We start from the raw sequence: 115343 nt of genomic DNA, 5'->3' as shown, positions 1-115343 counted from the left end.
GGAACTACTGGTACAACTGGGCGGTGACCATCGCCGTTGACCTCGTTGCCGCTCAGCTGGTGATGACCTACTGGTTCCCCGATGCACCCGGCTGGGTCTGGAGCGCGCTGTTCCTCGGCATCATGTTCCTGCTGAACTGGATCTCGGTAAAAGGCTTTGGCGAAGCGGAATACTGGTTCTCGCTGATCAAAGTGGCCACCGTCATCATCTTTATTATTGTCGGCGTGATGATGATCTTTGGCATCTTTAAAGGCGCACAGCCTGCGGGCTGGAGCAACTGGGTTGTCGACGATGCGCCGTTTGCCGGCGGCTTTGCGGCGATGATTGGCGTGGCGATGATTGTCGGCTTCTCGTTCCAGGGAACCGAGCTTATCGGCATCGCGGCCGGCGAGTCGGAAAACCCGGAGAAGAACATTCCGCGCGCCGTGCGGCAGGTGTTCTGGCGTATCCTGCTGTTCTATGTGTTCGCCATCCTGATCATCAGCCTGATTATTCCGTATACCGACCCGAGCCTGCTGCGTAACGACGTGAAAGATATTTCCGTCAGCCCGTTCACGCTGGTCTTCCAGCACGCGGGGCTGCTGTCGGCGGCGGCGATTATGAACGCGGTTATTCTGACGGCGGTACTGTCGGCGGGTAACTCCGGAATGTACGCGTCCACCCGCATGCTCTACACCCTGGCCTGCGATGGCAAAGCGCCGCGTATTTTCTCTAAGCTGTCCAAAGGCGGCGTGCCGCGTAATGCGCTGTATGCCACCACGGTGATTGCAGGGCTGTGCTTTCTGAGCTCGATGTTCGGTAATCAGACCGTTTACCTGTGGCTGCTGAATACCTCCGGCATGACCGGCTTTATCGCCTGGCTGGGGATTGCCATTAGCCACTATCGCTTCCGTCGCGGCTACGTGCTGCAGGGGAACGATCTCAACGATTTGCCGTATCGTTCCGGCTTTTTCCCGCTGGGGCCAATCTTCGCTTTCGTGCTGTGCCTGATCATTACCCTGGGCCAGAATTACGAAGCGTTCCTCAAAGATACCATCGACTGGGGCGGTGTGGCGGCAACTTATATCGGCATTCCGCTGTTCCTGGTGATCTGGTTTGGTTACAAGCTGGCGAAAGGCACGCGTTTTGTGCGCTACAGCGAAATGAAGTTCCCGGAGCGTTTTAAAAGCTAAGGTCAGCTGACACCGTAAGATAAAACCCTCTCATCGAGAGGGTTTTTTTATGTCTGCGATTCTTACACGTTGATACAGTTATTCATAATTTTATTGATAATTGTAATCATTATCTTTATCATTTCCGCCAAATTCAGGATGAAGCCAATCCCCGTATCTTGCAGAGGGTCAGACTGACAAGGGGCGACCAGCCACATCTACTGTAAAAAATTGCGCGCATACGCCGTTAGAGCGCTATGCCGACAGTACCTGTGAGCAGAACCTTTTTTGTTTGTTTTGTTGTACACCTCATGGAGATATGGAATGTTCAGGCTAAACCCTTTTGTCCGGGCCGGATTATGCGCGTCCGTCGTATCCCTGGCGTTTCCGGCGCTCGCCGACGTTAACGAAGAAACGCTGGTTGTCACCGCTGCGGCAACTGAACAGAGCGTCAAAGATGCGCCCGCCAGTATTAGCGTTATCACCCAACAGGATCTGCAGCGTAGACCGGTACAAAACCTGAAGGATGTCCTGCGGGAAGTGCCGGGCGTGCAGCTCACCAACGAAGGGGATAACCGCAAAGGGGTGAGCATTCGCGGCCTCAGCAGCGGCTATACGCTGATCCTCGTTGACGGCAAACGCGTTAACTCGCGCAACGCCGTCTTCCGCCACAACGATTTTGATCTCAACTGGATCCCGGTTGATGCCATTGAGCGTATCGAAGTGGTGCGCGGGCCGATGTCTTCCCTCTATGGTTCCGATGCCCTCGGCGGCGTGGTCAATATCATCACCAAAAAAGTCGGTCAGCAGTGGACGGGCACCCTCAGCGCGGATACCACCATTCAGGAACACCGCGATCGCGGCGATACGTACAACGGTCAGTTCTTTACCAGCGGCCCGCTGATTGACGGCGTGCTGGGGATGAAAGCCTACGGCAGCCTGGCGAAGCGCGCCAAGGACGATCAGCAGGCTTCCAACAACGCAGCGGGCGAAACGCCGCGTATTGAAGGCTTCACCAGCCGCGACGGCAACGTCGAATTCGCCTGGACGCCAACCGATAATCAGGACATGACCGCAGGCTACGGGTTTGATCGCCAGGATCGGGATTCCGACTCTCTTGACCGCAACCGCCTCGAGCGCCAGAACTACTCCCTGAGCCACAACGGCCGCTGGGATGTCGGCAATAGCGAGCTGAAATTCTACGGCGAGAAAGTGGATAATAAAAATCCGGGTCAGGCCGGGACCATCACCTCTGAGAGTAACTCGGTGGACGGCAAATACGTTCTGCCGCTGGGCATGATCAACCAACTGCTGACCTTCGGCGGCGAATGGCGTCACGATAAACTGAAAGACCCGGTCAATCTGAGCAGCGGCAGCCAATCCACTTCCGCCAGCCAGTACGCGCTGTTCCTCGAAGATGAATGGCGGATCATCGAACCTCTGGCCTTGACCACTGGCATTCGTATGGACGATCACCAGACCTATGGCGATCACTGGAGCCCGCGCGCTTATCTGGTGTATAACGCCACCGATGCCGTGACCGTGAAGGGCGGCTGGGCGACGGCATTTAAAGCGCCATCCCTGCTGCAGCTGAACCCGGACTGGACCACAAACTCCTGCCGCGGCTCGTGCAGTATTATCGGTAACCCGGATCTGAAACCGGAAACCAGCGAAAGCTTCGAGCTGGGTCTGTACTATCGCGGCGAAGAGGGCTGGCTTGAAGGTGTGGAAGGAAGCGTCACCACCTTCCAGAACAACGTTGACGATATGATCGATATCCTGCGTACCTCCAGCGCCAGTGAAGCGCCGGGCTACCCGAACTTTGTCGGCTGGAAAACGGTGAACGGTAAACGCGTGCCGATCTTCCGCTACTTCAACGTCAATAAGGCGCGTATCAAAGGGGTAGAAACGGAATTGAAGGTGCCGTTCGGTGACGAATGGAAGCTGACGGTTAACTACACCTATAACGATGGCCGCGACCTGAGCAACGGCGGCGATAAACCGCTGCAAACGCTGCCGTTCCATACCGCTAACGGTACCCTCGACTGGAAACCGCTGGACGACTGGTCCTTCTACGTCACCGCCAACTATACCGGCGAACAGCGTTCGGTCAGCGCGACGGGCAAAACGCCCGGCGGCTACACCATGTTTGATATCGGCGCGGCCTGGAACGTCACCAAAAACGTCAAGCTGCGCTCCGGGGTACTCAACGTTGGCGATAAGGATCTGAGCCGCGACGACTATAGCTATACAGAAGAAGGCCGCCGCTACTTTATGGCCATCGATTACCGCTTCTAACCGGGCGATAAAAGAGGGCTGGCGGGGAAACCTGCCAGCCCTCGCTAAAGGCGCTCAGGGTGAAGCCAGACGGAAAAGCGGCGGGCGAACCCACCGCTCCAGGTTGCTACTTACCGGATTCGTAAGCCATAAAAGCAGCCACCTCCCTGTTCGTATCGCGGTAGCGAATTTCGCAAAGCGATTTTCTTACCAGCAGGGTGAACGCTAATAGCGTGATACACACGATGAGCAGACACCAGATCGGGGCGGTAGGCGGTACCTTCATGGTTTGTTCTCCTTGCCTTTCGGCGGGTAAGAGACTAACCTGATGTTGTCTAAGCATGCAGATAGCCTCGTGGGTGATTACATTACCTTCGGGGCTTTCTTCTTTCTGCCTCAGCACAACGGTAAAACTCAATCCTGCCCTGAGGCGAAAGCCTCAAGCGCCGCCAAAAATCATACCCGCCGACGACGGAAAATACACTATCTCTCTGTATATATTACTTTTTATGACTATTGGATGCTGAGGCATTTTGCGTATCAATGCGCCGGGAAGGTGATTCACGACGCATTGAAAGGATCAGGAGAAGAGGTGCCGGGCATGGAAACGCAGGTGGTCCTCAATAAATGAGGCGATAAAGTAGTAGCTGTGATCGTAACCGGGCTGAATACGCAGGGTTAACGGCCAGCTTTTCTGACGCGCGGTTTCCGCCAGCACCGCCGGCTGCAGCTGTTCGGCGAGGAATGTATCGCTGTCGCCCTGGTCAATCAGGGTTGGAATCGCATCTGACTCGCTGCTGGCCTGCATTAACGCGCAGCTGTCCCAGGCCTGCCAGGCCGCTTCATCTGCTCCCAGATAGGCGGTAAACGCTTTTTTGCCCCAGGGAACCTGGGTCGGATTAACGATAGGCGCGAACGCGGAAACGCTGACGAAGCGGCCCGGATTCTTCAGCGCCATCACCAGCGCGCCGTGGCCGCCCATGGAATGCCCGCTGATGGCGCAGCGGCCGCTGAGATTAAACTCGCGGGCAATCAGCTGCGGTAGCTCGTCGCGAAGGTAATCGTACATGCGGAAATGCGCGGACCACGGCGCCTGGGTGGCATTGAGATAAAAGCCAGCGCCTTTCCCCAGATCGTAAGCGCTATCGTCGGCAACGTTATCACCGCGCGGACTGGTGTCCGGCATCACCAGCGCAATGCCCAGTTCGGTGGCGACGCGCTGTGCGCCCGCTTTGGTGGTGAAGTTTTCATCATTGCAGGTCAGGCCGGAGAGCCAGTAGAGAACCGGCGGCGGCGCGTCCGCGTTGGTGGGCGGTAAAAAGATGCTGAAGGTCATTGCGCAGTTCAGCGTTGCGGAGTCGTGCCGCCAGCGTTGCTGCCGACCTTCAAAACAGCGGTGCTCTTCGAGCAGTTCCATGCAGGGCTCCTTAAGTGTCTCAGGCGTAATTTTCCATAATACAGATATTTCATGGCCTCGTGAGTAACTTTCACTTCCTCCTTTTCGGAACGTATTGCATCATTAATGCAACTTTTAACCAACATGCTGACCTTGCCGTAGCGGCAGGCGTCGCGCTATGGGGCGGCGATTGGGTTGGTTGCGGCAAGGTGAGCAGGGCGTTGCGTAACGCATCGTAGTGCGCTGGTCTGGCGGCGTGGAACGAGAGGTGACGCCAATTTCAACAATTATCGATGCGGCTACTGGATTCTGTGCGTCACCTCACGCACAATGAATACAAACTTTGCCCTCAGAAGAGCAAAGAGCGCCACACCTGCAGGAGAACAAAAATGTCATCACTGAGTAAAGAAGCCATACTCGTTCATGAAGCGCTGGTCGCTCGTGGGCTGGAGACGCCGCTGCGTCCGCCAGTACAAGAAATTGATAATGAAACTCGCAAGCGTCTGATCGCCGGACACATGACCGAGATTATGCAGCTGTTAAACCTTGATCTAAGTGATGACAGCCTGATGGAGACCCCCCATCGCATCGCCAAAATGTACGTCGATGAGATCTTCTCCGGACTGGACTACGCACGTTTCCCAAAAATCACCGTCATCGAAAATAAGATGCAGGTTGATGAAATGGTGACCGTGCGCGATATCACCCTGACCAGCACCTGTGAACACCATTTTGTGACCATTGACGGCAAAGCCACGGTGGCCTATATCCCGAAAGATTCGGTTATTGGCCTGTCGAAAATTAACCGTATCGTGCAGTTCTTCTCCCAGCGTCCGCAGGTGCAGGAGCGGCTGACGCAGCAGATCCTCACCGCGCTGCAAACGCTGCTGGGGACCAGCAACGTCGCGGTTTCCATCGATGCGGTGCACTACTGCGTGAAAGCGCGCGGCATTCGCGATGCGACCAGCGCCACCACCACCACGTCGCTGGGCGGCCTGTTTAAATCCAGCCAGAATACCCGCCAGGAGTTCCTGCGCGCCGTACGTCACCACAACTAAAACGGAGCAGGGTACATGGAGAGAAATGTCACGCTGGACTTTGTCCGCGGCGTCGCCATCCTCGGTATCCTGCTACTGAATATCAGCGCCTTCGGTTTACCGAAGGCCGCTTACCTCAACCCGGCATGGTCCGGGAACATTTCCGCCAGCGACGCCTGGACCTGGGCGATTCTCGATCTGCTGGCGCAGGTCAAATTCCTGACCCTCTTCGCCCTGCTGTTTGGCGCCGGACTTCAGCTTCTGCTGCCGCGCGGCAAGCGCTGGATCCAGTCGCGCCTGACGCTGCTGGCGCTGCTTGGCTTTATTCACGGACTGTTTTTCTGGGACGGCGATATTCTGCTGGCCTATGCGCTGGTCGGGCTGGTGGGCTGGCGGATGGTGCGCGACGCGCACGATGTCAAATCGCTGTTTAATACCGGCGTGGTGCTGTACGTTATCGGCGTGGCGGTACTGCTATTGCTGGGATTGATTTCCGGCAATACGCCCAATCGCTCGTGGCTGCCGGACGCGGCAAATTTGCAGTACGAGCAGTACTGGAAGCTAAAAGGCGGCTTTGAAGCGGTGAGCAATCGTGCGGATATGCTGTCGGATAACCTGCTGGCGCTGGGCGCGCAGTACGGCTGGCAGCTGGCCGGCATGATGCTGATGGGTGCCGCGCTGATGCGCAGCGGCTGGCTCAAAGGGCAGTTCAGCCTTCGCCACTATCGGCGTACCGGCGGGCTGCTGATTGCCGCCGGATTGGCGGTCAACTTGCCCTCGATTATTGCCCAGTGGCATCTTGGCTGGGACTATCGCTGGTGCGCATTCTTGCTTCAGGCGCCGCGGGAGCTGGGCGCGCCGCTGCAAACCATCGGCTACGCGGCGCTGGCCTGGGGCTTCTGGCCGCAGCTATGTCAGAGTCGTCTGGTGGGGGCGATTGCCTGCGTCGGGCGCATGGCGCTAACCAACTATCTACTGCAGACCCTGATTTGTACCACCCTGTTCTACCGCTTCGACCTGTTTATGAAGTATGACCGCTTACAGCTGTTAGCCTTCGTACCGGCCGTGTGGACGGTTAATCTTCTCTTCTCGTGGTTTTGGCTACGTCATTTCCGCCAGGGGCCCGTTGAGTGGCTATGGCGTCAATTCACCCTGCGTGCGTCGGGGACATCATTAAAAGATACATCCAGATAACGATCTGGATCACAATCATTAACAAAATGGATGTAACCGTTTCCATCCCTGTGACCTCACTCACGTAGCATACGGCACGTCGCTGCCAGAATAGTCTCCTTGCTGAACACAGGAGGTGAGTGTGACGTACTGCAATGCTCTACAGGTCGGTGAGTATGATCACCATTCGTGATGTCGCCCGCCAGGCGGGTGTTTCCGTCGCGACGGTTTCGCGCGTGCTGAATAACAGCGCGCTGGTGAGCCCGGATACGCGAGAAGCGGTAATGAAGGCGGTAACGCTGTTGGGCTATCGGCCGAACGCCAACGCGCAGGCGCTGGCGACGCAGGTCAGCGATACCATCGGCGTGGTCGTGATGGACGTGTCGGACGCCTTTTTTGGCGCGCTGGTCAAAGCGGTTGATACCGTCGCCCAGCAGCATCAGAAATATGTGCTTATCGGCAATAGCTATCATGAAGCGGAAAAAGAGCGTAACGCCATTGAGGTGCTGATTCGCCAGCGCTGTTCAGCGCTGATCGTCCATTCCAAGGCGCTGAGCGACGCGGAGCTGGGGGATTTTATGGAGCATATGCCGGGAATGGTGCTGATTAACCGCATCGTGCCGGGGTACGCCCACCGCTGCGTTGGACTGGATAACGTCAGCGGCGCGCTGATGGCGACCCGCATGCTGCTCAATCATGGTCACCAGCGCATCGGCTACCTCTCTTCCAATCACGGCATCGAAGATGATGAATTACGGCGGGAAGGGTGGTTCAGGGCGTTACATGAACACGGCATTGTCGCTCCCGAAAGCTGGGTGGGGTCCGGGTCGCCTGATATGCAGGGCGGCGAGGCGGCGATGGTCGAACTACTGGGGCGCAACCTCGGTCTGACCGCGATCTTCGCCTATAACGACAGCATGGCGGCCGGCGCGCTCACGACGCTTAAAGATAACGGCATTGCCGTACCGCAGCATCTTTCGCTGATCGGTTTTGATGATATCCCCATTTCCCGTTACACCGACCCGCAGCTGACGACGGTGCGCTACCCGATTATGTCGATGGCGAAACTGGCGACCGAGCTGGCGCTACAGGGCGCGGGGGGGACGCTGGATCGTGAGGCCAGCCACTGCTTTATGCCGACGCTGGTGCGCCGACATTCGGTGGCGCAGAGGCAAATTGTGGGGCCGATCACTAACTAATTATCTGCCTGATGTAACCGCTTTCAATATGTGAGTGATTTCACAGTTTGTTAACATTAAGCTGGCTATGATTGCTGCGTTTACAAGTCTGAACATACTATGTCACGGTGATTAATCACTTTTACAGCAGTAATCGGCGTTAAACGATGAATAAAGCCGTTTTTCAGGAGCGTTACCCTACACGGAAGACAGAATTACAGTCGTGAATGTCGCTGTGCAGTAACATAAATGTAACGCTCGCCAGCCATTTTCACACCAAAGACCCTGCATAATAAAACCGGAGATTCCATGAATAAGAAGGTGTTAACCCTGTCTGCTGTAATGGCCAGCATGTTATTCGGCGCCGCGGCGCACGCAGCAGATACCCGTATCGGCGTGACGATTTATAAGTACGACGACAACTTTATGTCGGTGGTGCGTAAGGCAATTGAAAAAGATGGCAAATCAGCGCCGGATGTTCAGCTGCTGATGAATGACTCGCAAAACGACCAGTCCAAGCAGAACGATCAGATTGACGTACTGCTGGCAAAAGGCGTGAAGGCGCTGGCGATTAACCTGGTTGACCCGGCGGCGGCGGGGACGGTCATCGATAAAGCCCGTGGCCAGAACGTGCCGGTGGTGTTCTTTAACAAAGAGCCATCCCGTAAGGCGCTGGATAGTTACGATAAAGCGTACTACGTCGGTACCGATTCAAAAGAGTCCGGCGTGATTCAGGGTGACCTGATTGCCAAGCACTGGAAAGCGAACCCGAACTGGGATCTGAATAAAGACGGCCAGATTCAGTTTGTTCTGCTGAAAGGCGAGCCGGGCCATCCGGATGCGGAAGCGCGTACCACCTACGTCATTAAAGAGCTGAACGACAAGGGCTTCAAAACCCAGCAGCTGGCGTTAGACACCGCCATGTGGGACACCGCTCAGGCGAAAGATAAGATGGATGCCTGGCTGTCTGGCCCGAATGCCAACAAAATTGAAGTCGTTATCGCTAACAACGATGCGATGGCCATGGGCGCGGTAGAAGCGCTGAAGGCCCACAATAAGAGCAGCATCCCGGTATTCGGCGTCGATGCGCTGCCGGAAGCGTTAGCGTTGGTTAAATCCGGCGCTATGGCGGGTACCGTACTGAACGATGCCAACAACCAGGCGAAAGCCACCTTCGATCTGGCGAAAAATCTCGCCGATGGCAAAGAACCGGCTGCCGGCACTAACTGGAAAATTGAAAATAAGATTGTCCGCGTACCGTACGTGGGCGTTGATAAAGACAATCTGAGCGAATTTATCGGTAAGTAATCGCTTAATAAGCTGCGGGCGTGCGCGCTTGTACGCCCGATTATTCCTGATACAGAACCCGTCCCTGTTCGTCGTTAATTCGTCGGCTGGGGTATGCACGCACGCAGCCAGGTATAACTATGGTCAGCAATAATAGCGAACGGTCAGGCGAATATTTGTTGGAAATGAGCAATATCAACAAATCGTTTCCTGGCGTCAAGGCTCTCGATAATGTGAACCTCAAGGTTCGTCCCCACTCTATTCACGCGTTAATGGGGGAGAACGGCGCGGGCAAATCAACATTATTAAAATGCCTATTTGGGATCTATCAAAAAGATTCCGGCAGTATTCTTTTTCAGGGACAAGAGATCGATTTCCATTCGGCTAAAGAAGCCCTGGAAAACGGTATTTCAATGGTTCATCAGGAATTAAACCTGGTCTTACAACGTTCGGTGATGGACAACATGTGGTTGGGCCGTTATCCCACCAAAGGCGTGTTTGTCGATCAGGACAAAATGTATCGTGATACCAAAGCGATTTTCGATGAGCTGGACATTGATATCGACCCGCGCGCTCGTGTCGGCACGCTATCGGTATCGCAAATGCAGATGATTGAAATTGCGAAGGCATTTTCCTATAACGCCAAAATTGTGATTATGGATGAGCCGACTTCTTCGTTAACCGAAAAAGAGGTCAACCATCTGTTTAAAATTATCCGCAAGCTGAAAGAGCGCGGCTGCGGCATAGTCTATATTTCCCACAAAATGGAAGAGATCTTCCAGCTGTGCGATGAAATTACCATCCTGCGCGACGGCCAGTGGATCGCCACCCAGCCGCTGGAAGGGCTGGATATGGATAAGATCATCGCGATGATGGTCGGTCGCTCCCTCAATCAGCGCTTTCCGAACAAGGAAAATAAGCCGGGTGAGGTGATTCTCGAGGTGCGCAATTTAACCTCATTGCGCCAGCCGTCGATTCGCGATGTCTCTTTCGATCTGCACAAAGGCGAAATCCTGGGGATTGCCGGACTGGTTGGCGCGAAACGTACCGATATCGTCGAGACGTTATTTGGTATTCGCGAGAAGGCCGGTGGGACGATCAGGTTGCACGGTAAGAAGATTAATAACCATAGCGCCAATGAAGCCATCAACCACGGCTTTGCGCTGGTGACCGAAGAGCGACGCTCGACGGGAATTTATGCCTACCTGGATATCGGTTTTAACTCGCTGATCTCCAATATTAAGAAATACAAGAATAAGGTCGGATTACTGGATAATTCACGCATGAAAAGCGATACCCAATGGGTGATTGATTCGATGCGCGTGAAAACCCCAGGGCAGCACACGCAAATTGGTTCGTTGTCCGGTGGTAACCAACAAAAAGTGATTATCGGTCGCTGGCTATTAACCCAGCCGGAAATTCTGATGCTCGATGAACCCACGCGCGGGATTGACGTTGGGGCGAAGTTCGAAATTTATCAGCTGATCGCCGAGCTGGCAAAAAAAGACAAAGGGATCATTATTATTTCCTCCGAGATGCCGGAGTTGCTGGGTATTACTGACCGTATTCTGGTAATGAGCAATGGTCTTGTTGCCGGAATTGTTGAGACTAAAACCACCACGCAAAACGAAATTCTCCGTCTTGCGTCGTTGCACCTTTAAGATCAGGGGCTCCTCATGAGTGCGTTAAATAAAAAGAGTTTTCTCACCTATTTGAAAGAAGGTGGGATTTACGTGGTTCTTTTAGTATTGCTGGCCATTATTATTTTCCAGGATCCGACTTTCTTAAGTTTGCTGAACTTAAGTAATATTCTGACCCAGTCTTCGGTGCGTATTATTATCGCTCTCGGCGTGGCCGGTCTTATTGTCACCCAGGGAACCGACCTTTCAGCCGGACGCCAGGTCGGCCTGGCGGCGGTTATCGCCGCCACGATGCTCCAGGCGGTGGACAATGCCAATAAGGTGTTCCCGGAGATGGCTACGATGCCGATCCCGCTGGTTATCCTGCTGGTATGTGCGATCGGCGCGGTTATTGGTCTTATCAACGGTATTATCATCGCTTACCTGAACGTGACGCCGTTTATCACCACCCTCGGCACGATGATCATCGTTTACGGTATCAACTCCCTGTATTACGACTTTGTTGGCGCGTCGCCGATTTCCGGCTTCGATAGCCACTTCTCGCAGTTTGCCCAGGGGTTTATCGCGCTGGGCTCATTCCGCCTGTCGTATATTACCTTCTATGCGCTGATTGCGGTGTTCTTCGTATGGATCCTGTGGAACAAAACCCGCTTTGGTAAAAACATTTTTGCTATCGGCGGTAATCCGGAAGCGGCTAAGGTTTCCGGCGTCAACGTCGCTCTGAACCTGCTGATGATTTATGCGCTCTCCGGCGTGTTCTACGCCTTCGGCGGCCTGCTGGAAGCCGGACGCATCGGTTCGGCGACCAACAACCTTGGCTTTATGTATGAACTGGATGCGATTGCCGCCTGCGTGGTCGGCGGCGTATCGTTCAGCGGCGGCGTCGGCACCGTGTTCGGCGTGGTGACCGGGGTGATTATCTTCACCGTCATCAACTACGGTCTGACCTATATCGGCGTGAACCCGTACTGGCAGTACATTATCAAAGGGGCGATTATCATCTTCGCCGTGGCGCTGGATTCGCTGAAGTATGCGCGGAAGAAGTAACGATTGTTGAATGAAGGCAGGCGTCAGTTAAGGCGTCTGCCTTTTGCTTTTTCTGGATGACAATTTACCGCCTTCCTGCAACTCGAATTATTCAGGGTATATATCCTCAATATCCAGATACTCAACAGCATAATCAGAAAAGTATTCCAGCTTGGTGAGACGTCAGTTATTACGCTCACTTTATGGAGGCTTTACTTCTCTTTTTTCTGCAGCTCCAGCAGCTGCTGCGGCGTTACCGCTGGATAGGACTGCGCGCCGTCGGGAACTTCCTGCAGCGCGGGAATCGGGATCAGCGGGCCTAAAAAGCGCGGTTCGCGTTTAAAAATATAGAGATCCGCCAGCGCGCCGAAGCGGGCGCCGAACTCGCGCAGGCGAACGCTCCACATATCCTTCGGCGACGGCACCGCGTAGCACTGCGCCTGAATCCCCATATGCAGGGCAATAAACAGCGCACGCTCGCAGTGAAAGCGTTGGGTAATAATAATAAAGTCGTTAGTATCGAAGACTTTACGGGTGCGGACAATCGAATCGAGCGTACGGAAACCCGCATAGTCCAGCACAATATCCGCAGGATCGACGCCAGCTTTAATCAAATCGCGGCGCATGGTCATCGGCTCGTTATAGCTTTGCAGCGCGTTATCGCCGCTGAGCAGCAAGTAGTTCACCTTACCGCTGTTGTAGGCGTTCAGCGCGCCCTGAATCCGGTAACGATAATATTGGTTGATAACCCCGGTACGGTAGTACTTGGCGGTACCGAGCACGACGCCGACCTGGCGGTAGGGCAGGTCCTGTAGCTCATCGTAAATATAGGGAGAGGTTTTCCAGCTCATCCAGCGGTCGAGACCCAGCACGGTTAACAGCAGCAAGCCGAACAGGACTAACAGGCTGTACAACACACGCTTTAACATGAACCTGGCTCAATAGTGGATGAAGGAAGCTTCAGGCTACTTTACCCGTCGGGCAAGCGCAAGAAACCGTCGTTTAATTGCGGGGATTTTCAACAGCGCGGGCCGTCTGGCCCGCAGAATGTGACTAACCTAACAGTACGCGATCGATATTATGGCAGCCCAGCGCCTTCAGCGTCGCCGCGGTGGCGTCCCACTGGATAAGCGCCGCATCGGCCTTCTCGGCCAGGATCGCGCGCTGGATATCCGGGTAATCGTATCCGTTGAGGCTCAGCAGATTCAGCGCCCCCTGCAGCGGGGGCAGCGTCGGGTTAAAGGCAGCGTTTTCGGCATAGCTACCGGCGAAAAGGGTACCGTCTTTCAGCTCCAGCGCAACGCCGGATGGTGAGTTGCTGTAAGGCATATGGCAACGGTTGGCCGCCTGAATCGCCGCCTGAGCCAGCGCGTCGCCGCTGAGCGGGAAGCCGTGGTCCTGCTCATCCATCAGCAGGGTTTTAATGTCCAGATCTTTCGGGCCGAAAGCGTCCGGCAAATAGTGCTGCAGCGAATGCGCTTCGCGCCCGGGGAGGTGGATGCGCAGCGACAGGCCGCTGTTCAGTTCGTTCATAAACTGACGACAGTGGCCGCAGGGTGTGTAGTTCACGGTAATCGCCCGCAGGGATTTTTCGCCGCGCAGCCAGGCGTGGCTGATGGCGCTTTGTTCGGCGTGCACGGTTTGCTGCATGGTGGCGCCGAGAAATTCCATATTACCGCCAAAGTACCAGGTACCGCTGATGCCGCGGGCAATCGCGCCAACGTTAAAATGCGACAGATCGGCCCGCGCGCAGGCCGCCGCCAGCGGCAGCAAAGCAAAGGCCAGCGCGTCTTCATCCAGCCCCGTCGCGCTTTGCAGCGCTGCCACCTGGTCTGCATTCAGCAGGGCCGGGAAATGCGGGTCGACCAGCATCGGGGCGATGGCCGCTTGCAGGTCCGCCGCCAGTTGGGGAAGAACAGCTTGAAAACGTGGGTGCATGGCTTTGCCTCATAACAATGTAATGGAAATCTAGTGTACGGGTGGTTACAACCTGTATATGTGATAAACATCCCATTGTCATTGCAACTAATTCGTGTTGCATTTAAAAATGTGATTCAAGTCACATTTAACCCGCCACAGCTAAAATGAGCGGAAACAAAAACGGCGCGACCAGCGAGGTAATAATCCCGCAAAGCACCAGCGCCAGCGAGCTGAACGCTCCTTCCTGATAGTCGAGCTCAGCGCAGCGGGCGGTCCCCAGGGCGTGGGATGCGGTACCCATCGACAGCCCGCGCGAGGCCTTGGTGCGGATGCGCATCACATTCAGCAGGGTGTGGCCAAAGACCGCGCCGAGTATGCCGACGAAAATAACGCATACCGCGCTGATCGCCGGGATCCCGCCAATGCTGCTGCTCACCGCCATGGCGATCGGCGTCGTCACCGATTTCGGCAAAATAGAGGCGGCAATCTGCGGGGTTGCGCCCATCATCAGGGCAACGGTAGTGCCGGTAACCATCGCCACCACGCTGCCGATAAAGCAGATGGTGATGATTGACTTCCAGCGGGCGCGGATTTGGTGCAGCTGCTCATACAAAGGAAAGGCCAACGCCACCACCGCCGGCTGCAGCAGGTCGTTAAGAATTTTGCTGCCCTGGAAATAGCGCTCGTAGGAGATGCCGGTAATCAGCAGAAAAGGTATCAGCACCACCATCGCCACCAGCAGCGGGTTGAGCAGCGGAAATTTAAACCGTGCCGCCAGCCTGCGGGCAAGGAAAAAGACGGCCAGGGTTAACGGCAGCGACCACCAGATTTCATGGATCATTTTTCACTTCCTTTTTGCCCAACCACTTTGCGCTCACCGTGAACCAGATGTGAACTCCAGCTGACCACTAAAAAGACCACCAGCGTGCTTATCGCGCAGGAGACCACCACCGGGCCAAACTGCGCGCGCAGTAAATCCCAGTACTGCATGACGCCGACGCCGATAGGTACAAACAGCAGCGCCATATAGCGAATCAGGATGTTGCAGCCGGGGTTGACCCACTGAGCAGGCAAGATTTGCAGCGCCAGCAGAAAAAACAGAATCAGCATGCCAATAATGCTGCCGGGAATCGCGATCGGCAGGAGCGAAGAGAGAAAAATGCCCGCATACAGGCAGGCGTAGATGAGCACGAAAGCGCGCAGATACTGCCAGATAATAATCAGTGTTTTACTCATGGTAATAACCCTTGATGAACCGCATTCATCATACAATTAAAGCCAAAAATGTGCTACCGATCACATCATGAATTCTGCGCATACCTGCGATAGAGACCGTGAACACCGGACCGGGCGGCGGTCAGAGTGAAGATTGCAGGGACAGGCAATGGAGAAATCGGCTCAGCGCCAGCGACGGCGCTTCACTTTTTCGCCAGAACACCCCAACGCTACCTTTTTGTTCAATGCGCGGCAAATTAAGAATCGCTAGCTGGTGCTGGGCCGCGTATCGCTGCGCCAGGCGCAATGAGAGAATCGAGACCATATCGCTGCTCTGCAGCAGATTGCTGGTGACGTTCATCGAGGCGGACTCAATGGTGTTTTCCGGCAGCATCACGCCGTTATCCACCAGCGCGTTGTCGATGCTCAGGCGAATTGGCGTGCCGGTGGGCCAGACGATCCAGCGCCACGGAGAGAGGTCGGCCCAGCTTAATCGCGATTTCTGGGCCAGCGGGTGATCGGGGCGGGCGACAAAACAGACCGGTTCGGTGTAGAGCACCCGGTAGCTCAGCGGCAGCTCCAGCGCCCGTCCGCCGACGCGTCCGACGACGACATCCACCACGCCGGCGAGCAGGTCGTTAAGCAGCGGCGTCATGACCTTTTCTTCGATATTCAGGTGCAGGGTCGGCATCTCTTTCAGCAGTTCGAGAATTGCCTGTGAGACGCAGTCGGTCGCCACCGGCGAACAGCCGATCATCAGGCTGCCCACCTGTCCGCCCTGTTTAAAACGCTCGATTTCATACTGCGAACGCGACATATCGTTAATCAGCCGCTGGGCGTGCTGAAGCAGCAGCTTTCCGCCTTCGGTCGGGCGCAGGCCTTTGCTGTGGCGTTCGAACAAAACCATGCCGACTTCGTCTTCAAACTGGCTGAGCCATTTGGAGAGGGCCGGCTGAGTAATGTTCATCATTTTCGCCACCTGCGTGAGATTGCCTTGCTCCCCCAGCGCCACCAGCATCTGTAAATGGTGCAGCTTCAGTTTCTGCGTCCAGTCTGCCATCAGCGATAACCTCCAGGTTATGTCTATGCCCGAAATACCATTGTACATTTCATCGCCAGAGTTACAAACTCGCAACATAAAAGAAATAAATACAACATCTACCCCTACCTGCTCTGAGGCATCATCATGACTCAACGACTTGAACTACAAAAACTCCTCAACGCTGCGCCGGTCGGCGCCCGGCAGTGGCGCGTGATTATCTGCTGTTTCCTGGTGGTGATGCTTGATGGTTTCGATACGGCGGCGATTGGTTTCATCGCCCCGGATATCCGTAGTCATTGGCAGCTCACCGCCGGCGACCTCGCGCCGCTATTTGGCGCAGGGCTGCTGGGCCTGACCGCCGGGGCGCTGCTCTGCGGTCCGCTCTCAGACCGCTTTGGCCGCAAACGGGTGATTGAATTCTGCGTCGCGCTGTTCGGCCTGTTCAGCCTGCTTTCCGCGTTTGCCCCCGATCTACAGATGCTGGTGTTCCTGCGTTTTCTGACCGGTCTCGGCCTCGGCGGCGCGATGCCTAATACCATTACCATGACCTCGGAATATCTGCCTGCCCGGCGGCGCGGGGCGCTGGTGACCCTGATGTTTTGTGGATTCACCCTCGGCTCGGCCTTCGGCGGCGTGGTCAGCGCGCAGCTGGTCCCGCTGATTGGCTGGCACGGTATTCTGGTGCTGGGCGGCGTTTTGCCGCTGCTGCTGGCGGTGGCGCTGATACCGCTGCTTCCCGAATCTCCGCGCTGGCAGATCCGTCGCCAGCTCCCGCAAGCGGTGATTGCCAAAAACGTTAGTGCCATAACCGGAGAACGCTATACCGATACCCATTTCTGGCTTGATGAGCCTGCCGCAGGGGCGAAGGGCAGCATCAGCCAGCTGTTCGCCGGTCGCCAGCTGGCCATCACCTTAATGCTATGGGTGGTGTTCTTTATGAGCCTGCTGATTATCTATCTGCTCTCCAGCTGGATGCCGACGCTGCTTAACCACCGCGGGATTGATTTACAGCACGCTTCGTGGGTCACCGCCGCCTTCCAGATTGGCGGCACCTTTGGCGCGCTGCTGCTCGGCGCGCTGATGGATCGCTACAACCCGTATCGGGTGCTGGCGCTGAGCTACGGCCTGGGGGCGGTCTGTATCGTCATGATTGGCCTGAGCGAGAACGGCCTGTGGCTGATGGCGCTGGCGATTTTCGGCACCGGGATTGGCATCAGCGGCTCGCAGGTGGGGCTGAATGCGCTAACCGCTACGCTGTATCCCACCCAAAGCCGCGCGACCGGGGTGAGCTGGTCAAACGCGGTCGGCCGCTGCGGCGCCATCGTCGGCTCGCTCTCCGGCGGCGTGATGATGGCGATGAATTTCTCTTTTGACACCCTGTTTTTTGTTATCGCAGTACCGGCCGTCGTTAGCGCCGTGATGCTTGTCCTGCTGACGCTTGCCGTCCGCAACCCAACATCTGTACCTGCCGCGTTGCCTTCTGCTGGCATCGTGAATAAATAAGGAGAACGCTCATGACTCAATCTTCAATGGAAATCAATAAAGACCGTCAGCAGTACTATCAGCATATTTCCGGACAAAACCTGACGCCGCTTTGGGAATCCCTGCACCACCTGGTGCCGAAAACGCCGAATGCCACCTGCGCCCCGGCCTACTGGAATTATCAGGAGATTCGTCCGCTGCTGATGAAAAGCGGCGAGCTGATTGGCGCGAAAGAGGCGATACGCCGCGTGCTGGTGCTGGAGAACCCGGCGCTGCGCGGACAGTCATCGATTACCTCATCGCTGTACGCCGGATTACAGCTGATTATGCCCGGCGAGGTGGCGCCGAGCCATCGTCATAACCAGTCGGCGCTGCGCTTTGTCGTGGAAGGCGAGGGGGCGTTTACCGCCGTCGACGGCGAACGCACCGCCATGCGCGCCGGCGACTTTATTCTGACGCCGCAGTGGCGCTGGCACGATCACGGCAATCCCGGCAATGAGCCGGTGGTCTGGCTCGACGGCCTCGACCTGCCGCTGGTGAACTATCTGGGCTGCGCTTTTGCTGAGGATTACCCGGAAGATCAGCAGCCGGTGACCCGCAAAGAGGGAGACTACCTGCCGCGCTACGCCGCCAATATGCTGCCGCTGCGCCATCAGGTTGGTAACTCTTCGCCCATCTTTAACTATCGTTACGACCGCAGCCGCGAAGCGCTGCACGACCTGACGCGTATGGGCGATGCCGACGAGTGGGACGGCTATAAGATGCGCTACGTCAACCCGGTTACCGGCGGCTATCCGATGCCGTCGATGGGCGCCTTCCTGCAGCTGTTACCGCAAGGGTTTACCTCACGCGCGGCGAAAACCACCGACAGCACTATCTATCACGTGGTGGAAGGCAGCGGCCAGGTCACCATTGGCGAACAGACCTTCACTTTCCAGGCAAAAGATATCTTCGTGGTGCCGACCTGGCACGCCGTCTCTTTTAACTCTGCCGAAGATACCGTGTTATTCAGCTTTTCGGACCGTCCCGTGCAGGAAGCGCTCGGCCTGTTCCGCGAAGCGCGTTATTAAAAATGAAGAATAAGGATTCCATCATGACTCAATACGTTTTTGCACCCCAGGCCCCGATTAGCGTTCCGGTTGTCGGCAGCGATGAGCAGTTCCCGGTACGCCGCGTTTACTGCGTGGGCCGCAACTACGCCGCCCACGCGCGTGAAATGGGCTTTGACCCGGATCGCGAACCGCCGTTTTTCTTCTGTAAGCCAGCCGATGCGGTGGTGCCCGTCGCTGCGGGAGAGACGCTGGAGTTACCGTATCCGACGCAAACCGACAACTATCACTACGAAATTGAACTGGTGGTGGCAATTGGCAAGCGGGGAAGCGATATCCCGCTGGCGCAGGCCCATGAGTATATCTGGGGCTATGCCACGGGGCTGGATATGACCCGCCGCGATCGCCAGATGGAGATGCGTCAGATGGGCCGTCCGTGGGAGATTGGCAAAGCTTTTGACCTTTCCGCGCCGATTGCGCCGCTGCATAAAGCGGATACGGCGGAGGTGAACCAGGCCGGAATTTGGCTGCAGGTAAACGGGGAAGATCATCAGCGCAGCGATATTCGCCACCTGATCTGGTCGGTCAATGAAACCATCAGCTATCTTTCCGGCTTCTTTGAGCTGCAGCCCGGCGATCTGATTTTTACCGGCACGCCGGAAGGCGTCGGCGCGGTGGTGAAAGGCGATGTCATCACCGGCAACGTAGATGGACTGACGCCAATCGCCGTGCGCGTGGTGTGAGGTGAATGATGAAGCTGTACAGTTTTTTCAATAGCTCAGCCTCCTACCGCGTGCGCATCGCGCTGGCGCTGAAAGGCATCGATTACCAGAGCGTGGGCGTCAACATCCGCATTGGTCAGCAGCACGCGCTGGAATACCGGCGGCTGAATCCGGTTGGCCTGGTGCCAACGTTGATTACTGATGATGGTGAATCTCTCGGCCAGTCGCTGGCGATTGCCGACTGGCTGGATCGGCACTATCCGCAGCCGATGCTGCTTCCCCAGGAGGACAGCGCGCGGATGCGGGTCCTGGAGATTGTTTACGCCATCGCCTGCGATATTCACCCAATAAATAACATGCGCGTTTTACGCTACCTTGGCGACGAACTGAAGGTAAGCGAAGAGGAGAAAAAGCGCTGGTATGCGCACTGGATCCAGCAGGGATTCAGCGCCGTCGAGCAGCTATTGCGCCACGCGAAATCCGGCGATTTTTGCGTGGGCGATGCGCCCACTCTGGCAGACTGCTGTCTGGTACCGCAGTGGGCCAACGCGCTGAGAATGGGCTGCGATCTCAGCCACTATCCGCGCTGCCAGGCGGTCTATGACGCCTGCACCCGGCTACCGGCGTTTATCGCCGCCGCGCCGGAAAACCAACAAGATAAGATCCCGGCTTAGGAGGCAACATGGCAAAAGTGATGCGAGCAATTATTGTCGGCGGTGGTATTGGCGGAGCGGCCACGGCGCTCTCTCTGGCGCGCCAGGGCATCAAGGTGATGCTGCTGGAAAAGGCGCATGAAATCGGCGAAATCGGCGCGGGGATCCAGCTTGGCCCTAACGCGTTCTCGGCCCTCGACAGCCTCGGCGTCGGCGAAGTCGCCCGCCAGCGGGCGGTGTTTACCGACCATATCACCATGATGGATGCGGTCAACGGCGAAGAGGTGGTGCATATTGAGACCGGACAGGCGTTCCGCGACCATTTTGGCGGGCCGTATGCGGTGATCCACCGGGTAGACATCCACGCCACCGTCTGGGAAGCGGCGCTGACCCATCCTGCCGTGGAGTATCGCACCTCGACCCAGGTGGTGGATATCCGCCAGACCGCCGATGACGTGACGGTTTTCGATGACAAAGGCAACAGCTGGACGGCGGATATCCTGATCGGTTGCGATGGCGGTAAGTCGGTGGTACGCCAGAGCCTGCTGGGGGATTCGCCGCGGGTGACCGGCCATGTGGTCTATCGCGCGGTGGTCGACGCCGCCGATATGCCGGACGATTTGCGCATTAACGCGCCGGTGCTGTGGGCGGGTCCGCACTGCCACCTGGTGCATTATCCGCTGCGCGGCGGTAAGCAGTACAATCTGGTGGTGACCTTCCACAGCCGGGAGAAAGAAGAGTGGGGCGTGCGCGATGGCAGTAAAGAAGAGGTGCTCTCCTACTTTAAAGGCATTCACCCGCGTCCCCGGCAGATGCTGGATAAGCCGACCTCCTGGCGGCGCTGGTCTACCGCCGACCGCGAGCCGGTAGAGAAATGGGGCAACGGCCGCATCACGCTGGTTGGCGATGCCGCTCACCCGGTGGCGCAGTATATGGCCCAGGGGGCCTGTATGGCGCTGGAAGACGCGGTGACGCTGGGTAAAGCGCTGGCGCAGTGCAACGGCGACGCTGCCCGCGCTTTCGCGCTGTATGAGTCGGTACGCATTCCGCGTACCGCGCGGATCGTCTGGTCGACGCGTGAAATGGGGCGGGTCTATCACGCTGCCGGCGTTGAGCGCCAGGTACGCAACCTGCTGTGGAAAGGCAAGACCCAGAGCGAGTTTTATCGCGGCATCGAGTGGCTGTACGGCTGGAAAGAGGATAACTGCCTGGAAGCACGTTAAGCGGCTGTGCATTTCCCGGGTCGCAGACAGAGGTGACCTTGTAGCCCGGCTAAGCGCAGCGCAAGCCGGGAAGCAGCAGCGCCGCCGGGAAAACCGATCTTGGCCCCTTTCAACCCGCATCCAGAGGCGCTAACATAGCGCCTCTTTTTTCCGGGCAATGAAAAAACAATATGCGTGTGTTACTGGCGCCGATGGAAGGCGTGCTCGATTCGCTGGTGCGCGAGCTGCTGACCGAAGTGAATGATTACGATCTCTGCATCACCGAATTCTTGCGCGTGGTGGATCAGCTCCTGCCGGTAAAATCGTTCTACAGACTGTGTCCGGAACTGCATAACAACAGCCTGACGCCGTCCGGCACCCGCGTGCGCGTACAGCTGCTCGGGCAGTATCCGCAGTGGCTGGCGGAAAACGCCGCTCGCGCGGTCGAACTCGGTTCCTGGGGCGTTGACCTTAACTGCGGCTGCCCGTCAAAACTGGTGAACGGCAGCGGCGGCGGGGCGACGCTGCTCAAAGATCCCGAGCTTATCTATCGCGGTGCCAAAGCGATGCGCGAGGCGGTTCCCGTCCATCTGCCGGTCACGGTAAAAGTTCGGCTTGGCTGGGACAGCGGCGAGCGTCGGTTTGAAATTGCCGATGCGGTCCAGCAGGCGGGCGCCAGCGAGCTGGTGGTTCACGGCCGCACCAAAGAGGATGGCTATAAAGCGGAGCGCATTGACTGGCAGGCTATTGGCGAAATCCGTCAGCGCCTGACTATCCCGGTGGTGGCCAACGGTGAAATCTGGGACTGGCAAAGCGCCCAGGATTGCCTGGCCGCGACCGGCTGCGATGCGGTGATGATTGGCCGCGGCGCGCTGAACGTTCCAAACCTGAGCCGGGTGATAAAATATAACGAACCGCGTATGCCCTGGCCGCAGGTGGTCGAACTGCTGCAAAAATACACCCGTCTGGAAAAGCAGGGCGACACCGGTCTTTATCACGTCGCGCGGATAAAACAGTGGCTGAGCTATTTGCGTAAAGAGTACCTGGAAGCGGCTGACCTGTTCAGCGCGGTACGCACCCTACAGGATTCAACCAGCATAGCGCGCACGATTAACGACTGGCGTAGCTAAACTATCTGACCGGCATCACATTTTTTAGCTTGTCCCATTGAGATTACCCGGCGGACAGTGAAATACTCACTACCGATTGTTACTGCTCCGGCAGGCAAAACCTGATTTCCTGGCATCCGTCGGGGTCAGGTTTTTTTGTTTTTGGGGTTCATATGCAAATCGCCAAAGTACTTAATAATAATGTAGTGGTGGTTGTTGATGAGCAGCAGCGCGAACAGGTGGTCATGGGCCGAGGACTTGCCTTTCAGAAACGCGTTGGTGACTCTCTTGATGAAAGTAAAATTGAAAAGGTCTTCGCGCTGCAGAGCGATGAACTGGTTGGCCGTTTAGGTGAATTACTCAGTCAGATACCGTTAGAAGTGATGACGACCTGCGATCGGATCATCGATCTGGCGCGCGGTCGTCTCGGTAAGTTACAGGATAGTTTGTACATTACCCTGACCGACCACTGCCACTTTGCGATTGAGCGGCAGAAGAAGGGCATCGCCATTCGTAATGTGCTGCTGTGGGAAATAAAGCGGCTGTATCCGAAGGAATTTGAGTTAGGGCAGGAGGCGCGGGCGATCGTCAGCAAACGGCTCGGGGTTGAACTGGCCGAAGATGAAGCGGGTTTTATCGCCCTGCATCTGGTCACGGCGCAGCTCAACAGCGAAATGCCGGAAGTGATGCACGTCACCCGGGTCATGCAGGAGATCCTGCAGCTGGTGAAGTATCAACTGACGCTGAACTACGATGAAGAGTCGCTGAGCTACCAGCGCTTTGTCACCCATCTCAAGTTTTTCGCCCAGCGTATGCTGACGCGAACGGTGGTCGAAGATGATGATGTGACGCTGCACAGCGCGGTAAAGGATAACTACCCTAAAGCGTGGAAGTGTGCGGAAACCGTCGCCCGGCACCTGCAAAAGAGCTACCAGCGGCCGCTGACGACGGAAGAAATTATGTTTCTCGCTATTCATATTGAGCGGGTGAGAAAAGAGGGACGCTAAGCGCCGATCGGGCCTGGCGCATAGCTCCCGCGCTACAACTGGATTGTTACTGCATTACGCAGGCAAAACCTGAGCGCAACGTCTACACGGCGTTGTTCTCGGGTTTTTTTATTTTTAATACTCAGTTAACGATGCCTGCGGGCAGCGGAAGTAAGGAAAAACAGCATGGAATATAAAGCACTCGCGCAGGATATTCTCAGCCGGGTTGGTGGCAAAGAGAATATTGTGAGTCTGGTTCACTGCGCAACGCGGCTGCGTTTTAAGCTCAAAGATAGCAAGAAGGCGGATGCCGAAGGACTGAAGGCGAATCCTGGCGTCATCATGGTGGTGGAAAGCGGCGGCCAGTTTCAGGTGGTCATCGGTAACCACGTGCATGATGTCTGGCTGGCGGTGCGCGGCGAAGCCGGCCTGACGGATGACAGCGAGCCGGTGGCGGTAAAAGGCGAAAAAGTGTCGATTATCGGCCAGCTTATCGACATTGTTTCCGGTATTTTCACTCCGTTTATCGGCGTCCTGGCGGCCTCGGGGATCCTCAAAGGCTTGCTGGCGCTGGCGGTGGTTTGCGGCTGGTTAACGACGCAGCAGGCAACCTACAAGATCTGGTTTGCCGCCAGCGATGCGCTGTTCTTCTTTTTCCCGCTGTTTCTCGGCTATACCGCCGGTAAGAAATTTGGCGGCAACCCCTTTATTACCATGGTGATCGGCGGCGCGTTAACTCATCCGCTGATGATTCAAGCATTTGACGCCAGCATGGCGCCCGGCGCCGCGACGGAGTATTTTCTCGGCATTCCCGTGACCTTTATCAATTACAGCTCCTCGGTCATTCCGATTATCCTCGCTTCGTGGGTCAGCTGCTGGATTGAAAAACGCAGCAACGCGATACTGCCTTCCTCAATGAAGAATTTCTTCACGCCGGCGATTTGCCTGGCCGTCGTCGTACCGCTCACGTTTCTGATTATCGGCCCCGTAGCCACCTGGCTGAGCCAGCTGCTGGCCAATGGTTATCAGCTTATCTATCAGGTCGCGCCCTGGCTTGCCGGCGCGGCGATGGGGGCGCTGTGGCAGGTGTGCGTCATCTTTGGGCTGCACTGGGGCCTGATACCGTTAATGATTAACAACCTTGCCGTGCTGGGCCATGATTCGATGATGCCGATGCTGCTGCCGGCGGTGATGGGGCAGGTTGGCGCCGCGCTGGGGATTTTCCTGCGCACCCGCGATGCGCGGCAAAAAGTGCTGGCGGGCTCGGCGGTATCCGCGGGGATCTTCGGCGTGACCGAGCCGGCGATCTATGGTCTGAACCTGCCTTTACGCCGTCCCTTTATCTTCGGCTGCGTCGCTGGCGCTATCGGCGGCGCGATTGTCGGCTTTAGCGACAGTCACGTCTATTCTTTCGGTTTCGGTAACATTTTCACCCTGGCGCAGATGATCCCGCCGGAGGGCATTGACGCTACGGTGTGGGGCGGCGCGGCGGGGATGTTTGCCTCGTTAATCATCGCCTGCGTACTTACCCTCGTCGCCGGGCTGCCGCGCAGCAGCGCTGAGCAGGCTGCGGTTGCGGTGGCTCCGGCCTCGGAAAACGACATCCTGGCGCCGATGACCGGCAGCGTACTGGCGCTGGATCAGGTTCCCGATAGCACCTTCGCCAGCGGTTTACTTGGCCAGGGCGTGGCGATTATCCCCTCAGTGGGCAAAGTTATTGCGCCGTTCTCAGGCGAGGTCGCCTCGATTTTTCAGACGAAACATGCCATCGGTCTGCTGAGCGACAGCGGCATTGAGCTGCTCATCCACGTTGGCATCGACACCGTTAAGCTTGATGGCGTGCCGTTTACCGCCCATGTAAAAGAGGGCGATAAAATTAAAGCGGGCGACCTGCTGCTGGAGTTTGACCGCCAGGCGATCCTGGACGCCGGCTATGATCTGGCGACGCCCATTATTATCAGCAACAGCGATGATTATCGTGCTCTCGACATCGTATCCGCCAGCGCGGTGGATGCCGGTCAGCCGCTGTTGTCCGTAAGCCGTTAATCACAGGAGAGAGATGAATGAAGACATTCCCACAGGCGTTTTTATGGGGCGGCGCGACCGCGGCAAACCAGGTTGAAGGCGCTTATCTGGAAGACGGGAAGGGATTAACCACTTCTGACGTCCAGCCGCGCGGCGTATTTGGCGATGTGGTAGAGCGCGTACCCGGCGATAGCGGTATAAAAGATGTTGCCATCGATTTTTACCACCGTTATCCGGAAGATATCAGCCTCTTTGCCGAGATGGGCTTTAACTGCCTGCGCGTATCCATTGCCTGGGCGCGTATTTTCCCTGAGGGCGATGAGGCGCAGCCAAACGAAGCCGGACTGGCCTTTTACGATAAGCTGTTTGATGAAATGGCGAAGCACAATATTACTCCGCTGGTAACCCTGTCCCACTATGAGATGCCGTGGGCGCTGGTGAAAAACTACGGCGGCTGGGGCAATCGCAAAGTCATTGGCTTCTTCGAACGCTACGCCCGTACGGTGTTTGCGCGCTACCAGGCGAAGGTCAAACTGTGGCTGACCTTTAATGAAATCAATATGTCCCTGCATGCGCCGATGACCGGCGTCGGTCTGCCGGCAGACAGCAGCAAAGCGGAAGTCTACCAGGCTATTCACCATCAGCTGGTGGCGAGCGCCCTGGCGGCAAAGGCCTGTCATGACATCGTGCCAGAGGGCAAAATCGGCAATATGCTGCTCGGCGGCCTGATGTATCCGCTCAGCTGCAAACCGGACGATATTTTTGAAACCCTGCAGCAGAACCGCAGCTGGCAGTTCTTTGGCGATGTCCAGTGCCGCGGCGCTTACCCGGGCTATATGCTGCGCTATTTCCGCGACAACGGCATTAGCCTTGAGATCACCGATGCCGATCGCGAAGCCCTGAAAGAGACCGTCGATTTTATCTCCTTCAGCTACTATATGACCGGCTGCGTGACCGCCGACGAAGAGCTGAACAAAAAGTCGCGCGGCAATATTCTCAGCATGGTGCCGAACCCGCACCTGGCAAGCTCGGAGTGGGGCTGGCAGATTGACCCCCTCGGCCTGCGCACGCTGCTGAACGTGCTGTGGGATCGCTATCAGAAGCCGTTGTTTATCGTGGAAAACGGCCTGGGCGCCAAGGATAAGGTGGAAGCCGACGGCAGCATCAACGACGATTACCGGATCAGCTACCTTAACGACCATCTGGTGCAGGCTCGTGAGGCAATAGAGGACGGCGTTGAGCTAATGGGCTACACCAGCTGGGGGCCTATCGACCTGGTGAGCGCGTCGAAGGCGGAGATGTCCAAACGCTATGGCTTTATCTACGTCGATCGCGACGATGAAGGCAACGGCACCCTGGCGCGGAGCCGCAAGAAGAGCTTCTGGTGGTATAAAGAGGTAATCGCCACCAACGGCGGCAGCTTAAAAGAGTAATGCCCTGAGCACGAAGCTAAGATCATCCTTATGGCCCGGATAACTTCCGGGCCTTTTTGCGTATTACGCCGGCTTGCGCGCGCGCAGGAGAAAAATCATCGGCCGCTCTTTTTCTTCATCCAGCGCCGGCTGAGCGGCGATCTGCTCCGCCGTCGGTCCCCACTCGTCCAGATGCTCGATGATAAAACCGGCGGCGATCAGCTGGTTTATCCAGCTGGACAGCTTGCGGTGCTGTTTTTTCACCCCGTCGGCAAACCAGTTGCTGATGCGCTCGCCCTCCTGCTGGTAGTGGCTAACAGGCCAACTTTTCTGCCCGTTCTCATCTTCCAGCCAGCCCTGACGCGGCGGGGCGGTATAGATGGGATGCTCGGCGGAGAACAGCAGCGTACCGCCGGGCGTCAGCGCCTGGTAAACGGTGGCGAACAGCGGCGCCACGTCGGGCAGATAGTGCAGCGCCAGCGAGCTATAGACCAGCTCGCAGCTATCGGCGGGCAGGGTAAGCGTCTGAAGATCTTCGCAGCGATAGCGGATACCTTCGCCGCGGGTCATTTCGCGGGCGCGATCCAGCATACGGCTGGAGAGATCCAGCCCGTCCACCCGCGCGGCGCCCTGGTCGCGGGCCCAGCGGCAAAACCAGCCGTAGCCGCAGCCAAGATCGACGACGCGTAAACCGGATAACGGCGGAAGCATTTGCTGAAGGGTCGGCCACTCGGGCGCGCCTTCCAGCCCTTTAACTGAACGGTCGAGGGTGGCGTATCCGGCAAAAAAAGCGGGATCGTCATAGATGTTCTGACTCATTTTCACTCCATGAGAAGTTTATTTTTAGTCTGCTAATAGTTACGGCACACGCTTTACTAAACGGCAAGGATGCAAGTAGCTTAATATACCCGACCTTATTTAATCATCTGCCCGATTTCATGAACCTGACTTTGAGCAAACGCGCGTTGGCTGGCCTGCCACTGGTTATCGCGCTGGCGGGCTGCGCGCCATCGCACGATACTGGCATGCCGCTCCAGCAGCAGACCCCGGCATCCCACGTCGCAACGGAACTGCCCGCCGCCGTGAAAAACGGCTGGCCGCAGAGCAACTGGTGGCAGGATTACCATGACCCTCAGCTCAATAGCCTGATTCAGCGTGCCTTAGCCAATGCGCCGGACATGCAGATTGCCGAACAGCGCATCAGGCTGGCGGAAGCGCAGGTGCGGATGTCGCAATCCAGCCTGGGGCCGAACCTGGATTTTTCCGCCGATATTGAACGGCAGAAAATGTCCTCCGAGGGGCTGATGGGGCCGTTTGCCACCGATACCGATGGCAATACCGGGCCGTGGTACACCAACGGCACCTTCGGACTGACCGCCGGATGGGATCTGGACCTGTGGGGTAAAAACCGCGCGCTGCTCAAAGCGCGCATCGGTGAAATCAAAGCCCAGGTCGCCGAAGAAGCCCAGACCCGCGAACTGCTGGCCGGCAGCGTCGCCCGCCTTTACTGGCAGTGGCAGACCGAAGCGGCCATTAAAAACGTGCTGACGCAGGTGAAGCGCGAACAGAATAATGTCGTTACCGTGGATACTGCGCTGTATCAACGCGGGATCACCAACTCGGCCGAAGGGGCCGAGAACGATATTAACGTCAGTAAAACCGATCAGCAGCTCGCCGACGTGGCGGGCAATATGAAGGAGATTGAAGCGCGGCTGATGGCGCTGACCAACAGTCAGAGCCAGGCGTTGAATCTTCATCCGGCGGATTTACCCGCCGTCAGCGCGCAAATGCCCAACCAGCTGGGCTATGAGCTGCTGGCGCGACGCCCGGACCTGCAGGTTGCCCACTGGTATATCGAGGCTTCATTAAGCGAAGTTGATGCCGCGAAAGCCGCGTTTTATCCGGATATCAACCTGATGGCCTTCCTGCAGCAGGATGCCCTGCATCTCAGCGATCTCTTCCGCCACTCTGCCCAGCAGATGGGCGTCACCGCCGGGCTGACCCTGCCGATCTTTGATAGCGGCCGCCTGAACGCGAATCTGGATATCGCCAGCGCGCAAAACGCCCTGTCGATAGCGAAGTACAACAAAGCAGTGGTCGATGCGGTTAATCAGGTGGCGAAAACCGCCAGCCAGATGGAAACGCTGATGGCGAAAAATCAGCAGCAGCAGCAGGTTGAAAAAGATGCTCAGCGGATGGTCGCGCTGGCGCAGGCGCGGATGAACGCCGGGATTATTTCCGGCTCGCGCGTCAGCCTGGCGAAGCTGCCGGCGCTGCAGGAGCGCGTCACCGCGCTGCGCCTGCACGGCCAGTGGCTTGATGCCAGCATCCAGCTGACCTCCGCGCTGGGCGGCGGGTATCATCAGGCGGCGAAGTAGTTCTTTTCCCCGGCTCGCGCTGCGCTTAGCCGGGCTACAGATTGTGTGGTATGTGGGGTTGTCGCCCGGATAAGGCGTTTACGCCGCCATCCGGGAGCTCTCGTTACTCTTTCTTCTTTGCCTCGCGGCGCTTTAGCCACCAGTGCGCCGCAACCACCAGCACCACCGCCAGAATCAGCCAGATCCAGTGCTTGAGATGCGCGTCCAGATGATGCAGCCACGGGCCAATCGCTTCCCCGCCGAGATAGCCGAGCGTGGTAAAAATTAACGCCCAGATAATCGCGCCGACAATATTCAGCGGCAGAAACACCTTCGGCGGCAGGCGGCTGGCGCCAATCAGCAGTGGGCCGATAACCCGGAAGCCGTACATAAAGCGGGTGCCGATGACAAACAGGTAGGGGCGACGCTGGATCATACGCTGGGCTTTCTGGATCCGTTTTTTCTGGCGCGCAAACCGCCGCAGGATCCGTCCGCCAAAGCGTCTGCCGAGCAAATAAAGCAGCTGATCGCCAATCATCCCGCCGAGGGCGACCGAAATAACCACCAGCCAGAACTTCAATAATCCCTGATGTGCCGCCACGCCGCCGAGCAGCGTAATGGTTTCGCCTTCCGCCATGCTGCCAATGACCAGCGCCGCGTAGCCGTACTGGGAAATCAGGTTATTGATATCCATATAAAGATTAACTCCATAAAACGTCATTCCCTTAATCATACACCCTGATGATAAAAATGCCGGGGAAGCGCATTTTTCTCGCTGTACACAAAATAATCTACAAGGTGAATTATACTTGGATCAGTGCTGTACCACGCCGTGACAAGGGGGACGCTATGAACCATGTCTGGGGGCTCTTCTCTCATCCTAATCAAGAGATGAGCGTTATTAAAAGCGAAAACGAAACCGTTTCGCATCACTATACGCACCATGTGCTGGTCATGGCGGCGGTTCCGGTTATCTGCGCCTTTATCGGCACCACGCAGCTGGGCTGGAACTTCGGCGACGGCACGGTGGTAAAACTGTCGCTGATGACCGGGCTGGCCCTGGCGGTGCTGTTTTATGCCGTCATGCTCGCCGGGGTCGCGGTGATGGGGCGGGTTATCTGGTGGATGGCACGAAGCTATCCGCAGCGGCCATCGCTTAAGCGCTGTATGGTTTTCGCCGGCTATGTCGCCACGCCGCTTTTTCTCAGCGGGATCGTGGCGCTCTATCCGCTGGTGTGGCTGTGCGCGCTGGTGGGAACCGTTGCGCTGCTTTATACCGGCTATCTGCTGTATCTCGGTATTCCCACGTTCCTGGGAATCAACAAAGAAGAGGGGTTGAGCTTCGCCAGCTCGACTCTGGCGATAGGGGTGCTGGTGCTGGAAGTGCTGCTGGCGATCACCGTCATTCTCTGGGGATACGGATATCGGCTCTTCTGATTTAACTCATTGCCGGCATAAATAGATTTTTATGTCGGCAATGCAGCATTTGTTCACGATTCTTATTAGCCAGCTCGCGTTCTGACAGGGTATGATGATTTTTGCCAGCGGCGTCATCACCCCAGCGCCGCGGCGTACGTTCATAACGTGCAAAAATACTTTTCAGAATGTTCACGATGACCAAATTTCGAGTTTCTTTGCTCAGCCTGACGTTGCTGCTGGCTGTGCCTTTTGCGCCCCAGGCGTTGGCTAAAACCTCCACGGCGGTGACCGCCTCCCAGCCGGATATCGCTTCCGGTAGTGCGATGATCGTCGACCTTGCCAGCAAAAAAATCATCTATGCCAGCCAGCCGGACCTGGTTCGCCCGATGGCGTCGATCACCAAGGTGATGACCGCGATGGTGGTGCTTGATGCCCATCTGCCGCTTGATGAGATGCTGACCGTTGATATCAGCCAGACGCCTGAGATGAAAGGGATCTATTCGCGCGTTCGCCTGAACAGCCAAATCAGCCGCCGCAATATGCTGCTGCTGGCGCTAATGTCGTCGGAAAACCGCGCCGCCGCCAGCCTGGCGCACCATTATCCGGGCGGCTACGACGCGTTTATCCGCGCGATGAACGCCAAGGCTCAGGCGCTGGGGATGACCCGTACCCGTTACGTTGAGCCCACCGGCCTGTCGATTCATAACGTCTCTACCGCGCGCGATCTGAGTAAGCTGCTGATCGCCAGCGAGCAGTATCCGCTGATTGGCCAGCTGAGCACCACCAAAGAAGATATGGCGACATTCGCCCACCCGGCCTACACGCTACCGTTACGCAATACCAACCATCTGGTCTACCGCGACAACTGGAATATACAGCTGACCAAGACCGGCTTTACTAACGCGGCGGGCCACTGCCTGATTATGCGGACGGTGATTAATCAGCGCCCGGTGGCGCTGGTGGTGATGGATGCGTTTGGTAAATATACCCACTTTGCCGACGCCAGCCGTCTGAGAACGTGGATTGAAACGGGAAAAGTGATGCCGGTTCCGGCTTCCGCGCTCAGCTATAAAAAGCAGCGTGAAGCGCAGATGGCCGACGCGATGCTGAAAGGCGGCGCGCAGACCGCGCAGAACGATTAACCTCCATTTCCCCGGATTACGGCGTAAACGCCTTATCCGGGCTACAGAATCGCGCTATACCGTAGCCCGGCTAAGCGCAGCGCGAGCCGGGGGGTTACTCCGGCAGCGTCCAGTCGCCATCGCCGAGCGGGCGCTGCATAATCAAGGTATCCCGCCAGTCGCCCATCTTATAGCCGACGCTGCGCAGCTGACCCGCCACGCTAAAACCGAACTTTTTATGAATCGCAATCGACCCGGCGTTACTGTGGCCGTCGCCGATAATCGCCAGCATTTGTCGCCACGGTCCCTGTTCGCATTTCTCAATTAACCGGGAGAGCAGGGCGCTGCCGATACCGCGTCCTCCCATTCCCGCCTCAACGTAAATCGACTCTTCCAGGGTGTAGCGGTAGGCCGGACGCGGGCGGTAAAAGGTGGCGTAGCAGTAGCCGACGATGGTGCCGCGCCACAGGGCAACCAGCCACGGCAGCCCGCTATCGCGCACGGTTTTGATACGCTTGCGCATCTCATCCACGGTTGGCGGGATCTCTTCAAAAGAGGCGCGTCCATTGAGCACGTGCCAGACGTACAGCGCGGCGATAGCGTGGGCGTCATCGGGCAGCGCTTCGCGGATCTCTAAGTCAGCGTCGTGTAGCTTATCCACTGCGGACATGATGGATTAATTCCTTAAACGGGTTTGCCGGAGAGGAAATTTCTCCGGCGTGCAGCGTAATACAGAAGCCCCGCGGCTGAACAGTCCCCCGTGCGGATTATTGCGGTTCGGTCGCGCTCGTCGGTTTCTCCTGCGCTTCGCCCCAGTATTTTTGCTTACTGGTTTTGCCAATCCCCGGGTTCATGCTGTTGGTGGGATCGTTTTCGCGATAGAAGCGTTTTAAGCTTTCCGGCGCTTCATACAGATGGCCGACGTTATGCTCGGCCGGATATTGGGCGCCCCGCTCCTTCAGCAGCACCAGCATTTTCTCTTTCAGTTCGTGGGCATCGACGCCTTTTTTCACGATGTAATCCTGATGGAAAACGTGGCACATAAAGTGGCCGTAATAGAGCTTATGCACCAGCTGGCTATCGATATCGGCGGGAAGATGCTCAAACCATTCGGTGTCGTTACGGCGCAGGGCGATGTCCAGCGCCAGAATATCTTCCACCTCATCGGCGTGAACCGCCTGGTAGCGGATCGCCGCACCCGCGGCGGCAAAGCGGTGCAGGAAGGCTTTGCTGCCTTCTTCTGCGGTGCAGACGAAGAAATCCCCTTCGGCATTCTGGAAATATTCCCCGAGCCAGGCCTGAGCCTCTTCGATGCCGTCGCCCGCCATTTTCAGCAGCAGATGGTGTTCGTATTTATCGCGCCAGGTTTTCATTCGCTCCGGCAGGTGCGACGGGAAGACGTGACCCAGCTTTTGCATAAAGCGGTCGGTGAAGTGCGGCTTAAACAGCGACACTTTCTCCAGCATCGCGTCGGTGCGGCCCTTCATGGTAAAGAAGAACGGCATTTTATCGGTGCCGAGCTTGTCGATCATCAGGAAGGTGTCTTTGCCGTACTGCTCGGCGATGTCGTAAATATCGCGGTGCATGTACTCGCCCGCCACCGGCAGATGGTTGAACTCGGCGAGAATATGGCGGCGAATTTCGGTCAGCACGTCCGGGCGGTTGGTGCCGATGTAGAACACCTGCTGGCGTTTTTCCGCCGGGAAGGTATCGAGGCGCACGGCGAATACCGCCAGCTTGCCGGCGCAGCCCGAAGATTCAAACAGGCGGTCCGGGTCGGCGTTGTAGCGCGCCGGAGTATCGGCATTCACGTCGCGCACGCGGGTGACGTAATCATGATCGTGGGCGTGGCGGCCATCGTGGCGGACATCTTCATCTTTAACCCGTTCGTCGTCGAGGCGGCTGAGGATTTGCTCCGGCGTGGTGCCGAGGTCGATGCCAAGGTGGTTCACCAGCGTCAGCTTGCCGTTTTCATCAATTTGCGCGTACAGCGACATTTCGGTGTACGCCGGGCCGCGCTGGACCAGCGAGCCGCCGGAGTTGTTGCAGATCCCGCCGACCACCGATGCTCCGATGCAGGATGAACCAATGACCGAGTGCGGTTCGCGACCCAGCGGCTTCAGCGCTTTTTCCAGCGAATAGAGCGTCGTGCCGGGATAAGCCAGCACCTGCTCGCCTTTATCCAGCAGATGCAGTTTATCCAGGCGCAGGGTGCTGATAATGACGATATCGCGGTCATAATCGTTACCGTTCGGCGTTGAGCCTTCGGTCAGGCCGGTGTTGGCCGCCTGCATCAGAATGATTTTATCGGCGTTGACGCAGGCGTTTAGCACGCGCCACAGCTCCAGCAGGGTACCGGGAAAGACCACCGCCAGCGCGTCGCCCTGGCCGGATCGAAAGCCTTTACGGTAGCGCTGGGTTTTAGCCGGGTCGGTGAGCAGATGGGATGAGCCGACCAGACGGGCGAGTTCAGCCAGAAAAGCGTTGTTATAGGTTGTTGCAGATGACATGTTCCACTCCTTGTGGTGGTACAAAATTATCAAAAATAAGAATAGCGCTTTGTATGACAATTTGATGCATCAATGTTTCGAAAAATCAGAGAACAACGCGCGCTTTATTCAGGCGTCTCGTTTATGTTTATGGCAGACTTCGATTTTTGCTATCTTTTCGCCGATCTGGTCGACTGGAACAATGAGGGATAAAAATGAAATGGCTTTGTACTGTAGGCGTCGCTGTGAGCCTGGCGCTGCAACCGGCGCTGGCGGATGAATTGTTCGGCAATCATCCCTTAACGCCGCAGGCGCGGGATGCGTTTGTGACGGAACTGCTGACGAAAATGACGGTGGATGAAAAAATCGGTCAGCTGCGCTTAATTAGCGTCGGCCCGGATAACCCGAAAGAGGCTATCCGCGAAATGATCAAAGAAGGCCAGGTGGGGGCGATTTTTAACACCGTGACCCGCCATGATATCCGCACTATGCAGGATCAGGTGATGGAACTCAGCCGCCTGAAAATCCCGCTCTTTTTCGCCTATGACGTGCTCCACGGCCAGCGCACCGTTTTCCCGATTAGCCTTGGTCTGGCCTCCTCTTTTAATCTCGACGCGGTGAATACCGTCGGGCGAGTATCGGCGTACGAAGCGGCCGATGATGGCCTGAACATGACCTGGGCGCCGATGGTCGACGTCTCCCGCGATCCGCGCTGGGGCCGCGCTTCGGAAGGGTTCGGGGAAGATACCTACCTGACCACCGAGATGGGCAGAGCGATGGTGGAGTCGATGCAGGGGAAAAGCCCGGCCGAGCGCTACTCGGTGATGACCAGCGTCAAGCACTTTGCCGCCTACGGCGCGGTCGAAGGCGGCAAAGAGTACAACACCGTTGATATGAGCCCGCAGCGCCTGTTCAACGACTATATGCCGCCCTACAAAGCGGGGCTGGATGCGGGCAGCGGCGCGGTTATGGTGGCCCTCAACTCGCTTAACGGCACCCCGGCGACCTCCGACGCCTGGCTGCTCAAGGACGTGCTGCGCGACCAGTGGGGCTTCAAAGGCATTACCGTCTCCGACCATGGCGCTATCAAAGAGCTGATCAAACACGGCGTGGCGTCGGACCCGGAAGACGCGGTGCGCGTGGCGCTGAAGTCCGGCATCAATATGAGCATGAGCGACGAGTACTACAGCAAGTATCTGCCGGGACTGGTGAAGTCAGGTAAGGTGACGATGGCGGAGCTGGATGACGCGACCCGCCACGTGCTGAACGTGAAATATGATATGGGCCTGTTTAACGACCCGTATAGCCACCTGGGGCCGAAAGATTCCGATCCGCAGGATACCAACGCCGAAAGCCGCCTGCATCGCAAAGAAGCGCGCGAAGTGGCGCGCGAAAGCCTGGTGCTGCTGAAAAACCGCCTCGATACGCTGCCGCTGAAAAAATCGGGCACTATCGCGGTGATCGGCGCCCTGGCCGACAGCAAGCGCGACATGATGGGCAGCTGGTCGGCGGCGGGCGTGGCCGATCAGTCGGTGACCGTGCTGACCGGTATGCAGAACGCGCTGGGCGACAAAGGCAAGATTATCTATGCCAAAGGCGCCAACGTGACCGACGATAAAGGCATCGTCGACTTCCTCAATCTTTACGAGAAAGCGGTGCAGGTTGACTCGCGCTCGCCGCAGGAGATGATTGACGAAGCGGTGGCGGCGGCGAAGCAGTCCGACGTGGTGGTTGCCGTGGTGGGTGAGGCACAGGGCATGGCCCACGAAGCCTCCAGCCGTACCGACATCACCCTGCCGCAGAGCCAGCGCGCCCTGATTAGCGCGCTGAAAGCGACCGGTAAACCGCTGGTGCTGGTGCTGATGAACGGTCGTCCGCTGGCGCTGGTGAAAGAGGATCAGCAGGCCGATGCGATCCTTGAAACCTGGTTTGCCGGTACCGAAGGCGGCAACGCGATTGCCGATGTGCTGTTCGGCGACTACAACCCGTCTGGCAAGCTGCCCATGTCCTTCCCGCGCTCGGTCGGGCAGATCCCGACCTACTACAGCCATCTCAACACCGGTCGCCCGTACAATGCGGATAAGCCAAACAAGTACACCTCGCGCTACTTTGACGAGGCCAACGGCCCGCTCTATCCGTTTGGCTACGGCCTGAGTTACGCCACCTTTAGCGTTTCCGACGTGAAAATGTCGGCGCCGACCCTGCAGCGCGACGGCAGCGTGACCGCCAGCGTGCAGGTAACCAATACCGGCAAGCGCGAAGGGGCGACGGTGATTCAGCTTTATCTGCAGGACGTTACCGCTTCCATGAGCCGTCCGGTGAAAATGCTGCGCGGCTTTAAAAAGGTGACCCTCAAGCCGGGCGAGACGCAAACCGTCAGCTTCCCGATTGACGTAGAAGCGCTGAAGTTCTGGAACCAGCAGATGAAGTACGACGCCGAGCCGGGTAAATTCAACGTCTTTATCGGCGTCGACTCCGCCCGCGTGAAGCAGAGCGAGTTTGAACTGCTGTAATGGTGATTTGTCCCCCGGGTAAGGCTGCTGCCGCCACCCGGGAACACGCATACCTTACCCCAAAGGCCGATTTATCGGCCTTTTCTTTTTCCGCTCCGCCCCAAATGAACTACGCTTTTTGCTTAAGCTCCTGTTAATGGAGCGCAAATTAAAGAGGGACGCGAGGATGATTAAGGCAAGTATGTGGTCCGGCACGCTGGCGCTGGCGGCCCTGATAAGCCTGCCGCTGCAGGCGGCGGAGCCGGTTAAGGTCGGCTCAAAAATTGACACCGAAGGGGCGCTGCTCGGCAATATTATTTTGCAGGTTCTGGAAAGCCACGGGGTGAAAACCGTCAATAAAATCCAGCTCGGCACCACCCCGGTGGTGCGCGGGGCGATAACCGCCGGTGAGCTGGACATTTACCCGGAATATACCGGCAACGGCGCGTTCTTCTTCAAAGAGGAGAACGACCCGGCGTGGAAAAACGCGCAGCAGGGATATGAAAAAGTTAAAAAGCTGGATGCGGAAAAGAATAAGCTCATCTGGCTTACCCCGGCTCCGGCCAACAACACCTGGACTATCGCCGTCCGTCAGGATCTGGCGGAGAAAAACCACCTCGCCTCATTAAGCGACCTTGCCGGCTATCTGAAAAAGGGCGGTGACTTTAAGCTGGCCGCCTCGGCGGAATTTATTGAACGGCCGGACGCGCTGCCGGCGTTTGAAAAAGCCTACAACTTCACGCTCAAGCAAAATCAGCTGCTGTCGCTGGCGGGGGGCGATACGGCGGTCACCATCAAAGCGGCGGCGCAGCAAACCTCCGGCGTGAATGCGGCGATGGCCTACGGTACCGATGGCCCGGTCGCCGCGCTGGGTCTGCAAACCCTGAGCGACCCGAAGGGCGTGCAGCCGATTTATGCGCCCACGCCGGTCGTACGTGAAGCGGTGTTAAAAGCGTATCCGCAGATGGCCGACTGGCTACAGCCGGTCTTCGCCAGCCTGGATGAAAAGACGCTGCAAAAGCTGAACGCCAGTATTGCGGTTGAGGGCCTGGATGCAAAGAAAGTCGCCGCCGACTATCTGCAACAGAAAGGGCTGCTGAAGTAGGGCGCGCGTGACCACTCGTTGCGGTAACCGGGTTGCGCTGCTGCTGGCATTCCTCCTGCTGCTGGCGATGCCGCTGCCGTTTATCAACTATGCGCCTAACCGCCTTTTATCCGGCGAGGGGCGCTGGCTATGGCAGGTCTGGCCCTGGCTGGCGGGCGTACAGGGGGCGGCAGGGCTGCTGATAGCGCTGCTGAGCTGGCGTCCCGGGCGTCTCCCGCTGCTGGTTATCTTCCTGCTGGCGGATCTGCTGCTGCCTTTACTGCTGTGGGGGGCCGGCAGTGCGGCGGTACAGCTGGCTCAGAGCGGTTCTCCGCTGGCCCGCACCTCGCCGGGAAGCGGCCTGTGGCTGGCGCTGGCCCTGTGCCTGCTTATCGCCAGCGATGCGGTTCGTCGCCTGACGTCCCGAGCCCTGTGGCGCTGGCTGCTGAACGCGCAGGTCTGGCTGCTGCCCGCCCTGCTGCTGGGGCTCGGCGCGCTCGATGGCCTCTCTTTGCTGAAAGAGTATTTCAATCGCCGCGAGGTGTTTGACGATGCGCTGTCCCAGCATGTGACGCTACTGTTGGGGACCCTGCTGCCGGGGCTGCTGATTGGCTTGCCCGTTGGCGTCTGGCTCTGGCGCTATCCCCGCTGGCAATCGCCGGTTTTTGCCGCTCTCAACGTGATTCAGACCGTTCCCTCCGTCGCGCTTTTTGGCCTGCTTATCGCGCCGCTGGCCGGGCTGGCGCGCCAGTTTCCGTCGCTGGCGCAGCTCGGTGTTTCCGGCACCGGCATCACGCCGGCGCTGATTGCGCTGGTGTTGTATGCGCTATTGCCGCTGGTGCGCGGGGTGACGATCGGCCTTCAGCAGGTGCCGCGCGAAGCGCTGGAGAGCGCGACGGCGATGGGGATGAGCGGCGGGCAGCGCTTTCGTCAGGTACAGCTACCGCTGGCGTTGCCGGTGTTGTTGCGCAGCCTGCGGGTGGTCAGCGTACAAACCGTGGGCATGGCGGTGGTGGCGGCCCTGATTGGCGCGGGCGGCTTCGGCGCGCTGGTTTTCCAGGGGCTGCTCAGCAGCGCGCTGGATCTGGTGCTGCTGGGGGTTATCCCGACCATCGCGCTGGCGGTGGTGGTGGATGCGTTATTCGCGCTGTGGGGCGCATTACTGAAAGGAGAGGCCGGTGATTGAGTTCGAGGGCGTCAATAAAGCCTTTGCCGGAGAGCCCGCGGTGAAAAACCTCAATCTGCATCTGCGGGAGGGGGCATTTTCGGTGCTGATTGGCACCTCCGGCTCGGGGAAGTCGACCACGCTGAAGATGATTAATCGTCTGGTGGAGCACGACAGCGGGACGATCCGTTTCGCCGGGCAGGATATTCGCCAGCAGCCGGTGCTCGAACTGCGCCGCAGGATGGGCTACGCCATCCAGTCCATCGGCCTGTTCCCCCACTGGACGGTGGCGCAGAACATTGCCACCGTCCCGCAGCTGCAAAAGTGGTCGCGGCAGAAGATCGAGGCGCGGGTCGATGAGCTGATGGCCTTGCTGGGGCTGGAGCCGGGCTTGCGGGAACGCTACCCGCATCAGCTTTCCGGCGGCCAGCAGCAGCGCGTCGGCGTGGCGCGCGCGCTGGCCGCCAACCCGGAAGTGCTGCTGATGGATGAACCCTTCGGCGCGCTCGATCCGGTGACGCGCGAAGCCTTGCAGCAGGAGATGATCCGCATTCATCGCCTGCTGGGACGCACGATTGTGCTGGTGACTCACGATATCGATGAGGCGCTGCGGCTGGCGGACCATCTGGTGCTGATGGACGGCGGCGGAGTGGTACAGCAGGGCGAGCCGCTGCAGATGCTGCTGGAGCCAAAAAATGCGTTTGTGGAGACGTTCTTTGGCCGTAGCGAACTGGGCGTGCGCCTGCTGTCGCTACGCGGCGTGAGTGATTATCTGCGCCGCGATGAGCGCCTGGCGGGGGACGCGTTAAACGTGACGATGACCCTGCGCGAGGCGCTGTCGCAGTTCGTTGCTCATCGCCGCGAGGTGCTGCCGGTGGTCGATGAGCAGGGAGAGGCCTGCGGGACGCTGCATTTTGCCGACCTGCTGCGCGAGGAGGCCCGGCGTGAAGGTGCTGCGTGATCCGCTACTGTGGCTCAGCGCCATGTTTATCGCGCTGCTGCTGGCGTTGCCCTACAGCGCGCCGCTGTTCAGCGCGCTGTTTCCCGAACTGCCGCGTCCGGTTTATCAGCAGGAGAGTTTTGTTTCTCTTACCCTGGCGCACTTTTGGCTGGTGGCGCTCTCCAGCCTCGCGGCTACGGTGGTGGGCGTCGTCGCCGGGATTGCTGTCACCCGTCCGGCGGGGCATGAGTTTCGCCCGCTGGTGGAGACGATTGCCGCAATGGGGCAGACGTTTCCGCCGGTCGCGGTGCTGGCGATTGCGGTTCCGGTGATGGGGTTTGGCTGGCAGCCCGCGCTTATTGCGCTGGTGCTGTACGGCATCTTACCGGTTTTACAGGGCACGCTGGCCGGGATTGGGACGGTACCGTCCGGTGTGTTAGCTATCGCTCAGGGAATGGGGATGACCGGCTGGCAGAGGCTGATAAAAGTTGAGCTGCCGCTGGCGGCGCCGGTGATGCTGGCCGGAATTCGTACCTCGACGATCGTCAATATCGGTACGGCGACCATTGCTTCAACCGTCGGCGCGAATACGCTCGGCACGCCGATTGTTATCGGCCTCAGCGGATTTAATACCGCTTATGTGATTCAGGGGGCACTGCTGGTGGCGCTGGCGGCGATTATCGTCGACCGGGGGTTTGAACGGCTAAACCGGCGAATCAGCCGACACCACCGCGAACAATAAATGAATAACCGGCCAGCATCACGCCGCCGATGCCGCTGATGGCCATAAATAAGAACAGGGTAATCACCGCAATTTTCGCTGGCTTCATAATAGGCTCCTGATGTTAACGCAGGGATTATACGGTGAAGCGCAGGTGTTAATAAAACATTAATTGCTTTTTAGCTACGACAACCCCCCGGCTTGCGCTGCGCTTAGCCGGGCTACGGTTCATCACCGTCTGCGGGCCGGTAGCCTGGGTAAGGCGTTTACGCCGCAACCCGGGGAATGTGCTGCGACGTGACATTGCTGGGGCTTCTTCCCGGCTTGTGCTGCGCTTAGCCGGACTACCGGGCCACAGATTGCCGGTAACCCTTAGCCCGGGCAGGCGCGTCAGGCGCCGCCTCCGGGAGACGTCTCGGAGGCGTGATTCAGCCAGATAATCTGCCCCTGCTGCTCCCAGAGGCGCATTTGATTGACCTGGGCGCTACAGGGCGCTTCTCCACACCAGACCATCAGCGTACTCTCCGGGAAAAGCTCCGGTCGGAGCTGGTTCAGCGAATGGGCGAGAATGTCCACCCGCCAGCCCTGTTCGCTGGCTATCCAGCCCTCCAGCCATAGCCGGGTGATATCGTTCACATTCCAGCCGATAACCAGCGCATGGCTGCCGGGATATTTTGCCGTGGATGAAAGAGTGCGGGCGATATGATTAATCAGAATACCATCAAGGATGCCCCGCAGCGCCAGCAGGGTGGGCTGCGGGCTAAGCAGGCGCTGGCGTAATGGATTAATCAGGTGCTTCACCAGAATTTGCGCTGACTCGCTGTGGTTGCGCTCCTTAAGCCACATACGCAGGCGATGATAGCTACCGTTTTGCAGATAACCGAGCAAAATTTCCTGCTGCTTGCGCCAGCCGTCGGCCATCTCCTGCTCATTATCCATCAGCAGCGTTTTCACTTTCCCGACCTGCACGCCGGAGTCAATCCAGCGTTTAATTTCGCGAATCCGGTCTATCTCATATTCATTGAACAGGCGGTGGCCGCCGTCGGTACGCTGGGGTTTCAGTAATCCGTAGCGCCGCTGCCAGGCGCGTAACGTCACGGGATTGATATCGCAAAGCTGGGCAACTTCGCCGATTGTATAAAGCGCCATTTTCTCCTCCCGCAGTGTTCTCCTCCATTAACTGTAGAAGCTGTTTGCCGAAGCGGGAATTTTTGTCTGTTTTTTGTACAGATTTAGACCGGCGAGATGCGAAGAAATGTGATCCTGAACATGAATTATCATTTTCATGTATTGCTTCAAAGAAAGTTATAAGCAAGCAGTGTATGTTACGCGCTTTCAAATGAAGTGTGGTCTGCGGGTATGTACGAGTTTGATCTGGTGTTGCTGCTGCTTCAGCAGATGTGCGTGTTTTTGGTCATTGCGTGGCTGATGAGCAAAACGCGGCTGTTCATCCCGTTAATGCAGGTCACCGTCCGGCTGCCGCATAAGCTCCTGTGCTACGTGACCTTCTCCATTTTCTGCATCCTCGGTACCTACTTCGGGCTGCATATCGAAGACTCGATCGCCAATACGCGCGCCATCGGCGCGGTGATGGGGGGCCTGCTGGGCGGGCCGGTGGTTGGTGGCCTGGTGGGGCTGACCGGCGGGCTTCACCGCTACTCTCTGGGCGGCATGACCGCGCTGAGCTGTATGGTATCCACCATCGTAGAAGGGCTACTCGGCGGGCTGGTACACAGTATTCTGGTCAAACGCGGGCGGCCGGACAAAGTCTTCAGCCCGCTCACCGCCGGCGCGATCACCTTTTTCGCCGAGATGGTGCAGATGCTGATTATTCTGCTTATCGCTCGCCCGTTCGAAGATGCCCTGCATCTGGTACAAAGCATCGCCGCGCCCATGATGGTCACCAACACCGTCGGGGCGGCGCTATTTATGCGCATCCTGCTGGATAAGCGAGCGATGTTTGAAAAATATACCTCGGCCTTCTCGGCTACGGCGCTGAAAGTCGCCGCTTCGACGGAGGGGATCCTGCGCCAGGGGTTCAACGAAGAGAACAGCATGAAGGTCGCGCAGGTGCTGATCCAGGAGCTGGATATCGGCGCGGTGGCGATAACCGATCGCGACAAGCTGCTGGCGTTCACCGGGATCGGCGACGATCACCACCTCCCGGGCAAACCCATCTCTTCGCTCTATACCCAAAAGGCGATCGATACCGGCGAAGTCGTTTACGCCGACGGCAACGAGGTGCCTTACCGCTGCTCGATTCATCCGAACTGCAAGCTGGGCTCGACGCTGGTTATCCCGCTGCGCGGCGAAAATCAGCGGGTCATCGGTACCATTAAACTCTATGAAGCGAAAAACCGCCTGTTTAGCTCCATCAACCGCACGCTGGGGGAGGGAATTGCGCAGCTGCTGTCGGCGCAGATCCTGGCCGGACAGTATGAGCGGCAAAAGGCGCTGCTGACGCAGTCGGAAATCAAGCTGCTGCACGCCCAGGTGAATCCGCACTTCTTGTTCAACGCGCTGAATACGCTAAAAGCGGTGATTCGCCGCGATAGCGACCAGGCCGGGCAGCTGGTGCAGTACCTGTCGACCTTTTTCCGCAAAAATCTGAAGCGGCCAGCGGAGATCGTGACCCTGGCCGATGAGATTGAACATGTGAACGCCTATTTGCAGATTGAGAAAGCGCGTTTTCAGACCAATTTGCAGATTCATATGCTGGTGCCCGAGGCGCTGGGGCAGCATCAGCTACCGGCGTTTACCCTGCAGCCAATCGTCGAAAACGCGATTAAACACGGGACTTCGCAGCACCTTGGGGTGGGCGAAATCACCATCCGCGCCAGTCAGCAAGAGCGCTGGCTGCAGCTGGATATTGAAGATAATGCCGGGCTGTATCAGGACAAACCCAGCGCCAGCGGGCTGGGTATGAACCTGGTCGACCGCAGACTGCGGGCGCGCTTTGGCACCGACTGCGGGATCACCGTAACCTGCGAGCCGGAATGTTTTACCCGCGTCACGCTGAGACTGCCTCTGGAGGAAAGCGCATGTTAAAAGTATTAATTGTCGACGACGAGCCGCTGGCGCGTGAAAACCTGCGTATTTTGCTGGAGACCCAGCCTGATATTGAGATCGTTGGCGAATGCGGGAATGCCGTCGAGGCGATTGGCGCGGTACATAAGCTGCGCCCGGACGTGCTGTTTCTGGATATCCAGATGCCGCGCATCAGCGGTCTGGAGATGGTCGGCATGCTCGATCCGCAGCATCGGCCCTATATCGTCTTCCTTACCGCGTTTGACGAGTACGCGGTGAAGGCCTTTGAAGAGCACGCGTTTGATTATTTACTGAAGCCGATTGAGTCCGCCCGGCTGGAAAAAACGCTCTTTCGCCTGCGCCAGGAGCGCAGCCTGCAGGATATGACCGTGCTCGACGATACCCAGCAGGCGCTAAAGTATATTCCCTGCACCGGACACAGCCGGATCTGGCTGCTGCAGATGGAAGATGTGGCCTTTGTCAGCAGCCGGATGAGCGGGATTTACGTGACCGACCGCGAAGGGAAGGAGGGCTTTACCGAGCTCACCCTGCGCACGCTCGAGAGCCGAACGCCGCTGCTGCGCTGCCATCGTCAGTACCTGGTCAACATGTCCCATCTTAAGGAGATCCGCTTTGAGGAGAACGGCCAGGCGGAGCTGCTGATGCGCGCCGGGCAAACGGTGCCGGTCAGCCGCCGCTACCTGAAGAGCCTGAAAGAGGCGATTGGGCTGTAAAACGGCGGAATCGTGATAGACTTAGCGGCAGATTTTTTCATCATGAAGGCAATATGATCAGTAACGATATTCTCCGTAGCCTGCGCTACACCCTGAAAACCAATAACAGCGGCCTGGTTCGTATTTTTGCCCTGGCGGATGCGCCGGTCAGCGCGGAACAGCTGGTTCCCTGGCTGAAAAAAGAAGACGAAGAGGGGTTTGTGCGCTGCCCGGATATCGTGCTGTCAAATTTCCTCAACGGCCTGATTTACGACAAACGCGGTAAAGATGCGTCCGCGCCTCCGCTGGCGGTCGAACGCCGGGTGAATAATAACATCGTGCTGAAAAAGCTGCGCATTGCCTTCTCCCTGAAGACGGATGATATTCTCGCTATCCTCACCCAGCAGAAATTCCGCGTCTCCATGCCGGAAATCACCGCCATGATGCGCGCCCCGGATCATAAAAATTTCCGCGAATGCGGCGACCAGTTCCTGCGCTACTTTCTGCGCGGACTGACCGAGCGCGAACACGCGAAATCCTGATATGCCCCCCCGGCTTGCGGCGTAAACGCCTGAGCCGGGCTACTGAATACACGGCTCCGTAGCCCGGCGCAGCGCAGTGCAAGCCGGGAGTACTCCGCACCAGTCAGGGCTGTTTCACTTCTTTAAAACCCTGCGATTTCAGCAACTTCTCCGATTCGCTCAGCGAAATGAACTTTTGTGAACAGTCGGAAAAACTGGCCCCCGGCAAGTGACACAGCTCGCTGATTTTAGCCTGATTAAAGTCGATGGAGAGGTGTTCCTGCGCGACGTTCTCTTTATAGTCGACGCTGTGGGTAACGCCTTTGATTTTGCTGTAGGCCGCGCCGATAGGGTCGATGACCTTGCGCGCCTGCTCTTCGTTACTTACCCCGAGCGATTGATAGGGGATAGTATTCTCCGCGTCCTGGCGGGTGACGACATCGCCTTTGTAGTGATAGGTGTAGGTCAGATCAACGCCGTTGATCGTATTGTTAAACGTTTTGACCTCATCTTTGTTGTTATCGCAGCCGACAAGCGCGGCCATCAATAGCGTGGCGCCCAGAGCGGCGGTCATCCTGCGGTTAAATTTCATTATCATTCCTTGTTAATCAATCATCATCTCTAATTGTATACAGAATTGGGCGATGGTGCCGGGCGTATCCTCGGAAGTGGCCGTTTCGCGCTTATGCCAGCGTTTTCTTCTTTCTGCGCCAGCATCCGGCGGACGATATCGTCGACAATATCCTGGCGCTCTAAAAAAAAAGCGCTGCCGGAGCAGCGCTTTATACAGCCTTACTTGACCTGCTGGCCCGGCTGAGCCCCGCTGTCCGGGCTGAGCAGGAAGATATCTTTTCCGCCAGGACCTGCGGCCATCACCATGCCTTCAGAGATGCCGAAGCGCATTTTGCGCGGCGCCAGGTTAGCGACCATCACCGTCAGGCGGCCAATCAGCACCTGCGGATCCGGGTAGGCGGAGCGGATGCCGGAGAAGACGTTACGCTTCTCGCCGCCGAGATCCAGCGTCAGGCGCAGCAGCTTATCGGAACCGTCGACGAACTCGGCGTTTTCAATCAGCGCGATGCGCATATCCACTTTGGCGAAATCGTCAAAGGTGATAGTTTCCTGAATCGGATCGTCCGCCAGCGGGCCGGTGACCGGCGCTGACAGCGCTTTCACTTCTTCTTTCGACGCCTCGACCAGCGCCTCAACCTGCTTCATTTCGATGCGGTTATACAGCGCTTTAAAGGCGTTAACCTTGTGACCAAGCAGCGGCTGCTGGATAGCATCCCAGCTCAGTTCGCCGTTGAGGAACGCTTCGGCGCGGGCAGCCAGCTGCGGCAGAACCGGCTTCAGCCAGGTCATCAGCACGCGGAACATATTCAGGCCCATGGTGCAGATGGCCTGCAGATCGGCGTCGCGGCCTTCCTGTTTGGCGACCACCCACGGCGCCTGCTCGTCAACGTAGCGGTTTGCCACGTCGGCCAGCGCCATGATTTCGCGGATGGCTTTCCCGAACTCGCGGCTGTCCCACGCATCGCCAATGCTTGCTGCCGCATCGGTGAAGGTTTTATACAGCTGAGGATCGGCCAGCTCGGCGGACAGCATGCCGTCGAAACGCTTGTTGATGAAACCGGCGTTACGCGAGGCAAGGTTAACCACCTTGTTGACGATATCGGCGTTGACGCGCTGCACGAAGTCTTCCAGGTTCAGGTCGATATCATCGATACGCGACGAGAGCTTGGCGGTGTAGTAGTAGCGCAGGCTGTCGGCGTCAAAATGATTCAGCCAGGTGCTGGCCTTAATAAAGGTACCGCGCGACTTGGACATCTTGGCGCCGTTGACCGTCACGTAGCCGTGAACGAACAGGTTGGTCGGTTTGCGGAAGCCGCTGCCTTCCAGCATCGCCGGCCAGAACAGGCTGTGGAAGTAAACGATGTCTTTGCCGATAAAGTGGTACAGCTCGGCGGTAGAGTCTTTCTTCCAGTACTCGTCGAAGCTGGTGGCGTCGCCGCGCTTGTCGCACAGGTTCTTAAAGGAGCCCATGTAGCCGATCGGCGCATCCAGCCAGACGTAGAAGTATTTACCCGGCGCGTTCGGGATTTCGAAGCCGAAGTACGGGGCATCGCGGGAGATATCCCACTGCTGCAGGCCGGACTCGAACCACTCCTGCATTTTATTCGCCACCTGCTCCTGCAGCGCGCCGCTGCGGGTCCACGCCTGCAGCATTTCGCTGAACGACGGCAGGTCGAAGAAGAAGTGCTCAGACTCGCGCATCACCGGCGTCGCGCCGGATACCACCGATTTCGGTTCGATAAGCTCGGTCGGGCTGTAGGTCGCGCCGCACACTTCGCAGTTATCGCCGTACTGATCCGGTGATTTACACTTCGGACAGGTGCCTTTCACAAAGCGGTCCGGCAGGAACATGCCTTTTTCCGGATCGTAAAGCTGAGAGATGGTGCGGTTTTTGATAAAACCGTTCTCTTTCAGGCGCGTGTAGATAAGCTCCGACAGCTCGCGGTTTTCATCGCTGTGCGTGGAGTGGTAGTTGTCGTAGCTGATGTCGAAGCCAGCAAAATCGGTCTGATGCTCCTGACTCATTTCGCCAATCATCTGCTCCGGAGTAATTCCGAGCTGCTGCGCTTTCAGCATGATCGGGGTGCCGTGGGCGTCGTCGGCGCAGATGAAGTTGACTTCGTGGCCGCGCATTCGCTGGTAACGGACCCAGACATCAGCCTGGATGTGCTCCAGCATGTGGCCGAGGTGGATTGAGCCGTTTGCGTACGGCAGCGCGCACGTTACCAGAATTTTCTTCGCGACTTGAGTCATAGTGGGCATTACATCTTCTATTGTAAAAAGGGGTTTTGATGTTACCGCAAAGGCAATAATTTGGTAAGCCCAAAGCTTATGGTGGGGGAATTATTCCCTTTAAGGTAAACTTAACGCACAAGATTCAACTCACAATAACAAAGGAGTCGGGATGAGTTCGCAATCCCAGGCCAAATCCCCCGAGCGTCTGCGCGCGATGGTCGCCGGGACCCTGGCTAATTTCCAGCACCCAACCCTGAAACATAACCTCACTACGCTGAAGGCGCTGCATCACGTCGCCTGGCTGGACGAGACCGTGCACATTGAAATTCAGATGCCGTTCGTCTGGAACAGCGCGTTTGAAGCGCTGAAGGAGCAGTGCAGCGCCGAGCTGCTGCGCATTACCGGCGCCAAAGCCATTGACTGGAAGCTGACGCACAGCATCGCCACGCTTCAGCGGGTAAAAAATCAGCCGGGCATCAACGGCGTGAAAAACATTATCGCCATCAGCTCCGGCAAGGGCGGGGTGGGTAAATCGTCGACGGCGGTCAACCTCGCGCTGGCGCTGGCGGCGGAAGGGGCGAAAGTCGGCATTCTGGATGCCGATATTTACGGGCCGTCGATTCCGACCATGCTCGGCGCGGAAGATCAGCGTCCGACTTCGCCGGACGGCACCCATATGGCGCCGATTATGAAATTCGGTCTCGCTACCAACTCCATCGGTTATCTGGTGACCGACGACAACGCCATGGTGTGGCGCGGCCCGATGGCCAGCAAGGCGCTGATGCAGATGCTGCAGGAAACGCTGTGGCCGGATCTCGATTATCTGGTACTGGATATGCCGCCGGGCACCGGTGATATTCAGCTGACGCTGGCGCAAAACATTCCGGTCACCGGCGCGGTCGTCGTCACCACGCCGCAGGATATTGCCCTGATCGACGCCAAAAAAGGCATCGTGATGTTTGAAAAAGTCGAGGTCCCGGTGCTGGGTATCGTGGAAAACATGAGCATGCATATCTGCAGCAACTGCGGACACCACGAGCCGATTTTCGGTACCGGCGGCGCGCAGAAGCTGGCGGAGAAATATCATACCCAGCTGCTGGGCCAGCTGCCGCTGCATATCACCCTGCGTGAAGACCTCGACAAAGGGACGCCGACGGTGGTTGCGCGTCCGGAAAGCGAGTTTACCGAGACCTACCGCCAGCTGGCCGACCGCGTCGCGGCGCAGCTGTACTGGCAGGGGGAAGTCATTCCCGGCGAGATAGCCTTCCGCGCGGTCTAATCTCCTCACTATCCTGAGCCGCCCGGCGCTTTTCGCCGTGCGGTTTTTTATTTTTTCCGTCCCCGGTTTTCTACCGGGGAGATAATCACCGCGCGAATAATATTGCTGTTAAATATTATTTATTTTTATTCACATTTAGCGATATTGAGATTAATCAATAAAACATATTGCTAACATTGTTTTCCTCTGGCGGTTGTGCGAGCTTTAATAGCAAAGAAGTAACGATTTTAATTCGCCGTGATGAGATTTAATTTGGCTTTTTATTTGGCGAAGTGTTGATGTTATCAGTAATACGTATATAAAAACGATGGAAGGAAATTATAGCCGTACACATTTCCGGAGTGCATGATGAATAATATTGCTCTAATCGTTAAGTTACGAGAACTACTGGTTATTTTTATGCATACGCGCTCGCTGCCGGAGAAAGCAGCAGACGCGTTGCGTTATTGCCAGGAGCATCTCCCGATAGCTGAGATTCCGATTGGCGCTTATGGTGAGTACAGTGATATTTTTGAACAGATTGTTTTTTTATCGGATGACAAGAGTCGTACGGCCCCGGATGATTTACTGCGTAGCGGCGGCGATCTGATATTAAGTATTTTAATGCTCTATGAGCAGGTTGCTTCATATATTGCCGTCGAGGAATTTATGCAAAAGCAGAACCGCTTTAACGAATAGCGCTTTGCCACAAAAAAACGCCAGCGGCAGGGAGAGCGCGCTGGCGTTCAGCTTTTAGCGATGGTAGAAAATCTCGCCATCATAAATTTTGAGGATTTTCCCCTCGGTTTCGGTAATCAGCACGTAGCTTCCGCCCATATAGGTCCAGCGGGTCCCGGCATCCGGCGCAGGCAAATTGCGCTGCTGCCACTGCTTGATGTTGTATTCTGGCGTGAGGTACAGCGGCGGTACGGTATCGCCGATGTGAAATTGTTTGAAGTCCGCGGTGACCCCATCCAGCTCATATTTCTGTATACCTTCGCCGGTCGCCGCCCACGCGCCGCTGGCGCAGGCCAACAGTACGCCCAGAAGCATCATTTTTGTTTTACGCATAATTTCCCCATTATTATCCTGGACACAAAATCGCAGCCTCGTATGATTCCTGATACGTCAAGGGATTGGCAAGCGTTGGTTTGGTTAAAAGTGTAAGCAAACGGTGATGCAGCGCCGTTTTTCATCGGCGCGCGCCTGTTTTGAGAATAATCCGGGTTGAGGAGTGTGTATGTTCCGGCTGGAAGATCTGGCATTGTTTGTCCGCGCTGCGGCGTTAAGCAGCTTCAGCGATGCGGCGCGAGAGGCCGGGCTGCAGCCCGCGCAGGTGAGCGCGGCGATCAAGCGTCTGGAAACGACGCTGAATATCCGTCTTTTTGCCCGTTCGACGCGGAGTTTACGCCTGACGCCGGAAGGCGAAACCTGGCTACCCTATGCCACGCAGATGCTTGATACGCTGCACGCGGGGCTGCAAAAAATCAGCACGCCGGATGACGAAGTACGCGGTACGTTACAAATTGCCGTGCCGTCCGACCTGGGGCGCAACTTGCTTCTGCGCGTGTTTCGCGCTTTTCGCCAGCACCATCCCGCGCTGCGCCTGCGGATACTGTTTTCCGATCATCGGACCGACGTATTTAAAGATCCGGTGGACGTGGCGTTTCGCTATGGTGATAACGACGATGCCTCGTTTATTTCCCTGCCCGTCGCGCCGGAGAACCGCCGGATGCTGGTGGCCTCGCCCGGCTGGATAGCCGAACACGGTGAACCGAAGACGCTGGAAGATTTGGCCCGGCACAATGCGCTGACCTACGTGCTGCGCGGCAGGGCGTTCGATCGCTGGCCGCTGAGCCTGGACGGGAAGGTCCATTACGTGCAGGTTGCCGGCACTATCGTGAGCGATGATGCGGAGGTGATTCGCCGCCTGGCGGTTGCCGGGGAGGGGATCGCGTTCAAATCTGAACTCGACGTCGGGGATGATATCCGTGAAGGGCGGCTCCAGGTGCTGTTGCCGGAGTATCAGGGCGACGTGGTGCCGCTGAATATGATTTGCCCGCACCGCAAGCAGCTTTCGCCTGCGGTACGGCTGCTGTATGAGGCGGTGAAAGAGGCGTGCGAAGCGGTTCATTCCCGCGCGCCCTCTGCGGGCCGCTAGCGCCGACTCGGGAATGGTACTGGGGTGATAAATCGGCGTGGCTTGTTCCCGGCTCGCGCTGCGCTTAGCCGGGCTACGGATTGGTAGCCCGGACAGGCGCGCCAGCGCCGCCTCCGGGAGAACGATCGGTGCGAAGCTTAATGCTTCACCAGCGTGGCAAAGTAGTAGACCAGCGGAATCGCAAGGATCCACAGCCCGATGGGAATTTCCCGCCACTTGCCGGCAATCGTTTTAATCACCACATAAAACAGCAGCCCGCCGGCAATCCCGGTCCCGAAGCTATTGGCAATCAGCGTAATCATCACCATCATCAGCACCGGCAGGCCGTCGGTGAAGTTTGCCAGGTCCACTTTGCGCAGGCCGCTGAACATGTTCAGGCCAATGAGGATCAGCGCAGGCGCGGTCGCCTCTTTCGGGATCATCAGCGCCACCGGGGTAAACAGCAGCATCAGGAGGAACATCACCGCCGCCGACAGCGCGGTCAGCCCGGTTTTGCCGCCGGCTTCCGCTGCCGCCGAGGATTCAATCAGCGCGGTCGCCGCCGGAATGCCCAGCCAGGGACCAACGGCCGCGGCGATCGAGTCAACCATAAACGGGCGATTGATATGCGGCATATTGCCTTCCTCATCCAGCAGGCCCGCTTCGCCGCCTACCGCCAGCGTGGTGCCCATCGTGGAAAAGAACTCTGAGGCGAAAAAGACGAACAGGAACGGCAGGAAGGCGATATTCAGCGCGCCCAGCATATCGATTTGCCCCAGCACCGGCGTCAGCGAATGCGGCATATCGATAAAGCTGCCCGGGAGTCTGGTGACGCCCATCGGAATGCCGACCAGGGTGGCAAAGAGAATCGCCCACAGAATTGAGCCGGGGATTTTTCTCGCCTGCAGGGCAATGGCCAGAAACAGCCCGCAGAGCGCCACCAACGCCCCCGGTGAGAGAAAATCGCCGAGCATCAGGGCGTTGGTTTTGGCGTTAGCCAGCACCAGCCCGGCGTTACGGAAACCCAGCACCGCGACAAACAGCCCAATGGAGGCCGTCAGGCCGAGCTTGATCGACTGCGGCACCGAACGGGTCACCACTTCACGCAGGCCGAACCTGGTTAGCAGGAAAAACAGAATCCCCGACCAGCAGGCGATCCCAAGACCAACCTGCCAGCCAATGCCTTCGCTGCCCGCCAGCGTGACGCCGACCAGCACCGAGCCGCCGATGCCCGGCCCGACGATAAACGGCAGGTTGGCATAAAACGCCATCAGCAGCGTGCCGCCGACGAACACCAGAATCGTGCCGGTGGTTGCCGCGCCTTTATCCATCCCGCCAACCGCCAGCAGGCCGGGGATCACCACCAGCAGGTAGGCGGCGGCGAGAAAGCCGGTGATGCCCGCGAGGCATTCGGTGCGCAGCGTGCTGCCGCGGGAATACAAGGCAAAACGGCGCTCCAGCCAGCTTCCTTGCGTGGATGAATGAAGGGTATTGTCGGCCATGCTCAGGCTCCCTGATGATTATTGTTGTGTTCTGTGTGTTCCGGGATTTCCCGGCAGTCTATCAGCGGTTCGACGATCTGGCGGGTGCTGCCGTCGGTCAAACCTAAATCGGTCAAATGCGGCCCGGCGTTACAGGCAAGGCAGGTGCCTTCGATAGCCTTAAATACGCGATAGGGCGGCTCCCAGTCGGCGACCTCCGCGCTCAGGTCGCGAAGCTGGCGGAACTGTCTGGCCAGCTCCGGGGCGGGCAAGTCGGAAAGCATTCCGGCAATCGGCATCGCCACGTGGGCAAGGATTTTTCCCTGCTGAGATAGCGCCATACCGCCGCCGGAGGCGATCAGGCGGTTTGCCGCCAGCGCCATCTCGTCGGCATCGCGGCCGAGCACCACCAAGTTGTGGGAGTCGTGGGAGTAGCTGGTGGCGATGGCGCCGCGCAGCTCGCCCCAGCCTTCCAGCAGCGCAATTTGCGGCGTCGCCTGGTGACGACCGTGGCGGTGCTTAACCCAAATCAGGCTAAACCCGTCCGGGATTTGCACCCGGCCATCGCGGACCTGCACCTCAACCTCTCCCCATTGGGTAAAGCGCGCGCCGCGAATATGCCGCAGGCGGGCGACGCCGTGGCGAATCGCGCCGACGCGGAGGATAAAATCGTCAGGGCTGAGCGGCGGCATCTGCAGGGTATCGCGCGGCGGGGTAATACCCGCCGCCGGCGGAATCGACTCAAGCAGGGCGCCCTCGCGGGCAATCAGCTTCCCGGCGACGTACACCTCCCGCGCGTCGAACTTTTCTAATGAATCAAAAACCACCAGATCGGCGCGGCGTCCGGCGGCAATCAGCCCCAGATCGTTACGCTGCAGACGGATCGCCGCGTTTAAGGTGGCGAAGCGCAGGACGTCGGTGGCCGGCAGTCCGTGCTCAATCAGCAGGTTGAGCAGGGCGATAATGCCGCCTTTTTCCAGCAGCATATCCGGCGGCACATCGTCGGTGCAGACGGTGATTTGCGAGGAGAGATGCGGCAGCGTTTTTAGCGCGTTAACGATATCCGGCAGCAGGTAAGGGTGCGAGCCGCGAATTTCGATAGTCAGCCCGGCGCGCAGTTTTTCCAGCGCATCGTCCGCCGAGGTGAGCTCATGATCGGAGGTGACCCCGGCGGCAAGGTAGGCCTGCAGATCCGCGCCGCGCAAACCGCGGGCGTGGCCTTCGATCAGCTTGCCGCTGTTGAGACCGGCCTGGATAATCTCCTGCATCCTCTCGCTGCCGTGCAGCACGCCGTGCATGTCCATCACTTCGGCGACGCCGCAAACTTCCGGCCAGGCCAGCATGGTTTCCATCTCCGCGCCGGCGAAATCGGCGCCGGACATCTCCAGTCCCGGCGTCGACGGCACGCTGGAAGGCGCCGCGACCATCACCTGCAGCGGCAGATGGCGGCTGGCGGCGACGGCGTAGCGCACGCCTTCGACGCCCAGCACGTTGGCCAGCTCGTGCGGGTCCCAGAATACCGCCGTGGTGCCCTGAGCCAGCACGATTTCGGCATAGCGTTCAGGCGGCAGGTGGGAGCTTTCAAGGTGGACGTGCGTATCCATCAGCCCCGGCGACAGGAAATATCCCGCCAGCGAGCGGCGTTCGTGGGCATCGGAGCGGCTGCCGCGCGGGTGCACGCTGGCGATGGTTTCGCCGACGATCCCGACGTCGGCCTCGCGGATCTCTCCGGTGGCCATGTCGACGATCTGCGCGTCGGTTAATAAGAGATCGAACGGGCATTCGCCGCGTGCGGCCTGCACGGCGCGGCGGCGGGTTTCAGCACTGCTGGACATAACAACTCCGGCACAAGGATAATGGGGATACTCTAGGGGCAGAGCAAACGTTTGCCCAGATGAATAAATTTATCGCCCGATAACCTCGGGTTATTCTGCATGCTCACCATTGATGAAAACATGATGACTGAACCCTGGCAGCGTCTGCCCGCGCTCTCCCTTAAGCAGATCCAGTATTTTGTGACCCTGGCCCAGCTACGCCACTTTACCGACACCGCTAACCGGCTGGCTATCAGCCAGCCGGCGCTAAGCAGCGCGCTGCGGCAAATCGAGACGGTGCTCGGCGGCAAGCTGGTCAACCGCACCGCCTCGGCGGTGACCTTAACCGATCTGGGGGCGGCGATTTTGCCCCACGCCCGGCGGGTGCTGAGCGTGGCGCAGCTGGCGTTTCAGGATATGCAGCAGATAGTCGAGGCCGGCGGCGATGGTACGGTGCGTATCGGGCTGGTGCCCTCGGTGAGCTCGCTGCTGTTTCCGCTGCTGCCGCAAACGCTGGCTCAGGCGTTTCCGCGCCTGAGGGTGGAGTTTCACGATCAGACCAACGACGCCCTGTTTTGCGAGCTGCAGTCGGGAAAGATAGATTTTGCCGTTGGCGCAATAGACAGTTCGTTACCGCCTGAGCTGCAGGTTTATCCTCTGCGCGACGATCCGTTTGTGGCGGTGCTGCACTGCAACGATCCGCTGGCCGGGCAGCCGCATCTGCCGTGGAAGCTGCTCGCGGGGCGCGATATCGCGGTGTTCTCAAAGGGCAATATTCAACGTCTGGTCGGCGCGCTGGCGGAGAGCCATCGCCTCACGCTGAATACGCGTTATCAGGTTGACTATATTGAAACGCTTTACGGCCTGGTGCGTTCCCGGCTGGCGGTGGCGATTCTGCCTGAGCTTTATACTACCCACCTTCAGGATCCGGCGTTAAAGGTGGCGCAGCTTCAGCAGCCCGCGCTGACGCGAACCGTGGCGCTGATGCGCGGGCCGCAGCCCTTGCCGCCGCTGATTGAGGAATGTTTCGCATTATTGCTAAGTTCGCTGCGCTGACCGGCGCGGGGAGGGGAGCCCGACGAACGCAGCGCGCCGCCTGCGGGAGAGGCTGTCAGGGAAGATGCTTAATCAGCACGTCGACGGTGAGATGATTAATGTACTCCAGGGAGTGTGAAGCGAGAACGCCCAGCAGCCGGTTGTGGTGACCGGCAATGATCAAATCAATATTCCGCTGCCGCACGCACGCTTCGACATCGGCAAAACGACGCGTGGTCACTAGCGATAGCGTCTGCACCGGTAGGGCGACCGTGGTGGCCAGTTCATTGAGCAGCGCTTTGGCCTGAATCACCTCCCGGGAAACGTCATCATCCAGCAGGCTGTCGGAGACATAATTAAGCGACCGGTAGTCGGTGCTGATATGGGCGATGGTAATACGCATAGCGTTTTCTTCCGCCATTTTCGCGGCGTGCGCCAGCAGCGGAACGCCGTCAAGGCTGCTGTTGATCAGCACCAGAGCATTGTGATAAACGGACATAACGATACCTCGACGCAGGGTGATACCTGTTGATAATTTTGTGCCTGCGGCGAGGGGAAAGCAAATGAAACTCCGGACGGGGTAAGTCCCGCAGCTGGCCGCCGCGGGAGCTTATTTACGGCGTCACGATATTGAACCAGAACTCAAATTTATCCATATAGCCCAGCATCTCATCCAGCTTCGCGCCGTCGCCGGTCACTTTGACTTCACCCTTATCCTCCGCCTGTTTTAGCGTTTCCTCTTTCAGAATGATTTTGTTCAGGGTGGCGCGATCCAGCGCGATGGTAGCGTCGGCGTCTTTGGCTTCGGCATCGGCGGTGTGGTTAAGCACGCCGTTTTCCAGCTCTAGCTTATATTTACCGCCATCGTTGCCAAGGTCGATATTGAACACCGCTTTGGCGGTTCCGGCTTTTTCGCCGTTGATATGGACCGCAAGATAGTCGAAAAACATTTCCGGGGTCATGGCCCGCACGGTATCCGGGCTGGCGGTATTCGGCGTTGGGCCTTTCACGACGCCGTTGCGTAGCTCCTGCGCGCCGGTCAGGTAGAAATTACGCCACGGTCCTGATTCCGCCTGATAGCCCAGCTGCTCCAGGGCGTCGGCTTCCAGATTGCGCGCCTCCAGATTACCGGGATCGACGAAGACAATTTTACTCACTACCTGAGCTACCCCAGATAACGTTGCCCTGCTCACCTTTAATCACTTCCGTAGGAAGCGCGGCAATAAAACCTTTATGCGCGTTGGTAAAGTCGGTGTTGTCGGAGAAGGGGAGCTGTTTATACAGCGCATCGTTTGCCTGTTTGGTCGCCGCAGCGGCTTCTTTCGGCGACGTTTCGGCCCAGCTGGTCACAGGGAGAGTCGAGATAATTCCTGCCAGAGCCAGACTTTTCATAATTGGTGTTAATTTCATCGGAATCCTCATGGGGTTACGCTGATTCACTCGTTAATTTCGATATGACGTCGGGTTACATCCTGTAACGCCTCCTAAACTATAAACACGTATCTGCAAAAGTGTTTGTTTTGTTAATTATTTGAATGCTTATTGTTAATTTTGAATTGCCTTGCGCTTGGATGCCTACGCCGGGCCGGCTTGCGTTGTCCCGCGACTTACCGTAACCTGCCCGCTGAGAACGTTTTTATCTCTCAATGACTCGGGGTGCCCTTCCTTGTGAAGGCTGAGAAAAACCCGTACCACCTGATCTGGATAATGCCAGCGTAGGGAAGTCAGAGACCGCAGGGTCGTCGCTTCTTCATCGCCTGGCGGGAGCAAACGATGTCTGACCTGCTGAACCCCGCGCATATTGCCCATCTGCGGCACCTTTTTCACCGCCATTCTCCTCTTGTTCACTGCATGACCAACGACGTGGTGCAGACCTTTACCGCCAACGTCCTGTTAGCGATTGGCGCATCCCCGGCGATGGTTATCGACCCGGACGAAGCCAGCCAGTTTGCCGCTATTGCCGATGCGCTGCTGATTAATGTCGGTACGCTGACCGTCGAACGCGCGGCGGCGATGCGTGCGGCGGCGCGCAGCGCGCAGCAGGCGGGTAAACCGTGGGCGCTGGACCCGGTGGCGGTCGGCGCGCTGACCTTACGGACAGAATTTTGCCGGGAGCTGCTGGCGCTGCAGCCTGCCGCCGTTCGCGGTAATGCGTCGGAAATTATGGCCCTGGCCGGAATGAGCGGCGGCGGGCGCGGCGTCGATACCACCGATACCGCCGCCGCAGCGCTGCCCGCGGCCCAGGCGCTGGCCCGCCAGCTGAATACCGTTGTCGCGGTAACCGGCGAGGTCGATTACGTGACCGACGGCCAGCGCACGCGCGCGGTCACCGGCGGCGATCCGCTGATGACCCGGGTAGTCGGCACCGGCTGCGCGCTATCGGCGGTGGTTGCCGCCGCTGCGGCGATGCCCGGCGATCGTCTGGAAAACGTGGCCGCGGCCTGCGGTCTGATGAAGCTCGCGGGGGGGAAAGCGGCGCTGCAGGGCGGCCCCGGCAGCTTTACTCCCGCCTTCCTCGATGCGCTCTATGCGGGAGGCGATCTGTGAAACGAATTAATGCGCTAACCATCGCCGGCACCGACCCGAGCGGCGGCGCGGGGATCCAGGCGGATCTCAAAACCTTCTCGGCGCTGGGCGCTTACGGCTGCTCGGTCATCACCGCGCTGGTGGCGCAAAACACCCGCGGCGTCCAGTCGGTGTACCGGATAGAGCCTGATTTTGTCGCCGCGCAGCTCGATTCGGTTTTCAGCGATGTGCGCATCGATACCACCAAAATCGGGATGCTGGCGGAAACCGATATCGTCGAGGCGGTGGCGGAACGGCTGGCGCGTTATCAGATTAAAAATGTGGTGCTCGATACCGTCATGCTGGCGAAAAGCGGCGATCCGCTGCTCTCAGCGTCGGCGGTGGAGACGCTGCGCCAGCGCCTGCTGCCGCAGGTCTCGCTGATTACCCCGAACCTGCCGGAAGCGGCGGCGCTGCTGGATGCGCCGCATGCCAGAACGGAACAGGAGATGCTGGAGCAGGGCAGAGCGCTGCTGGGCATGGGCTGCGGAGCGGTATTAATGAAAGGCGGCCATCTCGATGATGCGGAAAGCCCGGACTGGCTCTTTACCCGCGACGGGGAACAGCGCTTTACCGCGCCGAGAGTCCAGACCAAAAACACCCACGGTACCGGCTGTACGCTATCGGCGGCGCTGGCGGCCCTGCGTCCGCGTTACGAGGATTGGGGGCGAACCGTGGCGGAAGCCAAGGGCTGGCTGTCGGCGGCGCTGGCGCAGGCGGATTCGCTGGAAGTGGGGCACGGCATCGGTCCGGTCCACCATTTCCACGCCTGGTGGTAAACGGCAAGACAACGTGTCAGCAGACTATGCTGAAAAAATAGGCTCCCGGCTGGAAAATCTGCTGAGTCGGTACCAGGCTTAACCTGCCCAAAATAATTGGGTTGGGAAAACGCATGCCGGTTTCGACCGGCACTTACGGGAGATCGCTATGACTGATATTACGCAGTTGCTTGGCAAAGATGCCGACACGCTTTTACAGCACCGCTGTATGACGATTCCAGCCGACCAGCTCTATTTGCCGGGGTCGGATTACGTCGATCGGGTGATGGTTGATAACAACCGTCCGCCGGCGGTGCTGCGTAATATGCAAACCCTGTATAACACCGGCCGCCTGGCGGGAACCGGCTATCTGTCGATCCTGCCGGTCGACCAGGGCGTAGAGCATTCTGCTGGCGCCTCTTTTGCCGCCAACCCACTGTACTTTGATCCGAAAAATATCGTCGAACTGGCCATTGAGGCCGGTTGTAACTGCGTGGCCTCCACCTATGGCGTGCTGGCCTCGGTGTCGCGCCGCTATGCGCACCGCATCCCCTTCCTGGTCAAGCTGAACCATAACGAAACGCTGAGCTACCCGACCGAATACGATCAGACGCTGTACGCCAGCGTTGAGCAGGCGTTCAATATGGGGGCCGTGGCGGTCGGGGCGACGATCTATTTCGGTTCCGAACAGTCTCGTCGTCAAATCGAAGAAATCTCCGCTGCGTTTGAGCGCGCGCACGAACTGGGCCTGGTGACCGTACTGTGGGCCTATCTGCGTAATTCGGCGTTTAAGAAAGATGGCGTCGACTACCACGTTTCCGCTGACTTAACCGGCCAGGCTAACCATCTGGCGGCGACCATCGGCGCGGATATCGTGAAGCAGAAAATGGCGGAAAATAACGGCGGCTATAAAGCGGTGAACTTCGGCTATACTGATGACCGGGTTTACAGCAAGCTCACCAGCGATAATCCGATCGATCTGGTGCGTTACCAGCTGGCGAACTGCTATATGGGTCGCGCCGGGCTGATTAACTCCGGCGGCGCCGCGGGCGGGGAAACCGATCTCTCCGACGCCGTGCGCACCGCGGTTATCAATAAGCGCGCGGGCGGCATGGGGCTGATTCTGGGCCGTAAGGCGTTTAAAAAATCGATGGCCGACGGCGTGAAGCTGATCAATGCCGTGCAGGATGTCTATCTGGACGGCAAAGTCACCATCGCTTAAGCACTCGCGTGGCGGCGCTACGCCTGGCCGGGCTACGGTTTCGTGCGGTCTGGTAGCCCGGGTAAGGCGTTTACGCCGCAGCCCGGGATCTTGCTTACTCGCGAATCAGCCGCGCCGTGTGCTGTAGCGTTTTATACGCTTCATAGCGCCGCTGATGATCGGCGCTATACTGGGCAACGCAGCGGTAGGTTTTATCCACCCGGGTAAACTGCTTCATCGCTTCCGGCAGGGACGGAGCAATCTGGCCGGCCACCGCGCCGAGAATCGCCGAACCTAACAGCACCGGTTCGCTGGATTCGGTACTCACCACGCTCACTCCGCAGGCGTCCGCCAGCAGCTGGCGCACCAGCGGATGCTGCCCGGCTCCGCCGCTGATGACGATATTCTCGCTGTGGATGCCGCACGCCTTCTGGGCGTCAATAATCTGCCGCAGGCCGTAGCCGATGCCGCACAATCCGGCGACGTAGAGCGCCATCAGGTTGTCCAGATCCCGCTCCATCCCCAGCCCGGCGATAATCGCTTTCGCATGCGGGTCGGCCAGCGGCGCACGATTACCTAAAAATTCAGGCACCACGTGCAGCCCGGCGGCGAGTTTAACCGCGGCAGAAGGACGTTCCACTTTCGCCAGCACGCTATCGGCAAGATAAACCGGCAGCGGGACGCCGCTCGCCCTGGCCAGCGCCTTAGCCTCGGCGGCGGCGGGATGGAAGCTCAGCAGCTGGTCGATGGCCGCTCCAGCCGCGCTCTGACCACCCTCACTCAGCCAGAACCCTGGCACCATCGCCGAGTAATACGGCCCCCAGACGCCAGGCACGAATACCGCTTCCTGAGTAGTGGTCATAGTGCAGGAGGAGGTGCCGAAGACGTAGGCCATATTGCTAACCGCGCCGTTAAGCACGCCGACGGTGCCGATGCCGCCCGCGTGGGCGTCAATCATACCGACCGCCACCGGCGTACCGATCGGCAGCCCCATCTCCTCTGCCGCCGTGGCGCAAAGGCCTTCGCCGCAGGGGGTTCCCGGATCGACAATCCGCTGGCCGATACGGACAAAATCTTCATCCGCCAGCTCTTCAAGGCCAATCTGGCGGAAGTAGTCGGCATCCCAGCGTTGTTCATGCGCCAGGTAGGTCCATTTACAGGTCACGGTACAGACCGAGCGGGCTAAATCGCCGGTCGAGCGCCAGGTGAGATAATCGGCGAGGTCGAAGAAGTGGCGCGCCTGCTGGTAAATGTGCGGGCGGTTCTCCTTCAGCCAGAGAATTTTCGGCGTTTCCATCTCCGGCGAGATTTTACCGCCGACGTACTGCAGCACGGCGTGGCCCGTGGCGTTGATCTTTTCCGCCTGCCCGGTGGCGCGGTGATCCATCCAGACGATAATGTTGCGCTCCGCATCTTCCGAAGGCCCGACCGCCAGCGGGGCGTCGTTATCGCCAATCACCACCAGCGAGCAGGTGGCATCGAAGCCGATCCCGGCAATCGATGACGGCGCGACCCCGGCGCTGGCCACCGCCGTTTTAATGCAGTAGCACACCGCCTGCCAGATCTCGCGGCTCGACTGTTCGACCACGCTTCCGGCGCTGCGAAACAGGGTAATTTCCCGCGTCGCGTGGGCGAGAAGCTCGCCCCGCAGATTGAACACCCCGGCGCGAACGCTGCCCGAACCGACATCGACGCCAATAATATGTTGCGTATCGATTTGCATAACATCCTCTCACACAGTCTGGTTGAACGGTCAGAGATCCACGCTGTTCGGCAGGATCACAATGTCGCGCACGGTGACGTTTTTCGAGCGCGTCACCATAAACAGCACCGACTCGGCCACCTCAATCGGCTGCATCAGGCTGCCGTTGGCCAGCGCTTCGTCCATTTTGGCTTTCGGCCAGTCGTCCAGCAGGGCGGTGACCACCGGGCCCGGCAGCACGGCGCCAACGCGCACGCCGTACTGGGAAACCTGGCGACGGGTAGTATGCACAAATGCCTGGACGGCAAATTTCGATGCGGTATAGATAGGCTCCCAGATAACCGGCACCACCCCCGCGATAGAGCTGGTGAAGATAATGTCCCCGGACTTTTGCGCGATAAGATGCGGCAGCACGCTGCGCACGCAGCGGAAGGCGGCGTTAGTGTTGAGGTGCAGCACGCGGTCCCACACGTCCGGATCGCCCTCGGCCACCGGCCCGCCGATGTACGCTCCGGCGTTGGCGTGGAAAATATCGAGACGCCCGGTGAGCTGCAAAATACCCTGCAGAATATTATCGACCTGATCCGCCTGCATCAGGTCAACCTGCAGGGCGAAGGCGTTTTCGCCGAGTTCGGCGATAAGTTTGTTGAGCTTCTCGCCTTCACGGTCGATAAGCACCACTTTTGCGCCAGCGTCCAGCAGGGTCCTGGCGCATTCGAGGCCGATACCGGACGCCGCGCCGGTAATGGCGGCGACTTTACCGCTAAGGGAAGTATTCATAGAGGAGACAGAGTGGTTCATTTTATAATCCTTTACAGAGTCTGGTTGGAACTATCGAACGAGAGGGCATCGCGTTCGACGCTGGAGACGAAAACTTGTTAAGGTATTGAATATGAGCGTCATTTCTTTGATGTTCGCTGGCGTATTCACGCTGAATGCGTTAATACTTCGGGAAGTAAAATGGAAGCTCAATCGATGAAGCTCATGTTGCGCTAGCTTCATCGATTGAGCAAGTGGGGAAATTAACAGCGAAATGATTTTGTGACGCAAGTTGGGAAAATGAAGAAAATCACGATTTACGACCTGGCTGAACTGTCCGGCGTTTCGGCGAGCGCGGTGAGCGCTATCCTCAACGGCAACTGGAAAAAGCGCCGCATCAGCGCGAAGCTTGCCGAAAAGGTGACGCGGATTGCCGAGGAGCAGGGCTATGCGATTAACCGCCAGGCCAGCATGCTGCGCAGCAAAAAATCGCGCGTCATCGGTATGATTATCCCCAAATACGATAACCGCTATTTCGGGTCGGTGGCGGAGCGCTTTGAGGAGATGGCCCGAGCGCGCGGCCTGCTGCCGATTATCACCTGTACGCGCCGGAGGCCGGAGCTGGAGATCGAAGCGGTAAAAGCGATGCTCTCCTGGCAGGTTGACTGGGTGGTGGCCACAGGGGCAACCAATCCGGACACAATTACCGCCCTGTGCCAGCAGGCAGGCGTGCCCACGGTCAATCTCGACCTGCCGGGCTCTGTCGCCCCGTCGGTGATATCGGATAACTACGGCGGCGCGAAGGCGCTGACCCACAAAATCCTCGCCAACAGCGCTCGCCGCCGGGGAGCGCTGGCGCCGCTGACCTTTATCGGCGGGCGCAGCAGCGACCATAACACCCGCGAGCGTTTACGCGGCTTCCACGATGCGCATCGGGAGCAGGGGCTGGTCGTGCCGCAGGAAAATATCCTGGCGCCCGGCTATTCAAAAGGCAAAGTTGAGGCCTGCCTGCAGGAGCGGTTTGCTACCGCGAAGACCCCATTGCCGGGGCTATTTGTCAACTCGACAATATCGCTGGAAGGGGTGGTGCGTTGGCTGTCGCAGGCGGGACTTACCGGCAGCGAGCAGCCGCCGATGGGCTGCTTCGACTGGGACCCGTTTGTCTATCTGCTGGGGCACGATATCGACATGGTGCAGCAGGACGTGCCGGCGATGCTGGAAGCGGTGTTTCAGATTATCGATTCCGGCGATGCCAGCCAGCAGCGGATTGAAATCCCGCCGCTGTTGATGAGCAGCCGCTGAGCCGCTTTCTGGCGGTTGACGTTAGCGCGTCAGCAGCCAGCGGGCGGTATGTTCATCGGTCACCAGGCCATTGATCCAGCCACCTTTAAGCGCCGCCAGAATCGCCGGACGTTTGTACTCGCCGCACGCTACCGCGATGCGCGGGCACTGGTTCTGGCGAATGTCATAGCTTGTAATCATTCTGTTGATTTCGCTGTCAACCACGCCGCCTTCGGCATCAATAAAGCGCCCCATGATCTCGCCGATACCGCCGCGGGCGGTCAGCTCATCCATCTGTGCCTGATTGATAAAGCCGTCTTTGAAGATGGGGCTTTGGGTACCTAATGGCCCAATGCCGACAAAAATAACGTCCGCCCGGCGGGCGACGGCGGAAACGCTGCGAAACAGCCGGCTGGTGCACCACATGTCGTACTCGTCCTGGGTCTGCGCGTAGCGCGGCGCGGGCCACTGATAGTACTTGGCTTTAATTTTGCTGGTTAGCAGCAGCGGGACGTCATCGTAATAGTTACATTGGCCGTCGGCGTCCATGGCGCTGATCAGGGCGACGCAGCGGGTGTTCAGACTATCGAAGTCGATGCGCTGCAGCGCTTTTTTCAGGGTCAGGCCGGAACCCAGGCCGATGATTTTCTCTTTATCATCCTGCAGATAGCGGGCCATCAGCTGATAGCAGCCGAAGGAGACGCTATCGAGGGTGCTTTCTTCGTTAAAGGCGGGCACGATATTGCACTCGATAAGCCGGTACTTCTCCTGCAGCAGCTGCGCATAGTTGAGGCAGTTCGCCACCGGGTGGTGCAGGCTAATCGACACAATTCCTTCTTCTTTCGCGGCGGCGATCAGCCGCTGTACCACCGGCCGCGACGTGCCAAGCTGGCTGGCGATCTCGCTCTGATTCTGCCCGGCGATGTAGTACATCCACGCGGCGCGGACCTTTTGATCCAGCCGGATATCATCTTCTTTGCTCATGCTGTCCTGCCCTAAGTGTCGGGCCGCGGCGATAATTTCGCCCGGCGAATACCCGCATTCTCGCCGTGGTCGGGAAAACTGGCAAGCTTTTGCTCTTTTCTGGTCATTTGTAATTTTATTGGGTAATTGTTCTTTTGTGATCCGTGGATCTTATTTTGGTCAATTGATCATTTACAGTGAGGCCATCAACTCAAGGAGAGCGGAACATGAACAATCAATTCACATGGCTTCACATTGGTCTGGGTTCTTTTCATCGCGCGCATCAGGCGTGGTATCTGCATCGTCTGATCGCTTCCGGAGATAAACGCTGGCACATCGCGGCGGGGAATATCCGCAACGACGCCGAACAGGTGGTTCAGGCGCTGGCGGCGCAGGGCGGGCGCTATGTGCTGGAAACCGTCAGCCCGGAAGGGGAACGTGAATATGAAGAGATCACCTCCATTCAGAAACTGCTGCCGTGGCAGGCCGGGCTGCAGCCGCTGATTAACGAAGGGGCAAACCCGCAGACCAAAGTCATCGCCTTCACCGTGACGGAAGGTGGCTACTACCTGAATACCCGCTATAAGCTGGAAACCAGCAACCCCGATTTGCAGGCCGATCTGGCAGGGGAGTGCAAAACGATTTACGGCACTATCGCGCGGATTCTGGAAAAACGTATGGCGGACAACGCCGGGCCGCTGACTCTGTTGAACTGCGATAACGTGCGCCATAACGGCGAACGCTTCCACGACGGTATGGTTGAGTTCCTGCAGCTAACCGGCAAGCAGGTGGTGATTGACTGGATGGCCGCCAACACCACCTGTCCGAATACCATGGTAGACCGCATCACCCCGCGCCCGGCGGCGGACCTGCCCGCGCGCATCAAAGCGCAGACCGGCATTGACGATAAAGCGCCGGTGATGGGCGAGACCTTTATCCAGTGGGTGGTGGAAAACAACTTCCGCGATGAACGCCCGAACCTGGAAGCGGTCGGGGTTGAGATGGTGGCGTCGGTTATTCCTTACGAAGAGGCGAAAATTCGCATTCTGAACTCGTCGCACAGCTGCATTGCGTGGGCGGGAACGTTAATCGGCCAGCAGTTCATTCATGAAAGCACGCTAACGGATTTCATCTACGCCATTGCCGACCGCTACGTTACGGAAGATGTGATCCCATGCCTCGGCGATAACGGCATTGACCTACCGGCCTATCGCGACGTGGTGCTCAAACGCTTTACCAACCCATATATCCAGGACACCAACCAGCGCGTCGCCGCCGATGGCTTCTCGAAAATTCCGGCGATGATCGCCCCAACCCTGCAGGAGTGCTACCAGCGCGGCGTCCGCCCGGAAGCCACCGCCATGCTGCCCGCGCTGTTCTTCGTCTTTATGGAACAGTGGCATAAAGGAACCCTGCCGTATCAGTACCAGGACGGCATCCTCGACGCTCAGGCGGTACATGAAATGTTTGAAGCTCAGGATCCGGTGGCCCTGTACGCCCGTAATACAGCGCTGTTTGGCGAACTGGCCGAAAACGCCGATTTCCTCGCGCTGATGCGCGAAAAAGTGGCGGCCGTTTTTACGCTGATTAACTAAGAGGTGGCTATGTATCTGGGTATCGATCTCGGCACATCGGAAGTCAAAGCGCTGGTCATTGATGAGAACAATGAGGTTATCGCCAGCCATAGCGCGCCGCTGAGCATTCAGCGGCCCCATCCGCACTGGTCAGAACAGTCCCCGCAGTCATGGTGGGAGGCGACGGAGTATCTGATGACCACGCTGCGGGAAAAATGCGCCCAGCACTGGCCGGCCATTAAGGCCATTGGCCTTTCCGGGCAGATGCACGGCGCGGTCCTGTTGGATGCCGAGGGGGAGGTGATTCGCCCGGCCATTCTGTGGAACGACACCCGCTGCGCCGCGGAGTGCGCGGAGCTGGAAGAGATGGCGCCGGAGCTGCATCAGGTGGCGGGAAACCTGGCGATGCCGGGCTTTACCGCGCCGAAGCTGCTGTGGGTGCGTCGCCATGAGCCGGAAAACTTTCAGCGCACCGCCACGGTGCTGCTGCCGAAGGATTATCTGCGCTACCGGATGACCGGTAAAAAAGTCTCCGATATGTCCGACGCCGCCGGGACGCTGTGGCTGGACGTGGCGAAGCGCGACTGGTCCGACGCTCTGCTGGATAAATGCGGCCTGGCGCGCAGCCAGATGCCGACCCTGGTCGAAGGCTGCGAGGTTTCCGCCACCCTTGACCCGCAGGTGGCCGAACGCTGGGGGCTGAACGCCTCGGTAGCGGTAGCCGGAGGCGGCGGCGATAACGCGGTCAGCGCCATAGGCGTCGGCGCGGTTTCGCCCGGGGATGCGTTCATTTCGCTTGGCACCTCCGGGGTGCTGTTTGTGGTGACCGACGCCTATCGTCCGGCTCCGCAGTCGGCGGTCCATGCGTTTTGTCACGTGCTGCCGAATCTGTGGCATCAGATGAGCGTGATGCTCAGCGCCGCCAGCTGTTTGCAGTGGTTCTGCCGCCTGACCGGCACCACGGAAGTGGCGCTGCTGGAGGAGATTGCCGAACTTAGCGTAGAGGAGAAGTCCCACGCGCCGTTCTTCTTACCCTATCTCTCCGGCGAACGTACCCCGCACAACGATCCTGACGCGCGCGGCATGTTCTGGGGCATGACCCACTCCAGCCTGCGCGCCCAACTCGGCTACGCGGTGCTGGAAGGGGTGAGCTTCGGCATCAACGACGGTCTGCAGGTGCTAAAAGAGAGCGGTACGCAGATCGAACAATGTTCGCTGGTTGGCGGCGGCGCCCGCAGCCCGTTCTGGGCGCAGCTGTTGGCCGATATTCTCGATATGCCGGTGGTGACCCACAAAGGCGGAGAGACCGGCGGCGCGCTGGGCGCGGCGCGGCTGGCCTGCCTGGCGGTGGGCAAACCGATTGCCGAAGTCTGTGAAAAACCGGAGATCTGGCAGACCTGGCGCGCGGACCCGGTACGCCATCAAACCCTGATGCGGCGCTATGCGCAGTTTAAGGCCCTGTATTTAAACGATCTGAACTATCGGCAGCATTAATTTTTATCACCATAACCGCTCCGGTGAACTGACCGGAGCGGCCTCCTGTACCCTAAAAACGAGGTCATTATGTCCATCAATAATAAACAGTGGCTCGGTTTACCCCTGAACCTGCTCTGGGGATACATCGCCATTGCCGTATTCATGACCGGTGACGGTTTTGAACTGGCATTCCTGTCGCACTATATCAAAGAGCTCGGCTTCTCCCCGGCGCAGGCATCGTTCGCCTTTACCCTCTACGGCCTGGCCGCCGCGCTGTCGGCGTGGATCTCCGGGGTGGTAGCGGAAATCATTACCCCGCTGAAAACCATGATGATTGGCTTCGTGTTGTGGTGCGTGTTCCACGTGCTGTTTCTCGTCTTCGGCCTCGGCCACGCGAACTATGCCCTGATCCTGGTTTTCTACGGCATCCGCGGCTTCGCCTATCCGCTGTTCCTTTACTCGTTTATCGTCGCCATTATCCACAACGTGAAAAGCGATAACGCCAGTTCGGCGATCGGCTGGTTCTGGGCGGTTTACTCGATCGGCATCGGCGTGTTCGGCAGCTATATTCCGAGCTTTACCATTCCGCATATCGGCGAGCTGGGAACCTTGTGGCTGGCGCTGGCTTTCTGCGTCACCGGCGGCATCATTGCGCTGGCTTCCCTGCGCCATATTAAAACGCCGCACCATATGCAGAACCTGACCACCCGCGAGAAGTTTGCCGAACTGGGCCGCGCGGCGACGCTGCTCTATACCAACCGCAATATTCTGCTGTCGAGCATGGTGAGAATTATCAACACCCTGTCGCTGTTCGGCTTTGCGGTGATTATGCCGATGATGTTCGTCGATGAGCTGGGCTTTACTACCTCCGAGTGGCTGCAGGTATGGGCGGTTTTCTTCTTCACCACCATTTTCTCTAACGTGCTGTGGGGCATTCTGGGCGAAAAACTGGGCTGGATGAAGGTGGTGCGCTGGTTCGGCTGCATCGGCATGGCGCTCTCCAGCCTGGCGTTTTATTACATTCCGCAGCACTTCGGACATAACTTCGCGATGGCGCTGCTTCCGGCCATTGCCCTGGGGATCTTTGTCGCCGCGTTCGTACCGCTGGCGGCCGTTTTCCCGGCGCTGGAGCCGCAGCACAAAGGGGCGGCCATTTCGGTATATAACCTGTCGGCGGGGATGTCGAACTTTCTTGCGCCAGCCATTGCGGTGATTTTGCTACCGTTCTTCAGCACCATTGGGGTGGTGATCGCCTATACCGCGCTGTACGTGGCGGCTTTTTTCCTCTGTGCGTTTATCCGCGTCGAGCAGCCGGGTTTTTCCCACAAGGAAGCACCGGCCAGCGAGCAGGTGGAGTTCTCTTAAGGTGATGCGGCTGGCATACAAGGCATGCCAGCCTTAATGAGGTGGATGATGAGTATTCAGGCAGTGATTTTTGACATGGATGGCGTAATTATTGATTCCGAAGCCCTGTGGCGGCAGGCGCAAATCGACGCCCTCGCGCAGTGGGGGGCAACGGCGAGCGTCGAGGAGTGCGAAACCCTGACCAAAGGCAAACGCCTCGACGATATTGCCCGCACCTGGTGCCGCTATTGCCAGCTTGAGCTTGCCCCGCAGCGGCTTGAGGCCGCGATATTGCAGCGTATTACCGGCCTGATCGCCGCCGAAGGCGAGCCGATGCGCGGCGTGCATGAGGCATTACGTTATTTTCGCCATACCGGTTATAACATTGCCCTCGCCACCTCCTCGTCCCGGCAGGTTATCGCCGCCGTACTGAACAAGCTCTCGCTCTGGCACTATTTTGATGTGATTTGCAGCGCGGACGATGAAGCGCAGGGCAAGCCGCATCCGGCGGTGTATCTGACGACGTTGGATAAGCTGAATCTCGACGCCAGCCGGTGCCTGGTGATCGAAGACAGCTTCAACGGCTACAGCGCCGCCCAGGCGGCGGGGATTGCCACGATAGTGATTGCTGAAGATAGCCACCACGCGCGTTTTCAGGGCGCCGCTGGCCGCTACCGGGCGCTGCCTGAACTGCTGGAAGCCCTCACCGCCGAGGCGGAGACGGTCGAATAACTCACCCTTTCGTGAGCGCAGAAAATCCCGGGATGTACACGGTCGGTTACTCTCTTTTCTGCGCTCACGCCCCCTTTTTCACCATGCCGATCCGCCTCACATTTCGCTTATCTTTTGTGAAAACAGTCACGCCTTGTTGTGCCAATGCCCAAATTTATTGCCTTGCTTAGCGGTGTTTGTCCGAGGCGCTGCTACGTAATTGTGCTTAGATTAGATATTGAAACGTATTTTCAATAATGTGAAACCACTTTACCGATTTGCTTCTATCGATCGGATTTGGCCGTGATAAGGACCGAGCATGAAAATTGAATCTGTAAATGTCACCGTTTTCCAGTATCCCACGCGTCGGGTTTCCGACAGCGCCGGGCACTCCCATCCGGGGGCGGAAAGCATGGCCAAAATGGCGATGCTGAGCATCACCGCCGATGATGGCGCGCAGGGCTTTTCGTTTGCGCCTCCGGAAGTGGTGCGCCCGTTCGTGGTGAATACCTTTTTCCGCAAGGTGCTGGTGGGGCAGGACCCGTTTAACCGCGAGCGTATCTGGCAGGATCTTAACCACTGGCAGCGCGGTAGCGCACATCAGCTAACGGAGCGCGCGCTGTCGTTTGTTGAACAGGCGCTGTGGGACCTGATAGGCCGTAGCCTCAAGATGCCGGTTTACAAGCTGCTCGGCGGCTATCGCGACACCGTCCCGGCCTACGGCAGCACCATGTGCGGCGACGATCTGCCTGGCGGTCTGTCGACCCCGGAAGAGTATGCTGCTTTTGCCGAAAAGCTGGTCACCCGCGGCTATAAGGCCATCAAGCTGCACACCTGGATGCCGCCGATTGCGTTTGCGCCCAATCCGAAGATGGACATTAAAGCCTGCGCGGCGGTGCGCGAAGCGGTAGGGCCGGATATCGACCTGATGATTGACGGTTATCACTGGTACAGCCGCGCCGAGGCGCTGTGGATCGGCAAAGAGCTGGAAAAACTCAACTTCGCGTGGTTTGAGGAGCCGATGGAGGAGGATTCGATGTCTTCCTACGCCTGGCTGGCGGAAAACCTGTCAATTCCCATCGTCGGACCGGAGAGCTTCGGCGGCAAGCATCATATGCGCGCCGAGTGGGTGAAAGCCGGAGCCTGCGACATCCTGCGCGCCGGGGCCAACGGCGTGGGCGGCATCACGCCAACCATGAAGGTGGCGGCGCTGGCGGAATCCTTCGGTATGGACTGCGAAGTCCACGGCAACGGCGCGGCAAGCCTGGCGGTAGTCGGTGCGATCCGCAATTGCCGCTGGTACGAGCGCGGCCTGCTGCATCCGTTCCTCGACTACGATGAACCGGCGGCTTATCTCAACAGCCTTGTCGACCCGATGGATGACCAGGGCTTTGTGCATCTGTCACAACGTCCGGGTCTCGGCGAAGACATTAATTTTGCGTATATCGAAGCCAATACCGTTAGCCACGACTGATTAATAAAAATTCCAAAGGCTAAAGGTTTATTGGATTAGGGCTAATGGATAAAAAAATAAACCAGGCCCTAAATCAGTCGTGTTGCAGCAAGGCGGCAAATCAACGAATCCCCGGGAGCTTACATCAGGTAAGTGACTGGGGTGAGGAGATGAAGCCAACGTAGCTGCGGCGCGAATGATGACGGGCGTGTACCCTACAGGCGATAGATATGAAAAAAACCTCCCGACTGGCAGCGTGTTTGCTCGCGCTCGCCGTGTCGATGGGGAGCGGGGTGGCGATGGCGAAAACGCCGCCCGACCAGCTCATCATCGGTATGAATATGAATAACCTGCTCACCCTGGACCCGGCGGCGATGACCGGTAATGAAGTGGTGGGGATCGTGGTCAACCTCTACGATTCGCTGGTGGAGCTTGACCCTGAGCAGCTCACCAACGTTAAGCCCGCGCTGGCGAAGTCCTGGGACATCAGCCCCGACGGCAAAACCCTGACCTTTCATCTGCGCGACGACGTGAAATTTCACTCCGGCAACCCGCTGACCGCCGCTGATGTGGTGTGGTCGATGCGGCGTATTTTACATCTCAACCTCGCCCAGGCATCAGTGTGGAAATCCTACGGCTTCAGTCAGAAAAATATTGATAACCAGGTGAGCGCCCCGGACGACGTGACGGTACAAATCGTGTTACCGAAAGATAATGACCCGCAGCTGGTGATCTACTCGCTGGCGGCGCTGGGCAACCTCGGGGTCCTCGATAGCAAAACGGTGCAGAGCCACGAACAGGATAACGACTGGGGCAACCGCTGGCTGACCACTCATGAAGCCGGTTCCGGGCCGTTCACGCTGGAAACCTGGCAGGCGAAAGACGTGCTGCGCATGAAGCGCAATCCCGACTACTGGCGCGGCGAGGCGAAAATGAGCCGCGTGGTGCTGCGCCATTTCCAGGAGTCGCAAACCCTGCGCCTGATGATCGAAAAAGGCGACCTCGATATTGCCAACAATATGGCGGTTTCCGACATTAACGCCCTGCGCAGCGACCCGCAGCTGACCGTCGATGCGGTGCAGCGCGGCACCATGTACTACGTGGCGATGAGCATGAAAGAGGCGCACTTCGCCCAGCCGAAAGTGCGCGAAGCGGTGCGCTATCTGATTGACTACCAGGGCATCAATAAAGCGCTGATGCCGGGCTACGGGGTGCTGCACCAGCGACCGATTAAGGCGGGCATGCCGTCTACGCTGCCTGACCCTGGCTATAAGCTGGACGTGGCGCGGGCGAAAAAGCTGCTGGCGGAAGCGGGCTATCCCAACGGCTTTGATACCACGCTGCGGGTCCTCTCGGATCAGCCGTTCCTGAACATCGCTATCGCCGTGCAGTCGACGCTGATGCAGGCGGGGATTAACGCCAAAATCATCACCGGCACCGGTAACCAGATCTACGGCGCGATGCGCGAGCGTAAATTTGACCTGCTGGTGGGACGCGGCGGCAGCGGAATGGAGCCGCACCCGCACTCCAGCCTGCGCGCGCTGGTCTATAACCCGGATAACAGCGATGAGGCGCGCCTGACCAACTTTCAGGGCTGGCGTACCGGTTTTTACGACCCGCAGCTCAATACGATGATTGACCGCGCCCTGCTGGAACGCGATCCGCAAAAACAGGTGGCTGACTACCAGTCCATTCAGACGCGTTACGACCAGCTGGTTCCGGCCCTTATTCCGCTTTCACAGATGGTTGACTCGGTCGTCGTGCGCAACGAGGTACGGGAGTATCAGCCGCACCCTTCCGCCACCACTTTTCTGCGTGACGTCTATAAAGTCCGCGAAGGAGAGAAAGGATGAGTACTGCAATCCTTGCGCCCGGCTCACGAGGCCGGCGCTTATCCAAACGGCTGCTGCAGGTGGTGATTACGCTGTTCGGCCTGCTGCTGCTGACCTTTACCATTGGCCGCGTCATGCCTATCGACCCGGTGCTGGCGATCGTCGGCCCGGATGCTGACCAGAGTACTTATCAGCAGGTTTACCAGCAGCTGGGGTTTGATAAATCGCTGACCACCCAGTTTGGCATCTATTTCGTCAACCTGTTGCACGGCGATCTTGGCAATGCGCTGCTGACCGGGAAACCGGTGGTGGACGATATTATCCGCGTCTTCCCGGCCACCATGGAGCTGGCGACGATGGCGATTCTCGTCGGCGCGGGTTTCGGAATTCCGCTGGGCGTGCTGGCGGCGGCGCGGCGCAATAGCGTCTCCGATTATGTGGTACGCATTATCAGCCTGGCGGGCTACTCGACGCCGATTTTCTGGGTCGGAATGATGGGGCTGCTGGTGTTCTATGCCTGGCTCGGCTGGGTGGGCGGCGCCGGGCGGGTAGACCTCGGTCTGGACGGCATTGTGCCGCGCCGTACCGGCCTGATGACCGTTGATGCGCTGCTGGCCGGCAACGGACAGGTGTTCTGGAACGCCATTAATCATCTGATTCTTCCCGCCTCGCTGCTGGGTTTTCACTCGCTGGCTTATATAAGCCGTATGACCCGCAGCTTTATGCTGGCCCAGCTGTCGCAGGAGTTCATTATTACCGCGCGGGTGAAAGGGCTGACCGAGCGTCAGGTTATCTGGAACCATGCGTTTCGTAATATCCTCGTGCAGCTGCTGACGGTGGTGGCGCTGGCCTACGGCGCGCTGCTGGAAGGCGCGGTGCTGATTGAAACCGTCTTCTCATGGCCGGGTTTCGGCTCCTATCTTACCGGTAGCCTGCTGCTGGGCGATATGAATGCGGTGATGGGCTGCGTGCTGCTGGTGGGGGCAATCTTCGTGATGCTCAACCTGCTCTCCGACATGCTGTATCAATTCTTTGACCCGAGGACAAAATCATGACCGTTTCTCTGGATTCGCCGCTTTCGGGCGGTGCGGGCGAAGGCCGTCAGCGGCTGCAACGCGCGGCGGCGCGGGCCGTCGGGTTTATCGGTAAAATGGCGCGCAACCCGCTAACGGCCATCGGCGGCGGAATTATCTTTCTGCTGCTGGTGGTGGCGATTTTCGCGCCGCTGATTGCGCCGTATAACCCGCTGGTGCAGGACCTGAACAGCGCGCTGGTCGCGCCGAACGCACAGCACTGGTTCGGCACCGATGAGTTTGGCCGGGATATCTTTAGCCGCCTGGTGTACGGCTCGCGTATCACGCTTTATATCGTGCTGCTGGTCTCGGTGACCGTCGGTCCGCTCGGGCTGCTGCTCGGCGTCAGCGCCGGCTATTTTGGCGGTAAAGTCGATATGGTGCTGATGCGCGTCACCGATATTTTCATCTCCTTCCCGAGTCTGGTCCTGGCGCTGGCGTTTGTCGCCGCTTTAGGTCCGGGGCTGGAGCACGTGGTTATCGCCATCACGCTTACCGCCTGGCCGCCGATAGCCCGCCTGGCGCGCGCCGAAACGCTCTCTCTGCGCCAGGCCGATTTTATCTCCGCCGTGCGTTTGCAGGGCGCATCATCGGCCCGCGTCCTCTGGCGCCATATCGTGCCGCTGTGTCTGCCCTCGGTCATTATCCGTATCACCATGAATATGGCCGGGATCATTCTGACCGCGGCCGGTCTGGGCTTTCTCGGGCTCGGCGCGCAGCCGCCGGAGCCGGAGTGGGGGGCGATGATCTCCAGCGGGCGCACTTACATGATGGAGTGCTGGTGGGTGGTTACGATTCCGGGGCTGGCGATTCTGATCAACAGCTTAGCGTTTAACTTCTTAGGAGATGGCCTACGTGACATCCTCGATCCCCGCAGCGAATAATGCTCCGCTGCTCGACGTGCGCGATCTGTGCGTCGACTTTGTTAACGGCAGCGCGGTGACCCATGCCGTGCGCGGCGTCTCCTTCCAGCTGGGGCGCGAAAAGCTGGCCATTGTCGGCGAGTCCGGTTCAGGTAAATCCACCGTTGGGCGCGCGCTGCTGCAGCTGCATTCGAAAAAGGCCCGCGTCAGCGCCAGCCGGATGCAGTTTGCCAACCTCAATCTGCTGCATCTTACTGAAAGGCAGATGCGCGGCGTGCGCGGCAAACGTATCTCCATGATTATGCAGGACCCGAAGTATTCGCTTAATCCGGTGGTCTGCGTCGGTAAGCAAATCGCCGAGGCCTGGCTGACCCATCATCCCGGGCGCAAAGATGAGGCGAAGGCTAAGGCGCTGGAGATGCTGGAGGTGGTGCGTATTCGCCAGCCGGAGCGCGTTTATCAGCTTTATCCGCATGAGATATCCGGCGGGCAGGGGCAGCGCATCATGATTGCCATGATGCTGATTACCGACCCGGAGCTGGTGATTGCCGATGAGCCGACCTCCGCGCTGGACGTGTCGGTGCGCCTGCAGGTGCTGGGCCTGCTGGATGATCTGGTTCAGTCGCGCGGGCTGGGGCTGATTTTTATCAGCCACGATATCAATCTGGTGCGCAGCTTCTGCGACCGCGTGCTGGTGATGTACGCCGGACGGGTGGTTGAGTCTATTGCCGCCTGCGATCTCGATAACGCCCGCCATCCCTATACTCAGGGGCTGATTAACTCGCTGCCGGATATGCAGCATCGTCGCCCGATACTGCCGGTGCTGCAGCGCCAGGCCAGCTGGTTAACGGAATAAGGAGTGGATGATGATTGAAGTTCAATGTCTCAACCTCGCGTTCGGCGAAGGGGAGAAGCGTAACCAGGTGCTGTACGACGTTAATTTCCACGTTAAGCCCGGTGAGATCTACGGTCTGGTGGGGGAGTCCGGCTCCGGCAAAACCACGGTGCTGAAGTGCCTGGCGGGGCTGTTTACCCACTGGCAGGGGGAGTTAACCATTAACGGGCAGCGCTTAGGGCATGAGATTAGCCGCGAGCGCTGCCGTCAGGTGCAGATGGTATTTCAGGACCCGTACGGTTCGCTGCATCCCCGTCACACCATTGGCGATATCCTTGAGGAGCCGCTGCAGATTCATCGCATTCACGATCGCGACCGGCGGATTAATGCGCTGCTGGACAAAGTGGGCCTCAATCGTGCGTTTCGCGAACGCTATCCGCATCAGCTTTCCGGTGGCCAGCGGCAGCGCGTGGCGATTGCCAGAGCGCTGATCCTTGAGCCGCAGGTGCTGCTGCTGGATGAGCCGACGTCGGCGCTGGATGTGTCGGTGCTGGCGGAGATCCTCAACCTGCTGGCAGAATTGCAGCAGGAGGCTAAACTCACTTACCTGATGGTGACCCACGATTTGGGCGTCATTGCCCATTTATGCCAGAAGGTGGCGGTAATGCAGTACGGGAAAATCCTTGAAACCCTAACCGTCGATGCGCTGGTCAACGGCGAGGCGCAAACGGCCTATACGCAGATGCTGGTTAACGCCAGCCGGCAATATACGCGCGAAATGGCGCGCGAGGTGGCGGCATACTAAGCTTTCTGGGCGCATTATCTCTCGGGAAATACGCCCATTTTCATATATAAAACTTTGAAATGATATGTATTTATAGTTATAAGTATCGTCTATTAATGTAAATGTGGTGTTTAGATCTAAAATGAAAGTATCTGTTGTGTGAATGAAAATATTTGGAATCATGACTCGTATTTATTATTTATTTTGAAATAAATGACCACATTGGCTTTAAACTTCAAAATATTCCATGCTGTAAATTCATTTAAACCTTGCTAAGGATAAGGAAAAACTGCGTATTACGCCTCCAGATCCGCTGAGTAATAGAGTAAACTCGCCTGCGAATAATCTTAAGTTATCAGCTGCGTCATAAAGGATTACCGTATTTAGAGTAGGGTATCCATGCCGCTTATCCACTTGAATACTATTCTCAGGGACCAGGATGGAAAAAAAATATACGATTAATGGAAGAATTACATTTATCCCTCAACGAGGCGCTTTAATACTCATTGCTGACGAGACGAAAACGGTTTCATTAAATATGCCAGCCAGCCGCTGTTTATTGCTGCTTATTCAGCAGGATGGCAACACCGTTGCCCGCGAAACCTTTTTTGAAGAGGTGTGGATAAAGCATGGTTCACAGGTGACCAGCAACGGTTTTTACCAGAATATTTCCCTTTTGCGCCGGGCATTTAAGGAGCTGGGCATGGAGGGCGATATTATTATTACGCAGCCGAGGGTCGGCGTCAGGCTGGATGCGACAATATCGGTGATGGAAGCTGAGCCGTGCGAGATGGAGCAGGCGTTGGCAGCTGAGAAGCCACGGATGCCCGTTGACGGGCCGGTGCACGAGGAGGTCGCGGCTGCGAGTTTGCCTGAAAAAAAGCGGTTAAGGCCGCGATGCTCTCTGTTATGGGGGCTTGCGGCGCTGCTGAGCTGTCTGATCGGCGGTTTTGTTGCGTGGCAAACAGAATTCGAATCTTATTTGCAAAGTTATTCACCCATAATTGCTAAACTTTCGCAACAATGTCATTTCTTTGCCAATAATGACGTGGTTGATCACGTTCGTCATGTCAATTTTATCAAACGCAGCAAATTTGAATGTGACGAATATTCGTGGGTTTATTTGACGCTTTATCCCGGGCAGGCGCGGGTGTCGGTGATTCGCTGCCGTCAGCCATTTAGTCAATGGCGTGATAATCAATGCCTCACCAAATATTACATTAAGGAGGTAGCCAATGCGCCCGCGTGAAATTAAATGGTTAATCGCTATCGTATTTATCGGGATATCAAGCGGAATAATGATAAAATCCTGGCAATACTGGCAGCGCAATCATTTCCAGTGCAGCGGCGAGATGCAGCTATTAAATGCAGGTTACCAGGGTGATATTTCCTTAAGTTACGTATTTGATAGTAATCGCGGTCTGGCGATTATCCGGGGAGAAATTACGCCGCCGCAGGGTGAAACCTTTACTATCAACCAGAACATCTGGTTTAGCTTTACCCGCGATGGCCAGCACTACTTCCTGCGTTCGGAAACCGTCTCTGCCAGTATCGGCGAGACCGAGCAGGAGGAGCATATAAAACGCATCCTGCCAGCTTTTTTCCTCCAGCCGCAGGTGCCGTTTTACCTCAACATCCAGCGGCTCAACGGGCGTACCCGGCTGCTGTATACCAGCCGGGCGCCATCTTTACTTTGCGAAACCTGATTAACGTAGCAGCGGGCAGTCCGGCGGCAGCCGGCAGCGTAGCGCGGCCGGTAACAGCTCCATACGGAAGGTTTTGCCGGTTAGCGGTTCACCATCGAGATTAAACGTCATCTCGTGGGGGGCGGTGATCTCGAACCACGATGAGACGCCGTCGATAATATTCGGCGAGGTTTCCGGATTGGCCAGGGTGCTGAACAGCGCGGGGATTAGCTCTTCGCCGGTGAAAATGCGCAGATGCAGCAGGCCGTCGTTGATTAACGCTTCCGGGCACAGCTGCTGGCCGCCGCCGGCCTGGCGCCCGTTGCCAATGCCGATGACCAGCGCGTCGCCATGCCAGTGAAAGTTCTCGCCGCGGATTTCGCAGCGGTCAGGCTTAAGCGTATCCATGCGCATCAGGCCGTGGATTAAATAAGAGACGCCGCCCAACGCGGCCTTGAGCTTCTCCGGGGTTTCGGTCGTGATTCGGGTGCCAAAACCGCCGGTGGCCATATTAATAAAACCGGTCTTATCGTTAACCCGTGCAACATCTATCGCCACATCGCGGCCAACGATGGCCAGCTTCAGGGCGCTGGCCAGATCCTGGGGGATGCCGACGCTGGTGGCGAAGTCGTTCGCCGTGCCCAGCGGTAAAATCCCCAGCGCCAGATTGCCGTCGCGCTCCACCAGCGCCGTCGCCACCTCATTGATGGTGCCATCGCCGCCGCCGGCAATCACCGTTTCGACATTCAGCGTCAGGGCTTCATCGATAAACCGAACGGCATCGCCCTTTTCCCAGGTGACGCGGACGTGAATATCGATACCTTCGTCGCGTAACAGTTTAACCGCCTCTCGCAGGGACGGTTCATTGGCGCCTTTACCATTCAGAATCAGTAAGCTGGCTGGAAACGTGGACATTATCAGGGGACCTTTGTTGCTCAATGATGCATAAAGTGTACCGCATGCGGAAAGGGAAGGCCGGGTGAGAGATAAAAAAATAAGCCCGCGTAAGGGAGATTACGCAGGCTAAGGAGGTGGTTCCTGGTACAGCTAGCATTTATGGGTTATGTTTTTCAGCGAAATGGATGATATCTGCTTTGAACGAACCGGTATGTGATCCGTTTCTAATATCTTTACATCGTGAAAAAATAACCCAAATTAACTAGTTACCGTGCGGGTTTCTGGTCGTCTGGCCAGTAAAATTACGCATCAGCAGCGCATACTGCAGCGCCATATCTTCCGGAACAGGCAACCATACCGTGTGGCCATCGCCCGGCGCGACCGGCATGCGTTCGCCTTTGCCGTTTTCCATATGCTCGAGGGTAAAGTTAACGTTGCCCTGCGGGGTCATCAGCTCAAGGCTGTCGCCGACGGAAAATTTGTTTTTCACCGCCACCGCCGCCAGCTGGCCGTTGCGCTCGCCGGTAAATTCGCCGACAAACTGCTGGCGTTCGGAAACGGAGTAGCCGTGCTCGTAGTTCTGGTAGTCATCGTGCGTATGGCGACGCAGGAAGCCTTCGGTATAGCCACGGTGCGCGAGGTTTTCCAGGGTATCCAGCAGGGAGGTGTCGAACGGTTTGCCAGCGGCAGCATCGTCAATGGCCTTGCGGTAGACCTGAGCGGTACGGGCGCAATAGTAATGTGATTTGGTGCGGCCTTCGATTTTCAGCGAGTGGACGCCCATCTGGGTCAGGCGCTCAACGTGGGCAATCGCGCGCAGATCTTTCGAGTTCATGATGTAGGTGCCGTGTTCGTCTTCGAAAGCGGTCATGTATTCGCCCGGACGTTTGGCCTCTTCAATCATAAACACCTGGTCAGTCGGCGCGCCGATACCCAGCGTTGGCTCGACGTTCTGCACCGGGATCGGTTCGTGCTTATGCACGATATTACCGACGTCGTCTTCTTTGCCTTCCTGGACGTTATACTCCCAGCGGCAGGCGTTGGTGCAGGTCCCCTGGTTTGGGTCGCGTTTGTTGATATAGCCTGAGAGCAGGCAGCGGCCGGAGTAGGCCATGCACAGCGCGCCGTGAACGAAAATTTCGATCTCCATTTCCGGCACCTGGCTGCGAATTTCGGCGATTTCATCCAGCGACAGCTCGCGGGAGAGAATAACGCGGGTGAGCCCCATTTGCTGCCAGAACTTGACCGTCGCCCAGTTGACGGCGTTGGCCTGTACCGACAGGTGAATATCCATATGCGGGAAATTTTCGCGCACCAGCATGATCAACCCCGGGTCGGACATGATCAGCGCGTCCGGCCCCATTTCCACCACCGGCTTCAGATCGCGAATAAACGTTTTCAGCTTGGCGTTATGCGGGGCAATGTTAACCACCACATAGAATTTTTTACCCAGCGCGTGGGCTTCGTTGATGCCGAGCTGCAGATTTTCGTGATTGAATTCGTTGTTACGCACGCGCAGGGAGTAGCGCGGTTGGCCCGCGTAAACGGCGTCTGCGCCATAAGCGAAAGCGTAACGCATATTTTTCAGCGTTCCCGCCGGGGAAAGGAGTTCCGGTTTAAACATGATTTTCTCGTTCTGATGACAGGTCAGATTCGCCGCACCCGGTACGGCGAGTTGGGGAGTGCCCCCACATTAAGGGCGGGCATTGTAGCGCCGTGGGGGAGGGGAGTAAATATCAGTCGGGTATCTTTGGTGATAAGCGGGCGGCAAATCTTTACAGGGCATGAATCGCGCGGTCGCTAACTGCCGGTTTCAGCCGCTGCTTTTCCCCGGAGGCGGCGCTTGACGCGCCTGTCCGGGCTACCTGCCCCGCAGACGGCGGTGAGCCTGTAGCCCGGCTAAGCGCAGCGCGAGCCGGGGAAAAGTCGGGCAGGGGCTAACTATGCCAGCCGGCAGGCGTCGGCTTCCCAGCGGTACCCTACGCCGTAAACGGCGCGGATAAACGATTGCTCGGCGTCCAGCGACTCCAGCTTACGCCGCAGGTTTTTGATATGGCTATCGATCGTTCGGTCGGTCACCACCCGGTAATCATCGTACAGATGATTCAGCAGCTGTTCGCGCGAGAAGACTTTACCCGGTTCCTGGGAGAGGGTTTTCAGCAGGCGGAACTCGGCGGGCGTAAGGTCCAGCAGCTTGTCGCGCCAGGAAGCCTGAAAACGACCTTCGTCGACAATCAGCGGGCTTTCCGCATCCAGCGCCTGCAGATCGCGCTGCGGTTTGCAGCGGCGAAGAATGGTCTTGACCCTGGCCACCACCTCACGCGGGCTGTAGGGCTTGCAGATATAGTCATCGGCGCCGATTTCTAACCCCAGCAGGCGGTCGATCTCCTCGATTTTGGCGGTGACCATGACCACCGGAACCTCAGAGAAACGGCGGATTTCCCGGCACAGGGTGAGCCCGTCGGTGCCGGGTAGCATCAGATCCAGCAGGATTAGGTGCGGCGGCGTCTGGCGAACGTACGGCAGAACCCGATCGCCGTGATCAATCAGCGTCGGGGCATAGCCCGCCGCCTGAAGATAATCGATCAGCAGCTGACCCAGCTTGGGCTCATCTTCCACGATAAGAATGCGTGGCGTGTTTTCATCAACAGGTAATTCAGTCATACGTCTCTCGATAAATTACGTTCCAGAGGTAGTTCTACTTTAATGCTAACCCCGCCCAAAGGCGAATGGCCGGCACGCAAAGTGCCGCCGTGGGCCGCGACAATGTTAAGGCAAATCGCCAGCCCTAAACCAGATCCGCCGCTGGCACGATTGCGCGACCCCTCAGTACGATAAAAACGCTCAACCAACCGCTCCAGCTGTTCATCGGTGACGCCGGGGGCGCTATCGGCAAAATCGAGAACCAGCATATCCCCGCTCTGGCTGGCGTTAATCTGCAGGCCGCCGCCGCTATCGGTATAGCGCAGGCTGTTTTCCAGCAGGTTATTAAACAGCTGCATCAGGCGATCCCGGTCGCCGAAAATCGTCGCGCTTTCCGGCAGCGAAACGCCGATCGACAGCCCGCGGCTGGCGAAGCGCTCGCGAAACGCGCCGGCGGCGACCTCCAGCAGATTGATGATATTCACCGGGGTTTTCCGGTAGGAGAGGGCGCCTTCATCGGACATCGACAGCTGGTGTAAGTCATCAACCAGTTTGGTGAGGGTGGCGACTTCCGCCTGCAGGGAGGCGATGGAGTCCGGGGTAAATTTGCGGATCCCATCCTGAATCGCCTCCAGCTCGCCGCGCAGCACCGCCAGCGGCGTGCGTAGCTCGTGGGAAATATCGGCCATCAGGTCCCGGCGCATCTGCTGGTTGCGTTCCAGGGTGCTGGCCAGCTGGTTAAAATCTTTGGCCAGACGCCCCAGCTCATCGCTGCTGGTGGCGGCGACGCGGGTGGAGAAATCGCCGGCCGCCAAACGGTGCGTCCCCTCAACCAGGCGTTTAACCGGCGCGAGCAGACCGCGCGCCAGCGGGAAGGTGGCCAGCGCCGCCAGCAGCGTGGCGAGGGCGACAATCAGCCAGCTGGTACGTTTCTGCTGGCGGTCAAAGTTGATATCGGTGTTGCGCGTCAGGCGTTCAACCGGCGAGGCGATGACCGCGCCAACCTCGACGCCGTCGACCATAATACTGCGCCGGGTACCGTCCTTCGGCACGCGTTCGCGCGGGCCCACCAGTACGCGTCCTTTTTGATCGACCACCCAGAACATCGTGCGCCAGCCGTGCGGAGGCATATCGGGGCCGGGACCGCGGTCGCCACGATCGCCGCGTGGACCGTCGAGCGGCCGGTCCGGCGCGGCGTCCGGCGGCATCTCTTCCGGGCCGGGACCACCGTGCGGCTCATCCATCGGACCGCGGCTCATACCGCGGCCCGGCGGCGAGCGGTCATCGTTGTCGCGTTCAAAGGTTTTCAGCAGCTGGAAAATAAAGCGGTCGTTGTTGCGCAGAAACGTCCAGCTGCCGTGCTGGGCATACTGCTCGCTCAGGGCATCGCCGAGCATGGTCAGGCGCTGTTCGTTGCCGCGCTTGATATAGTCAATAAAGCCGCGTTCAAAGCTGATACGCACCGCCCAGTGCATGCTGATCAGCAGCACGATGCAGGTGGCGAGGATCGCGATAAACAGCTTGCCGGTAATGCCGGGACGCCAGAACTTCAAGACTCACTCCTTTTACGGCGACGAATCACGGTATTGGTCGTGGTGTCGTCCGGTACGCGGGAAAAAATCAGCGCCGGCAGCGCGATAATCACCGCCATGCTTAAGTAGGTATAGAGAAAGACCTGATGAGCGATCGCCGCATCGGCGCTGATATGCTGCTGACCGTAGAGACCGAGCAGCATCCCGGCGATAGTGACGCCGATACTCATCGACAGCTGCATGACCATCGACAGCAGGCTATTGCCGCTGCTGGCCAGATCGTCGGGCAGATCTTTCAGGGTCAGCGTATTCATTGAAGAAAAGCGGCTGGCGTTGATCATCCCCTGCAGGAACAGCACCACCGGCAGCAGCCAGTACCAGCCAGCGAGGGCGACGGCCATGAACAGCAGACTGACCAGCGCGAGGCCGATAGTTGAGGTTACCAGCACCCGACGGTAGCCGAAGCGGTTGACCACCTGGACCACAATGCGCTTCATTCCCATGCTGCCGAGCACCATCGGGATCATCATCAGCCCGGCGTGGAACGGCGTAAAGCCGAGGCCGATCTGTAAAAACACCGGCGTCATAAATGGCAGCATGCCGCTGCCGATACGCCCGGCGAAGCTGCCGCCAAGGCCGAGAGAAAAGGTGCGGTTGGTAAACAGCTTCAGGCTAAACAGCGCGTTGCGGTTGCCGCGCGCGTGCCACAGATAGCACAGCATTGACCCCGCGCCGATGGCCACCAGCGCAGTCAGCCACAGGGGGGAGAGCCCGAGTCCTTTTTTACCGTCGAGCGCCAGGGTCAGCGTCGCCATGCCGGCGGCCAGCAGAATAAAGCCGAAGATATCAAAGCGCCGGGTTTGCAGAGTGTAGTTGGGCATCAGGCACAGCGTGGCGATGGCGCCGACGATGCCGACCGGAATGTTGATCAGGAAGATCCAGTGCCAGGAGGCGTACTCCACCAGCATCCCGCCGAGCGCCGGGCCGAGTAGCGGACCCACCTGGCCGGGCAGGGTGACGAAGGTCATCGCCGCCATATATTGACTGCGCGGGACGATTTTCATCACCGTCAGGCGGCCAACCGGCACCATCATCGCGCCGCCGACGCCCTGCAGCACGCGGGCGAGTATCAGCTGATCGAGCGTGGCGGCCTGCGCGCAGAACAGGGAGCCGGCGGTAAACAGCACGATGGCGCTAAAAAAGATATTCCGCACCCCAACCCGGTCCGCCAGCCAGCCGCTGGCGGGCAGCATCACCGCCACCGTTAGCACATAGGAGACGATAACCATATGCATATGCAGCGGGCTCTCCCCGAGGCTCTGCGCCATGGAGGGGAGGGCGGTGTTAACGATAGTGGTATCCAGCGCCTGCATAAAAAAGCCGAAGGCCACTATCCACAGCTGCCAGCGCACGCTGGAGGGAAGATCTGTCATGTTATTCGCTTACCGGTTGAGGGACTTTTCGCGAAAAACGCAGCCGCAGACGGTCGAAGAACAGATAGACCACCGGCGTGGTGTACAGGGTCAACAGCTGACTCATCACCAGGCCGCCGACAATGGTAATCCCCAGCGGCTGGCGCAGTTCGGAGCCGTCGCCGCCGGAGATAACCAGCGGCAGCGCGCCGAACAGCGCCGCCAGGGTGGTCATCATTATCGGCCGGAAGCGCAGCAGACAGGCCTGGAAGATCGCCTCTTCCGGCGGCAGGTTGCCGTTGCGCTGCGCCTCAAGGGCGAAATCGACCATCATGATGGCGTTTTTCTTCACGATGCCAATTAATAGCATAATCCCGATAAGCGCGATTAGGCTGAACGGGGCATCGAAAAGCTCCAGCGCCAGCAGCGCGCCGACGCCCGCGGACGGAATGGTCGACAGAATGGTCAGCGGATGAACGTAGCTCTCATAGAGGATCCCCAGCACAATATAGACCGTGGCGATGGCCGCCAGTATCAGGATCACCTGCGAGTTCATGGTTTGCTGAAACACCTGCGCGGTCCCGGCGAACGACCCGCGGACGCTGGACGGCACGCCAATCTGGGTCATCGCCCGGTTGATGGCATCGCTGGCTTCCGACAGCGACTTGCCGGTAGGCAGGTTAAAGGAGATGGTCGATGCCGCCGACAGCCCCTGGTGGTTCACCGACAGCGGCGCGTTGGCCGGCTGCCATTTAGCGAAATAGGCAAGCGGAATCGGCTTGTCTTCGCTGTTGATCACAAACATCTTATCGAGGGCGCTGACGTCCTGGGTGTAGGCCGGGTCGACCTGCATCACCACTTTATACTGGTTCAGCGGCTGGTAGATGGTGGAGATCTGCCGTTGGCCGAAGGCGTTGTTCAGCAGATTGTTGGCGTCCTGCACGCTGATGCCGAGCCGCGACATGGTATCGCGATCGTAGATCAGGTCCATCTCCGCGCCGTTATTCTGACTGTCGGAGTTAACGTCCGCCAGCTCCGGCAGCGCCGCCAGCGTTTTGCGGATTTTCGGCTCCCATTCCCGCAGCGCAGCAAGGTCGTCCGACAGCAGCGTATACTGGTAGCTGGCGTTGGCCTGACGGCCGCCGACGCGGATATCCTGTACCGCCATCAGAAACAGGTTGGCCCCCGGCTCTTTGGCCAGCTTCTTGCGCAGCCGATCGATAATCTGCTGCGCCGTCTCATGGCGCTCATCGCGCGGCTTCAGGGTGATAAACATCATCCCGCTGTTGACCCGCGAGCCGCCGGTAAAACCGGTGACGTTGTCTACTGCCGGATCTTCACGAATGATCTTCATAAAGTCCTCCAGCTTGCCGCGCATCGCCTGGAACGAGATGCTCTGGTCCGCCTGGATACCGCCCATCAGCACCCCGGTGTCCTGCTCGGGGAAGAAGGTTTTGGGTATCGAGATATAGAGCCAGACGCTTAGCGCGATGGTGCCGAGCAGCACCAGGCCGGTTAAGCGGCTGTGCTTCAGCACCCACTTCAGCGACTTACCGTAACCGCCCTGAATCGCCACCAGCAGGCGGCCAAAACCACGCTTGCGCGTCGGCTCGTGGGGCTTGCCGCTTTTCAGCAGCCAGCCGCACATCATCGGCGTCAGGGTCAGGGAGACCGCCAGCGAGATGCCGATCGCCACCGACAAAGTGACGGCGAACTCGCGCAGCAGCCTTCCCGGCAGGCCGCCCATCAGCAGCAGCGGCAGGAACACCGCCACCAGCGACAGGCTCATCGACAGCACGGTAAAACCGACTTCCCGGCTCCCCTGCAGCGCGGCCTGCAGCGGCTTCATGCCGGCTTCGAGATGACGGGAAATATTCTCCAGCACCACGATGGCGTCATCGACCACGAAGCCGGTGGCGATAGTCAGCGCCATCAGCGACAGGTTATTGAGGCTGAAGCCGCACAGGTACATGGCGGCGAAGGTGCCGATCAGCGATACCGGAACGGCCACCGCCGGGATCAGCGTCGCGCGGCCCGAGCGCAGGAACAGGAAGACCACGAGGATGACCAGCGCCACCGAAATCACCAGCGTTTGCTCCACTTCCTCCAGCGAGGCTCGGATGGTCGGCGAACGGTCCTGGGCGATTTGCAGATCGACAGAGGCCGGGATGGTGCGCTGCAGCTCCGGCAGGCGGGCGCGAATGCTGTCCACCGTCTCAATGATATTGGCTTCCGGCAGCTTGCGGATCATCAGCAAAATCGCCGGTTTGGCGTTGGTCATCCCGGCGTTGCGCACGTCCTGTACCGAGTCGGTGACGTTGGCGACGTCGCCGAGCCGCACCGCCGCGCCGTTATTGTAGTGTACGATCAGCGGCTGGTATTCGGCGGCGGTCTTCAGCTCGTCGTTGGTCGCTACCTGCCAGCGGTGGGTCGCGTCCTCCAGCGCTCCCTGCGGTCTACGCACGTTGGCGTTGCTGATGGCGGTGCGCACCGCGTCCAGCGACACGCCCTGGTTAAACAGCGCCTGCGGGTTGAGGTCGACGCGTACCGCGGGCAGCGAACTGCCGCCGACGTCCACGTCGCCGACGCCGTCAATCTGGGCAATGGTCTGCGCCAGCTGGGTAGAGGCGAAGTCGTACAGCTCACCCTGGGACCAGGTATCCGAGGTGAGGGTGAGGATCATGATCGGCGCGTCGGACGGGTTGGCTTTGCGGTAGGTCGGACGGCTCGGCATCCCGCTCGGCAGCAGGCTTTGCGCGGCGTTAATCGCCGCCTGCACGTCGCGGGCCGCGCCGTTGATGTCGCGGTCAAAGTTGAACTCGAGAATGATTCGCGTACTGCCGAGCGAGCTGGAAGAGGTCATCTCATTGACCCCGGCAATCCGCCCCAAAGAGCGCTCCAGCGGCGTCGCCACCGAAGAGGCCATGGTCTCCGGCGACGCGCCGGGCAGCGAGGCGCTGATCATGATCACCGGGAAATCCACCTGCGGCAGCGGCGCCACCGGCAGCAGGCGGAAGCCGAGGATGCCGCACAGGGTAATGGCGAGCGAAAGCAGAATCGTCGCCACCGGACGGTAAATGAAGAGGGCGAAAAACTTCACCTACGCCTCCTCCTCACGCCGCGGGAAGCGGCTCTTCATATACAGCGACAGCCGGTCGAACAGCAGATAGATAACCGGAGTCGTGAACAGCGTCAGCACCTGGCTGAGCATCAGACCGCCGACCATGCCAATCCCCAGCGGACGCCGCAGCTCCGCGCCGACGCCGGTACTGAGCATCAGCGGCAGCGCGCCGAGCAGGGCGGCGAGGGTGGTCATCAGGATCGGGCGGAAGCGCAGCAGGCAGGCCTGGTAGATTGCCTCGCGCGGCGGCATACCCTGTTCGCGTTCGGCGGCCAGCGCGAAGTCGATCATCATGATGGCGTTTTTCTTGACGATGCCGATCAGCAGAATGATGCCGATAATGGCGATAACGTCCAGCTCGCTCCCGGCCAGCCATAGCGCCAGCAGCGCGCCGACGCCCGCCGTCGGCAGGGTGGAGAGAATGGTGATCGGGTGAATAAAGCTCTCATACAGCACGCCGAGGACGATATACATCGCCACCACCGCGGCAACCACCAGCCAGACGGTGCTGCCGAGCGCCGACTGGAAAGCCAGAGAGCTGCCCTGGAACTGGGTACGGATATCGCTCGGGAATTCCAGCGCCTGCTCGGCGCTAAGAATCGCATCGACCGCATCGCCCAGCGAATAGTTGTCCGGCACGTTAAACGAAATGGTGGTGACCGGGAACTGATCGAGGTGGTTAATCGACAGCGGAGCAAAGCGCTGTTCGACTTTGGCGATCGTGGTGAGCGGCACGATCCCGCCGTCTCTGCTGGTGAGGCGGATATTGTCCAGCGCCGCCAGCCCCGGCGTGGCCTGGGTATCATGCTCCAGCACTACGCGGTACTGGTTCGCCTGGGTATAGATGGTGGAAATCAGACGCTGCCCAAAGGCGTTATACAGGGCGTTATCGACGTCCGCCATGCTGATGCCGAGACGGCTGGCGCTATCGCGATCAACGTTGATATACGCCGCCAGGCCCTTATCCTGCCAGTCGCTGCTGACGTCGGAGAGCTGCGGCAGCGCCTGCAGCCGGGCCAGCAGCTGCGGGACCCAGTTGCTGAGCGCGTCCAGCGAGTTGGCCTGCAGGGTGAACTGGTACTGGGTGCGGCTGACGGTGGTGTCAATGGTCAGATCCTGGGTCGGCTGGAGGTAAAGCTCAATCCCGGGAATGCCGCTCACCGCGTTCTGCAGGCGGCCAATCACCGTCTGCACCCGATCGTCGCGTTCATCGAGCGGCTTAAGGTTGATTTGCAGGCGGGCGCTGTTCAGCGCCGGGTTGGTGCCGTCGACGCCGACGTAGGAGGTCAGGCTTTCCACCGCCGGATCTTGAAGTATTGCCGCCGACACCTGCTGCTGGCGCTCGGCCATATTGGCGAACGACGCCGACTGCGGCGCCTGTAGCGTGCCCTGGATAATGCCGTTGTCCTGAATCGGGAAAAAGCCCTTCGGAATAAACACCCACAGCATAATCGACAGCACCAGGGTACCGAGGGCCACGCTCAGGGTCAGCCACGGATGATTCAGCACCCGGCTCAGCCAGCGGCCATAGACGGCGATCACCCGCTCAAAAAAGCGTTCGCTGGCGCGTGAGAAGCGATTCTGCTTGCGCAGCGATTCATGGCTCAGCATGCGGGCGCACATCATCGGCGTCAGGGTCAGCGACACCACCGCGGAAATCAGGATCGCCACCGCCAGAGTAATGGCGAACTCGCGGAACAGACGGCCCACGATATCGCCCATAAACAGCAGCGGGATCAGCACCGCAATCAGCGAGAAGGTCAGCGAGATAATGGTAAAGCCAATCTCTCCGGCCCCTTTCAGGGCGGCGGCCAGCGGCTTTTCGCCTTTCTCGATATAGCGCGAGATGTTTTCAATCACCACGATGGCGTCATCGACCACAAAACCGGTGGCGATGGTCAGGGCCATCAGCGTCAGGTTGTTAATCGAAAAATCAAGAAACACCATCACTGCAAAGGTGCCGACCAGCGATAGCGGTACGGCGATGCCGGGAATAATCGTCGCCGGGACGTTGCGCAGAAAGACGTAGATAATCATCACCACCAGGGCGATGGCCAGCATCAGCTCGAACTGGGTGTCGCTGACCGAGGCGCGGATATTGGTGGTACGGTCGGAAAGTACCTGCACTTTAACCGATTTCGGCAGGCTTTCGGTGAGCTGCGGCAGCATCTGGCGGATGCTGTCGGCGGTCGAGATGATGTTGGCCCCCGGCTGGCGCTGGACGTTCATGACGATCGCCCGCTGATTGTTCGCCCATGCCCCAAGCCAGCTGTTTTCCGCGCCCTGTTCCACGGTGGCGACGTCGCCGAGGCGAATCGGCGCGCCGTTCTGCCAGGCGATAATCAGCCGGCGGTAATCTTCCGCCGACTGCATTTGATCGTTGGCGGAGAGGGTGACCGCCCGCGACGGGCCGTCAAGACTCCCCTTCGCCGAGTTGACGTTGGCGCTGGTTATCGCGGTGCGCACCGTTTCGCTGGTCAGCCCGAGGGCGGCGATGGCCTGGGCGTTGAGCTTGACGCGTACCGCCGGGCGCTGGCCGCCCGCGAGGGTGACCAGCCCGACGCCGGAAACCTGGGAGATTTTCTGCGCCACGCGGGTCTCGACCATATCCTCTACCTGGGTCATCGGCACGGCGGAAGAGGTGACCGCGAGGGTCATAATCGGTGGATCGGCGGGGTTAACTTTGCTGTAGACCGGCGGGTTAGGCAGGTCCGAAGGCAGCAGGTTGGTGGCGGCGTTGATGGCCGCCTGCACTTCCTGCTCCGCGACGTCCAGCGGCAGCGTGAGCTGGAACTGGAGCGTCACCACCGACGCGCCGCCGGAGCTCTGGGAGGACATCTGCTTGAGGCCGGACATCTGGCCAAACTGGCGCTCCAGCGGGGCGGTCACCGACGAGGTCATCACGTCCGGGCTGGCGCCGGGATAGAGGGTTACCACCTGAATCGTCGGGTAGTCCACTTCCGGCAGCGCCGAAACCGGCAGGAAACGATAGCCGATAATCCCGGCCAGCATAATAGCCACCATTAACAGCGTGGTGGCGACCGGGCGCATGATAAACAGACGGGAAGGGCCACCCGTGCTGCTCGGCGGTAACACTTGCATCAGGAGCGCGCTCCTTTTTTACCGTACTCGCGGCTGGTGGCTTTTTCCGGCTCGGCGACGGTAGCCGCATCCTGGGCTTCGACGACCTCAACTTTTGCGCCTTCGGTCAGACGATCGATCCCGTCGGTTACGACGCGATCGCCGGCGGAAAGCCCGGCGTTAATCACCACTTTCAGACTGTCCTGGATACCCGGCGTGACGGTGTGCTTGCTGACCTTGTTCTCATCGTTCAGTACCCAGACGAAATGGCCTTCGTTACCCATTTGCAGCGCGGCGGTTGGGATCACCACTGCGTTCTGCTCGGTATCGACCAGCATACGGGCGTTGACGAACTGATTCGGGAACAGGGCATCGTCCTGGTTAGTAAAGCGCGCTTTCAGCTTGATGGTACCGGTGGTGACGTCAATCTGATTATCGAGGCTCAGCAGTGAACCTTCGCTGATTTTCTGTTTATTGGTGCGGTCCCAGGCTTCGACGACCAGCTTTTTCCCCGCCTTTTGCGCCTGTACTACGGTGGCGATTTGGTTTTCCGGCAGCGTAAAGACCACGTCGATAGGGTGAGTTTGCGTTAGCACCACGATCCCGGTGGTATCTCCGCTGGCGATCTGGTTGCCGATATCCACCTGCTTTAAGCCGACCCGGCCGTCGATCGGCGCGGTAATGCGGCTCCAGTTGAGCTGCAGCTGGGCGCTGGCGACGGCGGCTTCGTCCGCTTTGATCGTACCCTGGGTTTCGCTGACCAGCGACTGCTGGGTGTCCAGCTCCTGCCGGGAAACCAGATTGGTTTTGACCAGCTGCTGGTAGCGCGCCAGATCGCGACGGGCGTTGGCCAGGGTGGCCCGATCTTTCGCCAGCTGGCCTTCGGCCTGGGCGAGGGCCACTTTAAACTGGCTGGGATCGATTTCCGCGAGCAGGTCGCCCGCCTTGACCTGCTGGCCTTCGGTAAAGTGGATGGCCAGCAGTTGGCCGTCGACGCGGCTGCGGACGGTGACGGTATTCGCCGCCGTCACGGTGCCGAGGCCGGAAAGGTAGCGCGGTACCGCTTCGCTGGTGGCGGTGGCCGCCTGTACCGGCGCGAGGGCGGCGCCAAAACGACCGGGGCGTCCGCCTCCGGGCCCCTGCTGGCGCGCGCCTGTTGCCGTCGGCGCGCCGCTGTTTGCCGCTTCGCGACCCTGCCAGAACCAGTACGCGGCGCCCGCGACGATCGCGACCACCAGCACCGCAGCCCAACGGCTTTTATTGCTACCTTTCATTAATTTGCTATCTCATCCTGAAACGTTTCACGGAATGATACTAGTTTAGCCAGCGAACGCCGCTTAAAAATGGAGGAATTATGAAAAGACTGTCCAGATATGTCTGTAAAAAACGCTTTTCGCAGAGCCGGTTACGATGAATAGTTAGGCGTAAAATTCGCTTAACGATTTTGCTTAGCCGGGAGATGACTCCGGTTAGTTATTGCCCGTCATCCGCTGATTCTTAAGGGTCACAGCGGAATACGTCGAATCTGAACTGATATACAGCGTGAATAAGCGGCCCGGGGAAGTGATTCAGCCTGATTGGCGGCGGCATCTGTTTGATAATCAAATTCACTCACCGTTTTGCCTTAACAATGCGACCACTACCAGAGGGTTCTTTATGCATTTTACCCAGGCTATCGCCCGTCTCCCGGCCGCCACCTGCGGCGCAGGACAAACTACCGCCCGGCTGGGCGCGCCGGATATCGCCGCCACCACCCGCCAGTTTCTCGCCTATGTAGAAACCCTGCTGCAGCTTGGCCTGAAGGTCACGGTGCTGCCCGCGGCGGCGGATTATCCTGATGCGCACTTTGTTGAAGATACCGCGGTGGTGATGCCGGAACTGGCGGTGATTACCCATCCGGGCGCGCCGAGCCGTCAGGGCGAGGTCGATACCATTGCGCCGGTGCTGGCGGGGTTCCGTCCGCTGGCGCGGATGAGCGAGCGCGGGCATATGGACGGTGGCGACGTGCTGTTAGTGGATAAGCAGTTTTTTATCGGCCTGACGGCGCGCACCGATGAGCAGGGGATCCGCGAGTTTGCCGCCGCCGTTGAGCCACACGGCTATCAGGTCGCGGCGATTGAAGTGAGCGCCGGTCTGCATCTGAAATCGATCGTCAACTATGTGGGCCGCAATACGCTGCTGCTGACGGAAGGCTACGTTAACCATCCGGCTTTTAGCGGCTTCAACAGCATCGTGATCCCGGAAGAGGAGGCCTACGCCGGAAATACCCTGTGGATCAACGATACCTTAATTACACCGCAGGGCTATCCCCATACCCTCGGTGAAATCAGCAAGCTGGGAATGCCTATCGTGCAGCTCGACACCAGCGAATTTAAGAAAATGGATGGCGGCCTGACCTGCCTCTCACTGCGTTTTTAATCATCGCGCCAACACCGGGGAGATCGAAATGAAAATACGCCTTGCCGCATTACTGGCCTGTATGGCGCTCAGCGCGCCGCTGGCCGCCCAGCAGTTTGACACCATCAGCTTTGGCGTCGATGGCGGCTATCCGCCGTTTGACGTGCTGGCGCCCAGCGGTGAAATTACCGGCTTTGATATTGATATCGCCAATGCGCTGTGCACCCAGCTAAAAGCCAAATGCGTTTTCGTGAAGCAGCCGTTCGAAAGCATGATCGCCGCCCTCAACGCGCATAAGTTCGATGCCATTATCGCTTCGCTCAATATTACCGATGAGCGTAAAAAGGAAGTGGATTTCACCGACCGCTACTACCGCAGCGCGGCGCAGCTGGTGGCGCGCAAAGGCAGCCCGCTGTTGCCGGATGCCGACAGCCTGAAAGGCAAAACCGTCGGCGTCCAGACCGGCTCCACCCATGAAGCGTTTGCGAAGGCCAACTGGGCCAACCACGGCGTGAAAATTGTCGGTTACGCTAACCAGGATAACGTCTATCTCGACCTGCTCTCCGGGCGCATCGACGCTGCATTGCAGGATAATATCCAGGCGGCGACCGGCTTTATCGATACGCCGCGCGGGCAGAAATTCGCCTTTGCCGGCCCGGTTATCCAGGATGGCGGGATCTCCTCGGACGTCGGGATTGCGGTCAATAAAGACAATCCGGCGCTACGCGATGCGCTGAACGGGGCCATTAAGGCAATCCGCGCCGACGGGACCTATGACGCGATCCAGAAAAAATACTTTAGCTTTGATATTTATGGCAAATAAGTTGTAAAGGCGCGGGCGATGGCCTGCGCCCCTTTACGACCTCCGCGGAAGGCTGAATATGGTCGCAGACTATTTACCCCTGTTGTTACGCGGCGCGGCGCTTTCGCTGTGCGTGATGCTCTCTTCATTACTGGTCGCTCTGCTGCTGGGGCTGATTAACTCGCTGATTAAGCTCTTCGGCCCGCCGTGGCTGCGCCTGTTTTCCACCGCCTACACCACGCTGGTACGCGGGATCCCGGAGCTGGTAATTATGCTGCTGCTGTTTTTCGGCGGCGAGATGCTGGTTAACCTGCTGCTGGGTCTGGTGGGGTTGGGGCCGGTACGCTTCAATACTTTTATCTCCGGCGTGCTGGCGATTGGTTTTGTTTTCGGCGCCTATTACACCGAGACTTTTCGCGGCGCCTTTCTGACTGTCGATCGCGGGCAAACCGAAGCCGCGCAGGCCTACGGGATGCGACCCTGGACGGTGTTCCGCCGGGTGATGCTGCCGCAGATGCTGAGCTTCGCGATCCCGGGCATCAACAACAACTGGCTGGGGCTGATGAAAGCGTCGGCGCTGGTGTCGATCCTGGGCCTCGAGGATATGGTCTGGCTGGCCGAACAGGCCGGGCGCGCCACGCAAAAGCCGTTCCTCTTCTACTTTCTGGTCTCGCTGATTTACATGGTGATTACCGCGCTCTCCAGCTGGCTGTTCAGCCGCCTGGCAAAGCGTTACGCGCTGCGCTCTTCCACGGCGGGGGCGGCCTTATGAATCTGCAAACCTTTATCGATGCGATCCCGAGCTTTTTGTGGAGCGACGGCAACGGCGCCGCCAGCGGGCTGGCGGTAACGGCGGAGCTGTTTTTACTCTCCATCGTTCCCGGGATGGCGCTGGCGATAGCGATGGCGGTGGGGCAGGTGTACGGCCCGCGCGGGCTGGCGCTACCCATTCGCGCGTTTACATATTTTTTTCGCAGCACGCCGCTCTATCTCCAGCTGATGCTGATTTACTACGGCCTGTCGCAGTTCGATATCGTACAGACGGGCTGGATGAACGACCAGCCGTTCTGGCTGCTGTTTCGCGATGCGACCTTCTGCGCCACCCTGGCGCTGGTGCTCAACACTGCCGCGTACGTCGCGGAGCTGCTGGCGGGGATGATGGTGACTTTCCCTCGCCAGGAGTGGGTCGCCGGAGAAGCCTACGGGATGGGGAAATGGCAGATTATTCGCCGTCTGGTTCTGCCCGCGACCTTGAGGCGCGGGATCCCGGCGCTGAATAATGAAATGGTCTTTTTGCTGCACGCCACGTCGCTGGCCAGTACCGTGACCCTGCTGGATATTACCGGCGTGGCCCGCGCGTTCTACGCCATGACCTATTCGCCGTTTATTCCGTTTCTGATGGCCGCGGCGCTGTATCTGCTCTGCACCTTTTTGCTGATTTTCACCTTCGCGCGCGCCGAGCGGCGCTGGCTGGCGTTTATCCGTCGCGGCTAGTCAGGAGCGCTTAATGGCCTGCAGTTCGGTGAGGGTGACGATTTTATCAACGTGAAACTTTTTACTGGTCAGCCAGCTATCCGCCAGCTGGCAGTAGTGCGCCATGCTGCGGCAGCCGATACGCACCAGAAAGTCGAAGCTGCCGCTGACCAGCCAGCAGTCCAGCACTTCGGGCGTCTGGCGCATCTCCTGTTCAAACACCGGCTGCGATCGCCCGTGGTCGGCCAGCGCGATTTGCGCCTGCACCACAAACGCGTGCTCCGGCTCGGGCAGTTCTACAATGGCGCTGTAGCCGCGAATAATGCCGTCGCGCTCGAGGCTGCGCACCCGTTCCAGGCACGGACGGGCGGTAAGGTTTACCTGCTCCGAGAGCTTTTGATAAGAAATGCGGCCATCCCGGCGCAGGATTTCAAGGATCTTGTGATCGATACGGTCAAGCCGGATTTTCTTTTCCACAACCAGGACGTCCAATGAAAATTAAACACTATACATTACCTGAACATGCACTCGGTGGGCAGCGGCAATTAAGCCATTTTCATTTCGGCGCGCCCGGCACGGGAGAGAAGGTCTATCTGCAGGCGGGGCTGCACGCCGATGAAATTCCGGGCATGCTGGTTCTGCATTATCTTAAAAGATTACTCAGCCAGGCGGAACGGCGCGGCGAACTGCGCGGCGAAATCATTCTCGTACCGGTGGCCAACCCGCCGGGGCTGGCCCAGGTGCTGCTCAGCGGCGGCGTAGGTCGTTTCGATCTGGCGAGCGGGCGTAATTTTAACCGCGACTTCCCCGATCTGGCTGCCCTGGCGCAGTCCTGTCTGCGTCCGCCATCTCCCGGCTCGCGCCGCGATTATCTGCAGCAGGTGCGCGCGGCGATGCGGGATGCGCTGGCGGCGCTGCCCGTCGTCAGCGAAGTTCAGGCCCTGCGCCACCATCTGCTGAGTCTCGCCTGCGATGCCGATCTGGTGCTCGATCTGCACTGCGATGACCAGGCGATTTTACATCTCTACGCTGACCCGGTCTGGCAACGCGAGGCGAAGGTTCTGGCGGCTTTTCTCGGTATTGGCGCCGTGCTGCTGTCGCAGGAGAGCGGGGGCAACTCGTTTGATGAAGCCTGCGGCCTGCCGTGGCAGCGTCTTTGCGCGAGGAATCCGTCGTGGCGCCAGCAGCAGCCCGGCTGCATGGCGGTGACCGTCGAGCTGCGCGGCCAGCAGGAGGTGAATCACGCCACCGCCTGCGACGACGCCGAACGCATTTACCGTTACCTGCAGTACCGCGGCGTACTGGCCGGCGCGAAGCCCGAAATTCCACTGCAGGAAACGGTGATGCTGCCGTTTGCCGCCGGGGAGATTGTTACCGCCCCGGCCACCGGCATCCTGGTGCTGCTAAAACAGCCCGGCGAGTGGGTCAGCGCGGACGATGTGGTCGCGGAAATCATCGATCCGCTGACCGATATGGTCAAAGCGGTGCGCCCGACATCGGGCGGGCTGATTTATGCCAGCCGTCGGGCGCCGTTTGTCACTTTAGGGGCTGAAGTGATGAAAATCGCCGGCGAGCGGCCGTTCAGCGGCGGAGGCGGGCTGGCGCTGTAAGCGGTTTTTATGGTATCGCGCGGCTTAAAAAATCGTTCACCGTTTTCATGCACAGCTCGCGCTCTTCGACGTGCGGCATATGGCTTGAGGCTTCGAAAATGACCCACCGCGCGTCGGGGATGTGGTCCATAAAGGGCTGTACCACCTCCGGAGTGGCTTCATCGTAGCGCCCGGAAATCAGCAGGACCGGAACGTGAATGTGCGCAAGGCGGTCGATAATCGTCCACGCTTTCATGCTGCCGATAACGTGGAATTCGGTGGGGCCATTCATAGCGTGATAAACCGTCGGGTCGGCATCCATGGCATCGAAGGTGCGCCGCACTTCCGCCGGCCAGGGATCGAGCCGACAGACGTGGCGTTGATAAAATACAGCGCTTGCCGCCTTATATTCCGCGCTGTCCAGCGTTCCCGCCGCCTCATGGTCCAGCAGCGTCTGCTGGACATCGGCGGGCAGCTGCGCCCGTAGCTTTGCCGCACCCTGCAGCCACAGGGCCATCGATGCCGGGGAGTTGGCGATAATCAGCGCCTTTAACCCCTTTGGCTGCGTCACGGCGTGTTCCGCGCCGAGCATACCTCCCCACGATTGACCGAGGAGGACGTAATTATCGGCAATATTGAGATGCAGCAGCAGGTTAGCCAGTTCGTCGAGGAACAGCGCCGGTTGCCAGAAGTCGGGGGGCTGCTGCGGTAAATGGGTTGAGCGCCCGTTGCCTAACTGATCGTAGTGGATCACCGCCCGCCCGCTGAGGGCGATATCGCGGAACGCATCGACGTAATCATGCGTGCACCCCGGCCCGCCGTGGGCGACGACCAGCGGCGTGAGTCCGCTGTCGATATCGCCGCAAACGCGAAACCAGGTTTGATAGTGCCGAAACGGGGCGTAACCTTCGCGGATGGTATACATGAATCATCTTTACCCTGCTAAGTGGACCGGCTTTCAGGGTAAAGGCTGGCAACCGCGGCTGAACACTAGCAAAAATGCTAGTTCTTAGCTGTCGAGCAGGCGGTAGTGCAGGGCGCGGACCACCGCCTGCACGCGGTTGCTGGCGCCGAGCTTTTTGGCCGCGGTATTGAGATGCAGCGTCACCGTCGCCACCGAGCGGTGCAGCTTGCGGGCGATCTCTTTGGCGGTAAGTCCTTCGGCGGACCACGCCAGACATTCGCGCTCGCGGTTGCTTAGCTTCACATGACGGCAGGTAAGCAGGGTGCTGTCGAACAGCGGAAACGCCGACTCCTGAAACTGGTGGGCGAGCAGCATCAGCTGCGCCAGGGTGGCGCTGATTTCCCGTTCCTGACGCTGGCCGGTATGGATGCCGGTGAGGGTCACGAATCCTCCGTTGGGGAGATGCAGGGGAACCGTCGCGCCGCAGGGCATATTGTGTTCGCGCATATAGTCGGTGACCGCGGTGGGATGATTGTCCAGCCTCCCGCGTAGCATGCTGCTGTCCGGCCGTTGATAGGACCAGACAAAAGGCGCGCAGCTTTCTAGCGCGCAGTGCTGCACCGGATCAACCTGGTAATATCCGCGCTCGCACCATAGCTGGCGCATATCTTCCGGAACATTGCACGTTTTCAGCAGCGAAGGCGTAATCAGCTCCCCTTCCAGAGAACGCGGAACCGGCGTGTAGTCGTAAATGACCGCGTCAAATCCTAACTTCCGGGTTGCCTGAAAAAGTCCGCTGAATGCCTCTTCCAGGCTGCTCGCCCGCGCGCTGCCGGGGCGTTCAAATTCCAGTCGCATATAACCCCCTTCATCTAAAACGAGACCTGCGACGGGCACGATTTGTGCAAATCCGTCAATAGTTAGCGCAAAAGGCATGCAATTCCGGTGCCGTCCCGGCGCGGCGCAAAACTAGTATTTTTGCTAACTGTTCAGCGTCCGGGGTTGCCGTTAGCGTTAAGACAGACCCAACCCGCTTACCATCGACGATGAGGAATAGACCATGTGGAGCGAAATAGCGCCCGATCGGTGCCATAACATTGCGGTGGAAGGCTATAACGTCGTGGCCTATCAGTTTGGCGACGGCGATGAGACCGTTCTCTGCCTCAACGGCGGACCGGGGCTGCCCTGCGACTATCTGCGCGAAGCCCACGCCTGCCTGAAACAGCACGGCTATCGGGTGATCGCCTTTGACCAGTTGGGGACCGGAAAGTCCGACCGGCCGGATGACGCCAGCCTGTGGACGATGGCGCGCTATGTGCGTGAAGTGGAGACCGTCCGCCGGACTTTGGGCCTTGGTCAGGTGCATCTGCTTGGTCACTCGTGGGGCGGATGGCTGGCGATTGAAGTGGCATTGCACCATCCTGGCGCAATTCGCTCGCTGATTCTGGAAAATACCGTCGCCGATATGCCGCATCTGGTGCAGGAGCTGAACCGTCTGCGCGGGGCGCTGGGGCCAGAAACCGTCGCGATGATGCAGCGCTACGAAGCGCTCGGCTGGCTAGACCATCCGGCCTATCAGGCGGCGATTACGCTGCTGAATTACCGCCACGTGTGCCGTCTTGACGTCTGGCCAGAACCGGTTACCCGCTCGCTTGGGGACTGGAATATGGGCCCGTATATCACCATGCAGGGACCGAACGAATTCCTCTATAGCGGTAATTTAAAAAACTGGAACCGCAGCGCTGAGCTGGCGTCAATTCGCGTGCCCTGTTTGATCACCAGCGGCCAGCACGATGAACTGACGCCCGCCTGCGCCCTGAAAATGAAGCAGGGGCTGGCGAACGCTGAAATAGCCATTTTTGCCAACAGCAGCCACATGCCGTTTTACGAAGAGCCGCAGGCTTACTACCCGGTGCTACTCGATTTTCTGGCGCGCCAGCGCGACGCGGGAGGCTGTTAATGCATCGTTACCGCTTTCTGCTTTTTCGCCCGCTACAGCTGCTGCCGGTTCTGCTGGGTATCAGCCTGATCACCTTCATGATGGTGCGCGCGATCCCCGGCGATCCGGCGCGTATTCTACTGGGAGTGCGCAGCACGCCGGCAGCGCTGGCCCGCATCCGCGCGCAGTTTGCCCTCGATGAACCGCTGTGGGTTCAGTACGGCTATTTTCTGCGCAACCTGCTGCAGGGCGAGCTGGGGAAGTCAATTGTATACCGGGTGGATACCCTGAAGCTGATTGCCTCGCGGCTGGAACCGACGCTGTGGCTGGTGCTCGGCAGCGTTCTGCTGGCGGTAGCGTTAACGGTGCCGCTGGCGGCGATAGCCGCACGCCAGCGCGGACGCCTCGCCGATCGGTTGATTCGTCTGTTTACGACCGCCGGGCTCGGATTCCCGGCGTTCTGGCTCGGCATCATGCTGATTCTGCTGTTCAGTATCGTGCTCGGCTGGTTTCCGGTCTCCGGCTACGGCAGCGATTTTTTAGACCAGCTGCACCATATGGTTCTGCCGTGCCTGACCGTGGCGCTGGCGCTGTCGGCGGTATTGATTCGCAACCTGCGCGCCAGCCTGCTGATGGAGATGAATAGCGACTATGTGGTGGCGGCCCGGGCGCGCGGGCAGCAGGAAAGACGTATCTTCTGGCGGCACGTGCTGCCTAACTCGCTGGTGCCGACCATCAATCTGCTGGCGGTGAATATTGGCTGGCTTATAGGTAGTACGGTGGTGATTGAAAGCGTGTTTGCCATCCCCGGCCTCGGACAGCTGCTGGTTAAGGCGATTTTTAGCCGCGACTACATGGTGGTGCAGGGCGTGGTGATGGTCTTTGCCCTTGCCACCGTGGCGGTCAGCCTGCTGGCGGATATTCTGACCGTGGCCCTCGACCCGAGGATAAAACTATGAAGGCGATAGCGACCTTTTCCCGCCTGCGTCAGCGGGCGATCCCGCGTCAGCAGGCGCTCTTCGCCGGGCTGGCGATAGTCGGACTATGGCTAGTGGTCGCCTGTCTGGCGCCGTGGATAGCGCCGTTCGATCCGTTTGCCCAGGACGCTTCTTCCAGCCTGCTGCCGCCGGGCGGCGCGCATCTCTTCGGTACCGACAACTTTGGCCGCGACGTCTTTTCCCGCGTGCTGTGGGGAGCGCGGGTCGATCTGCAAATCTGCCTGCTGGGGGTCCTGTTCCCCTTTATGCTCGGCACCACCCTGGGGGCGCTGGCGGGCTATCTCGGCGGCGTGGCCGACGCGCTGGTGATGCGGGTTATTGATATCGTACTGGCCTTTCCGTTTCTGGTGCTGATGCTGGCGATTATCGCCATCCTCGGGCCGGGGCTGAGCAGCTTTTATATGGCGATGGCGATGGTGGGCTGGGTCTCCTACGCCCGGCTGGTACGCGCTCAGGTACTGACGCTGAAACAGCGCGATTTTATTCTGGCGGCCCGCAGTCTGGGCTACGGCCATCTGCGGATTTTGTTCCGCCATCTGCTGCCCAATGCGCTAACCGGAGCCATCATTTTTTCGATGTCCGACTGCGTTCTGGTGCTGCTGAACGGGGCCTCGGTGAGCTATCTCGGGCTCGGCGTGCAGCCTCCTACCGCCGAATGGGGGATTATGGTGGCCGAAGGGCAGAGTTTTATCACCACCGCATGGTGGATAACCACCTTCCCGGGGCTTGCCATCGTGCTGCTGGCGATGGGCTTCAGCCTGCTGGCCGATGGGCTGGGCGATAAGCTAGGGGAACGCGTATGAGCTTGCTGAAGGTAAATCAGCTGACGGTCATGCGCGGCGAGGATGTCGCGCTGGTGGATAACGTCTCGTTAACGCTTGAAGCCGGGGAGATGCTGGGGCTGGTTGGCGAAAGCGGGTCGGGAAAAACCGTGACCTGCCGGGCGCTGATGCGCCTGCTGCCGGGGGCCGGACTGCGGATTACCGGCGGTGAGGTTCTGCTGGATGGCCGGGATATCTTGTCCCTCAGCGAAGGGCAAATGTCGGCGGTGCGCGGCCGGGAAATCGGCATGATTTTCCAGAACCCGACCAGCCATCTCAATCCGGTGATGACCATTGGAGAACAGATTGCAGAAAGCCGCCGCCTTCACTTTGCGGCAAACCGCCGTCAGGCGCGGGAGGATGCGCTGGCCTTGCTGCGCCAGGTCGGTATCCCGGACCCGCAGAATCGGCTCAATAACTATCCGCACGAATTTTCCGGCGGCATGCGCCAGCGGGCGATGATCGCCGTTGCCCTCGCGCCGGAACCGCGGCTGCTGATTGCCGACGAACCGACCACCGCGCTGGATGTCACCGTGCAGATGCAGATTCTGCGCCTGCTCAGCGATCTGCGCGCCGAGCTGGGGCTGGCGGTCATTATGATCACCCACGATCTCGGAGTGGTGGCGCAAACCTGCGACCGGATTGCGGTGATGTACGGCGGCAGGCTGTGCGAAGTGGGCGGCAAACGTGAAGTGCTTGGCGGGCCCCTGCATCCCTATACCCGCGGGCTCATTGATTGTCAGCCGGCGAGCGAAGGCGGGCAGGGGAGGTTGACGATCATCGACGGCCAGCCGCCCAGCGCCGACCACTTCCCATCAGGGTGTCGCTTTCACCCGCGCTGCCGCCGCGCCGATGAGGCGTGTCAGAGCCAGCCATTGCTGCGTTACGGGCAGGGTTGCCATAGCCATGCGGTGGCCTGCCATCACATTTTGCCAGCACGGCAGGAGGGATAATGGTTAACGCTCGCTGGCCGCTGCTTGAGGCCGATAATCTTTGCGTCACCTTCCCGGTATCGGGCGGTCTTTGGCAGCCGAAGCGGGTGGTGCACGCGGTGAACCAGGTCACGATGCAGATCTTTCCCGGCGAAACGCTCGGTCTGGTCGGCGAATCCGGCAGCGGTAAGAGCACGCTTGGCCGAGCGCTGTTACAGCTTGAACGGGTTGCCGATGGCGAGGTGCGGTTCGCCGGACAGCGCATTACCCATGGCTTAACCAGCGATATCGCCCGTCTGCGCCAGCAAAGCGCGATGATTTTCCAGGATCCCTATGCCTCGTTGAATCCCCGGCAGACCGTAGGAGAAAGCATCTCCGAGGTGCTGCGCGTGCATCAGAAAGTCCCGCGCGGGCAGGAAGCGCTGCGGGTTGCGGAACTGCTCACCCTGGTCGGCCTGCGTCCGCAGCAGGCCAGCGCGAAACCGGCTCAGCTTAGCGGCGGCCAGTGCCAGCGCGTCGGTATTGCCAGAGCGCTGGCCATGGAGCCGCGGCTGATCGTGGCCGATGAGTGCGTCGCGGCGCTGGACGTCTCTATTCAGGGACAGATCGTCAACCTGCTGATGGATCTGCGGGAAAAGATGGGGCTGGCGATTCTGTTTATCGCCCACGATCTGGCGATTGTGCGGCGGCTCTGCGATCGCGTTGCGGTGATGTATCTCGGGAGAATTGTGGAAGAGGGACCGGCAGAAGCGGTCTTCACTCGACCGCTGCATCCCTATACCGCCGCGCTGGTCTCGGCGATCCCGGAAATCGACCCGGATAAACCGCTGCCGAAAAATTTGCTGGGGGGCGAGCCGCCCAGTCCCGTAGCCGTTCCACAAGGTTGTGCATTTCATCCGCGCTGCCCTTATGCGCAGGTGCAGTGCCGCACCGGCGCACCACCACCAACCCGGCAGATTGCCGATCGCGCTTATGCCTGCGTGCTCAACCTCGCGGGTGATGAGACCGTTTTTCCTTTAACTGGGGGATCTTTTGATGAAGCACAGGCAGATTAAGTTACTGGCGGCGAGCGTTTTTCTGGCGCTCAGCGCGGTGAGCGAAATGGCCCAGGCGGCGGGGGTATTGACCATTGGCCGCCGGGAGGACAGCACCACGTTTGACCCGATAAAATCGGCGCAAAATGCGGATAACTGGGTCTTTTCCAACGTCTTTGACCCGCTGGTGCGGGTGGATAAAAGCGGGACGAAGCTGGAGCCGGGCGTGGCTGAAAGCTGGACGATTTCTCCGGATGGCAAGGTCTACACTTTTAAAATTCGCGACACGACCTTCTCTGACGGCACACCGCTAACCGCCAGCGATGCGGCGTTTAGCCTGATTCGTATCCGCGATGATGAAGGCTCGCTGTGGCGCGACTCCTATAGCATTATTGCCAAAGCGGAAGCCCCGGACCCGCGCACGCTGGTGGTGACGCTGAAATCGCCTTCAGCGCCGTTCTTGTCGCAGCTGGCCCTGCCGAACGCCTCGGTGATTTCGCAGAAGGCGATGAAAGCGGAAGGCGAAGAGGCGTTTGCCGAAAAGCCCGTGGGCTCCGGCGCGTTTAGCGTGAAAGAGTGGCTGCGCGGAGAAAAGATCGTGCTGGTGAAGAACCCGAACTTCTGGCAGGCGAAAAACGTCAGCCTCGATGGCGTGGAGTGGTTAACCATTCCGGACGACAATACCCGCATGCTGAAAGTGCAGGCCGGCGAACTTGACGCCGCGCTGACCGTGCCTTTCTCGCGTATTGCATCGTTACAAAAGGATGCCAATCTGAAGGTGGAGCTGGATCCTTCTACTCGCGAGGACCATCTGCTGATCAACCATTCTCACGGCGCGCTGGGCAAGGTAGAGGTGCGCCAGGCGCTGGACTTCGCGATTGATAAAGACGCGATCGTGAAGACCGTGACCTTTGGCTACGGCCAGGTGGCCAACTCCTATATTCCCGCCGGAGCGCTTTACCACTATCAGGATAATCTTCGCCGGCCGTACGATCCGCAAAAGGCCAAAGCGATGCTGAAAGCGGCGGGCGCTGCCGATCTGAAGCTGAACTACGTGGTCAACGCCGGGGATGAAGTCGATGAGCAGATTGCCATTTTGCTGCAACAGCAGCTGGCGAAAGCCGGGGTGACGGTGAATTTGCAAAAAGTCGACCCGAGCCAGAGCTGGGATATGCTGGTGGCCGGGGAGTACGATATCTCGGTGATGTACTGGACCAACGATATTCTCGACCCCGATCAGAAAACCACCTTCGTGCTCGGTCACGATGCCAATATGAACTATATGACCCGCTATCATAACGACCAGGTTAAAGCGCTGGTGGCCGCCGCGCGCGTTGAAATGGACGGTAAAAAGCGCGAGCAGATGTATATCGACCTGCAAAAAATGGCCAAGGCCGATGTGAACTGGGTCGATCTGTATTACAGCCCGTACCGCAACGTCAGCCGCAAAAATATCGACGGTTTTTATCAGAATCCGCTGGGACGTTTCTTCCTGGAGGATACCGTAAAACGCTAATGCCTCTTTGCGCCGGTTGTTCTCTGACGCCGGCGCCTTTTTCATCTTACCGGCGGCGCGACACGGTTTGATGCATATCAACCAGCACATTAACTTTTACTATAAAAACTAAAAAAGAGTTGTAACCCCGCCTGCTTTTATTCAATTTATGTGGTGAATGTTTAATGTATTCCAATAAATAAAACATATATACATTAAAAAACAACACGTTAAATAAATCAGGGGTTAATTTTTGTGGCAAGTGCAAACAAACTCACGCTGTTCATCGTCATCTTCATGCTGTTGGGGATCCTCTCCGGCGCGGCCATCCACGCTTACGCCGGGCAAACGACCATTACCGCATGGTCGGAAAACATTACGCTGCTTACCGACGTGTTTCTGCGCCTGATTAAGATGGTCATTGCGCCGTTGGTGTTCAGTACCCTGACGGTGGGTATTATGCGGCTGGGCGAAACGGCGACCATTGGGCGGGTCGGCGGTAAAGCCATGGTGTGGTTTATTACCTCGTCCATTCTCTCCATTCTGGTCGGGCTGGTGATTGTTACCCTCGAGCATCCTGGCGCCGGTTTGAACCTGGCGATCCCGAAAGAGTCCGTGGATACCGGGCTGGCGGTGAGCGGGATGAGCCTGAAAGGCTTTCTGACCCATACCATCCCCACCAGCATTACCGAGGCGATGTCCAACAACGAGATTCTGCAAATCGTGGTCTTCTCGATGTTCTTCGGTATTGCCGGGGCATCGCTGGGGGAGAAATTCAACGCCCCGCTGGTGGCGGCGCTGAACGTGGTTTCCCATATTATGCTGAAGGTGACCGGGTACGTGATGTACGTTGCGCCGCTGGCGATTTTCGCCGCGATCTCTTCGGTTATCGCCTCCCAGGGGCTGGGGATCCTGCTTAATTACGCCTCGTTTATCGGCGGATACTATGTCGCGATTCTGCTGACCAGCGCGGTGCTGCTGGCGGTGGGGTATATGGTGCTAAAAAAAGAGGTTTTTCGCCTGCTGAACATGCTCAAAGATCCGGTGCTGGTGGCGTTCACCACCAGCAGTTCCGAGACGGCCTATCCGAAGACTCTGGAGCGTCTGGTGGAATTTGGCTGCTCGCGTAATATCGCGTCGTTTGTGCTGCCAATTGGCTACTCCTTTAACCTGGTCGGCTCAATGGTGTACTGCTCTTTTGCCGCCATGTTTATCGCCCAGGCTTACAATATTCAGCTGAGCTTTAGCGAAATTACCGTGATGATGCTGACGCTGATGCTGGCCTCGAAAGGCATTGCCGGGGTACCGCGTTCGGCGCTGGTGGTGCTGGCGGCGACCATCCCGAGCTTCAATATTCCGGTGGCGGGTATTTTGCTGCTGATGGGCATTGACCATTTCCTCGATATGGGGCGCTCAGCGATTAACGTGCTGGGTAACGGGATTGCGACGGCGATGCTGTCAAAAAATGAAGGTCTGTCGCAGAATGAGGTACCGGAGGCTGAAGTCGCGCCTCAGCAGGCGCAAGCCTGATCGTCGCGCGGCCTCTCTGACGGGGTCGCTTTTTGCGCAGAAAAAGAGGCCCCTGACAGGCACGCCAGGGGCAATGTGACGAAGTAACAGATTCCCTGGTAGAGGCATTTTTTATTGTATAAAAATACGCTCCGGTATTTTCATACCAGGGAACCGGGTCATGTTACCCGCTGCCCGTAACGCCTGAGTAGATGTTTTTCATTTTACCGATCTTTTTCGGAATCTCGTTCCTCGCAAGCCAGCAAATTCTTAATTTTACGGTACATAATGCGATCGTTGATGGCGCGTGCGCGCGTTTACCAGCGCTCTTTTAATAAGTTAATAAACTGGAAAAAGTCATAATTGTTATTAAGGCTGTATTTTTCCATAATTTTGCTTTTGTGCCAGGTGATGGTTTTAGGGGTGACTTTGTTGAGAGCAGAAATTTTACCGATATCAAAGCCATGAATAATGCCGGTGGCGACGGCCACCTGAGATTTGGACAACATCTTATGCGGGCAGTTCGTGCAAATTAGCGGCGAGTCGATCCCCTGCGTCAGAGGAAGAAGTTCATTTTTTTTCAGCTCGTGGCCAATGATTTCAAACATCTTATCGATATTAACAGCTTTGATTGAGACAAAGATAACGCCCTTAAGGCAGTTGACGATCAGCTCCTTTTCCGGAAGTTTGTCATAGCTGTGCAATATAATCACCGAACTGTTTTTTTTACGGTTCTTTATACTGGTATTGCACAGGTAGATCTCGCCGGGAAGAACTTCAGCGATGATGATATCCTTATCTAAAAAATCATTATGCTTATAAGAAAAAGCGGCTTTAAGGTTACCGCTGCGGCTGATGAGCTCATTGACTATGGCAACCAACGATTCTCGCAGAAAGGTATTCCTGGTGTTGATGGCGATGTTTATTTTTTTCATGGCGTTATTTCCCTGATAAATCAACATAACGCCATGTTGTGATCAATCCTCCGGGCGTATGCGGTGATTGTTGCTATACAGATTTGGTTATTATTAATGTGGCTTTAGTTATTTTCTGCGCGTAGAGTTCTTTGCTGAAAACGGAAATTTCTGTTTTCGCCTGTCGCGGATATACGACACAAGACTATAAACAGAAACGCAAAGGCAAAATACGCACAGCAATAAGGCTAACCATGTTTGCATGGCCATAATAGAGATCCTTTATCTTGATTTTTGGTGTTAAAAATGTATCTCGCAGGCACGTGAATATTTTTATACTCTTTGTTAAACCGTGCTCGCGATATGCGGACGAAATGCGCCTGACAAGCGGCCTGCATTCGGCTCGTGCTGAATACAGCAACAACCTGTTAGCTCAGGCCGCTTTGTGTCGAAACGCTCACGACGCCATTTCAATGTAAGAAAATTCTTAATGTGCTGTCAGTCTCATTTCTCTCATTCCTCTCAAAAACTGAAAAAAATTAACAAGAGGAGCGAAACTGAAAACATATTCGCAATGACGCCGCGCGGATGGCGGAATACTGACCGGCAGCGCTGCCGCTGCCGGCTGGGGAAAGGTCAGGACAGAAACGCCAGCCCTTTGCCAAAAATCGCGCGAATCGGCAGGGTGATACCGTGAAGGCGGGCCTTGTGGCGCAGGCGGCTGATCACGACGTCGATTCGATGCAGTTCCGGTTCGCCTTCATCGGTAAACAGAGAGGTATGCAGGTCAACCTTGCTGCAGACCTCATTGCGGTTACGCATTAACACTTCCAGCAGCCGGTACTCTTGCTGCGTGAGCGGCAGGGCCAGCCCAGACGGCGCCACAAGGTGCTCGCTCTGGAGTACCCAGTGAGACGGCGCTGGCCGCTCTGCTGATAGCGGCGGATTGACGCGTTCCGCCGGTTGTTGCTGGCGAAGCCGGGAGCCCAGCGCCTGGATGCTCTCCGCGAGGTCGGAAAAGTTGACCGGCTTGATGAGATAGAGATCGGCGCCGGCGTTTAAGGCCTGGAGCCGATCCTGCTCATGTCCTCTGGCGGTAATGACGACCAGGCCGAACTGGCCAATCTCGTGCAGATAATCCAGCACGCTCAATCCATCTTCGCCCGGCAGGCCAATATCGATCAGCACGATATCAACCGGATCGCGATGCAGCTGCCGCCAGAAGGCTTCGGCGCTGCCCACGGCCCAGGCATCGAAGCCGCGATGGCGCAGAAAAGCCAGCAGCTCGTCGAGTAGATCTGCGCTATCTTCGATGATAGCTACGCGTAATGTCATGGTTTGTCCTTCTGCTGTCCCGTCAGCGGGAGCGTGAGCGCAAATTCGCATCCGGCTGAGCTATTTTCTGCCAGCCACAGGTCCCCGCCGTGAGCCTGGATGATTTGTCGGGCGACATACAGCCCAAGACCGGTCCCGGCCGGCGTTGCGGTGTGCGTTTCGCCGCGCCGATAGCGCTCGTAGATATGCTCGACCTGTTCCGGCGGGATGCCGGGACCGCGATCGCCAATGCGTAATTCCACGTGCTTTTCCTGCTGATAAATCTCGACTCTTATCTCCCCGGCTGCGGCATATTTAACCGCGTTATCGAGCAGGTTGGCGATAGCGATACACAGCAGCCCGCTATCAATAAACAGCACCGGCGAAGGGGTGTCCGGACCCACAGTTTGCCCCTCAAGGGTGACATTCAAATAATGATTAAGCGAAAGATCCACGACCGTCGCGGCCATATGGATGACCGGCAGCAGTTCGGCTTCCTGCTTGTCGGCGTGCAGGTCTCGGGAGGAGAGGCGGGCGTCGGCCAGGCAATTATCGGTAAGCTGTACCAGACGGGTTGTCGCCCGCTGCATGCGGTCGAGGCGCGAGCTCTGCGTCACCGTTGAGGGGCACAGGCGCAGGTTTTCCAGCGCGGCCTGGAGGATCGCCAGCGGCGTTCTGAACTCATGCGCCACCATTCCCATAAACTGGCGCTGGTGGAAGCTGGCCTCGCGTTCAATCTGTAGCTCTCGCGCCAGCTGCTGCTTGCGCACCAGGGTACGGTTTTCCGCCCGCACCCGCAGTACGGCAATGATCAGGACGGTGACGATATGAATAATCAGCGCATACTGCCAGGTGGAATAAACCATGTTATGAAACGGAATGACGCCGTGGATAGAGAGCAGCGCCAGCCCGGCGGAGACGACGTATACCGGCGGCAGCAGCCCCAGCAGCAGGGTGTTGATATCAACCGCTTTGCGCCGCCACAGCATCCATGACGTGATCAACAGAATAGGGGCGGCGATAAAAAATATCCCGGCTTCAATCTGCATCGCCAGGCCGTAAAAGCCCAGCGGAATACTGATTTGCAGAACGATGTTTAAACCGATCGCCGCCAGCAGCAGTTGATGCAGCCGCGGCATATTTTTCTTGAGATCGAAAACTTCGCTATGTAGCCACAGCGCGGTGGCGTAGCTCACCAGCGACAGGCAGCTGATCATGTAATCCTGAACCGGCAGCAGGGCGCTGCCAAATAACCACTCCGGGTAGCCATGCAGGGCCGCGACGAGCGGATAGTTTAGCGAGAACAGGCAGATCCCCCACAGCAGGCGCCGACGCAGCGCGACGGCAAGCCACAGGGCGATGCCGCTGGCAATCACCGCCAGGCCAAAATAGAAGCTCCAGAAAGCGGTATCCAGGGTGGCCGAACGCACGAACTCCTGCGGGGAGGAGAGCGTCGCCAGCAGAATCAGGGTGCTGCTGCTCTGGAGACGGAATACCATCTCGTAGCCAGCCGCCGTGGGCGGGGGCGGTAGAATCAGCACGCTTTCGCGGTAGTCGAGATCGTTATCCCTGGCAGACGCATGGTCGCCAAACTCTTTCTGTCGCCACGGACTGTCGCTGCCGTAGGGGCGATAAAACACGGTCAAACGATCGACAAACGACGGACCGAGCTGCAGCCAGCGCTGTTCGCCAGCAAATAAGGCCGCCGGGAGCGAAGTGCGTAGCCAATAGGTCTTTGACGAATAGCCGAACGACGGGATAAGCGGCGCCGTTTTTAGCCCCTCTTCAGGGAGCGAAAGAAAGGCGTCGAGGGGCATCGTATCGCTGGCGTCGGCGTACCAGTAGACCGGGATATCGATACCCAGCTGGCGGACCTCCGCGCGGGCCGGCGCCCACCACAGCAGGGAAATGATGATGCCGCACATTGCCCAGAAATACGCGCTGTGGCTCCTGCGAATAAGATCAAAAAAAGCGCACAAACGATACAATCACGCCCCCTTATGGCATGGATTAATAAATCAGTACGGTAAAAATGAACAGGGACTCTGCTACTGGCACAGATAACCCTCCGCCATTCGGCAAATATACGTGTAGGGCTGGACAACGCAGCATTCTGCTGGTGCCGAAGATATTATTCCAGCGTTATCTACATGCCGGAGAACTGGCCAGACCTGCTGTAAGAAAATTCTTAATAAAAGTTAACGTATGGGGGAGTTGGATAATAAGCAAGCGGAAAGTTCAGTCGCGACATACGGTTTTATGATGTTATGCCATGAATTCACGTGATAGTTATATAAAAATTGACAATAAATTATTTAAGCAGCGCATATAAAACCAGATAGTTATATTAAACGTTAATACCGTTGTTATTGATGGCCGGATAAAGGCGGCGCATTGCCCGCATCGTCGAATGAGGTTAGGTACGGTTCGAAGGATTGCTGACGACAGGGGATAACAATGATTAGCATGGTGTTAACATTCCTGGCCGCTGTTTTAAAGCGATTGATTTTAACTAATTGAAATAAAAAGGATTGATTGTTTATTATTTGTCGTAAATGTTAACAGCAGATGCAAAAGTCAAAAATACCCGTATAATCATTGTCCCTTTTCCTGTCTTAAGTTTAAGCTGGAGGCACAATGGAGCTCAGTCGCAGGCAGTTCTTTCGCATCTGCGCGGGTGGTATGGCAGGGACGACCGTAGCATCGCTTGGTTTTCTTCCCTCGTTTTCCGCTCACGCAGAGACGCGTCAATATAAACTCTTAAAAGCTAAAGAAACCCGTAATAACTGCACCTACTGTTCAGTCGGCTGCGGGATCCTCATGTACAGCTTCGGAGATAACGCCAAAAACGTGCGTGAACGCATTTATCACGTCGAAGGCGACCCCGATCATCCCGTGAGCCGCGGGTCGCTGTGCCCAAAAGGCGCAGGCGTACTGGACTATATTCACAGCGATAACCGATTACGCTATCCGGAGTACCGCGCGCCGGGCTCGGATAAGTGGACGCGTATAAGCTGGGATGAGGCCATCGATCGTATCGCGCGATTGATGAAAGATGACCGCGACGCCAACTTTATCGAAAAGAATGCCCAGGGCGTCACCGTCAACCGCTGGACCTCAACCAGCATGCTGTGCTCTTCGGCGGCGAGTAATGAAACCGGGATCCTTGACGGTAAATTTACCCGCGCGCTGGGGATGGTATCGATTGACTGCCAGGCGCGCCTTTGCCACGGCCCGACGGTATCGGCGCTGGCGCCAACCTTTGGTCGTGGGGCGATGACCAACAACTGGGTGGATATTAAAAACGCCAATGTGGTGCTGATTATGGGCGGCAACGCGGCGGAAGCGCATCCGGTAGGGTTCAAATGGGTTATCGAAGCCAAAATTAAAAATAATGCGACCGTTATCGTCGTTGATCCGCGCTTTAACCGCAGCGCGGCGGTGGCTGACCTGTACGCGCCCATTCGCGCCGGCTCCGACAGCGCTTTCCTGCTCGGCGCGATCCGCTATCTGATCGAACACGATCGGATACAGCATGAGTACGTGCGTCACTACACCAACGCCAGCATGATCGTGCGGGAAGATTATGATTTCGACGAGGGGCTGTTTAGCGGCTTTGATCCGCAGAAGCGTCAGTACGATAAAGTCAGCTGGAACTATGAACTCGACGCTAACGGCTACGCCAGGCGCGATGATACGTGGAACCATCCGCGCTGCGTCTGGAATCTATTGAAACAGCACGTTGAGCGCTATACGCCGGAACTTGTCAACCGCCTGTGCGGCACCTCTTTACACGATTTTCAGCGCATTTGCGAACTGTTAGCCAGCACCAGCGCTGCGAATCGAACCGCGACAATCCTGTATGCCCTCGGTTGGACCCATCACACCACCGGAGCGCAAACTATCCGCGCGGCCGCGATGCTACAGCTGCTGTTGGGCAATATCGGCATGGCAGGCGGCGGCGTTAACGCGCTGCGCGGGCACTCCAATATTCAGGGCTATACCGACCTGGGACTGCTTTCGACCAATCTGCCGGGATATATGCCGCTACCGTCGGAAAAACAGGTTGATTATCAGAGCTATATTTCACAAATCACCCCCGCGGCGCTGGGCGTGAACGAAGTGAATTACTGGCAAAATACGCCGAAGTTTTTCGTCAGCATGATGAAAAGCTTCTGGGGCGATGCCGCTACCGCGGAAAACAGCTGGGGCTATGACTGGCTGCCGAAATGGGATCGTTTATACGATGTCATGACCCAGGCCGAGCTGATGGCCCAGGGCAAAATCAACGGCTACGTGGTGCAGGGATTTAACCCGCTGGCGGCGTTCCCGGATAAAAACAAATCCGCCCGCGCGCTGGCGAAGCTTAAATATCTGGTGGTGATCGATCCGCTGGTGACCGAGTCGTCGAATTTCTGGCAGAACCACGGCGAAATGAACGACGTGCGTCCTGCAGATATCCAGACCGAAGTCTTCCGCCTGCCGTCCTCCTGCTTCGCCGAAGAGAACGGTTCGATCGCTAATTCGGGCCGCTGGCTGCAGTGGCACTGGGCGGCGGCCGAACCGCCGGGCGAAGCGCTCCACGATGGCAAAATTCTCGGTCGCCTGTTTATGCGCCTGCGCGATCTGTATCGGCAAGAGGGCGGCGCAAACCCGGCGCCGGTGCTGAATATGTCCTGGGATTATCACGATCCCCTCGACCCGCAGCCGGAAGAGGTCGCCAGGGAGGCCAACGGCAAGGCGCTGCGCGATATCGTTGACGAGCAGGGCCGGGTGGTTATCAAAAAAGGCCAGCAGCTGAGCAGCTTCGCGCAGCTAAAAGATGACGGTTCAACCAGCAGCTACTGCTGGGTTTATTGCGGCTGCTGGACCGAGCAGGGCAATCAGATGGCGAACCGCGATAATAGCGACCCGTATGGTTTAGGCTGTACACCCGGCTGGGCATGGTCCTGGCCGGCGAACCGCCGCATCCTCTACAACCGCGCCTCCGCGGACCCGGCGGGTAAACCCTGGGATCCGCAGCGCTCGCTGCTGAACTGGGACGGCAAACGCTGGACCGGTATGGACGTCGCCGACTATAGCCAGGCGGCGCCGGGCACCAACGTCGGGCCGTTTATCATGAATCCGGAAGGCGTGGCGCGCCTGTTCTCGCTGGACAAACTAAACGATGGCCCGTTCCCGGAACACTATGAGCCTGTCGAATCGCCGATTGGCACTAACCCGCTGCACCCGAAAGTGGTCTCCAGCCCGGTAGCGCGCATCTTTCACGATGACCTGGCGAATATGGGCAAGGCGGATGAGTTCCCCTACGTGGCGACAACCTACTCGATCACAGAACTGTTCCGTCACTGGACCAAGCATGCGCAGCTGAACGCCATCGTTCAGCCCGAGCAGTTTGTTGAAATTGGCGAGGCGTTGGCGAAGGAAAAGGGCATCGTCGCGGGGGACACGGTAAAAGTGATGTCGAAGCGCGGGTTTATTAAAGCCAAAGCGGTAGTGACTAAGCGAATACAGGCGCTGACTATTGATGGCCGTACGGTGAATACCATCGGTATTCCGTGCCACTGGGGTTTTGAGGGGGCGACGCGGAAAGGATTCCTGGCCAATACGCTGACGCCATCGGTGGGGGACGCGAACTCGCAGACGCCTGAATATAAAGCTTTCCTCGTGAACGTGGAAAAGGCGTAACGGAGACGAATTATGGCTTATCAATCGCAAGACATTATCCGTCGTTCCGCGACTAACGGCTTCACCCCCGCGCCCCGCGCGCGGGACCACCAGGAAGAGGTGGCGAAGCTTATCGACGTCACCACCTGTATCGGCTGTAAAGCCTGCCAGGTGGCCTGTTCCGAGTGGAACGACATCCGGGATGAAGTCGGTCACAACGTCGGGGTGTACGATAACCCCGCCGACCTGACCGCCAAATCCTGGACCGTGATGCGCTTCTCGGAAGTGGAGCAGAACGACAAACTGGAGTGGCTCATCCGTAAGGATGGCTGTATGCACTGCGCCGACCCGGGTTGCCTGAAGGCCTGCCCGGCGGAAGGGGCGATCATTCAGTACGCCAACGGCATCGTCGACTTCCAGTCCGAGCAGTGCATCGGCTGCGG

At 58.3% G+C, this 115343-nt stretch carries 98 protein-coding genes, 2 pseudogenes and 1 riboswitch (1 of these 101 running past the window's edge); of the genes and pseudogenes, 62 read left to right on the top strand and 38 right to left on the bottom strand.

Going from position 1 to position 115343, the window contains the following annotated elements; translation table 11 throughout:
- Both HMPREF1144_RS22160 and cirA read left to right on the top strand, forming a co-directional pair.
- Window positions 1-1172: the 3' portion of an amino acid permease gene (locus HMPREF1144_RS22160; RefSeq protein ID WP_004852681.1), read on the top strand. 298 nt of this gene lie to the left of the window's left edge; the window shows 1172 of its 1470 coding nt (coding positions 299-1470); its start codon lies beyond the left edge, outside the window; it ends in the stop codon at window positions 1170-1172.
- 303 nt (window positions 1173-1475) lie between these two features.
- Window positions 1476-3449, top strand: coding sequence for a catecholate siderophore receptor CirA (gene cirA, locus HMPREF1144_RS22155; RefSeq protein WP_004852679.1), 1974 nt, complete (start codon window positions 1476-1478; stop codon window positions 3447-3449).
- A gap of 106 nt (window positions 3450-3555) precedes the next feature.
- Here the strand turns inward: cirA and HMPREF1144_RS22150 are convergent, their stop codons facing one another.
- Window positions 3556-3714, bottom strand: coding sequence for a type I toxin-antitoxin system Hok family toxin (locus tag HMPREF1144_RS22150; protein ID WP_009653954.1), 159 nt, complete (start codon window positions 3712-3714; stop codon window positions 3556-3558).
- A gap of 294 nt (window positions 3715-4008) precedes the next feature.
- Complete coding sequence (gene fghA, locus HMPREF1144_RS22145; protein ID WP_009654005.1) at window positions 4009-4845, bottom strand: S-formylglutathione hydrolase; 837 nt, start codon at window positions 4843-4845, stop codon at window positions 4009-4011.
- A gap of 368 nt (window positions 4846-5213) precedes the next feature.
- Between fghA and folE the strand changes: the two genes are divergently transcribed.
- The 6 genes from folE (at window position 5214) to mglC (ending at window position 12186) form a co-directional block, all read left to right on the top strand.
- On the top strand, window positions 5214-5882 hold the full coding sequence (gene folE, locus HMPREF1144_RS22140) for a GTP cyclohydrolase I FolE (RefSeq protein ID WP_004103895.1): 669 nt from the start codon (window positions 5214-5216) through the stop codon (window positions 5880-5882).
- 15 nt (window positions 5883-5897) lie between these two features.
- A complete protein-coding gene (gene yeiB, locus HMPREF1144_RS22135) occupies window positions 5898-7055 on the top strand; it encodes a DUF418 domain-containing protein YeiB (RefSeq protein ID WP_009654028.1) in 1158 nt (385 codons plus the stop codon).
- Between the two features lie 155 nt (window positions 7056-7210).
- Complete coding sequence (gene galS, locus HMPREF1144_RS22130) at window positions 7211-8233, top strand: HTH-type transcriptional regulator GalS (RefSeq protein ID WP_004852667.1); 1023 nt, start codon at window positions 7211-7213, stop codon at window positions 8231-8233.
- Between the two features lie 288 nt (window positions 8234-8521).
- Complete coding sequence (mglB, locus tag HMPREF1144_RS22125) at window positions 8522-9520, top strand: galactose/glucose ABC transporter substrate-binding protein MglB (protein WP_004852665.1); 999 nt, start codon at window positions 8522-8524, stop codon at window positions 9518-9520.
- Window positions 9521-9639: 119 nt separating this feature from the next.
- Entirely contained in the window at window positions 9640-11160 is a 1521-nt protein-coding gene (gene mglA / locus HMPREF1144_RS22120) for a galactose/methyl galactoside ABC transporter ATP-binding protein MglA (protein ID WP_004852663.1), read from the top strand.
- Window positions 11161-11175: 15 nt separating this feature from the next.
- Window positions 11176-12186 carry a galactose/methyl galactoside ABC transporter permease MglC gene (mglC, locus tag HMPREF1144_RS22115; protein WP_004852662.1) on the top strand — a complete coding sequence of 337 codons (1011 nt, stop codon included), beginning with the start codon at window positions 11176-11178 and terminating at the stop codon, window positions 12184-12186.
- Between the two features lie 191 nt (window positions 12187-12377).
- On the opposite strand, the gene sanA is transcribed toward mglC, so the two are convergent.
- From sanA to HMPREF1144_RS22090, 5 genes are all read right to left on the bottom strand, one after another.
- A complete protein-coding gene (gene sanA / locus HMPREF1144_RS22110; protein ID WP_004852661.1) occupies window positions 12378-13094 on the bottom strand; it encodes an outer membrane permeability protein SanA in 717 nt (238 codons plus the stop codon).
- Window positions 13095-13218: 124 nt separating this feature from the next.
- Window positions 13219-14103, bottom strand: a complete 885-nt coding sequence (gene cdd / locus HMPREF1144_RS22105; protein ID WP_009653948.1) for a cytidine deaminase — start codon at window positions 14101-14103, stop codon at window positions 13219-13221.
- A 127-nt stretch (window positions 14104-14230) separates the two neighbouring features.
- Window positions 14231-14926, bottom strand: coding sequence for a CidB/LrgB family autolysis modulator (locus tag HMPREF1144_RS22100; RefSeq protein ID WP_004852658.1), 696 nt, complete (start codon window positions 14924-14926; stop codon window positions 14231-14233).
- On the bottom strand, window positions 14923-15321 hold the full coding sequence (locus tag HMPREF1144_RS22095) for a CidA/LrgA family protein (RefSeq protein ID WP_004852656.1): 399 nt from the start codon (window positions 15319-15321) through the stop codon (window positions 14923-14925). The genes HMPREF1144_RS22100 and HMPREF1144_RS22095 overlap by 4 nt, the downstream gene beginning before the upstream one ends.
- Window positions 15322-15442: 121 nt before the next feature.
- Window positions 15443-16360: a LysR family transcriptional regulator gene (locus tag HMPREF1144_RS22090; protein WP_004852655.1), complete on the bottom strand. Its 918-nt coding sequence runs from the start codon at window positions 16358-16360 to the stop codon at window positions 15443-15445.
- Window positions 16361-16486: 126 nt separating this feature from the next.
- On the opposite strand from HMPREF1144_RS22090, the gene HMPREF1144_RS22085 reads away from it, so the two are divergent.
- The 9 genes and pseudogenes from HMPREF1144_RS22085 to HMPREF1144_RS22045 all read left to right on the top strand — a co-directional run bounded on the left by HMPREF1144_RS22085 (window position 16487) and on the right by HMPREF1144_RS22045 (window position 27003).
- A complete protein-coding gene (locus HMPREF1144_RS22085) occupies window positions 16487-17845 on the top strand; it encodes an MFS transporter (protein ID WP_004852652.1) in 1359 nt (452 codons plus the stop codon).
- Between the two features lie 11 nt (window positions 17846-17856).
- The gene (gtdA, locus tag HMPREF1144_RS22080) at window positions 17857-18894 is read left to right on the top strand and encodes a gentisate 1,2-dioxygenase (protein WP_004122841.1); all 1038 of its coding nucleotides are present in this window, start codon (window positions 17857-17859) and stop codon (window positions 18892-18894) included.
- A gap of 23 nt (window positions 18895-18917) precedes the next feature.
- Entirely contained in the window at window positions 18918-19616 is a 699-nt protein-coding gene (locus tag HMPREF1144_RS22075) for a fumarylacetoacetate hydrolase family protein (RefSeq protein ID WP_004852650.1), read from the top strand.
- Between the two features lie 8 nt (window positions 19617-19624).
- A complete protein-coding gene (gene maiA, locus HMPREF1144_RS22070) occupies window positions 19625-20269 on the top strand; it encodes a maleylacetoacetate isomerase (RefSeq protein WP_009654002.1) in 645 nt (214 codons plus the stop codon).
- Window positions 20270-20277: 8 nt separating this feature from the next.
- The gene (locus HMPREF1144_RS22065; protein WP_009653989.1) at window positions 20278-21471 is read left to right on the top strand and encodes a 3-hydroxybenzoate 6-monooxygenase; all 1194 of its coding nucleotides are present in this window, start codon (window positions 20278-20280) and stop codon (window positions 21469-21471) included.
- A gap of 170 nt (window positions 21472-21641) precedes the next feature.
- Window positions 21642-22580 (top strand): tRNA dihydrouridine(16) synthase DusC, encoded by a 939-nt coding sequence (dusC, locus tag HMPREF1144_RS22060; protein WP_004852644.1) that lies wholly within the window; start codon window positions 21642-21644, stop codon window positions 22578-22580.
- Between the two features lie 152 nt (window positions 22581-22732).
- Window positions 22733-23566, top strand: a complete 834-nt coding sequence (gene bglG, locus HMPREF1144_RS22055) for a transcriptional antiterminator BglG (protein WP_004122830.1) — start codon at window positions 22733-22735, stop codon at window positions 23564-23566.
- 53 nt (window positions 23567-23619) lie between these two features.
- Window positions 23620-25591 (top strand): annotated as a pseudogene (gene bglF / locus HMPREF1144_RS22050) (PTS beta-glucoside transporter subunit IIABC).
- A 17-nt stretch (window positions 25592-25608) separates the two neighbouring features.
- Complete coding sequence (locus tag HMPREF1144_RS22045; RefSeq protein WP_004852640.1) at window positions 25609-27003, top strand: glycoside hydrolase family 1 protein; 1395 nt, start codon at window positions 25609-25611, stop codon at window positions 27001-27003.
- A gap of 63 nt (window positions 27004-27066) precedes the next feature.
- Here HMPREF1144_RS22045 and HMPREF1144_RS22040 read toward each other — a convergent pair whose 3' ends face one another.
- Complete coding sequence (locus HMPREF1144_RS22040; RefSeq protein WP_009654014.1) at window positions 27067-27801, bottom strand: class I SAM-dependent methyltransferase; 735 nt, start codon at window positions 27799-27801, stop codon at window positions 27067-27069.
- A gap of 119 nt (window positions 27802-27920) precedes the next feature.
- Here HMPREF1144_RS22040 and mdtQ point away from each other — a divergent pair, with 119 nt between their 5' ends.
- Window positions 27921-29360 (top strand): multidrug resistance outer membrane protein MdtQ, encoded by a 1440-nt coding sequence (mdtQ, locus tag HMPREF1144_RS22035; protein ID WP_009653945.1) that lies wholly within the window; start codon window positions 27921-27923, stop codon window positions 29358-29360.
- 103 nt (window positions 29361-29463) lie between these two features.
- Here the strand turns inward: mdtQ and HMPREF1144_RS22030 are convergent, their stop codons facing one another.
- Entirely contained in the window at window positions 29464-30033 is a 570-nt protein-coding gene (locus HMPREF1144_RS22030; RefSeq protein WP_004852634.1) for a DedA family protein, read from the bottom strand.
- Window positions 30034-30188: 155 nt separating this feature from the next.
- On the opposite strand from HMPREF1144_RS22030, the gene HMPREF1144_RS22025 reads away from it, so the two are divergent.
- Both HMPREF1144_RS22025 and pbpG read left to right on the top strand, forming a co-directional pair.
- Window positions 30189-30776 (top strand): Yip1 family protein, encoded by a 588-nt coding sequence (locus tag HMPREF1144_RS22025; RefSeq protein WP_009653980.1) that lies wholly within the window; start codon window positions 30189-30191, stop codon window positions 30774-30776.
- 176 nt (window positions 30777-30952) lie between these two features.
- On the top strand, window positions 30953-31900 hold the full coding sequence (pbpG, locus tag HMPREF1144_RS22015; protein WP_009654016.1) for a D-alanyl-D-alanine endopeptidase: 948 nt from the start codon (window positions 30953-30955) through the stop codon (window positions 31898-31900).
- Between the two features lie 94 nt (window positions 31901-31994).
- Here the strand turns inward: pbpG and HMPREF1144_RS22010 are convergent, their stop codons facing one another.
- Both HMPREF1144_RS22010 and dld read right to left on the bottom strand, forming a co-directional pair.
- Complete coding sequence (locus HMPREF1144_RS22010) at window positions 31995-32549, bottom strand: GNAT family N-acetyltransferase (RefSeq protein WP_004138576.1); 555 nt, start codon at window positions 32547-32549, stop codon at window positions 31995-31997.
- A 97-nt stretch (window positions 32550-32646) separates the two neighbouring features.
- Window positions 32647-34389 carry a D-lactate dehydrogenase gene (gene dld / locus HMPREF1144_RS22005; RefSeq protein WP_009654013.1) on the bottom strand — a complete coding sequence of 581 codons (1743 nt, stop codon included), beginning with the start codon at window positions 34387-34389 and terminating at the stop codon, window positions 32647-32649.
- Between the two features lie 194 nt (window positions 34390-34583).
- On the opposite strand from dld, the gene bglX reads away from it, so the two are divergent.
- The 5 genes from bglX to HMPREF1144_RS21980 all read left to right on the top strand — a co-directional run bounded on the left by bglX (window position 34584) and on the right by HMPREF1144_RS21980 (window position 40791).
- A complete protein-coding gene (bglX, locus tag HMPREF1144_RS22000) occupies window positions 34584-36881 on the top strand; it encodes a beta-glucosidase BglX (protein WP_009653982.1) in 2298 nt (765 codons plus the stop codon).
- Between the two features lie 166 nt (window positions 36882-37047).
- Window positions 37048-37965, top strand: coding sequence for an ABC transporter substrate-binding protein (locus tag HMPREF1144_RS21995; protein ID WP_009653986.1), 918 nt, complete (start codon window positions 37048-37050; stop codon window positions 37963-37965).
- Window positions 37966-37972: 7 nt separating this feature from the next.
- Window positions 37973-39130, top strand: coding sequence for an ABC transporter permease (locus HMPREF1144_RS21990; RefSeq protein ID WP_009654019.1), 1158 nt, complete (start codon window positions 37973-37975; stop codon window positions 39128-39130).
- The gene (locus HMPREF1144_RS21985; RefSeq protein WP_009653994.1) at window positions 39123-40070 is read left to right on the top strand and encodes an ABC transporter ATP-binding protein; all 948 of its coding nucleotides are present in this window, start codon (window positions 39123-39125) and stop codon (window positions 40068-40070) included. Before HMPREF1144_RS21990 ends, HMPREF1144_RS21985 begins: the two co-directional genes overlap by 8 nt.
- Entirely contained in the window at window positions 40054-40791 is a 738-nt protein-coding gene (locus tag HMPREF1144_RS21980) for an ABC transporter permease (RefSeq protein WP_009653951.1), read from the top strand. The genes HMPREF1144_RS21985 and HMPREF1144_RS21980 overlap by 17 nt, the downstream gene beginning before the upstream one ends.
- On the opposite strand, the gene HMPREF1144_RS31890 is transcribed toward HMPREF1144_RS21980, so the two are convergent.
- Complete coding sequence (locus HMPREF1144_RS31890; protein WP_004103838.1) at window positions 40766-40879, bottom strand: protein YohO; 114 nt, start codon at window positions 40877-40879, stop codon at window positions 40766-40768. The genes HMPREF1144_RS21980 and HMPREF1144_RS31890 overlap by 26 nt on opposite strands.
- A 281-nt stretch (window positions 40880-41160) precedes the next feature.
- The gene (locus HMPREF1144_RS21975; RefSeq protein ID WP_004852615.1) at window positions 41161-41919 is read right to left on the bottom strand and encodes a MerR family transcriptional regulator; all 759 of its coding nucleotides are present in this window, start codon (window positions 41917-41919) and stop codon (window positions 41161-41163) included.
- A gap of 210 nt (window positions 41920-42129) precedes the next feature.
- Here HMPREF1144_RS21975 and HMPREF1144_RS21970 point away from each other — a divergent pair, with 210 nt between their 5' ends.
- From HMPREF1144_RS21970 to HMPREF1144_RS21960, 3 genes are read left to right on the top strand one after another with little or no spacing between them, the layout of a single operon-like run.
- Window positions 42130-43818, top strand: coding sequence for a sensor histidine kinase (locus tag HMPREF1144_RS21970; protein WP_004852614.1), 1689 nt, complete (start codon window positions 42130-42132; stop codon window positions 43816-43818).
- Window positions 43812-44531, top strand: a complete 720-nt coding sequence (btsR, locus tag HMPREF1144_RS21965; protein WP_004852613.1) for a two-component system response regulator BtsR — start codon at window positions 43812-43814, stop codon at window positions 44529-44531. Before HMPREF1144_RS21970 ends, btsR begins: the two co-directional genes overlap by 7 nt.
- Window positions 44532-44584: 53 nt before the next feature.
- Window positions 44585-45052: a DUF1456 family protein gene (locus tag HMPREF1144_RS21960; protein ID WP_004852612.1), complete on the top strand. Its 468-nt coding sequence runs from the start codon at window positions 44585-44587 to the stop codon at window positions 45050-45052.
- Between the two features lie 103 nt (window positions 45053-45155).
- On the opposite strand, the gene HMPREF1144_RS21955 is transcribed toward HMPREF1144_RS21960, so the two are convergent.
- Both HMPREF1144_RS21955 and metG read right to left on the bottom strand, forming a co-directional pair.
- Window positions 45156-45623 (bottom strand): YehR family lipoprotein, encoded by a 468-nt coding sequence (locus tag HMPREF1144_RS21955; RefSeq protein WP_004852611.1) that lies wholly within the window; start codon window positions 45621-45623, stop codon window positions 45156-45158.
- Window positions 45624-45823: 200 nt separating this feature from the next.
- Entirely contained in the window at window positions 45824-47857 is a 2034-nt protein-coding gene (gene metG / locus HMPREF1144_RS21950) for a methionine--tRNA ligase (RefSeq protein ID WP_009653942.1), read from the bottom strand.
- A gap of 151 nt (window positions 47858-48008) precedes the next feature.
- On the opposite strand from metG, the gene apbC reads away from it, so the two are divergent.
- Both apbC and HMPREF1144_RS21940 read left to right on the top strand, forming a co-directional pair.
- The gene (apbC, locus tag HMPREF1144_RS21945; RefSeq protein ID WP_004103811.1) at window positions 48009-49118 is read left to right on the top strand and encodes an iron-sulfur cluster carrier protein ApbC; all 1110 of its coding nucleotides are present in this window, start codon (window positions 48009-48011) and stop codon (window positions 49116-49118) included.
- Between the two features lie 348 nt (window positions 49119-49466).
- Complete coding sequence (locus HMPREF1144_RS21940) at window positions 49467-49796, top strand: hypothetical protein (RefSeq protein ID WP_004852607.1); 330 nt, start codon at window positions 49467-49469, stop codon at window positions 49794-49796.
- Between the two features lie 54 nt (window positions 49797-49850).
- On the opposite strand, the gene HMPREF1144_RS21935 is transcribed toward HMPREF1144_RS21940, so the two are convergent.
- Window positions 49851-50168, bottom strand: coding sequence for an RcnB family protein (locus tag HMPREF1144_RS21935; protein WP_004852605.1), 318 nt, complete (start codon window positions 50166-50168; stop codon window positions 49851-49853).
- 169 nt (window positions 50169-50337) lie between these two features.
- On the opposite strand from HMPREF1144_RS21935, the gene HMPREF1144_RS21930 reads away from it, so the two are divergent.
- Entirely contained in the window at window positions 50338-51258 is a 921-nt protein-coding gene (locus HMPREF1144_RS21930) for a LysR family transcriptional regulator (RefSeq protein WP_004852604.1), read from the top strand.
- Window positions 51259-51395: 137 nt separating this feature from the next.
- Here HMPREF1144_RS21930 and HMPREF1144_RS21925 read toward each other — a convergent pair whose 3' ends face one another.
- Together HMPREF1144_RS21925 and HMPREF1144_RS21920 are read right to left on the bottom strand one after the other, a co-directional pair.
- Window positions 51396-52739 (bottom strand): NCS2 family permease, encoded by a 1344-nt coding sequence (locus HMPREF1144_RS21925; RefSeq protein WP_004852602.1) that lies wholly within the window; start codon window positions 52737-52739, stop codon window positions 51396-51398.
- A gap of 2 nt (window positions 52740-52741) precedes the next feature.
- Entirely contained in the window at window positions 52742-54553 is a 1812-nt protein-coding gene (locus HMPREF1144_RS21920) for an adenine deaminase (RefSeq protein ID WP_009653984.1), read from the bottom strand.
- 120 nt (window positions 54554-54673) lie between these two features.
- On the opposite strand from HMPREF1144_RS21920, the gene HMPREF1144_RS21915 reads away from it, so the two are divergent.
- Window positions 54674-55588, top strand: coding sequence for a LysR family transcriptional regulator (locus tag HMPREF1144_RS21915; RefSeq protein ID WP_162933709.1), 915 nt, complete (start codon window positions 54674-54676; stop codon window positions 55586-55588).
- 55 nt (window positions 55589-55643) lie between these two features.
- Here the strand turns inward: HMPREF1144_RS21915 and HMPREF1144_RS21910 are convergent, their stop codons facing one another.
- Together HMPREF1144_RS21910 and HMPREF1144_RS21905 are read right to left on the bottom strand one after the other, a co-directional pair.
- A complete protein-coding gene (locus tag HMPREF1144_RS21910; protein WP_009653955.1) occupies window positions 55644-56066 on the bottom strand; it encodes a universal stress protein in 423 nt (140 codons plus the stop codon).
- A 115-nt stretch (window positions 56067-56181) separates the two neighbouring features.
- A pseudogene (locus HMPREF1144_RS21905) lies at window positions 56182-56758 on the bottom strand (alkyl sulfatase C-terminal domain-containing protein); the annotation flags it as partial.
- Between the two features lie 451 nt (window positions 56759-57209).
- Window positions 57210-57306: riboswitch (TPP riboswitch) on the top strand.
- 34 nt (window positions 57307-57340) lie between these two features.
- Here HMPREF1144_RS21905 and thiM point away from each other — a divergent pair.
- From thiM to fbaB, 3 genes are all read left to right on the top strand, one after another.
- Window positions 57341-58114 carry a hydroxyethylthiazole kinase gene (gene thiM, locus HMPREF1144_RS21895; RefSeq protein ID WP_004852591.1) on the top strand — a complete coding sequence of 258 codons (774 nt, stop codon included), beginning with the start codon at window positions 57341-57343 and terminating at the stop codon, window positions 58112-58114.
- On the top strand, window positions 58111-58911 hold the full coding sequence (thiD, locus tag HMPREF1144_RS21890; RefSeq protein ID WP_004852589.1) for a bifunctional hydroxymethylpyrimidine kinase/phosphomethylpyrimidine kinase: 801 nt from the start codon (window positions 58111-58113) through the stop codon (window positions 58909-58911). Before thiM ends, thiD begins: the two co-directional genes overlap by 4 nt.
- Window positions 58912-59059: 148 nt before the next feature.
- The gene (gene fbaB / locus HMPREF1144_RS21885; protein WP_004852587.1) at window positions 59060-60112 is read left to right on the top strand and encodes a class I fructose-bisphosphate aldolase; all 1053 of its coding nucleotides are present in this window, start codon (window positions 59060-59062) and stop codon (window positions 60110-60112) included.
- A 94-nt stretch (window positions 60113-60206) separates the two neighbouring features.
- Here the strand turns inward: fbaB and HMPREF1144_RS21880 are convergent, their stop codons facing one another.
- Both HMPREF1144_RS21880 and HMPREF1144_RS21875 read right to left on the bottom strand, forming a co-directional pair.
- Window positions 60207-61814: an FGGY-family carbohydrate kinase gene (locus tag HMPREF1144_RS21880; protein WP_009654003.1), complete on the bottom strand. Its 1608-nt coding sequence runs from the start codon at window positions 61812-61814 to the stop codon at window positions 60207-60209.
- A gap of 30 nt (window positions 61815-61844) precedes the next feature.
- Window positions 61845-62594, bottom strand: a complete 750-nt coding sequence (locus tag HMPREF1144_RS21875; protein WP_009654041.1) for an SDR family oxidoreductase — start codon at window positions 62592-62594, stop codon at window positions 61845-61847.
- 258 nt (window positions 62595-62852) lie between these two features.
- Between HMPREF1144_RS21875 and HMPREF1144_RS21870 the strand changes: the two genes are divergently transcribed.
- Window positions 62853-63854: a substrate-binding domain-containing protein gene (locus tag HMPREF1144_RS21870; RefSeq protein WP_004852581.1), complete on the top strand. Its 1002-nt coding sequence runs from the start codon at window positions 62853-62855 to the stop codon at window positions 63852-63854.
- Window positions 63855-63875: 21 nt separating this feature from the next.
- Here the strand turns inward: HMPREF1144_RS21870 and HMPREF1144_RS21865 are convergent, their stop codons facing one another.
- Window positions 63876-64817: a sugar-binding transcriptional regulator gene (locus HMPREF1144_RS21865; protein ID WP_004852579.1), complete on the bottom strand. Its 942-nt coding sequence runs from the start codon at window positions 64815-64817 to the stop codon at window positions 63876-63878.
- 206 nt (window positions 64818-65023) lie between these two features.
- On the opposite strand from HMPREF1144_RS21865, the gene dalD reads away from it, so the two are divergent.
- The 12 genes from dalD (at window position 65024) to HMPREF1144_RS21805 (ending at window position 78447) form a co-directional block, all read left to right on the top strand.
- Entirely contained in the window at window positions 65024-66391 is a 1368-nt protein-coding gene (gene dalD / locus HMPREF1144_RS21860) for a D-arabinitol 4-dehydrogenase (protein ID WP_009654042.1), read from the top strand.
- Between the two features lie 9 nt (window positions 66392-66400).
- Window positions 66401-67864, top strand: a complete 1464-nt coding sequence (gene xylB, locus HMPREF1144_RS21855; protein WP_009653969.1) for a xylulokinase — start codon at window positions 66401-66403, stop codon at window positions 67862-67864.
- A gap of 69 nt (window positions 67865-67933) precedes the next feature.
- On the top strand, window positions 67934-69211 hold the full coding sequence (gene dalT, locus HMPREF1144_RS21850) for a D-arabinitol transporter (protein ID WP_004852573.1): 1278 nt from the start codon (window positions 67934-67936) through the stop codon (window positions 69209-69211).
- Window positions 69212-69259: 48 nt separating this feature from the next.
- Window positions 69260-69922 carry an HAD family hydrolase gene (locus tag HMPREF1144_RS21845; RefSeq protein WP_009654015.1) on the top strand — a complete coding sequence of 221 codons (663 nt, stop codon included), beginning with the start codon at window positions 69260-69262 and terminating at the stop codon, window positions 69920-69922.
- A 298-nt stretch (window positions 69923-70220) separates the two neighbouring features.
- A complete protein-coding gene (locus tag HMPREF1144_RS21840) occupies window positions 70221-71375 on the top strand; it encodes a mandelate racemase family protein (protein WP_009654033.1) in 1155 nt (384 codons plus the stop codon).
- A 209-nt stretch (window positions 71376-71584) separates the two neighbouring features.
- Window positions 71585-73207 (top strand): ABC transporter substrate-binding protein, encoded by a 1623-nt coding sequence (locus HMPREF1144_RS21835; protein WP_004852567.1) that lies wholly within the window; start codon window positions 71585-71587, stop codon window positions 73205-73207.
- Window positions 73204-74241, top strand: coding sequence for an ABC transporter permease (locus HMPREF1144_RS21830; RefSeq protein WP_004852565.1), 1038 nt, complete (start codon window positions 73204-73206; stop codon window positions 74239-74241). The genes HMPREF1144_RS21835 and HMPREF1144_RS21830 overlap by 4 nt, the downstream gene beginning before the upstream one ends.
- Window positions 74238-75143: an ABC transporter permease gene (locus HMPREF1144_RS21825; RefSeq protein WP_002912641.1), complete on the top strand. Its 906-nt coding sequence runs from the start codon at window positions 74238-74240 to the stop codon at window positions 75141-75143. Before HMPREF1144_RS21830 ends, HMPREF1144_RS21825 begins: the two co-directional genes overlap by 4 nt.
- Window positions 75115-75978, top strand: a complete 864-nt coding sequence (locus HMPREF1144_RS21820; protein WP_009654012.1) for an ABC transporter ATP-binding protein — start codon at window positions 75115-75117, stop codon at window positions 75976-75978. Before HMPREF1144_RS21825 ends, HMPREF1144_RS21820 begins: the two co-directional genes overlap by 29 nt.
- A gap of 10 nt (window positions 75979-75988) precedes the next feature.
- Window positions 75989-76762 carry an ABC transporter ATP-binding protein gene (locus tag HMPREF1144_RS21815; protein WP_009653962.1) on the top strand — a complete coding sequence of 258 codons (774 nt, stop codon included), beginning with the start codon at window positions 75989-75991 and terminating at the stop codon, window positions 76760-76762.
- A 418-nt stretch (window positions 76763-77180) separates the two neighbouring features.
- Window positions 77181-77990 carry a winged helix-turn-helix domain-containing protein gene (locus HMPREF1144_RS21810; RefSeq protein ID WP_009654020.1) on the top strand — a complete coding sequence of 270 codons (810 nt, stop codon included), beginning with the start codon at window positions 77181-77183 and terminating at the stop codon, window positions 77988-77990.
- A complete protein-coding gene (locus tag HMPREF1144_RS21805; RefSeq protein WP_009653973.1) occupies window positions 77977-78447 on the top strand; it encodes a hypothetical protein in 471 nt (156 codons plus the stop codon). The genes HMPREF1144_RS21810 and HMPREF1144_RS21805 overlap by 14 nt, the downstream gene beginning before the upstream one ends.
- Here HMPREF1144_RS21805 and yegS read toward each other — a convergent pair whose 3' ends face one another.
- The 8 genes from yegS to HMPREF1144_RS21765 form a co-directional block, all read right to left on the bottom strand.
- On the bottom strand, window positions 78448-79341 hold the full coding sequence (yegS, locus tag HMPREF1144_RS21800) for a lipid kinase YegS (protein ID WP_009654032.1): 894 nt from the start codon (window positions 79339-79341) through the stop codon (window positions 78448-78450). It lies immediately after the preceding gene.
- A 244-nt stretch (window positions 79342-79585) separates the two neighbouring features.
- The gene (gene yegQ, locus HMPREF1144_RS21795; protein WP_009654001.1) at window positions 79586-80947 is read right to left on the bottom strand and encodes a tRNA 5-hydroxyuridine modification protein YegQ; all 1362 of its coding nucleotides are present in this window, start codon (window positions 80945-80947) and stop codon (window positions 79586-79588) included.
- A 317-nt stretch (window positions 80948-81264) separates the two neighbouring features.
- Window positions 81265-81987, bottom strand: a complete 723-nt coding sequence (gene baeR / locus HMPREF1144_RS21790) for a two-component system response regulator BaeR (protein WP_004852549.1) — start codon at window positions 81985-81987, stop codon at window positions 81265-81267.
- A complete protein-coding gene (gene baeS / locus HMPREF1144_RS21785) occupies window positions 81984-83519 on the bottom strand; it encodes a two-component system sensor histidine kinase BaeS (protein WP_009654018.1) in 1536 nt (511 codons plus the stop codon). Before baeS ends, baeR begins: the two co-directional genes overlap by 4 nt.
- Entirely contained in the window at window positions 83516-84931 is a 1416-nt protein-coding gene (locus HMPREF1144_RS21780) for an MFS transporter (RefSeq protein WP_004852546.1), read from the bottom strand. The genes baeS and HMPREF1144_RS21780 overlap by 4 nt, the downstream gene beginning before the upstream one ends.
- Before the next feature lies 1 nt (window position 84932).
- On the bottom strand, window positions 84933-88010 hold the full coding sequence (mdtC, locus tag HMPREF1144_RS21775) for a multidrug efflux RND transporter permease subunit MdtC (RefSeq protein WP_009653981.1): 3078 nt from the start codon (window positions 88008-88010) through the stop codon (window positions 84933-84935).
- Complete coding sequence (locus HMPREF1144_RS21770; protein WP_004852541.1) at window positions 88011-91133, bottom strand: MdtB/MuxB family multidrug efflux RND transporter permease subunit; 3123 nt, start codon at window positions 91131-91133, stop codon at window positions 88011-88013.
- Window positions 91133-92386, bottom strand: a complete 1254-nt coding sequence (locus HMPREF1144_RS21765) for an MdtA/MuxA family multidrug efflux RND transporter periplasmic adaptor subunit (protein ID WP_009653964.1) — start codon at window positions 92384-92386, stop codon at window positions 91133-91135. Before HMPREF1144_RS21765 ends, HMPREF1144_RS21770 begins: the two co-directional genes overlap by 1 nt.
- 382 nt (window positions 92387-92768) lie before the next feature.
- Between HMPREF1144_RS21765 and HMPREF1144_RS21760 the strand changes: the two genes are divergently transcribed.
- The 4 genes from HMPREF1144_RS21760 to HMPREF1144_RS21745 are packed head-to-tail and all read left to right on the top strand — an operon-like array spanning window position 92769 to window position 95805.
- Window positions 92769-93530 carry a dimethylarginine dimethylaminohydrolase family protein gene (locus HMPREF1144_RS21760; RefSeq protein WP_009653947.1) on the top strand — a complete coding sequence of 254 codons (762 nt, stop codon included), beginning with the start codon at window positions 92769-92771 and terminating at the stop codon, window positions 93528-93530.
- A 28-nt stretch (window positions 93531-93558) separates the two neighbouring features.
- Entirely contained in the window at window positions 93559-94332 is a 774-nt protein-coding gene (locus HMPREF1144_RS21755) for an ABC transporter substrate-binding protein (protein ID WP_004852536.1), read from the top strand.
- Window positions 94333-94390: 58 nt separating this feature from the next.
- Window positions 94391-95083 carry an ABC transporter permease gene (locus tag HMPREF1144_RS21750; RefSeq protein WP_004852534.1) on the top strand — a complete coding sequence of 231 codons (693 nt, stop codon included), beginning with the start codon at window positions 94391-94393 and terminating at the stop codon, window positions 95081-95083.
- Window positions 95080-95805: an ABC transporter permease gene (locus HMPREF1144_RS21745; protein ID WP_004122607.1), complete on the top strand. Its 726-nt coding sequence runs from the start codon at window positions 95080-95082 to the stop codon at window positions 95803-95805. The genes HMPREF1144_RS21750 and HMPREF1144_RS21745 overlap by 4 nt, the downstream gene beginning before the upstream one ends.
- On the opposite strand, the gene HMPREF1144_RS21740 is transcribed toward HMPREF1144_RS21745, so the two are convergent.
- Window positions 95806-96261 (bottom strand): Lrp/AsnC family transcriptional regulator, encoded by a 456-nt coding sequence (locus tag HMPREF1144_RS21740; RefSeq protein ID WP_004122605.1) that lies wholly within the window; start codon window positions 96259-96261, stop codon window positions 95806-95808. It lies immediately after the preceding gene.
- A 14-nt stretch (window positions 96262-96275) separates the two neighbouring features.
- Here HMPREF1144_RS21740 and HMPREF1144_RS21735 point away from each other — a divergent pair, with 14 nt between their 5' ends.
- Complete coding sequence (locus tag HMPREF1144_RS21735) at window positions 96276-97394, top strand: succinylglutamate desuccinylase/aspartoacylase family protein (RefSeq protein ID WP_004852529.1); 1119 nt, start codon at window positions 96276-96278, stop codon at window positions 97392-97394.
- 7 nt (window positions 97395-97401) lie between these two features.
- On the opposite strand, the gene HMPREF1144_RS21730 is transcribed toward HMPREF1144_RS21735, so the two are convergent.
- Complete coding sequence (locus HMPREF1144_RS21730) at window positions 97402-98298, bottom strand: proline iminopeptidase-family hydrolase (RefSeq protein ID WP_009653988.1); 897 nt, start codon at window positions 98296-98298, stop codon at window positions 97402-97404.
- An 84-nt stretch (window positions 98299-98382) separates the two neighbouring features.
- Window positions 98383-99135, bottom strand: coding sequence for a helix-turn-helix transcriptional regulator (locus HMPREF1144_RS21725; RefSeq protein WP_009654007.1), 753 nt, complete (start codon window positions 99133-99135; stop codon window positions 98383-98385).
- Window positions 99136-99337: 202 nt separating this feature from the next.
- Between HMPREF1144_RS21725 and HMPREF1144_RS21720 the strand changes: the two genes are divergently transcribed.
- The 7 genes from HMPREF1144_RS21720 to HMPREF1144_RS21690 all read left to right on the top strand — a co-directional run bounded on the left by HMPREF1144_RS21720 (window position 99338) and on the right by HMPREF1144_RS21690 (window position 107026).
- The gene (locus tag HMPREF1144_RS21720; RefSeq protein WP_009653987.1) at window positions 99338-100237 is read left to right on the top strand and encodes a proline iminopeptidase-family hydrolase; all 900 of its coding nucleotides are present in this window, start codon (window positions 99338-99340) and stop codon (window positions 100235-100237) included.
- On the top strand, window positions 100237-101175 hold the full coding sequence (locus HMPREF1144_RS21715) for an ABC transporter permease (protein WP_004852520.1): 939 nt from the start codon (window positions 100237-100239) through the stop codon (window positions 101173-101175). The genes HMPREF1144_RS21720 and HMPREF1144_RS21715 overlap by 1 nt, the downstream gene beginning before the upstream one ends.
- Entirely contained in the window at window positions 101172-102017 is an 846-nt protein-coding gene (locus HMPREF1144_RS21710) for an ABC transporter permease (protein ID WP_009653975.1), read from the top strand. Before HMPREF1144_RS21715 ends, HMPREF1144_RS21710 begins: the two co-directional genes overlap by 4 nt.
- Window positions 102014-102988 (top strand): ABC transporter ATP-binding protein, encoded by a 975-nt coding sequence (locus HMPREF1144_RS21705; protein ID WP_009654004.1) that lies wholly within the window; start codon window positions 102014-102016, stop codon window positions 102986-102988. The genes HMPREF1144_RS21710 and HMPREF1144_RS21705 overlap by 4 nt, the downstream gene beginning before the upstream one ends.
- Window positions 102988-104022 (top strand): ABC transporter ATP-binding protein, encoded by a 1035-nt coding sequence (locus tag HMPREF1144_RS21700; protein ID WP_009653960.1) that lies wholly within the window; start codon window positions 102988-102990, stop codon window positions 104020-104022. The genes HMPREF1144_RS21705 and HMPREF1144_RS21700 overlap by 1 nt, the downstream gene beginning before the upstream one ends.
- Window positions 104003-105517, top strand: coding sequence for an ABC transporter substrate-binding protein (locus tag HMPREF1144_RS21695; protein ID WP_009653976.1), 1515 nt, complete (start codon window positions 104003-104005; stop codon window positions 105515-105517). The genes HMPREF1144_RS21700 and HMPREF1144_RS21695 overlap by 20 nt, the downstream gene beginning before the upstream one ends.
- A gap of 234 nt (window positions 105518-105751) precedes the next feature.
- Window positions 105752-107026: a dicarboxylate/amino acid:cation symporter gene (locus HMPREF1144_RS21690; protein WP_009654031.1), complete on the top strand. Its 1275-nt coding sequence runs from the start codon at window positions 105752-105754 to the stop codon at window positions 107024-107026.
- A 296-nt stretch (window positions 107027-107322) separates the two neighbouring features.
- On the opposite strand, the gene HMPREF1144_RS21685 is transcribed toward HMPREF1144_RS21690, so the two are convergent.
- From HMPREF1144_RS21685 to HMPREF1144_RS21675, 4 genes are all read right to left on the bottom strand, one after another.
- The gene (locus HMPREF1144_RS21685) at window positions 107323-107940 is read right to left on the bottom strand and encodes a helix-turn-helix transcriptional regulator (protein WP_004852507.1); all 618 of its coding nucleotides are present in this window, start codon (window positions 107938-107940) and stop codon (window positions 107323-107325) included.
- 108 nt (window positions 107941-108048) lie between these two features.
- On the bottom strand, window positions 108049-108189 hold the full coding sequence (locus tag HMPREF1144_RS33085) for a small membrane protein (protein ID WP_139158507.1): 141 nt from the start codon (window positions 108187-108189) through the stop codon (window positions 108049-108051).
- A gap of 366 nt (window positions 108190-108555) precedes the next feature.
- Window positions 108556-109254 (bottom strand): response regulator transcription factor, encoded by a 699-nt coding sequence (locus tag HMPREF1144_RS21680; RefSeq protein ID WP_009654030.1) that lies wholly within the window; start codon window positions 109252-109254, stop codon window positions 108556-108558.
- Window positions 109251-111158 (bottom strand): sensor histidine kinase, encoded by a 1908-nt coding sequence (locus tag HMPREF1144_RS21675; RefSeq protein ID WP_009653950.1) that lies wholly within the window; start codon window positions 111156-111158, stop codon window positions 109251-109253. The genes HMPREF1144_RS21680 and HMPREF1144_RS21675 overlap by 4 nt, the downstream gene beginning before the upstream one ends.
- A gap of 712 nt (window positions 111159-111870) precedes the next feature.
- Here HMPREF1144_RS21675 and fdnG point away from each other — a divergent pair.
- Together fdnG and HMPREF1144_RS21665 are read left to right on the top strand one after the other, a co-directional pair.
- A complete protein-coding gene (gene fdnG / locus HMPREF1144_RS21670; protein WP_071532301.1) occupies window positions 111871-114921 on the top strand; it encodes a formate dehydrogenase-N subunit alpha in 3051 nt (1016 codons plus the stop codon).
- A gap of 12 nt (window positions 114922-114933) precedes the next feature.
- A partial coding sequence (locus HMPREF1144_RS21665) for a 4Fe-4S dicluster domain-containing protein (RefSeq protein WP_009653958.1) occupies window positions 114934-115343 on the top strand: 410 nt, incomplete at its 3' end.

It is taken from the genome of Klebsiella sp. OBRC7 (genome assembly GCF_000293135.1).
Lineage (GTDB): Bacteria > Pseudomonadota > Gammaproteobacteria > Enterobacterales > Enterobacteriaceae > Klebsiella > Klebsiella michiganensis.
This window is presented reverse-complemented; position numbering and strand designations above follow the sequence as displayed.

Excerpts from the sequence above, each read along its gene's own strand:
- cirA (WP_004852679.1), top strand. The coding sequence starts at position 1,476 with ATGTTCAGGCTAAACCCTTTTGTCCGGGCCGGATTATGCGCGTCCGTC.
- HMPREF1144_RS22150 (WP_009653954.1), bottom strand. The coding sequence starts at position 3,714 with ATGAAGGTACCGCCTACCGCCCCGATCTGGTGTCTGCTCATCGTGTGT.
- fghA (WP_009654005.1), bottom strand. The coding sequence starts at position 4,845 with ATGGAACTGCTCGAAGAGCACCGCTGTTTTGAAGGTCGGCAGCAACGC.
- folE (WP_004103895.1), top strand. The coding sequence starts at position 5,214 with ATGTCATCACTGAGTAAAGAAGCCATACTCGTTCATGAAGCGCTGGTC.
- yeiB (WP_009654028.1), top strand. The coding sequence starts at position 5,898 with ATGGAGAGAAATGTCACGCTGGACTTTGTCCGCGGCGTCGCCATCCTC.
- galS (WP_004852667.1), top strand. The coding sequence starts at position 7,211 with ATGATCACCATTCGTGATGTCGCCCGCCAGGCGGGTGTTTCCGTCGCG.
- mglB (WP_004852665.1), top strand. The coding sequence starts at position 8,522 with ATGAATAAGAAGGTGTTAACCCTGTCTGCTGTAATGGCCAGCATGTTA.
- mglA (WP_004852663.1), top strand. The coding sequence starts at position 9,640 with ATGGTCAGCAATAATAGCGAACGGTCAGGCGAATATTTGTTGGAAATG.
- mglC (WP_004852662.1), top strand. The coding sequence starts at position 11,176 with ATGAGTGCGTTAAATAAAAAGAGTTTTCTCACCTATTTGAAAGAAGGT.
- sanA (WP_004852661.1), bottom strand. The coding sequence starts at position 13,094 with ATGTTAAAGCGTGTGTTGTACAGCCTGTTAGTCCTGTTCGGCTTGCTG.
- cdd (WP_009653948.1), bottom strand. The coding sequence starts at position 14,103 with ATGCACCCACGTTTTCAAGCTGTTCTTCCCCAACTGGCGGCGGACCTG.
- HMPREF1144_RS22100 (WP_004852658.1), bottom strand. The coding sequence starts at position 14,926 with ATGATCCATGAAATCTGGTGGTCGCTGCCGTTAACCCTGGCCGTCTTT.
- HMPREF1144_RS22095 (WP_004852656.1), bottom strand. The coding sequence starts at position 15,321 with ATGAGTAAAACACTGATTATTATCTGGCAGTATCTGCGCGCTTTCGTG.
- HMPREF1144_RS22090 (WP_004852655.1), bottom strand. The coding sequence starts at position 16,360 with ATGGCAGACTGGACGCAGAAACTGAAGCTGCACCATTTACAGATGCTG.
- HMPREF1144_RS22085 (WP_004852652.1), top strand. The coding sequence starts at position 16,487 with ATGACTCAACGACTTGAACTACAAAAACTCCTCAACGCTGCGCCGGTC.
- gtdA (WP_004122841.1), top strand. The coding sequence starts at position 17,857 with ATGACTCAATCTTCAATGGAAATCAATAAAGACCGTCAGCAGTACTAT.
- HMPREF1144_RS22075 (WP_004852650.1), top strand. The coding sequence starts at position 18,918 with ATGACTCAATACGTTTTTGCACCCCAGGCCCCGATTAGCGTTCCGGTT.
- maiA (WP_009654002.1), top strand. The coding sequence starts at position 19,625 with ATGAAGCTGTACAGTTTTTTCAATAGCTCAGCCTCCTACCGCGTGCGC.
- HMPREF1144_RS22065 (WP_009653989.1), top strand. The coding sequence starts at position 20,278 with ATGGCAAAAGTGATGCGAGCAATTATTGTCGGCGGTGGTATTGGCGGA.
- dusC (WP_004852644.1), top strand. The coding sequence starts at position 21,642 with ATGCGTGTGTTACTGGCGCCGATGGAAGGCGTGCTCGATTCGCTGGTG.
- bglG (WP_004122830.1), top strand. The coding sequence starts at position 22,733 with ATGCAAATCGCCAAAGTACTTAATAATAATGTAGTGGTGGTTGTTGAT.
- HMPREF1144_RS22045 (WP_004852640.1), top strand. The coding sequence starts at position 25,609 with ATGAAGACATTCCCACAGGCGTTTTTATGGGGCGGCGCGACCGCGGCA.
- HMPREF1144_RS22040 (WP_009654014.1), bottom strand. The coding sequence starts at position 27,801 with ATGAGTCAGAACATCTATGACGATCCCGCTTTTTTTGCCGGATACGCC.
- mdtQ (WP_009653945.1), top strand. The coding sequence starts at position 27,921 with ATGAACCTGACTTTGAGCAAACGCGCGTTGGCTGGCCTGCCACTGGTT.
- HMPREF1144_RS22030 (WP_004852634.1), bottom strand. The coding sequence starts at position 30,033 with ATGGATATCAATAACCTGATTTCCCAGTACGGCTACGCGGCGCTGGTC.
- HMPREF1144_RS22025 (WP_009653980.1), top strand. The coding sequence starts at position 30,189 with ATGAACCATGTCTGGGGGCTCTTCTCTCATCCTAATCAAGAGATGAGC.
- pbpG (WP_009654016.1), top strand. The coding sequence starts at position 30,953 with ATGACCAAATTTCGAGTTTCTTTGCTCAGCCTGACGTTGCTGCTGGCT.
- HMPREF1144_RS22010 (WP_004138576.1), bottom strand. The coding sequence starts at position 32,549 with ATGTCCGCAGTGGATAAGCTACACGACGCTGACTTAGAGATCCGCGAA.
- dld (WP_009654013.1), bottom strand. The coding sequence starts at position 34,389 with ATGTCATCTGCAACAACCTATAACAACGCTTTTCTGGCTGAACTCGCC.
- bglX (WP_009653982.1), top strand. The coding sequence starts at position 34,584 with ATGAAATGGCTTTGTACTGTAGGCGTCGCTGTGAGCCTGGCGCTGCAA.
- HMPREF1144_RS21995 (WP_009653986.1), top strand. The coding sequence starts at position 37,048 with ATGATTAAGGCAAGTATGTGGTCCGGCACGCTGGCGCTGGCGGCCCTG.
- HMPREF1144_RS31890 (WP_004103838.1), bottom strand. The coding sequence starts at position 40,879 with ATGAAGCCAGCGAAAATTGCGGTGATTACCCTGTTCTTATTTATGGCC.
- HMPREF1144_RS21975 (WP_004852615.1), bottom strand. The coding sequence starts at position 41,919 with ATGGCGCTTTATACAATCGGCGAAGTTGCCCAGCTTTGCGATATCAAT.
- HMPREF1144_RS21970 (WP_004852614.1), top strand. The coding sequence starts at position 42,130 with ATGTACGAGTTTGATCTGGTGTTGCTGCTGCTTCAGCAGATGTGCGTG.
- btsR (WP_004852613.1), top strand. The coding sequence starts at position 43,812 with ATGTTAAAAGTATTAATTGTCGACGACGAGCCGCTGGCGCGTGAAAAC.
- HMPREF1144_RS21960 (WP_004852612.1), top strand. The coding sequence starts at position 44,585 with ATGATCAGTAACGATATTCTCCGTAGCCTGCGCTACACCCTGAAAACC.
- HMPREF1144_RS21955 (WP_004852611.1), bottom strand. The coding sequence starts at position 45,623 with ATGAAATTTAACCGCAGGATGACCGCCGCTCTGGGCGCCACGCTATTG.
- metG (WP_009653942.1), bottom strand. The coding sequence starts at position 47,857 with ATGACTCAAGTCGCGAAGAAAATTCTGGTAACGTGCGCGCTGCCGTAC.
- apbC (WP_004103811.1), top strand. The coding sequence starts at position 48,009 with ATGAGTTCGCAATCCCAGGCCAAATCCCCCGAGCGTCTGCGCGCGATG.
- HMPREF1144_RS21940 (WP_004852607.1), top strand. The coding sequence starts at position 49,467 with ATGAATAATATTGCTCTAATCGTTAAGTTACGAGAACTACTGGTTATT.
- HMPREF1144_RS21935 (WP_004852605.1), bottom strand. The coding sequence starts at position 50,168 with ATGCGTAAAACAAAAATGATGCTTCTGGGCGTACTGTTGGCCTGCGCC.
- HMPREF1144_RS21930 (WP_004852604.1), top strand. The coding sequence starts at position 50,338 with ATGTTCCGGCTGGAAGATCTGGCATTGTTTGTCCGCGCTGCGGCGTTA.
- HMPREF1144_RS21925 (WP_004852602.1), bottom strand. The coding sequence starts at position 52,739 with ATGGCCGACAATACCCTTCATTCATCCACGCAAGGAAGCTGGCTGGAG.
- HMPREF1144_RS21920 (WP_009653984.1), bottom strand. The coding sequence starts at position 54,553 with ATGTCCAGCAGTGCTGAAACCCGCCGCCGCGCCGTGCAGGCCGCACGC.
- HMPREF1144_RS21915 (WP_162933709.1), top strand. The coding sequence starts at position 54,674 with ATGATGACTGAACCCTGGCAGCGTCTGCCCGCGCTCTCCCTTAAGCAG.
- HMPREF1144_RS21910 (WP_009653955.1), bottom strand. The coding sequence starts at position 56,066 with ATGTCCGTTTATCACAATGCTCTGGTGCTGATCAACAGCAGCCTTGAC.
- thiM (WP_004852591.1), top strand. The coding sequence starts at position 57,341 with ATGTCTGACCTGCTGAACCCCGCGCATATTGCCCATCTGCGGCACCTT.
- fbaB (WP_004852587.1), top strand. The coding sequence starts at position 59,060 with ATGACTGATATTACGCAGTTGCTTGGCAAAGATGCCGACACGCTTTTA.
- HMPREF1144_RS21880 (WP_009654003.1), bottom strand. The coding sequence starts at position 61,814 with ATGCAAATCGATACGCAACATATTATTGGCGTCGATGTCGGTTCGGGC.
- HMPREF1144_RS21875 (WP_009654041.1), bottom strand. The coding sequence starts at position 62,594 with ATGAACCACTCTGTCTCCTCTATGAATACTTCCCTTAGCGGTAAAGTC.
- HMPREF1144_RS21870 (WP_004852581.1), top strand. The coding sequence starts at position 62,853 with ATGAAGAAAATCACGATTTACGACCTGGCTGAACTGTCCGGCGTTTCG.
- HMPREF1144_RS21865 (WP_004852579.1), bottom strand. The coding sequence starts at position 64,817 with ATGAGCAAAGAAGATGATATCCGGCTGGATCAAAAGGTCCGCGCCGCG.
- dalD (WP_009654042.1), top strand. The coding sequence starts at position 65,024 with ATGAACAATCAATTCACATGGCTTCACATTGGTCTGGGTTCTTTTCAT.
- xylB (WP_009653969.1), top strand. The coding sequence starts at position 66,401 with ATGTATCTGGGTATCGATCTCGGCACATCGGAAGTCAAAGCGCTGGTC.
- dalT (WP_004852573.1), top strand. The coding sequence starts at position 67,934 with ATGTCCATCAATAATAAACAGTGGCTCGGTTTACCCCTGAACCTGCTC.
- HMPREF1144_RS21845 (WP_009654015.1), top strand. The coding sequence starts at position 69,260 with ATGAGTATTCAGGCAGTGATTTTTGACATGGATGGCGTAATTATTGAT.
- HMPREF1144_RS21840 (WP_009654033.1), top strand. The coding sequence starts at position 70,221 with ATGAAAATTGAATCTGTAAATGTCACCGTTTTCCAGTATCCCACGCGT.
- HMPREF1144_RS21835 (WP_004852567.1), top strand. The coding sequence starts at position 71,585 with ATGAAAAAAACCTCCCGACTGGCAGCGTGTTTGCTCGCGCTCGCCGTG.
- HMPREF1144_RS21830 (WP_004852565.1), top strand. The coding sequence starts at position 73,204 with ATGAGTACTGCAATCCTTGCGCCCGGCTCACGAGGCCGGCGCTTATCC.
- HMPREF1144_RS21825 (WP_002912641.1), top strand. The coding sequence starts at position 74,238 with ATGACCGTTTCTCTGGATTCGCCGCTTTCGGGCGGTGCGGGCGAAGGC.
- HMPREF1144_RS21815 (WP_009653962.1), top strand. The coding sequence starts at position 75,989 with ATGATTGAAGTTCAATGTCTCAACCTCGCGTTCGGCGAAGGGGAGAAG.
- HMPREF1144_RS21810 (WP_009654020.1), top strand. The coding sequence starts at position 77,181 with ATGGAAAAAAAATATACGATTAATGGAAGAATTACATTTATCCCTCAA.
- HMPREF1144_RS21805 (WP_009653973.1), top strand. The coding sequence starts at position 77,977 with ATGCGCCCGCGTGAAATTAAATGGTTAATCGCTATCGTATTTATCGGG.
- yegS (WP_009654032.1), bottom strand. The coding sequence starts at position 79,341 with ATGTCCACGTTTCCAGCCAGCTTACTGATTCTGAATGGTAAAGGCGCC.
- yegQ (WP_009654001.1), bottom strand. The coding sequence starts at position 80,947 with ATGTTTAAACCGGAACTCCTTTCCCCGGCGGGAACGCTGAAAAATATG.
- baeR (WP_004852549.1), bottom strand. The coding sequence starts at position 81,987 with ATGACTGAATTACCTGTTGATGAAAACACGCCACGCATTCTTATCGTG.
- HMPREF1144_RS21780 (WP_004852546.1), bottom strand. The coding sequence starts at position 84,931 with ATGACAGATCTTCCCTCCAGCGTGCGCTGGCAGCTGTGGATAGTGGCC.
- HMPREF1144_RS21770 (WP_004852541.1), bottom strand. The coding sequence starts at position 91,133 with ATGCAAGTGTTACCGCCGAGCAGCACGGGTGGCCCTTCCCGTCTGTTT.
- HMPREF1144_RS21765 (WP_009653964.1), bottom strand. The coding sequence starts at position 92,386 with ATGAAAGGTAGCAATAAAAGCCGTTGGGCTGCGGTGCTGGTGGTCGCG.
- HMPREF1144_RS21760 (WP_009653947.1), top strand. The coding sequence starts at position 92,769 with ATGCATTTTACCCAGGCTATCGCCCGTCTCCCGGCCGCCACCTGCGGC.
- HMPREF1144_RS21755 (WP_004852536.1), top strand. The coding sequence starts at position 93,559 with ATGAAAATACGCCTTGCCGCATTACTGGCCTGTATGGCGCTCAGCGCG.
- HMPREF1144_RS21750 (WP_004852534.1), top strand. The coding sequence starts at position 94,391 with ATGGTCGCAGACTATTTACCCCTGTTGTTACGCGGCGCGGCGCTTTCG.
- HMPREF1144_RS21745 (WP_004122607.1), top strand. The coding sequence starts at position 95,080 with ATGAATCTGCAAACCTTTATCGATGCGATCCCGAGCTTTTTGTGGAGC.
- HMPREF1144_RS21735 (WP_004852529.1), top strand. The coding sequence starts at position 96,276 with ATGAAAATTAAACACTATACATTACCTGAACATGCACTCGGTGGGCAG.
- HMPREF1144_RS21730 (WP_009653988.1), bottom strand. The coding sequence starts at position 98,298 with ATGTATACCATCCGCGAAGGTTACGCCCCGTTTCGGCACTATCAAACC.
- HMPREF1144_RS21725 (WP_009654007.1), bottom strand. The coding sequence starts at position 99,135 with ATGCGACTGGAATTTGAACGCCCCGGCAGCGCGCGGGCGAGCAGCCTG.
- HMPREF1144_RS21720 (WP_009653987.1), top strand. The coding sequence starts at position 99,338 with ATGTGGAGCGAAATAGCGCCCGATCGGTGCCATAACATTGCGGTGGAA.
- HMPREF1144_RS21715 (WP_004852520.1), top strand. The coding sequence starts at position 100,237 with ATGCATCGTTACCGCTTTCTGCTTTTTCGCCCGCTACAGCTGCTGCCG.
- HMPREF1144_RS21710 (WP_009653975.1), top strand. The coding sequence starts at position 101,172 with ATGAAGGCGATAGCGACCTTTTCCCGCCTGCGTCAGCGGGCGATCCCG.
- HMPREF1144_RS21705 (WP_009654004.1), top strand. The coding sequence starts at position 102,014 with ATGAGCTTGCTGAAGGTAAATCAGCTGACGGTCATGCGCGGCGAGGAT.
- HMPREF1144_RS21700 (WP_009653960.1), top strand. The coding sequence starts at position 102,988 with ATGGTTAACGCTCGCTGGCCGCTGCTTGAGGCCGATAATCTTTGCGTC.
- HMPREF1144_RS21695 (WP_009653976.1), top strand. The coding sequence starts at position 104,003 with ATGAAGCACAGGCAGATTAAGTTACTGGCGGCGAGCGTTTTTCTGGCG.
- HMPREF1144_RS21685 (WP_004852507.1), bottom strand. The coding sequence starts at position 107,940 with ATGAAAAAAATAAACATCGCCATCAACACCAGGAATACCTTTCTGCGA.
- HMPREF1144_RS33085 (WP_139158507.1), bottom strand. The coding sequence starts at position 108,189 with ATGGCCATGCAAACATGGTTAGCCTTATTGCTGTGCGTATTTTGCCTT.
- HMPREF1144_RS21680 (WP_009654030.1), bottom strand. The coding sequence starts at position 109,254 with ATGACATTACGCGTAGCTATCATCGAAGATAGCGCAGATCTACTCGAC.
- HMPREF1144_RS21675 (WP_009653950.1), bottom strand. The coding sequence starts at position 111,158 with ATGTGCGGCATCATCATTTCCCTGCTGTGGTGGGCGCCGGCCCGCGCG.
- fdnG (WP_071532301.1), top strand. The coding sequence starts at position 111,871 with ATGGAGCTCAGTCGCAGGCAGTTCTTTCGCATCTGCGCGGGTGGTATG.